The 115343-nt window shown below is 55.5% G+C and carries 121 protein-coding genes and 1 tRNA gene (1 of these 122 running past the window's edge); 34 read left to right on the plus strand and 88 right to left on the minus strand.

Features of this window, described 5'->3' with window-relative positions; translation table 11 throughout:
* The coding region (locus HEQ61_RS11070) for a hypothetical protein (protein WP_209315899.1) at window positions 1-244 on the plus strand (244 nt) is incomplete at its 5' end.
* A 376-nt stretch (window positions 245-620) separates the two neighbouring features.
* On the opposite strand, the gene tldD is transcribed toward HEQ61_RS11070, so the two are convergent.
* From tldD to HEQ61_RS04460, 5 genes are all read right to left on the minus strand, one after another.
* Window positions 621-2051: a metalloprotease TldD gene (gene tldD, locus HEQ61_RS04440; protein WP_168019839.1), complete on the minus strand. Its 1431-nt coding sequence runs from the start codon at window positions 2049-2051 to the stop codon at window positions 621-623.
* 101 nt (window positions 2052-2152) lie between these two features.
* Window positions 2153-4882 (minus strand): ATP-binding protein, encoded by a 2730-nt coding sequence (locus tag HEQ61_RS04445; protein ID WP_168019842.1) that lies wholly within the window; start codon window positions 4880-4882, stop codon window positions 2153-2155.
* A 2-nt stretch (window positions 4883-4884) separates the two neighbouring features.
* The gene (locus HEQ61_RS04450) at window positions 4885-5934 is read right to left on the minus strand and encodes a COX15/CtaA family protein (RefSeq protein ID WP_168019844.1); all 1050 of its coding nucleotides are present in this window, start codon (window positions 5932-5934) and stop codon (window positions 4885-4887) included.
* A 33-nt stretch (window positions 5935-5967) separates the two neighbouring features.
* Window positions 5968-6663 (minus strand): cytidylate kinase-like family protein, encoded by a 696-nt coding sequence (locus HEQ61_RS04455; protein ID WP_322099190.1) that lies wholly within the window; start codon window positions 6661-6663, stop codon window positions 5968-5970.
* A 179-nt stretch (window positions 6664-6842) separates the two neighbouring features.
* Window positions 6843-7640, minus strand: coding sequence for a protein phosphatase CheZ (locus HEQ61_RS04460; RefSeq protein ID WP_168019848.1), 798 nt, complete (start codon window positions 7638-7640; stop codon window positions 6843-6845).
* Between the two features lie 374 nt (window positions 7641-8014).
* Between HEQ61_RS04460 and HEQ61_RS04465 the strand changes: the two genes are divergently transcribed.
* A complete protein-coding gene (locus HEQ61_RS04465; RefSeq protein ID WP_168019850.1) occupies window positions 8015-8452 on the plus strand; it encodes a CidA/LrgA family protein in 438 nt (145 codons plus the stop codon).
* Complete coding sequence (locus HEQ61_RS04470) at window positions 8449-9174, plus strand: LrgB family protein (protein WP_322099191.1); 726 nt, start codon at window positions 8449-8451, stop codon at window positions 9172-9174. Before HEQ61_RS04465 ends, HEQ61_RS04470 begins: the two co-directional genes overlap by 4 nt.
* A gap of 8 nt (window positions 9175-9182) precedes the next feature.
* Here HEQ61_RS04470 and HEQ61_RS04475 read toward each other — a convergent pair whose 3' ends face one another.
* The 11 genes from HEQ61_RS04475 to HEQ61_RS04525 form a co-directional block, all read right to left on the minus strand.
* The gene (locus tag HEQ61_RS04475) at window positions 9183-9776 is read right to left on the minus strand and encodes a lipocalin family protein (protein ID WP_209315638.1); all 594 of its coding nucleotides are present in this window, start codon (window positions 9774-9776) and stop codon (window positions 9183-9185) included.
* A 93-nt stretch (window positions 9777-9869) separates the two neighbouring features.
* Window positions 9870-11975, minus strand: coding sequence for a phosphate acetyltransferase (gene pta / locus HEQ61_RS04480; RefSeq protein ID WP_168019852.1), 2106 nt, complete (start codon window positions 11973-11975; stop codon window positions 9870-9872).
* A gap of 12 nt (window positions 11976-11987) precedes the next feature.
* A complete protein-coding gene (locus tag HEQ61_RS04485; RefSeq protein WP_168019854.1) occupies window positions 11988-13202 on the minus strand; it encodes an acetate/propionate family kinase in 1215 nt (404 codons plus the stop codon).
* 63 nt (window positions 13203-13265) lie between these two features.
* Window positions 13266-14048 carry a pyruvate formate-lyase-activating protein gene (pflA, locus tag HEQ61_RS04490; protein ID WP_066131936.1) on the minus strand — a complete coding sequence of 261 codons (783 nt, stop codon included), beginning with the start codon at window positions 14046-14048 and terminating at the stop codon, window positions 13266-13268.
* 25 nt (window positions 14049-14073) lie between these two features.
* Window positions 14074-16332: a formate C-acetyltransferase gene (gene pflB, locus HEQ61_RS04495; protein WP_168019859.1), complete on the minus strand. Its 2259-nt coding sequence runs from the start codon at window positions 16330-16332 to the stop codon at window positions 14074-14076.
* 57 nt (window positions 16333-16389) lie between these two features.
* Window positions 16390-18192, minus strand: coding sequence for a carbon starvation protein A (locus HEQ61_RS04500; protein ID WP_168019861.1), 1803 nt, complete (start codon window positions 18190-18192; stop codon window positions 16390-16392).
* A 182-nt stretch (window positions 18193-18374) separates the two neighbouring features.
* Complete coding sequence (gene btsR / locus HEQ61_RS04505) at window positions 18375-19082, minus strand: two-component system response regulator BtsR (protein WP_168019863.1); 708 nt, start codon at window positions 19080-19082, stop codon at window positions 18375-18377.
* Window positions 19079-20761, minus strand: coding sequence for a sensor histidine kinase (locus tag HEQ61_RS11495; protein WP_168019865.1), 1683 nt, complete (start codon window positions 20759-20761; stop codon window positions 19079-19081). Before HEQ61_RS11495 ends, btsR begins: the two co-directional genes overlap by 4 nt.
* Before the next feature lie 263 nt (window positions 20762-21024).
* Complete coding sequence (locus HEQ61_RS04515) at window positions 21025-21993, minus strand: ABC transporter substrate-binding protein (protein WP_168019867.1); 969 nt, start codon at window positions 21991-21993, stop codon at window positions 21025-21027.
* Window positions 21990-22970, minus strand: a complete 981-nt coding sequence (locus tag HEQ61_RS04520) for an ABC transporter substrate-binding protein (RefSeq protein WP_168019869.1) — start codon at window positions 22968-22970, stop codon at window positions 21990-21992. Before HEQ61_RS04520 ends, HEQ61_RS04515 begins: the two co-directional genes overlap by 4 nt.
* Window positions 22971-23132: 162 nt before the next feature.
* Window positions 23133-24557 carry an FAD-binding oxidoreductase gene (locus HEQ61_RS04525; protein WP_168019871.1) on the minus strand — a complete coding sequence of 475 codons (1425 nt, stop codon included), beginning with the start codon at window positions 24555-24557 and terminating at the stop codon, window positions 23133-23135.
* Between the two features lie 194 nt (window positions 24558-24751).
* Here HEQ61_RS04525 and HEQ61_RS04530 point away from each other — a divergent pair, with 194 nt between their 5' ends.
* Complete coding sequence (locus HEQ61_RS04530) at window positions 24752-24997, plus strand: DUF2061 domain-containing protein (RefSeq protein WP_066131963.1); 246 nt, start codon at window positions 24752-24754, stop codon at window positions 24995-24997.
* A 46-nt stretch (window positions 24998-25043) separates the two neighbouring features.
* Here HEQ61_RS04530 and HEQ61_RS04535 read toward each other — a convergent pair whose 3' ends face one another.
* The 4 genes from HEQ61_RS04535 to HEQ61_RS04550 all read right to left on the minus strand — a co-directional run bounded on the left by HEQ61_RS04535 (window position 25044) and on the right by HEQ61_RS04550 (window position 28262).
* Window positions 25044-26018: an L-threonylcarbamoyladenylate synthase gene (locus HEQ61_RS04535; RefSeq protein WP_168020034.1), complete on the minus strand. Its 975-nt coding sequence runs from the start codon at window positions 26016-26018 to the stop codon at window positions 25044-25046.
* Between the two features lie 16 nt (window positions 26019-26034).
* Window positions 26035-26802 carry a 3'(2'),5'-bisphosphate nucleotidase CysQ gene (cysQ, locus tag HEQ61_RS04540; RefSeq protein ID WP_168020035.1) on the minus strand — a complete coding sequence of 256 codons (768 nt, stop codon included), beginning with the start codon at window positions 26800-26802 and terminating at the stop codon, window positions 26035-26037.
* Window positions 26803-26877: 75 nt separating this feature from the next.
* The gene (locus HEQ61_RS04545; protein ID WP_168019873.1) at window positions 26878-27810 is read right to left on the minus strand and encodes an AEC family transporter; all 933 of its coding nucleotides are present in this window, start codon (window positions 27808-27810) and stop codon (window positions 26878-26880) included.
* A 56-nt stretch (window positions 27811-27866) separates the two neighbouring features.
* Window positions 27867-28262, minus strand: a complete 396-nt coding sequence (locus HEQ61_RS04550) for a hypothetical protein (RefSeq protein WP_168019875.1) — start codon at window positions 28260-28262, stop codon at window positions 27867-27869.
* Window positions 28263-28503: 241 nt separating this feature from the next.
* Between HEQ61_RS04550 and HEQ61_RS04555 the strand changes: the two genes are divergently transcribed.
* Window positions 28504-30012: a leucyl aminopeptidase gene (locus HEQ61_RS04555; RefSeq protein WP_168019877.1), complete on the plus strand. Its 1509-nt coding sequence runs from the start codon at window positions 28504-28506 to the stop codon at window positions 30010-30012.
* A gap of 147 nt (window positions 30013-30159) precedes the next feature.
* Window positions 30160-31905 (plus strand): acyl-CoA dehydrogenase, encoded by a 1746-nt coding sequence (locus HEQ61_RS04560; RefSeq protein WP_168019880.1) that lies wholly within the window; start codon window positions 30160-30162, stop codon window positions 31903-31905.
* Window positions 31906-31931: 26 nt separating this feature from the next.
* Here the strand turns inward: HEQ61_RS04560 and HEQ61_RS04565 are convergent, their stop codons facing one another.
* A complete protein-coding gene (locus HEQ61_RS04565; protein WP_168019883.1) occupies window positions 31932-32582 on the minus strand; it encodes a hypothetical protein in 651 nt (216 codons plus the stop codon).
* 117 nt (window positions 32583-32699) lie between these two features.
* On the opposite strand from HEQ61_RS04565, the gene HEQ61_RS04570 reads away from it, so the two are divergent.
* From HEQ61_RS04570 to rsmA, 5 genes are read left to right on the plus strand one after another with little or no spacing between them, the layout of a single operon-like run.
* Window positions 32700-33836 (plus strand): LptF/LptG family permease, encoded by a 1137-nt coding sequence (locus tag HEQ61_RS04570; RefSeq protein ID WP_272487526.1) that lies wholly within the window; start codon window positions 32700-32702, stop codon window positions 33834-33836.
* Window positions 33833-36046 carry an LPS-assembly protein LptD gene (locus HEQ61_RS04575; protein WP_168019887.1) on the plus strand — a complete coding sequence of 738 codons (2214 nt, stop codon included), beginning with the start codon at window positions 33833-33835 and terminating at the stop codon, window positions 36044-36046. Before HEQ61_RS04570 ends, HEQ61_RS04575 begins: the two co-directional genes overlap by 4 nt.
* 35 nt (window positions 36047-36081) lie before the next feature.
* A complete protein-coding gene (locus tag HEQ61_RS04580; RefSeq protein WP_168019888.1) occupies window positions 36082-37392 on the plus strand; it encodes a peptidylprolyl isomerase in 1311 nt (436 codons plus the stop codon).
* A 42-nt stretch (window positions 37393-37434) separates the two neighbouring features.
* Complete coding sequence (gene pdxA, locus HEQ61_RS04585) at window positions 37435-38457, plus strand: 4-hydroxythreonine-4-phosphate dehydrogenase PdxA (RefSeq protein ID WP_168019889.1); 1023 nt, start codon at window positions 37435-37437, stop codon at window positions 38455-38457.
* A gap of 15 nt (window positions 38458-38472) precedes the next feature.
* A complete protein-coding gene (gene rsmA / locus HEQ61_RS04590; RefSeq protein ID WP_168019890.1) occupies window positions 38473-39360 on the plus strand; it encodes a 16S rRNA (adenine(1518)-N(6)/adenine(1519)-N(6))-dimethyltransferase RsmA in 888 nt (295 codons plus the stop codon).
* 10 nt (window positions 39361-39370) lie between these two features.
* Here the strand turns inward: rsmA and gmk are convergent, their stop codons facing one another.
* Both gmk and HEQ61_RS04600 read right to left on the minus strand, forming a co-directional pair.
* Window positions 39371-40018 carry a guanylate kinase gene (gene gmk, locus HEQ61_RS04595; RefSeq protein ID WP_168019891.1) on the minus strand — a complete coding sequence of 216 codons (648 nt, stop codon included), beginning with the start codon at window positions 40016-40018 and terminating at the stop codon, window positions 39371-39373.
* 42 nt (window positions 40019-40060) lie between these two features.
* On the minus strand, window positions 40061-40960 hold the full coding sequence (locus HEQ61_RS04600) for a YicC/YloC family endoribonuclease (protein WP_168019892.1): 900 nt from the start codon (window positions 40958-40960) through the stop codon (window positions 40061-40063).
* 154 nt (window positions 40961-41114) lie between these two features.
* Here HEQ61_RS04600 and HEQ61_RS04605 point away from each other — a divergent pair, with 154 nt between their 5' ends.
* Entirely contained in the window at window positions 41115-41897 is a 783-nt protein-coding gene (locus tag HEQ61_RS04605) for a 4'-phosphopantetheinyl transferase family protein (protein WP_168019894.1), read from the plus strand.
* Window positions 41890-42645 carry an SDR family NAD(P)-dependent oxidoreductase gene (locus HEQ61_RS04610; RefSeq protein ID WP_168019895.1) on the plus strand — a complete coding sequence of 252 codons (756 nt, stop codon included), beginning with the start codon at window positions 41890-41892 and terminating at the stop codon, window positions 42643-42645. The genes HEQ61_RS04605 and HEQ61_RS04610 overlap by 8 nt, the downstream gene beginning before the upstream one ends.
* Window positions 42646-42664: 19 nt before the next feature.
* Here HEQ61_RS04610 and HEQ61_RS04615 read toward each other — a convergent pair whose 3' ends face one another.
* From HEQ61_RS04615 to HEQ61_RS04630, 4 genes are all read right to left on the minus strand, one after another.
* Window positions 42665-45109, minus strand: a complete 2445-nt coding sequence (locus tag HEQ61_RS04615) for a bifunctional diguanylate cyclase/phosphodiesterase (RefSeq protein ID WP_168019896.1) — start codon at window positions 45107-45109, stop codon at window positions 42665-42667.
* Between the two features lie 140 nt (window positions 45110-45249).
* Complete coding sequence (locus HEQ61_RS04620; RefSeq protein WP_168019897.1) at window positions 45250-45450, minus strand: hypothetical protein; 201 nt, start codon at window positions 45448-45450, stop codon at window positions 45250-45252.
* A gap of 122 nt (window positions 45451-45572) precedes the next feature.
* Window positions 45573-45905 carry a DUF2794 domain-containing protein gene (locus HEQ61_RS04625; RefSeq protein WP_168019898.1) on the minus strand — a complete coding sequence of 111 codons (333 nt, stop codon included), beginning with the start codon at window positions 45903-45905 and terminating at the stop codon, window positions 45573-45575.
* Between the two features lie 104 nt (window positions 45906-46009).
* Window positions 46010-46351, minus strand: coding sequence for a hypothetical protein (locus tag HEQ61_RS04630; protein WP_168019899.1), 342 nt, complete (start codon window positions 46349-46351; stop codon window positions 46010-46012).
* A 221-nt stretch (window positions 46352-46572) separates the two neighbouring features.
* Between HEQ61_RS04630 and HEQ61_RS04635 the strand changes: the two genes are divergently transcribed.
* The 5 genes from HEQ61_RS04635 to HEQ61_RS04650 all read left to right on the plus strand — a co-directional run bounded on the left by HEQ61_RS04635 (window position 46573) and on the right by HEQ61_RS04650 (window position 51910).
* Window positions 46573-47259 carry a tetratricopeptide repeat protein gene (locus HEQ61_RS04635; protein WP_168019900.1) on the plus strand — a complete coding sequence of 229 codons (687 nt, stop codon included), beginning with the start codon at window positions 46573-46575 and terminating at the stop codon, window positions 47257-47259.
* 67 nt (window positions 47260-47326) lie between these two features.
* A complete protein-coding gene (locus HEQ61_RS04640; protein ID WP_245183131.1) occupies window positions 47327-48676 on the plus strand; it encodes a PQQ-binding-like beta-propeller repeat protein in 1350 nt (449 codons plus the stop codon).
* 26 nt (window positions 48677-48702) lie between these two features.
* Window positions 48703-50208 (plus strand): ribosome biogenesis GTPase Der, encoded by a 1506-nt coding sequence (gene der, locus HEQ61_RS04645; protein WP_168019902.1) that lies wholly within the window; start codon window positions 48703-48705, stop codon window positions 50206-50208.
* Between the two features lie 260 nt (window positions 50209-50468).
* Window positions 50469-50939, plus strand: coding sequence for an MFS transporter (locus tag HEQ61_RS11075; protein WP_209315639.1), 471 nt, complete (start codon window positions 50469-50471; stop codon window positions 50937-50939).
* A complete protein-coding gene (locus HEQ61_RS04650) occupies window positions 50891-51910 on the plus strand; it encodes an MFS transporter (protein ID WP_209315640.1) in 1020 nt (339 codons plus the stop codon). The genes HEQ61_RS11075 and HEQ61_RS04650 overlap by 49 nt, the downstream gene beginning before the upstream one ends.
* On the opposite strand, the gene corA is transcribed toward HEQ61_RS04650, so the two are convergent.
* Both corA and HEQ61_RS04660 read right to left on the minus strand, forming a co-directional pair.
* The gene (gene corA, locus HEQ61_RS04655; RefSeq protein ID WP_168019903.1) at window positions 51845-52828 is read right to left on the minus strand and encodes a magnesium/cobalt transporter CorA; all 984 of its coding nucleotides are present in this window, start codon (window positions 52826-52828) and stop codon (window positions 51845-51847) included. The genes HEQ61_RS04650 and corA overlap by 66 nt on opposite strands.
* A 75-nt stretch (window positions 52829-52903) precedes the next feature.
* Entirely contained in the window at window positions 52904-53671 is a 768-nt protein-coding gene (locus HEQ61_RS04660; RefSeq protein WP_066132036.1) for an NAD kinase, read from the minus strand.
* 189 nt (window positions 53672-53860) lie between these two features.
* Here HEQ61_RS04660 and HEQ61_RS04665 point away from each other — a divergent pair, with 189 nt between their 5' ends.
* From HEQ61_RS04665 to HEQ61_RS04685, 5 genes are all read left to right on the plus strand, one after another.
* Window positions 53861-54262: a DUF952 domain-containing protein gene (locus tag HEQ61_RS04665; RefSeq protein WP_168019904.1), complete on the plus strand. Its 402-nt coding sequence runs from the start codon at window positions 53861-53863 to the stop codon at window positions 54260-54262.
* A 9-nt stretch (window positions 54263-54271) separates the two neighbouring features.
* A complete protein-coding gene (locus HEQ61_RS04670; RefSeq protein WP_168019905.1) occupies window positions 54272-55348 on the plus strand; it encodes a quinone-dependent dihydroorotate dehydrogenase in 1077 nt (358 codons plus the stop codon).
* Window positions 55329-56240 carry a TIGR01459 family HAD-type hydrolase gene (locus tag HEQ61_RS04675; protein WP_322099193.1) on the plus strand — a complete coding sequence of 304 codons (912 nt, stop codon included), beginning with the start codon at window positions 55329-55331 and terminating at the stop codon, window positions 56238-56240. Before HEQ61_RS04670 ends, HEQ61_RS04675 begins: the two co-directional genes overlap by 20 nt.
* Window positions 56241-56266: 26 nt before the next feature.
* Window positions 56267-57316, plus strand: a complete 1050-nt coding sequence (locus HEQ61_RS04680) for an MBL fold metallo-hydrolase (RefSeq protein WP_168019907.1) — start codon at window positions 56267-56269, stop codon at window positions 57314-57316.
* Between the two features lie 157 nt (window positions 57317-57473).
* Window positions 57474-58403, plus strand: coding sequence for a histone deacetylase family protein (locus HEQ61_RS04685; RefSeq protein ID WP_168019908.1), 930 nt, complete (start codon window positions 57474-57476; stop codon window positions 58401-58403).
* Between the two features lie 32 nt (window positions 58404-58435).
* Here HEQ61_RS04685 and grxC read toward each other — a convergent pair whose 3' ends face one another.
* On the minus strand, window positions 58436-58699 hold the full coding sequence (grxC, locus tag HEQ61_RS04690) for a glutaredoxin 3 (protein WP_168019909.1): 264 nt from the start codon (window positions 58697-58699) through the stop codon (window positions 58436-58438).
* 106 nt (window positions 58700-58805) lie between these two features.
* Window positions 58806-59558 carry a ComF family protein gene (locus tag HEQ61_RS04695; protein ID WP_168019910.1) on the minus strand — a complete coding sequence of 251 codons (753 nt, stop codon included), beginning with the start codon at window positions 59556-59558 and terminating at the stop codon, window positions 58806-58808.
* 166 nt (window positions 59559-59724) lie between these two features.
* On the opposite strand from HEQ61_RS04695, the gene HEQ61_RS04700 reads away from it, so the two are divergent.
* The 5 genes from HEQ61_RS04700 (at window position 59725) to HEQ61_RS04720 (ending at window position 64062) form a co-directional block, all read left to right on the plus strand.
* Entirely contained in the window at window positions 59725-60645 is a 921-nt protein-coding gene (locus HEQ61_RS04700) for a methyltransferase domain-containing protein (protein WP_168019911.1), read from the plus strand.
* A 9-nt stretch (window positions 60646-60654) separates the two neighbouring features.
* Complete coding sequence (gene sfsA / locus HEQ61_RS04705; RefSeq protein WP_168019912.1) at window positions 60655-61374, plus strand: DNA/RNA nuclease SfsA; 720 nt, start codon at window positions 60655-60657, stop codon at window positions 61372-61374.
* Window positions 61375-61398: 24 nt separating this feature from the next.
* Window positions 61399-62205 (plus strand): type I methionyl aminopeptidase, encoded by an 807-nt coding sequence (gene map / locus HEQ61_RS04710; RefSeq protein WP_168019913.1) that lies wholly within the window; start codon window positions 61399-61401, stop codon window positions 62203-62205.
* 4 nt (window positions 62206-62209) lie between these two features.
* The gene (gene radC / locus HEQ61_RS04715; RefSeq protein ID WP_168019914.1) at window positions 62210-62911 is read left to right on the plus strand and encodes a RadC family protein; all 702 of its coding nucleotides are present in this window, start codon (window positions 62210-62212) and stop codon (window positions 62909-62911) included.
* Window positions 62912-63168: 257 nt separating this feature from the next.
* Entirely contained in the window at window positions 63169-64062 is an 894-nt protein-coding gene (locus HEQ61_RS04720; protein ID WP_245183132.1) for a porin, read from the plus strand.
* A 332-nt stretch (window positions 64063-64394) separates the two neighbouring features.
* Here HEQ61_RS04720 and clpA read toward each other — a convergent pair whose 3' ends face one another.
* The 3 genes from clpA to HEQ61_RS11400 form a co-directional block, all read right to left on the minus strand.
* Complete coding sequence (gene clpA, locus HEQ61_RS04725) at window positions 64395-66701, minus strand: ATP-dependent Clp protease ATP-binding subunit ClpA (RefSeq protein ID WP_168019915.1); 2307 nt, start codon at window positions 66699-66701, stop codon at window positions 64395-64397.
* A 79-nt stretch (window positions 66702-66780) separates the two neighbouring features.
* Window positions 66781-67107 carry an ATP-dependent Clp protease adapter ClpS gene (gene clpS, locus HEQ61_RS04730; protein WP_168019916.1) on the minus strand — a complete coding sequence of 109 codons (327 nt, stop codon included), beginning with the start codon at window positions 67105-67107 and terminating at the stop codon, window positions 66781-66783.
* Between the two features lie 444 nt (window positions 67108-67551).
* The gene (locus HEQ61_RS11400) at window positions 67552-69249 is read right to left on the minus strand and encodes a phasin family protein (RefSeq protein ID WP_168019917.1); all 1698 of its coding nucleotides are present in this window, start codon (window positions 69247-69249) and stop codon (window positions 67552-67554) included.
* 388 nt (window positions 69250-69637) lie between these two features.
* Between HEQ61_RS11400 and HEQ61_RS04740 the strand changes: the two genes are divergently transcribed.
* On the plus strand, window positions 69638-70915 hold the full coding sequence (locus HEQ61_RS04740; protein WP_322099194.1) for a D-alanyl-D-alanine carboxypeptidase: 1278 nt from the start codon (window positions 69638-69640) through the stop codon (window positions 70913-70915).
* A 15-nt stretch (window positions 70916-70930) separates the two neighbouring features.
* On the opposite strand, the gene HEQ61_RS04745 is transcribed toward HEQ61_RS04740, so the two are convergent.
* The 5 genes from HEQ61_RS04745 to HEQ61_RS04765 all read right to left on the minus strand — a co-directional run bounded on the left by HEQ61_RS04745 (window position 70931) and on the right by HEQ61_RS04765 (window position 76366).
* Window positions 70931-72598, minus strand: a complete 1668-nt coding sequence (locus HEQ61_RS04745) for an alpha-D-glucose phosphate-specific phosphoglucomutase (RefSeq protein WP_322099195.1) — start codon at window positions 72596-72598, stop codon at window positions 70931-70933.
* Window positions 72598-73917 (minus strand): UDP-glucose dehydrogenase family protein, encoded by a 1320-nt coding sequence (locus HEQ61_RS04750; RefSeq protein ID WP_168019918.1) that lies wholly within the window; start codon window positions 73915-73917, stop codon window positions 72598-72600. The genes HEQ61_RS04745 and HEQ61_RS04750 overlap by 1 nt, the downstream gene beginning before the upstream one ends.
* 100 nt (window positions 73918-74017) lie before the next feature.
* Window positions 74018-74899, minus strand: coding sequence for a UTP--glucose-1-phosphate uridylyltransferase (locus HEQ61_RS04755; RefSeq protein WP_168019919.1), 882 nt, complete (start codon window positions 74897-74899; stop codon window positions 74018-74020).
* 396 nt (window positions 74900-75295) lie between these two features.
* Window positions 75296-75556 carry a hypothetical protein gene (locus HEQ61_RS04760; protein ID WP_168019921.1) on the minus strand — a complete coding sequence of 87 codons (261 nt, stop codon included), beginning with the start codon at window positions 75554-75556 and terminating at the stop codon, window positions 75296-75298.
* 3 nt (window positions 75557-75559) lie between these two features.
* Window positions 75560-76366: a division plane positioning ATPase MipZ gene (locus HEQ61_RS04765; RefSeq protein WP_066132100.1), complete on the minus strand. Its 807-nt coding sequence runs from the start codon at window positions 76364-76366 to the stop codon at window positions 75560-75562.
* Between the two features lie 250 nt (window positions 76367-76616).
* On the opposite strand from HEQ61_RS04765, the gene HEQ61_RS04770 reads away from it, so the two are divergent.
* Together HEQ61_RS04770 and HEQ61_RS04775 are read left to right on the plus strand one after the other, a co-directional pair.
* On the plus strand, window positions 76617-77165 hold the full coding sequence (locus tag HEQ61_RS04770; RefSeq protein ID WP_168019923.1) for a hypothetical protein: 549 nt from the start codon (window positions 76617-76619) through the stop codon (window positions 77163-77165).
* A gap of 152 nt (window positions 77166-77317) precedes the next feature.
* Window positions 77318-78427 carry a hypothetical protein gene (locus HEQ61_RS04775; RefSeq protein ID WP_168019924.1) on the plus strand — a complete coding sequence of 370 codons (1110 nt, stop codon included), beginning with the start codon at window positions 77318-77320 and terminating at the stop codon, window positions 78425-78427.
* Between the two features lie 18 nt (window positions 78428-78445).
* Here the strand turns inward: HEQ61_RS04775 and HEQ61_RS04780 are convergent, their stop codons facing one another.
* The 10 genes from HEQ61_RS04780 to HEQ61_RS04825 all read right to left on the minus strand — a co-directional run bounded on the left by HEQ61_RS04780 (window position 78446) and on the right by HEQ61_RS04825 (window position 86952).
* A complete protein-coding gene (locus tag HEQ61_RS04780) occupies window positions 78446-79408 on the minus strand; it encodes an NAD(P)H-dependent flavin oxidoreductase (RefSeq protein WP_168019925.1) in 963 nt (320 codons plus the stop codon).
* Window positions 79409-79633: 225 nt separating this feature from the next.
* Window positions 79634-80449: an APH(3')-I family aminoglycoside O-phosphotransferase gene (locus HEQ61_RS04785; protein ID WP_168019926.1), complete on the minus strand. Its 816-nt coding sequence runs from the start codon at window positions 80447-80449 to the stop codon at window positions 79634-79636.
* A 158-nt stretch (window positions 80450-80607) separates the two neighbouring features.
* A complete protein-coding gene (locus HEQ61_RS04790) occupies window positions 80608-81231 on the minus strand; it encodes a phosphorelay protein (protein WP_322099196.1) in 624 nt (207 codons plus the stop codon).
* Window positions 81232-81289: 58 nt separating this feature from the next.
* Window positions 81290-81859 carry a response regulator gene (locus HEQ61_RS04795; protein WP_066132118.1) on the minus strand — a complete coding sequence of 190 codons (570 nt, stop codon included), beginning with the start codon at window positions 81857-81859 and terminating at the stop codon, window positions 81290-81292.
* A 316-nt stretch (window positions 81860-82175) separates the two neighbouring features.
* On the minus strand, window positions 82176-82592 hold the full coding sequence (locus HEQ61_RS04800) for a hypothetical protein (RefSeq protein WP_168019927.1): 417 nt from the start codon (window positions 82590-82592) through the stop codon (window positions 82176-82178).
* Window positions 82593-82772: 180 nt separating this feature from the next.
* On the minus strand, window positions 82773-83174 hold the full coding sequence (locus HEQ61_RS04805) for a rhodanese-like domain-containing protein (protein ID WP_168019928.1): 402 nt from the start codon (window positions 83172-83174) through the stop codon (window positions 82773-82775).
* A complete protein-coding gene (locus HEQ61_RS04810; protein ID WP_168019929.1) occupies window positions 83175-83783 on the minus strand; it encodes a 2-hydroxychromene-2-carboxylate isomerase in 609 nt (202 codons plus the stop codon). It abuts the gene before it with no gap.
* The gene (locus HEQ61_RS04815; RefSeq protein ID WP_168019930.1) at window positions 83783-84928 is read right to left on the minus strand and encodes an acyl-CoA dehydrogenase family protein; all 1146 of its coding nucleotides are present in this window, start codon (window positions 84926-84928) and stop codon (window positions 83783-83785) included. The genes HEQ61_RS04810 and HEQ61_RS04815 overlap by 1 nt, the downstream gene beginning before the upstream one ends.
* 38 nt (window positions 84929-84966) lie before the next feature.
* Window positions 84967-85599: a carbonic anhydrase gene (locus HEQ61_RS04820; protein ID WP_168019931.1), complete on the minus strand. Its 633-nt coding sequence runs from the start codon at window positions 85597-85599 to the stop codon at window positions 84967-84969.
* A gap of 156 nt (window positions 85600-85755) precedes the next feature.
* The gene (locus HEQ61_RS04825; RefSeq protein ID WP_168019932.1) at window positions 85756-86952 is read right to left on the minus strand and encodes an acetyl-CoA C-acyltransferase; all 1197 of its coding nucleotides are present in this window, start codon (window positions 86950-86952) and stop codon (window positions 85756-85758) included.
* A gap of 311 nt (window positions 86953-87263) precedes the next feature.
* Here HEQ61_RS04825 and HEQ61_RS04830 point away from each other — a divergent pair, with 311 nt between their 5' ends.
* Complete coding sequence (locus HEQ61_RS04830) at window positions 87264-88640, plus strand: hypothetical protein (protein ID WP_168019934.1); 1377 nt, start codon at window positions 87264-87266, stop codon at window positions 88638-88640.
* Here the strand turns inward: HEQ61_RS04830 and HEQ61_RS04835 are convergent.
* Together HEQ61_RS04835 and HEQ61_RS04840 are read right to left on the minus strand one after the other, a co-directional pair.
* Window positions 88637-89023, minus strand: a complete 387-nt coding sequence (locus tag HEQ61_RS04835; protein WP_168019936.1) for a VOC family protein — start codon at window positions 89021-89023, stop codon at window positions 88637-88639. The two genes, HEQ61_RS04830 and HEQ61_RS04835, sit on opposite strands and share 4 nt — an antisense overlap.
* 100 nt (window positions 89024-89123) lie before the next feature.
* Window positions 89124-89210 (minus strand) — tRNA-Leu (locus tag HEQ61_RS04840).
* Window positions 89211-89350: 140 nt separating this feature from the next.
* Between HEQ61_RS04840 and lipB the strand changes: the two genes are divergently transcribed.
* On the plus strand, window positions 89351-90043 hold the full coding sequence (gene lipB / locus HEQ61_RS04845; RefSeq protein ID WP_168019937.1) for a lipoyl(octanoyl) transferase LipB: 693 nt from the start codon (window positions 89351-89353) through the stop codon (window positions 90041-90043).
* A 64-nt stretch (window positions 90044-90107) separates the two neighbouring features.
* On the opposite strand, the gene HEQ61_RS04850 is transcribed toward lipB, so the two are convergent.
* Both HEQ61_RS04850 and HEQ61_RS04855 read right to left on the minus strand, forming a co-directional pair.
* A complete protein-coding gene (locus tag HEQ61_RS04850; RefSeq protein ID WP_066132140.1) occupies window positions 90108-90377 on the minus strand; it encodes a hypothetical protein in 270 nt (89 codons plus the stop codon).
* Window positions 90378-90536: 159 nt separating this feature from the next.
* Window positions 90537-91589 (minus strand): aspartate-semialdehyde dehydrogenase, encoded by a 1053-nt coding sequence (locus HEQ61_RS04855; RefSeq protein WP_168019938.1) that lies wholly within the window; start codon window positions 91587-91589, stop codon window positions 90537-90539.
* A gap of 172 nt (window positions 91590-91761) precedes the next feature.
* Here HEQ61_RS04855 and HEQ61_RS04860 point away from each other — a divergent pair, with 172 nt between their 5' ends.
* Window positions 91762-92322 carry a septation protein A gene (locus HEQ61_RS04860; RefSeq protein ID WP_168019939.1) on the plus strand — a complete coding sequence of 187 codons (561 nt, stop codon included), beginning with the start codon at window positions 91762-91764 and terminating at the stop codon, window positions 92320-92322.
* 1 nt (window position 92323) lies between these two features.
* Here HEQ61_RS04860 and HEQ61_RS04865 read toward each other — a convergent pair whose 3' ends face one another.
* From HEQ61_RS04865 to tuf, 35 genes are all read right to left on the minus strand, one after another.
* A complete protein-coding gene (locus HEQ61_RS04865) occupies window positions 92324-93034 on the minus strand; it encodes an ATP12 family chaperone protein (protein ID WP_168019940.1) in 711 nt (236 codons plus the stop codon).
* A 46-nt stretch (window positions 93035-93080) separates the two neighbouring features.
* A complete protein-coding gene (locus HEQ61_RS04870; RefSeq protein ID WP_168019942.1) occupies window positions 93081-95231 on the minus strand; it encodes an AsmA family protein in 2151 nt (716 codons plus the stop codon).
* A complete protein-coding gene (locus HEQ61_RS04875; RefSeq protein ID WP_168019945.1) occupies window positions 95231-95914 on the minus strand; it encodes an HAD-IA family hydrolase in 684 nt (227 codons plus the stop codon). Before HEQ61_RS04875 ends, HEQ61_RS04870 begins: the two co-directional genes overlap by 1 nt.
* On the minus strand, window positions 95911-96930 hold the full coding sequence (locus HEQ61_RS04880) for an RluA family pseudouridine synthase (RefSeq protein WP_168019948.1): 1020 nt from the start codon (window positions 96928-96930) through the stop codon (window positions 95911-95913). Before HEQ61_RS04880 ends, HEQ61_RS04875 begins: the two co-directional genes overlap by 4 nt.
* The gene (gene crcB / locus HEQ61_RS04885) at window positions 96927-97310 is read right to left on the minus strand and encodes a fluoride efflux transporter CrcB (RefSeq protein WP_168019950.1); all 384 of its coding nucleotides are present in this window, start codon (window positions 97308-97310) and stop codon (window positions 96927-96929) included. The genes HEQ61_RS04880 and crcB overlap by 4 nt, the downstream gene beginning before the upstream one ends.
* Complete coding sequence (locus tag HEQ61_RS04890) at window positions 97307-98611, minus strand: replication-associated recombination protein A (RefSeq protein WP_168019952.1); 1305 nt, start codon at window positions 98609-98611, stop codon at window positions 97307-97309. Before HEQ61_RS04890 ends, crcB begins: the two co-directional genes overlap by 4 nt.
* A gap of 1 nt (window position 98612) precedes the next feature.
* Complete coding sequence (locus HEQ61_RS04895) at window positions 98613-100022, minus strand: Do family serine endopeptidase (RefSeq protein WP_322099197.1); 1410 nt, start codon at window positions 100020-100022, stop codon at window positions 98613-98615.
* A gap of 149 nt (window positions 100023-100171) precedes the next feature.
* Window positions 100172-100597 (minus strand): 50S ribosomal protein L17, encoded by a 426-nt coding sequence (gene rplQ, locus HEQ61_RS04900; RefSeq protein WP_066132168.1) that lies wholly within the window; start codon window positions 100595-100597, stop codon window positions 100172-100174.
* A gap of 182 nt (window positions 100598-100779) precedes the next feature.
* Complete coding sequence (locus HEQ61_RS04905) at window positions 100780-101796, minus strand: DNA-directed RNA polymerase subunit alpha (RefSeq protein ID WP_066132171.1); 1017 nt, start codon at window positions 101794-101796, stop codon at window positions 100780-100782.
* 180 nt (window positions 101797-101976) lie between these two features.
* Window positions 101977-102369 carry a 30S ribosomal protein S11 gene (rpsK, locus tag HEQ61_RS04910; RefSeq protein ID WP_168019955.1) on the minus strand — a complete coding sequence of 131 codons (393 nt, stop codon included), beginning with the start codon at window positions 102367-102369 and terminating at the stop codon, window positions 101977-101979.
* A gap of 24 nt (window positions 102370-102393) precedes the next feature.
* Window positions 102394-102762, minus strand: a complete 369-nt coding sequence (gene rpsM / locus HEQ61_RS04915) for a 30S ribosomal protein S13 (RefSeq protein ID WP_168019956.1) — start codon at window positions 102760-102762, stop codon at window positions 102394-102396.
* Window positions 102763-102916: 154 nt separating this feature from the next.
* Entirely contained in the window at window positions 102917-103573 is a 657-nt protein-coding gene (locus HEQ61_RS04920; RefSeq protein ID WP_168019957.1) for an adenylate kinase, read from the minus strand.
* Window positions 103573-104916 (minus strand): preprotein translocase subunit SecY, encoded by a 1344-nt coding sequence (secY, locus tag HEQ61_RS04925; RefSeq protein WP_168019958.1) that lies wholly within the window; start codon window positions 104914-104916, stop codon window positions 103573-103575. The genes HEQ61_RS04920 and secY overlap by 1 nt, the downstream gene beginning before the upstream one ends.
* Window positions 104917-105053: 137 nt before the next feature.
* On the minus strand, window positions 105054-105539 hold the full coding sequence (rplO, locus tag HEQ61_RS04930; RefSeq protein ID WP_168019959.1) for a 50S ribosomal protein L15: 486 nt from the start codon (window positions 105537-105539) through the stop codon (window positions 105054-105056).
* A gap of 72 nt (window positions 105540-105611) precedes the next feature.
* Window positions 105612-105803: a 50S ribosomal protein L30 gene (rpmD, locus tag HEQ61_RS04935; RefSeq protein WP_415877249.1), complete on the minus strand. Its 192-nt coding sequence runs from the start codon at window positions 105801-105803 to the stop codon at window positions 105612-105614.
* 9 nt (window positions 105804-105812) lie between these two features.
* Window positions 105813-106427 carry a 30S ribosomal protein S5 gene (gene rpsE / locus HEQ61_RS04940; RefSeq protein ID WP_066132189.1) on the minus strand — a complete coding sequence of 205 codons (615 nt, stop codon included), beginning with the start codon at window positions 106425-106427 and terminating at the stop codon, window positions 105813-105815.
* Between the two features lie 12 nt (window positions 106428-106439).
* Window positions 106440-106802 carry a 50S ribosomal protein L18 gene (gene rplR, locus HEQ61_RS04945; protein ID WP_168019960.1) on the minus strand — a complete coding sequence of 121 codons (363 nt, stop codon included), beginning with the start codon at window positions 106800-106802 and terminating at the stop codon, window positions 106440-106442.
* Between the two features lie 12 nt (window positions 106803-106814).
* Entirely contained in the window at window positions 106815-107351 is a 537-nt protein-coding gene (rplF, locus tag HEQ61_RS04950) for a 50S ribosomal protein L6 (RefSeq protein ID WP_168019961.1), read from the minus strand.
* A 13-nt stretch (window positions 107352-107364) separates the two neighbouring features.
* The gene (gene rpsH, locus HEQ61_RS04955) at window positions 107365-107763 is read right to left on the minus strand and encodes a 30S ribosomal protein S8 (protein WP_168019963.1); all 399 of its coding nucleotides are present in this window, start codon (window positions 107761-107763) and stop codon (window positions 107365-107367) included.
* A 12-nt stretch (window positions 107764-107775) separates the two neighbouring features.
* Window positions 107776-108081 (minus strand): 30S ribosomal protein S14, encoded by a 306-nt coding sequence (gene rpsN, locus HEQ61_RS04960; RefSeq protein WP_168019965.1) that lies wholly within the window; start codon window positions 108079-108081, stop codon window positions 107776-107778.
* 18 nt (window positions 108082-108099) lie between these two features.
* Window positions 108100-108645, minus strand: coding sequence for a 50S ribosomal protein L5 (gene rplE, locus HEQ61_RS04965; protein ID WP_168019967.1), 546 nt, complete (start codon window positions 108643-108645; stop codon window positions 108100-108102).
* Window positions 108646-108656: 11 nt separating this feature from the next.
* Window positions 108657-108971 carry a 50S ribosomal protein L24 gene (gene rplX / locus HEQ61_RS04970; RefSeq protein WP_168019969.1) on the minus strand — a complete coding sequence of 105 codons (315 nt, stop codon included), beginning with the start codon at window positions 108969-108971 and terminating at the stop codon, window positions 108657-108659.
* A 2-nt stretch (window positions 108972-108973) separates the two neighbouring features.
* Window positions 108974-109342: a 50S ribosomal protein L14 gene (rplN, locus tag HEQ61_RS04975; RefSeq protein WP_168019971.1), complete on the minus strand. Its 369-nt coding sequence runs from the start codon at window positions 109340-109342 to the stop codon at window positions 108974-108976.
* Window positions 109343-109385: 43 nt separating this feature from the next.
* The gene (gene rpsQ, locus HEQ61_RS04980) at window positions 109386-109625 is read right to left on the minus strand and encodes a 30S ribosomal protein S17 (RefSeq protein ID WP_168019973.1); all 240 of its coding nucleotides are present in this window, start codon (window positions 109623-109625) and stop codon (window positions 109386-109388) included.
* 40 nt (window positions 109626-109665) lie between these two features.
* The gene (gene rpmC / locus HEQ61_RS04985; RefSeq protein ID WP_168019975.1) at window positions 109666-109863 is read right to left on the minus strand and encodes a 50S ribosomal protein L29; all 198 of its coding nucleotides are present in this window, start codon (window positions 109861-109863) and stop codon (window positions 109666-109668) included.
* 2 nt (window positions 109864-109865) lie between these two features.
* Window positions 109866-110285 (minus strand): 50S ribosomal protein L16, encoded by a 420-nt coding sequence (rplP, locus tag HEQ61_RS04990; protein WP_168019977.1) that lies wholly within the window; start codon window positions 110283-110285, stop codon window positions 109866-109868.
* Between the two features lie 36 nt (window positions 110286-110321).
* Window positions 110322-110999: a 30S ribosomal protein S3 gene (gene rpsC / locus HEQ61_RS04995; protein WP_168019979.1), complete on the minus strand. Its 678-nt coding sequence runs from the start codon at window positions 110997-110999 to the stop codon at window positions 110322-110324.
* Window positions 110999-111379, minus strand: coding sequence for a 50S ribosomal protein L22 (gene rplV, locus HEQ61_RS05000; RefSeq protein WP_168019982.1), 381 nt, complete (start codon window positions 111377-111379; stop codon window positions 110999-111001). Before rplV ends, rpsC begins: the two co-directional genes overlap by 1 nt.
* A 1-nt stretch (window position 111380) precedes the next feature.
* Entirely contained in the window at window positions 111381-111659 is a 279-nt protein-coding gene (gene rpsS, locus HEQ61_RS05005; protein ID WP_066132228.1) for a 30S ribosomal protein S19, read from the minus strand.
* A gap of 12 nt (window positions 111660-111671) precedes the next feature.
* Window positions 111672-112511, minus strand: coding sequence for a 50S ribosomal protein L2 (rplB, locus tag HEQ61_RS05010; protein WP_168019984.1), 840 nt, complete (start codon window positions 112509-112511; stop codon window positions 111672-111674).
* 5 nt (window positions 112512-112516) lie between these two features.
* On the minus strand, window positions 112517-112831 hold the full coding sequence (locus HEQ61_RS05015) for a 50S ribosomal protein L23 (RefSeq protein WP_168019986.1): 315 nt from the start codon (window positions 112829-112831) through the stop codon (window positions 112517-112519).
* Window positions 112828-113445: a 50S ribosomal protein L4 gene (gene rplD / locus HEQ61_RS05020; RefSeq protein ID WP_168019988.1), complete on the minus strand. Its 618-nt coding sequence runs from the start codon at window positions 113443-113445 to the stop codon at window positions 112828-112830. The genes HEQ61_RS05015 and rplD overlap by 4 nt, the downstream gene beginning before the upstream one ends.
* 6 nt (window positions 113446-113451) lie before the next feature.
* The gene (gene rplC / locus HEQ61_RS05025) at window positions 113452-114177 is read right to left on the minus strand and encodes a 50S ribosomal protein L3 (protein WP_168019990.1); all 726 of its coding nucleotides are present in this window, start codon (window positions 114175-114177) and stop codon (window positions 113452-113454) included.
* Window positions 114178-114206: 29 nt separating this feature from the next.
* Window positions 114207-114515, minus strand: a complete 309-nt coding sequence (gene rpsJ / locus HEQ61_RS05030) for a 30S ribosomal protein S10 (RefSeq protein ID WP_066132242.1) — start codon at window positions 114513-114515, stop codon at window positions 114207-114209.
* Between the two features lie 141 nt (window positions 114516-114656).
* On the minus strand, window positions 114657-115343 hold the 3' portion of the coding sequence (tuf, locus tag HEQ61_RS05035; RefSeq protein ID WP_168019992.1) for an elongation factor Tu. 504 nt of this gene lie beyond the right edge of the window; 687 of the gene's 1191 nt are visible here — the last part of the coding sequence; its start codon lies off the right edge, out of view — the gene reads right to left on this strand; the stop codon is at window positions 114657-114659.

Raw genomic sequence — 115343 nt, forward strand, 5'->3', positions numbered from 1 at the left:
CGACGAGGGCATGACGCTGCGCAGCAAGGTCTTGCTTGTCAGTAGAGCAGCGCGCGTAACCAATCGTAATATTCTTCATGTCATAAGATGTACGTTAGACGTACCGTTACTGCAATTTTTATCGTACCATTCAATTGATAAAGAAAACCTCCCGTTATTTACCGATATGTGTACTGAGTGGGTTTATGATGATGAACCGTCCGCACAACGATCCTCTTACGGACAATCTCACAGACTTCTCTGAAGAACAGCGCAGCCAGGCAATGCGCCGGTTTGCGCTTCTCCGGCCGCATCAATGAACTCGCCATGATCACTGAAGATGTCGTCGATGCCGCAGGACAGGCCCTCGTCATCGGGAACGCCAAATAGCAATCAAAATTCAAAGCCATTTAGCGATCAAGGTCACACACATGGTACGTAAGAACCAAATGCCAGTACCTATGCGACGAGAAAGTTCACAACGCACATAAGACGAGTGCCATCAGAAAGGGGCTTGATACAAACAATACATCTATGGAGTGCGAATCCATACTCAAGACAATGAAGACTTGGGATCAACACCCGGGTTACAATAGGCACTACCATTGCAGTGCAGAACACATACTACCAAAAGCACCGAATTACCCACCTGTGCCACCAACAGTCAGGCGCTCTACTTTCAAGGTTGGTTGCCCAACGCCACAGGGAACCCCCTGGCCATCCTTGCCACATGTGCCAATTCCCGCATCAAGCTCCACATCATTGCCGATCATGGAGACACGCGTAAGAACATCGGGCCCATTGCCAATCAAGGTTGCTCCCTTGACCGGAGCCGTCAGCTTGCCGTCTTCAATTTTCCAGGCCTCTGTACAGGCAAAGACAAACTTTCCAGACGTAATATCGACTTGGCCACCGCCAAAATTAACGGCAAAGAGGCCCTTTTTCACACTTCGGATAATTTCCTCCGGCTCGTACGAGCCACCCAGCATGAAGGTGTTGGTCATACGCGGCAGGGGCTTGTGGGCATACGACTGCCGACGCCCGTTTCCGGATGAACGAACCCCCATCAGGCGGGCGTTCATCCGGTCAAACAAATAACCTTTCAGAATGCCATCTTCGATCAAAACATTACGGGCTGAAGGCGTACCTTCGTCATCAATCGTGATCGACCCGCGCCGGTCCGGCAAAGTTCCATCATCAACCACAGTCACACCAGGAGCTGCCACACGCTGCCCCATCAGCCCGGAAAAGGCCGACGTCTTCTTGCGATTGAAGTCTCCTTCCAGGCCATGCCCGACAGCTTCATGCAAAAGAACACCCGGCCACCCACATCCCAGAACAACCGGCATTTCACCGGCAGGGGCATCAACGCTTTCAAGATTGACCAATGCCTGATTCAGGGCACGCTCTGCCGCAGTCTTCCAAGTTTCCTCTTCCAGCAGCCAGTCGTACTTGATACGCCCACCCTGCCCCCATGAGCCCGTTTCACAACGGCCATCTTTCTCGACCATAACGGTGATGCTCAGGCGCACCATCGGACGAATATCAGCGGCCTCACCGTCTGGACGCATGATATGAACAGCCTGCCAGGACGCACCCAAGGAAGCCATAACCTGGCGAACACGCGGATCACGCCCCCTGAGATAGGCATCAATCTCTCCCAGCACCCCAACCTTGACTGAAAAAGGAACCGGCGAAAGGGGGTTCTGATCTGTATAAAGAGATTGGTTTGTCCCCACAGGTGGCGCAGCAAAGGTCCCGGAATAACCACCACGTACAGCCGAAACAGTGGCCGCTGCGCGACGCAAGGAGGCTTCATCCAAGGTCGATGCATGAGCGTACCCTGCTGTCTCCCCCACGATGGCCCGCAGACCAAACCCCTGTGCTGTATCAAAGGAAGCGGAACGAATACGCCCATCATCCAGCGAAACGGATTCAGACTGCCTGTATTCCAGATAAAGCTCTCCGTCATCAGCCCCGGACAATGCCTCAGAAACGATACTGCGCGTTGCATCTTGGTCGAGCCCGGCACGAGAGAAGAACAGATCTTCGGTAAGGGCACGATCAACCATGGCGAAAACTCCGGTCCAAACGTCAAGAACGCCCACACTATGTGCGTTTCCCAGCAAAATCACCAGCCCGGAAAATAACAAAAAAGCGCTTCTGGATAAACTCAGGCTCCCTGAACAAGCCTATCAGGGGGAAGCCATACGCGAACCTCGGTCCCTTTACCCGGCGCACTGACCAAGGATAATGTCCCCCCATGCGCCTCCACCAAGGAACGGGACAAGGGCAGCCCCAAACCCGTTCCCTGATGTCGGCGCGACAAACTGCTGTCAATCTGACCAAACGGGGCCATGGCAACGGCAATATCCTCGATCCGCATACCAATGCCGTTATCAGAAACCGTTATCGTCATACCATCCGCAGAAGGGTACAAGGCAGTAACGGTCACAACACCGCCTGAAGGAGTAAACTTGATCGCGTTGGACAACAGGTTCAGCAGGACCTGACGCAGGCGTCGCGCATCTCCCCTGATGGACAGGAGATCTGAGGGGATATCTGTGCGCATTGTCAGCCCTGCGGCAGACAGCTGGCCCTGAAGAAGACGGATTGTTCCATCAATCAGGTCAACCGGTTTTATCACATCGTCATCAAGCGTCAGATGCCCGGCCTCAACCTTGGCTGTATCAAGTATATCATTGATAATAGAGAGAAGATGCTGCCCTGACTCCTTGATACTGGCCGAATAGTCCTTGTACTGGGGTGCGGTATGGGTACCAAGAATCTCACTGGCCATAACATCGGAGAAGCCGATAATCGCATTCAGCGGCGTCCTCAACTCGTGACTCATATTTGCCAGGAAAAGAGACTTTGACCGGCTGGCAGCATCCGCCTGCTCCAAGGCTGCCCTGAGGTGCGTTTCTGTCTCAACGTGGGTAATCCGGGCCCCGATCCACAGGGCCAACAAGCGCGCAAACTCAAGGTCGGCGGGCTGCAGGCAATGTCCTGTCTTTCCCGGACCACGAAAGAACAAGATACCCCACGTGCGTCTGCAAGCCACAACACGCACAGCCAGACAGGCTTGACCTGTCTCCTCCTGTGTACAGCTTGGCACAAGAATTTCCTGCCCTTCCAGAACATCAGACAACGACATTCCGGCGCAGGATACAACCTGTCCCACCTTCAGATCATCATGCCTCCCAACCACGTAGTCCGAAATCAGGACATCGCCCTGACAACGCGCAAGACAGGCACCGGTCATGTCAAAGCGCTTGCACCCAAGCTGCAAGAGGGCTGGAACCTTCTCGGCCATTCCTTGGTCCGGATCACTGCTGATCTTGTGTAGCTCACGCAAATCAGCCTCTGACGACAACAAGGCCAACTCGGCCGCTTTTCGTTCCGAGATATCGGTAAACGTCATGACCGTCAGCCCCTCAGGCGTCCTGGTTTCTGTCATCAGGACCCACAAAGAATCCCGGAAGCAACGTTCACGTGGACGGGAGCGTTGGCCGGAAGCATCTCCGGGATCACGGTCGTGACCGTCTGATGCAGAAGCAACCGAGACAGGCTGCTCAAGAGCATCAAGCAAGGCTACGACTTCGGCATAATGAATGCCGGGTACAACACGTTTGGTCAGTGACGGGAAAAGCAACCGGAATGCTTGATTACAAATCAGAAGACAGTCTTGGCTGTCCCAAAGAAGGAAACCTTCGGATACCCGGTCCAAGGCTTCGGCCAAACGGCTTTCAACCGTCCTTTTATGCTCGAGGGTTCGGGCGGTAAATTCTTCTTCCATCCGATCGCGCGCATTGCGAAGATCACGTTCCAGGCGCTTCATGGCCGTAATGTCCGTAATGGAAATGAAGAAACCCCGCACGGCAGCCCGTTCAAAAACAGGCTGTAATTCGACCCTGACGCAGCGCACTCCGTCAGGGAATGACCAGACCCCCTCGGAAACCGCAGACAACCCATCCAGAGCGGCCACAACAAGATCAGAAACCTGGGCGTAGTTCTCACCCAGATGAAATTCAAAATTCTCCCCGGCCAGAAGGTTGGTACCAACCGGAACGGAGGATGTCCCAAAAGTGCCAAACCAGCGGCAATATTCGGCTGTTGCAAAAACATAATGCTGGCGATGGTCAACCCGGGCAATCATTGCCGGCAAAGGACCCGTAATATCCTGCAGGGAGCAAGACAACGCGCTTATACTTTCCTCCATATGGCGACGCAGCGCCCCTTCCCTCACCAGAAGCTGGCGATCGTGTCCCCGGGCCCGCCAGAACACGACACAGATTGCCAGAACAATCAGGAAGACAACACCAAACCCTGCCCCAACGCACCAACGATACACTCGCAAAAAGATCTGTTGTTCATTCAGGGCTGAGCTGGCATCCAGACGCAACAGAACCCCGCCAACAAGACTACCGTCACGACGCTCCAAAGGAAGTGCGGCAATAATTTCCACAGACGTACCATGATCCTGCAACCAAACGGACTTGTATCCACGCAAGGCCGAAGACAGCCACAAGGGATCAGAGGAAAGATCAGGCAAGGCAGGAGCTGCATCCGGGATAACCGCAGACCCATCTGGATAAACCACCACAACGGCTGTCACGGGAAGATGATGAATCTCCCTCATGACAAGACTGTACACAACCAAGGCAAGATCATGCGAAAGTTCTGCGGGAGCCTGTGTCTGTGAGGACCATCCCTCCAGAGCTGAACTCAGGGCCGGCAAAGACCCCCAGACTTCCTGTAGGGACAACTCCAACGCCAGTTCACGCACCCTGCGTTCTGAAAGCGAAAGAGATACGAGAGCAGCTAATACGACAAGACACAGGGAAAAAAGCGTTGCGAGCCGCAAACCCCATGCCTTGCCCTGCTGCCCGTCAACACTCATTATCACCCACGCACAAGCCGAAAAATAAGGGTTACACACAGGCCTACCAAGACAACAGCCATCGCCTGATGCACGATACCAAGGCTGACAGGAACAGCCAGAAGCAAGGTTGTAATACCAAAACCAAGCTGTACACAAACAGCAAGAGCCAAGGCGAGAGCAAGATAACGGACAGGCTTGGTCAATGATGTGGCCCAAAGTTTCCATGCAACGACGCAGGTCACCACAACCGTACAAAGCGCCAAAGCCCGATGTATAAACTGTACCGTTGCAACATTCGCCACCAGATTATACCACCAAGGATCCTGCACCCACGCCCCCGGTGGAACAATATGCCCATCCATCAGGGGAAAGGTGTTGTAGGTCAGCCCTGCATCAAGGCCCGCAACAAAAGCTCCCCATGTCATGGTCAGCATAATCATGCCAAGGCACAGCAAGGAACCGCGTACGGCACCCTCTGGTGCCGGAGAGAAGACGGTGGGAACGGTACGGTCCAAGGCCATCCACAACAGGGCTGCAAACAGGACAACAGCCAGCATCAAGTGCGCAGCAAGGCGATAGTGGCTGACATCCGGACGGTCAACGAGGCCCGAGGCAACCATGAACCAGCCCAGTGCTCCCTGCAGACCACCAAGAACAAAAAGCCCGAGGATACGGCGCAACACACGACGATCCACGAGACCACACGCTACAAACACAAGCAGCGGGACCATCACCACAACACCTACCAGCCGCCCCACAAGGCGGTGAACATATTCCAGCCAGAAAATACCCTTGAACCCGGCCAGATCCATACCCACATTACGCTGCGTGTACTCGGGAGATGCCTTGTACAGCAGGAACATCTCCTGCCATGCGACCTCATTCATAGGGGGCAGGACGTCAAGAGGCCTCCACTCCACCATAGAGAGTCCGGACTGCGTCAGCCGGGTTGCCCCCCCCAAAAGCACCATGCAAAAAACCAGGGCGCAGAGAGACCACAACCAAATCTGGACTGACCGATCCCCGATATTCCCAGCCACTTCCAGAGTGGCTGCATGATTCCTCGCCATCAATCCCCCCAAACCCCACATGTCAGACAATGATCAGCCCTGCATTTGATGGCAACGGGCAATCCCCTCATAGGCCGTTGCAAGTAGACGAACAATAGTGTCCACGTCATCCAGGCGTGCCGTGTTCAGAACCAGATCAAACGCCGCCGGATCATCTGAACGGGCTCCGAACATATCTTTCAGAAAACACAAACGCGCTGTATCCGCCTGCAGAACCTGTTGGTCGGCAATGGCCTCCGACACGGCATTACGCTCGGCGATCCTCTTGATCCGCACAGCCCGCGGAGCAACAAGCTTCAGACGAAGGGCACAGGAATCCTCCAGAACAAGGTGTGCACCACGTCCGAGAATAACGCCACCAACCCTGGATAACCCCAGAAAGATATTCACCAAGTGGGTCCGCCAAGCATCCTTGGAAAGATCTTTCCCCTTCAAAAGCCCCACCAGCCATAAATCGCTGGCACGCCCCACGCTTTCATCCAGCATTTTCGCCGTCTCCTGATCAACATCAAGGCGGCTGGCAATCTTGCCAATCAAGGCGCGATCATACAGGGGAACCTGCAAATGAGCAGACAGAGCCTCTGCGACCTGGCGCCCCAATGCCCCATGTTCCCTGGAAATCGTAACCACCGGGCGCACCGGACGCCCGGCAGCCGAGTCTGCCTTGATACGGCTCGCAGACATCAGGGCCTGCATGGCAGCATGCACATCGGTCATCACAAACCCCACACCCTGTCATCCCCGTCGGGAGCAAAGACGGAACGAAAACACCCCTGCTGAAACAAGGGCAACCCCAAGGCACGGAGTATACCTGACACACGGGGAATGCGCCAAGAAAAGCCAAGCAAAAAACCGGGGCCTCCACAGCCCCGGTTCAAGCAAACGTACGTAGCCGGATAACAGGATATTCAGCCAAACAGCTTGTCGATATCGCCCTGAGAAATCGCTCTCTCGGCCATCTGTGGTCCGTTAAGCAGGCGACGCTCGTCATCACCGGCCGGCGTATCGGGCATTTCAGCCAGAAGCTCTTCAAAGGTTTCCTGCCCCCAGATATTAATCATCTTGTCGATACGCTCTTCAACAAACTTCAGCGTGCTGACGACCTTGTTGATGCGCTGACCGGTGATATCCTGGAAGTTGGCATGCTCGAAAATTGACACAACATGTTCGCTGATATCTTCGGCGAGATGGGCGAAGTAAGCATCATCGGCCTTGGAACGCAGGTTCTGGGCGGCGTTGTCGATCTTTTCGGCCGCTTCCAGAATACCATCGGTCGCCCGCTCGGTTGCACCGACAACGGCATCCAGTTCACCGGCGACAATATCAAGCCGATCAGAATCCCCGTCACTGGTCCGCAACTGCGCAATTTCGCGTTTCGTCTCCTGAATGGAGTTGGCCAAAGCCCGCAACTCCATCTTCAGAATGCGCACCTCGGTGCGCTGACGCTCAAACTCCTGCACCAAGGGATCCTCGGGATCGGGCTCCCCGTCGGCGGCCTTTTGCTCGTCTTCCGGCGGAATAACATATGTTCTGAGGAGATGACTGAGGTGACTGACCTCATTCTTCAGGGCGGAAACCTCTTCACGCATTTCAGGGTCAGAGGCAGCAACAACAGCGCCACCGGCAGGGGAAGCGTCACCGCCATAGCGGTTACGCAGCTGAACCTCTGCGGTGAACATCTTGCGCGGGGAACGCCCTTTGTCCATTCCTGCCCTCATCCAGTACTGAATTCGGTCAAGTCACTCTGCCCATACCGATAAGGAAACCACCAAAAGGCCCCACTCGCCATGGACCAGAATAACCGGCACACCCCGACGACAGGACATACTTCCCGACCGCTTTGTGCATACCGAGGGATACCGCACTTTTCCAAACCCCGGCAAGGCTGCAGACCCGGATGTGTCCATCCGGACCACGTAACCTGCCTGCAAATAATTCTGCTGACAAAAAACACGTGGCAACACAAAGCCAAAGCTTGCTTTTTCTCATGTCATTTAGGGCTGGAAAACAGGGCAGCCAACATGCCAGCATGGTTACGGTTTCACCTGTACAGCAACAGAAGCAAGAGAATCCGACACCCATGACCCCAGGTTTTATTGCAATCCTCGTTGTTTGCCAGCTTGCGGGGGAAGCCTTGGCCCGCATAGCCCGCATTCCCGTGCCGGGCCCTGTTCTTGGTATGGTTCTGTTGTTTTCCGGGCTTCTGGTGCGTGGCTTTCTCCTGCGCAGGGGTGGACTGGCCGATCCTCCACCGGAGGGCTTACAGTCCACGGCCAATGCACTTTTGCGACATCTTGGCCTGTTATTTATCCCCGCAGGGGCAGGAGTCGTAACCTTGGCACCACTGCTGGCCCTGGAATGGAAGGGAATCACACTGGCGGTCGTGGGATCAACACTTCTGGGCCTGATTGTTACGGGCCATGTCATGCAGGCAATGACACCCCGTACACGCTTCTCTGCAGAACCCCATGGCGGGCCGGAGTCCGGTCATGACGTACAGGAACAGCCTCCCTCATGATGTCCACGCATATCACCAACGTCTGGAATGACCTCAGCACAAGCCCCCTGACAGGACTGGCCATCACGCTGTTAGCTTATGTTGCCGGCTTGTGGATCTTCGAGAAAAGTGGACGGCGGGCCATTCTGAATCCCGTTCTGACGGCCATGCTGCTGCTGGTCGGAGTCCTCAAGATCAGCAATATCAGCTACGCCGATTATTTCAGTGGGGCACAACTCATCCATTTCCTGCTGGGGCCAGCTACCGTGGCACTGGCTGTCCCGCTTTACAACCAGCTGGGACGCGTGCGCCGCTCCCTGCGGGCCCTTGTCGTAGCCATAGGCACAGGCTCAGTCTGTGCGGCCGGCAGCGCCATTGCTCTGGCATGGGCAGCCGGTGTCAGCCCCGTCTCCCTCGCATCCATAGCACCAAAGTCCGTCACCAGCCCCATAGCCATGGGAATCGCCGAGCAGATCGGTGGTTTGCCTTCCCTGGCGGCGGTTATTGTTATCCTGACCGGCATCCTGGGGGCCGTAGTTGGCCCCGGGATCCTGCGCCTGACCGGGGTTCGTGACCGTCGGGCCTGCGGTGTAGCCATGGGCACGGTGTGCCACGGCGTCGGAACAGCACGTGCCCTTCAGCACAGCGAAGTCAGCGGCGCCTTCTCCAGCCTGTCCATGGGCCTCAACGGCTTGGCCACAGCCATTATCCTGCCGATTTTATGGGTTCTTTTTACCGGGTAACAGAACCATCAGGGAATGGGAGGCTGTTGGGTAAGCACCAGCTTCGAGACCGGGTATCCCAGACGTTCTGCCTTGGCCTTGAGGGTCTCGTACTGGGATTTACTCATCGTCGGGGTGCGCGACAGTATCCAGAGATAGCGCCGGTCAGGAGAACCAACGACGGACCACCGATAGCCTGCGTCAAGGGCAAGGACCCAGTACGCTCCTTCGGTAAACGGAAAAAAGCTGACAAACAGACGGGATCCATCGGGCTGTAAGGGATCGAGACGCGCGGTCCCCTTTGCTTCCCGCTCCCGTCCACGGAAAGACTCGTGCAGGCAGCGGTTTGTCACCTCTATGGTTCCGTCAAAAGTCTTCTCGTACTTGGCTGTGGTTGCCACACACCCCTCCTGGAACGGAGCAGGCAACGAGGCAATTTCGTACCAGGTTCCCATATAGCGATCCATGTCAACCGGGCCAGCCGTTGGCGGAGCGTTCACGGGAGGAACTTTCGGGCCACACCCGGCAAGCAGGCCAGAAACCACGACAGCTACAAATCCGTACCGCTTCATCGCAACACCCTCCACCCGGTTCAGCAGGATCACGGTAGAGAAGACGCTCACCGGAAATCAATGGCTTTATCAGGAAGAAACCAAAAAAGAGCCGGGTTCAAACCAAACCCGGCCCTGATTTATCTCAATCCGTATTCCCTGGCGTCAGGCACCGGATTCAACCGGTCGCGCCGCAGCCTGAATAGCCGTCAGGGCAATTGTATAAACAATATCGTCCACCAGAGCACCACGGGACAAATCATTGACCGGCTTGCGCAGGCCCTGAAGCATCGGACCGACACTGACCACACCGGCAGAACGCTGGACAGCCTTGTATGTTGTGTTGCCGGTATTCAGATCCGGAAAGACAAAAACCGTCGCGCGCCCGGCCACCGGACTGTCTGGGGCCTTGCTCCGGGCCACACTCTCAACACTGGCCGCGTCGTACTGCATCGGACCATCTATGGTCAGGTCCGGACGACGGGAGCGGGCCAGCTCGGTCGCTTGCCGCACCTTCTCGACATCATCGCCACTACCCGATGTTCCCGTTGAATAGGAAATCATCGCCACACGGGGATCGATGCCAAAAGCCCGCGCGGAATCCGCCGACTGAATGGCAATATCGGCCAGCTGCCCGGCATCGGGGTCTGGATTGATGGCACAGTCGCCATAAACCAGAACCTGGTCCGGCATCAGCATGAAAAAGATGCTGGAGACAATACTGGCACCCGGTGCTGTCCGAATTAACTGAAGTGCCGGGCGCACCGTGTTGGCTGTTGTATGAACGGCACCGGATACAAGGCCATCAACCTCGTCCAGGGCAAGCATAACAGTTCCCAACACAACAGTATCTTCCAACTGTTGCGCTGCCTGGGGTGCGGTCAATCCCTTGCCCTTGCGCAGCTCGACCAGCGGGTCCACATAACGGTCACAGACAGATTCCGGATCAACAATTTCCAGTCCCTCGGGCAGTTCCAGACCACGCGCAGCCGCCACTTCGCGGATACGACCCGGATTACCCAACAGAACACAGCGGGCAATTCCCTTGCGATGGCAGATCACCGCGGCCTCCAGGGTCCGGGGTTCATCACCCTCGGGCAGAACAATCCGCTTGTCGGCCTTCCGGGCTTCCCGGATCAGACGGTAACGGAAGGCGGGAGGCGACAACCGAAGCTCGGAAGGCTCACCGATGATACGCCGCAAAGGCCCCGTATCCAGACGGCTTGCCACGAAATCAATCACCTGCTCCATCTGCTCGAAGTCATCGGCAGCAACCCCGCTGGCCAGACGGGACAGGGCAGAAGCTACAGCAAAGGTATCTTCCTTCGCCATAACAACCGGCAGGGTACCGGAGCTGGGGGGCATCACCAGATCAGCAACCCGTGGCGACAACGTCCCGCCACCGGTCAACAGAAGTCCGGACAAGGGCACGCCCCTCTGGTTGGCAAGAGCTGTAGCCAAGGCAATATCGCCACGGTCACAGTGGCTGACGACCAGAGCACCAGGCCCAAGGCGGGAAATACAGGTCTCGGATTCACCGGCGGCCACAACGATATTGCGGACCCGTGATGTTTCCAGAGACCCATGATGCAGCACCTTCAGATCCAGGGCACGCACCACATCAGACAAACGGGGAGCCAGTAACCGTGGCTCCCAAGGGACAATACCGATCAGCGGGATTGAAACATCGGCCTTCTCCATGGCAACCCGCAAGGCCGAAGCATCAACATCTGCCGCATGCTTGTTGACCAGAACCCCGACCGGGGAACGGTCTGCAGCGGGAAGGCGAACAGCCTTGGCCACAGAAGCAGCCAAGGCATCCAGACCTTGGTTCTGTCCGGGGACAACAACAATCCGACCGGCATCCAGGCTGCGACACATGGCCGCGTTGAGAGCCGTTGCCATACCGCTGCCATTCAGGGGCAGCAGCCCTTCCAGGACAACAACGTCAACACCGGCAGCCACCGCCTCAACAATAGAAACCACATCTTCCATCAGACCGTCGATGTCGCCGGCCGTAAAGCGGGTTTCCGCAACATCGAAAGGTATAGAAGACGCCACTTCGGCAAGACAAAGCTGACGGGCAAACTGGGCAGATGGATCAGCCAGGTCCCCCTCGGAAACAGGTCCAGAAGAGTCCGGCTGAGCCACCGGCTTGGCGAAGGCAACCTTCAGACCACTGCGCTGAAACGCGCGGGCCAGCCCCAAAGCAGCAGAGGTCAGCCCTGCATCGCGGGTTGTTGCCGAAAGAAAGAACGTTTTGGAGGACATCGGTACTCCCCCTTATGCCAAGCCGGAAGAAGACGAAACCAGCGCCAAGGCATCGCTGGCGATCATCCATTCCTCGTTGGTTGCCACAACAGCCGCCACCGGCTTGCTACCGGCAGAAATCACACCGGCCTTGCCCCGTACCGCGGCCTCATTTGCTGCGGTATCCAGTGTCAGGCCGAAAACCCCCAAGCGGGCGATGGTATCACGGCGGATCAGCGACGAATTCTCACCGATCCCACCCGTAAAGACCAAAGCATCCAGCCGCGGCAAGGATGTTGCCAAAGCTCCGACCGTGCGTGCCAGACGATGCACAAAAACAGCCAATGCCAACCTGGCTCCTTCATGACCTTCGGCTACCGCCTGCTCTAGGGTCCGGCAGTCATTCGACAGGCCCGACAACCCCAGCAACCCACTTTCACGGTTCAGGACACGATCGATCCCGTCCAGATCCAAGCCCTCACAACGGGCCATATGCAGAACCGCACCAACATCGATATCACCGCAGCGGGTTCCCATCACCAACCCCTCCAGGGGTGTCATCCCCATGGAAGTGTCGACGCTCTGCCCATTCAGGACAGCCGCTGCCGATGCCCCGTTACCAAGGTGCGCAATCACAATGCCGTGATCATCGGGATCCAACCCCAGCATGGCAACTGTCTGTGCAGCCACAAACCGGTGGCTGGTTCCGTGGAAACCGTACCGCCGTACACCATGCTGGCTATAGAATCGCTGCGGCACAGCATAGGCAAAGGCTGTTTCCGGCATGGTCTGATGGAAAGCCGTATCAAAAACAGCAACATGTGCAACACCCGGCAAGGCTGCCATCGCCGTGCGAACACCCAGAAGATTGGCTGGATTATGCAGGGGGGCCAGCGGGGTACAGGCCTCGATATCGGCCAGAACTTCGGGCGTAATCACAACCGAAGTACAGAACCGTTCACCCCCATGCACAATACGATGCCCAACCGCTGTGACACGCCCCAGAAGCCCCTGCTCTCCCAAAACCCCCAAAATAAACGCCAGCGCCGCATCATGACCCGGCCCGGACAAGGCTACCGTCTGGCTTTCTCCATCGTGGATCCGGTATTTCAGACGGGCCTCCGGGCTTCCCAAGCACTCTGCAAGACCTGACAGCTCAGACTCCTGGCTGCTTCCGGCAAAAACCGCGAACTTCAGCGATGAACTACCGCAGTTGATGACCAGAACCAGATTTTGGGTATCGCTCATAACAAAAACTCGCCTCGTCGCAGGGCCGGCGCAGAATGATGATCCGGCCGGAACAGAAAAAAATCAGTAAACGGTCAAACCATACGCCGCAAAACGCTTGCGTGCAGCATCAGTTTGCTCCGCTGTCGGAACCGGAGTATCAGCCAGGGGATAGTCCATATCAAGCGACTCCCATTTGGAAGCACCCAGCTGATGAAACGGAAGAACTTCAACGCGTTCAACCGCTGAACCAAGTGAGACCAGAAACTCTCCCAGACGGTCGATATCCGCAGCCCCGTCGGTCACACCGGGAACCAGCACATACCGAATCCACATCGACTTGCCAAGTCGAACCAGGCGACGGGCAAAATCAAGGGTCGGTTGCAACGGCTGTCCGACAAGACGTTGGTAGGCATCCGGATCGCTGTGTTTGATGTCCAACAAGACAAGATCAACCGGATCAAACCAGTCATCATCCACATCGGCATGCAGGAACCCCTGCGTATCCAGGGCACAGTGCAGGCCAAACTCATCTTTCAGGCGCCGCAGCAGGGCACCGGCAAAAGCCGCCTGCATCAGCGGCTCTCCGCCAGACAAGGTCACCCCGCCGCTGCGCTTGAGAAAACGGGCATAGGGGCTGACCTCGGCAACCGCCTCATCCAGTGTGACAAGGCGGCCGTTATGCAGTTTCCAGGTATCCGGATTATGGCAATACGAACACCGGAACAAACATCCTGACAAAAACAGAACGACGCGCATCCCCGGTCCGTCAACCGCCGCCCCGGTTTCCACCGAATGCAGATAGCCACAGGGATGATCCCCACCGGGAGCAACCGGAACATGGGGGCGGGTCAGGGACATAGGCATACGCATCATTCTCCGGGTAACAAGTTTACATGGCGCCGTGGAAAGTGCGGTTGATCACATCAAGCTGCTGTTCACGGGTCAGCTTGACGAAGTTCACCGCATAGCCCGACACACGAACGGTCAGCTGTGGGTACAGCTCGGGATGTTCCATGGCCTCGATCAGCGTATCGCGATTGAAGACGTTGACGTTGACATGGAAACCACCTGCTTCCGCAAAACCATCCAGGCAGCCGGCCAAGTTGGCGGCCCGCTCGTCCGGAGTACGGCCAAGGGCATCAGGCGTTGCCGAAGCCGTCCAGCTGATGCCGTCCAGAGCAGCGTCATATGGCAGCTTGGCAACCGAAGCACCCGCAGCCACAAAGCCCTTGGTATCACGCCCGTTCATCGGGTTGGCACCCGGGGCGAACGGCTCGCCGGAACGACGCCCGCACGGGGTATTCCCGGTTTTCTTGCCGTATACCACGTTGGACGTGATGGTCAGCACAGACTGTGTCGGCATGGCATTGCGGTAGAAGACTGGCTGGGCTGCCACCTTCTTCATGAAGGTTTCCGTCAGCCAGATCGCAATGCTGTCAACCCGGTCGTCGTTGTTGCCATACGCCGGGTAGTCACCCTCGATCCGATAATCAACGGCCAAGCCGCGCTCATCACGAACAACATGAACCTTGGCATGACGAATGGCAGACAGGGAGTCCGCCGCAACAGACAGGCCGGCAATACCGCAGGCCATGGTCCGCAGGATATCACGGTCATGCAGGGCCATTTCGATCCGCTCGTAGGAATAGCGGTCGTGCATGTAGTGAATGCAGTTCAGAGCCTTGACATACGTCACAGCCAGCCAGTCCATGGTCTTGTCGAAACGTTCCATGACTTCGTCATAGTCAAGGACATCGGCCGTGATCGGCTCCATGCCCGGGGCTACAGTCTGGCCGGTCTTTTCGTCAACACCACCGTTGATCGCGTACAGCAGGGCCTTGGCAAGGTTGGCGCGCGCACCAAAGAACTGCATCTGCTTTCCAATGCGCATGGCAGAGACACAGCAGGCAATGCCATAGTCATCGCCCCACTTCGGACGCATCAGGTCATCGTTCTCGTACTGGATAGCGCTGGTATCTGCTGAAACCTTGGCGCAGAACAACTTGAACCCTTCGGGCAGGCTGGTGGACCACAGGACCGTCAGGTTAGGCTCCGGAGCCGGACCCAGGTTGTACAGGGTATTCAGGAAACGGAAGCTGTTGCGGGTAACCAAGGGACGCCCGTCTTCAGCCATGCCACCAACGCATTCTGTCACCCATGTCGGGTCACCGGAGAACAGCTGGTCGTATTCCGGTGTACGCAGGAAGCGGACAATACGCAGCTTGATCACCAGATCGTCGATCATCTCCTGGGCCTGCTCTTCGGTCAGGGCACCGGCTTCGATATCGCGCTGAATGAAAATATCGAGGAACGAGGACACACGGCCGAAGGACATGGCCGCACCGTTCTGTTCCTTCACAGCCGCCAGATAGGCCATGTAGGTCCACTGGATGGCTTCACGGGCATTGGCTGCCGGACGGCTGACATCAAAGCCATAGCGGGCTGCCATCTCCTGGAGCTCGCCAAGGGCACGCCTCTGTTCGCTCAACTCTTCGCGCAGGCGCAGCACGTCCTCGGTAAAGCTGTGGTTATCCAGCTCATGGAACTCACGCTGCTTGTCCTGGCGCAGGAAATCGACGCCGTAAAGGGCAACACGACGATAGTCACCGATAATGCGGCCACGACCATAGGCATCGGGAAGGCCGGTGATCACACCGCTCTTGCGGGCAGCCAGAATATCGGGGGTGTAGGTATCGAACACGCCCTGGTTATGGGACTTGCGGTACTTGGTCCAGACGTCCTGGACAGCCGGATCAATTTTGAAACCATAAGCCTCAAGACCGCTCTCGACCATACGCAGACCCCCATTGGGCATGATAGCCCGCTTCAGGGGGGCATCGGTCTGCAACCCGACAATGATCTCATTGTCCTTGTCGATGTAGCCAGGGTCATGGGCCAGGATGGAAGACGGACGATCCGCAGAAACATCCAGCACACCCTTTTCGCGCTCAAGCTTCAGCAGTTCGCCAAGCTTGTCCCACAATGCCTTGGTCCGTTCTGTCGCACCGGCCAGAAAGCTGTCATCGCCTTCATAAGGGGTGACGTTACGCAGGATAAAGTCGCGCACATCGACCTTTTTTTGCCACTCACCATCCCGGAAACCGGACCAGCACAGGGCAAAGGCATCGTTTTTGGATTGAACACTCATTACTATCTCCTTTGGAGCAGCCCGGGCAGCCAACACAAGACTGCCCGGGTAACCGGTCTATTCGGCCGCAGCGGGTCCGAATGCCGGGGCTTTTGCAGCCCGCAGCATTTCGGCCCACTTGCCAATGGCCGAAATCAGGATCACGACCCCAAGTCCCATCATGATAAGCGAGAGACCTGCATTAAACGGGCTGTAACCCCTTGCCATTTCATTCAGATAAACGTTCTCTATCATCCAGAAAGCAGCATAGTTGACGGTGACAAACAGGTACGCCAAGGGCACCAGGCAGGTCAGCACATAGATGCGCTTCTGCGAGAGCCTCAGGATAATAGTTGCACCGATAATCAGACCCACGGTGGCCATCAGCTGGTTGGACACCCCGAACAGGGCCCAAACCGAGTTGATATCACCGGAGTTAAGAAGGTATCCCCAGGCCAGGCAGGCCAACGCACTGGCACCAATGGCGCCCGGAGCCCAGTCAATCCGCTTCAGGGGTGCCCACAAGCTGCCGCCGAAATCCTGGATCAGGTAACGGGCAACACGGGTCCCGGAATCAACCGCCGTAAGGATAAAGACGGCCTCAAACATGATCACGAACTGGAAGAAATACGACGACAGGGTCGAGAACCAGGGGATTTTCGTGAAGATGTACGTCATGCCAACGGCCAAGGTCACCGCACCACCGGTACGCCCGGCCAAGTCAATGCCAACAGCCTCGGACAAGCGCGGCAGTTCGACCACATCCATGCCCAGCGCCGCGAACACTTCCGGCTTTGCATTAATGGCGAAATAATCCGCCACAGGCAGGGAAGTTGCAGCAACCAGAGCCATAACCGCGACCAGGCACTCTACCAACATGGCACCAAAAGCAACCGGACGAATATCAGACCACTTGTCCACCAGCTTCGGCGTTGTTCCTGAGCCAATGAAGGCATGGAAACCAGAGATCGCACCACAGGCAATAGTAATCGAAATAAAGGGCCATACCGGACCGGACAGAACCGGACCGCCACCATGAATAAACTGGGTAAAGGCAGGGAATTGAATCGTCGGGTTGATGAACACAACACCAACAACCAAGGCACCAAACACCCCGATTTTCATGAAACTGGACAAATAACCACGTGGGGTCAGCAGCAGCCAGACAGGCAGTGCACTGGCAAAGAATGCATAGATCGGCAGCGACAGGGCGACCGTGTCAACATGCAGGCTGAGCCATTCACCAACCAGCGTGCCCTGAATATAAGGACCAGCCACCACAGAGGCCAAGATTCCGATCAACCCTGCCCATGTCGCTGCACGGGCATGTCCCGTAATCCGCTCGAACAGGCCAACAAAGATGGCAATCGGTACCGTCATGGCCACGGCAAACGTCCCCCAAGGGTTCCGTTCCAGGGCATGAACCACGACCATCGACAAACCGGACATGGTAATGGTGATAATAAACAGCATGGCCAGACCGGTACACACACCGGCAACGGGACCAAGCTCGGCCTTGGCAATTTCAGACAGGGAAGTTCCGTTATGCTTCATCGAAGCAAAAAGAACGACCGTGTCATGTACAGCGCCACCAACGACAACGCCGACCAGCAGCCATACAAAACCAGGGAAATAACCAAACTGGGCCGCCAGAACCGGACCAACCAGGGGACCAGCAGCGGCAATGGCAGCAAAGTGCTGCCCGGCATTCACCCATTTACGAGTCGGCACATAGTTCCTGCCATCGGCAAGCTTGTGAGCCGGCGTGATCTGTGAATCATCTGCGCCCAGAACGTTCTTGACGATAAAAACACCGTAAAAACGATAACATATGGCAAGAACACAGATGGCCAAGATCACGAAGGTCAGGGCATTTTCCATAGACTTTCTCCGTGACCATGGTTGTTGATGAAACCTTATCTTTTTTATGGATTTTTGGGGGCATACAAACAGCAAGCGGCTTGATAAAACTGCCAGCGGCAGAAAAACAGCTGCGAGCGGTTCTGAAAAAAGCCCCCGCACCCGACGGAACACACACAGGCCCACGCCGTGAAAAAACCGGGTCATGCTATACCAAGATGCTCTTTGAGCAACCCAAGGGAACGCCTGCTAACCGGCACCGTGTGATTACTGCATGTTTCAATCAGGGCACCCCCTCCGTCGCACAGCGCAATATCGCGAATATGGTCGGGATTGATCATATACTGACGATGGCAACGAATAAGTGGTGTACGGTCTTCCATGGTCCGAAGGGTCAGCTCGGTAAAATGCTCCACGCCGTCTGTGGTCATCACATAAATCCCACCGGGCCTGGAGACAGCGGCCTCAATCTCCTCAACCTTGAACAAACTGATCCGATGCAACCCGGAGCAGGGAATCCGCAGCAACGGACGCGTAACAGAAGGTATGGAGCGGTTCTTGTCACGCAAGGCATCCAGGGTTTTTTGCAACCGTAATTTCTCAATCGGCTTGAGAACATAATCAAAGGCCCGCCCTTCAAAGGCCTGCAGGGCATAATCCTCATGGGCTGTCAGGAAGATGATCCGGGGCATACGTTGTGGATCAAGCATGGACAAAAGCTCGATACCACTGATCCGGGGCATCAAAATATCCAGGAAAACGGCATCCGGCGAGGTCCGGTTGATCGCAGCCAAGGCATCCACTGCATTGCCACACTCACCGACAACCTCAACATCACATTCATCCAGAAGGAGAGCCTTCAACGCATCGCGGGCCAAAGGTTCATCATCAACAACCAGAACACGGATCATGCGGCAACACTCCGCTTGCACCCCAAGTCCTGCATACTGGACATAGATACCGGAATAGAGAGGGTAGCTCGGGTTAATGTTCCCGGCAGGCATGTCATATCAAGCGTACCGCCGCTCCTACAAATTTTCTGCCGTATAAGGCCAAGGCCCATACCCTTCACCACAGCAGAGCCGTCCTCACTGTAAAGCCCGGCGCTGTCTTCCACCGCTATAACCAGGCGGTCTTCTTCACGGTGTGCCCGAATACGGACAGTACAAGAACCCAGACTCTGGGAAACACCATGCTTGATGGCATTCTCCACCAGCGGCTGCAGCACAAAGGAAGGTACACTTTCCTGGTACAGGTCATCCGGGATGTGTATCTCCAGATTCAGACGATCTCCAAAACGTGCCTGCCCGATAGCCAGATAGCTGGTCACGTGCTCCAGTTCATCTTCCAAAGATGCCTCTCGCCACGGATGCTCCAGATTACGGCGCAACCATGCCGCAAATTTCTGGATCAAAAGGCGCGCATGATCAGGGTCATGACGAACAGCGGCAGCCATTGTATTCAGTGCATTAAACAGAAAATGAGGGTTAAGCCGGGCCCGTACCAACTCTTCCCTGGCTTCCTCAAGCATACGAACCTGCTGTACACCACGCTCCGCAGCCCATGCCGACAAGAGCAATGCCCCAACCATTTCCGTCAAGGCCACGACGCATGAAGAAAGCGGATGATAATCAAAAACAAAGAACACCAGATGCCCACTATATTCTCCTTCCCCATTGCCAAAAGGTATGACCAAAACTGAATCAGATCCCGGACAACGGGTAGGAAAAACCGTCTGAGAGAGCTGCGCTGGATTCTTGCAGGACGCTATGTCATCAGGACGAAATGCATCGGGCACGTCACCCACACGGGCCAAGATCTGCAAGCCATCTGTTACGCAAACACCATTGACACCAAGGCCGTGCCATAGAAGCTCTGCAACAGAAGCTGCTCGCTCGGGATCCAGGATCGGAAACAACCCTTGAAGCTTGCCTGCAAGATCCTGCGCCTTGTTCCACGCGGCAGTCATATCAAAACGGGTAGCACGTATACACACTTTAAAGACAGACACAAAGCCTGCACTAGAAACAGCCTGTACCAGAAGGGTAAATGCAGCGGCAAACAGTAAAGACGATTGATCAGGCCCGATCAGATCTGTTCCCAAGAGGATGACCATATAATGCAGGGACACAGACAGCAGCGTCGCCAGAGGAATAACGAACAGATTGGGCAAAAGGGGAAAAGAAGCTCGATAACGTATGCACAGGTGACACACCACCCCAACCAGAAGTACACATGCCACCATTGAAAATGCGGTAATGGTATCATAAAGCCCCAGACCATAAAGGCAGAGGGAACTGGTAACCGCTACGGCCCCCGCCACAACAAGACCTTGCAGGAGACAGGCTATCACCACACCGGCTATGGGGAAAACAACCCAGTGGGGGCCAAAACAAGCTGCCTCAAGCCACCCGCACAAAACAGACAAGAGCACAGCCCCAATCATAAGCACGGCCTTGCGTGACCATGACGGGTATGACGTACAGACTGAAGATAAAAGAAATGTGGTCCCCAAAACCCAAGCCAACAAGACGTAACCCGAGACCTGTTCCACAAACAAGACAACTAAAGAAGAAAAATCGGGGAGCACAGGTGCGCCTCCATAACTTACGCCAAGACCACAAGCCCCAGTATCCCTGCACCCCTAGGCCTGCGCATCCTGCCCCAATACCCACAAAATAAAACAGGACTTATTTGCAGGACTGCCATCTCGATATAAGATAGCAGTTCTTATATCGTCATAATTTCAATATTTTAGCTTAAAAAGCGGGATAAGATGCGCCACAAGAAAAATATTCAGGATTGATTTATTGCGTCAGATAAAAATAATAAAGGTAGAGATAAGACTAACTGTCAGGGCAAAACAACAGCTCCATCAGGAATCGTGGCCTTGTGCAGATCCGCTGCTGCTTTTGAAACAATCAGATGAGGCTTGGGCAGAACAATAGGTAGCATGGATGCATCCTGTCCTTTGAAAACAGCCAACGCCATTTCAGCGGCAGCACGCCCAATATCCTCAGCCAACGGAGCCCAGGTTGCCAGCCACCCCTTCCGTACAGGATCCTCGCCAGAAGCAAAAAGCGGTATACGGGAACCAATAGCCTGATGAATATCAGCAGCCTGTGAAATCAGGTAGCTGTCGGTTCCGATAAACAGGGCATCTGCACTCAATTCACCGGACGAGATACTGACCAAGGCACGTTCAAGCGCATCCGTCCCCGGGGCAACCCGGCGTTCCAACACCTCTACCCCGGCTGGTCCTGCCCAACCGCGAACTTGATCAGCAAACAAGTTCGCATTGCTTTCCCGCGCATTGTACAGGAGAGACAGACGCTTGATAGGTACCAGACGCGACAAGGCATCAAGCTGCGCGTTAACAGGGACCCCAATTGTAACGCCCGTTACATTGCCACCAGGAATTTTCATGGAGTGGACAAGGCCGGCACCGACAGGATCAAAGACATTGACGAAAAGAACCGGCACAGCACCACGAACAACCTGCACTGTCATCTGACACGCTGTTGTCCCGAAGCAATAGACAATATCAAACTTTTTGCCCGCAATATCTTCCTGCAAGGCCCGTATCTTCTCGCCAAGAACGGCCCGGTCCTGCTTGGACAAAATCTCGGTATACATTACCGAGTACCCATTCTCTTCGATCTTGGAGCGGAATGACTGTTCAACCGCCGTAACACCACGCCACAGAACCATCAGAACGGTCCTCTGCTCTGCAGCTGCAGCCGAAAAAGACAAGACCGCACTGGCCAGCCCAAAACAAACAGCAGCCGAGAACCGTAACAGGGTTGAACGGAGAATTATCATGGAACAGCCTTTTCTGTCACGCCCCCCGGACCAGGAACACCGACGGGAAACACAATATTATGCCGCTTGGCAGCCGCTGCATCAAAAAACAACTGCGGCTTGGGCATCCGAACCTCCTCAAGCCCCGGGTCTGTGCCCTTACCCAACACATCCAAAGTCAGATCTGCGGCCATACGGCCGATTTCAGCTTCGTCCGGAGCCCAGGCAGCAACCCAGCCAGCCCGCACCAACTCATGACGACCTGCCAAAAGGATAATACGTTCCCCCACGGTTTCCGCAATTTCTTGTCCGCGTGACGTCACATAACTGTCATCAGAGACAAACAGTACATCGGCAGCAAGTTTCCCGACGAAGAGGTCAGAAATGACTTCATCAAGGCTTATACTGCCGGGAACAACACGCCTTTCCTCGACACGAATCCCCTCTTTCTCGGCCCAGTCCATTACAGCATTGCGGGAGAGGATGGAGTTGTATTCACGTGGATTATAGAGGAACAAAAGGCTGTTGAAACGAACAAGGCCACGCAGAACAGAAAGCTGTTCCCCAACAGCCACTCCTCCTTTCACGCCACCCGTTCCAAGCCCCGGAACGACCAAGGAATTGGCAACGCCAGTCCCTACCGGGTCCAGAACATTGGCAAACACAATGGGAACATCGCCACGCACGACCTGCTTCGCCACCATACAAGCCATCGACTCTGAACAATAAATCAAGCTAATCTGCCCGCCATCAAATTGGCTGCGCAGTTTACGCAAACCATCAACCAAACGCCCCCGGTCTTGCTCTGCAGACAGAACTGTAACCTGATGCGGTACTCCGGAATGGTTCATACGGTCTCGCCATGCGCTCTCGACAGCGGTTTCACCACGCCACAACAGCATCAGAATATGGTGTTCAGACGCAAAAGCTCCCCCGAATGCCGGGGCCAGAAGCCAAGCCGACAGAGCCGCCGCAAGTGTCCTGTGCCACCTGGCCATTACGTCCCGACCGACCCTTTCTCACGGATTCCCACCACTCTCCAACAATAACTGCCATAGGACAAACCGCCCCGAACTTTTGAGACGGCCTGTCTGAATGGTGACAGCAAGATACAGAGCCAAGGATAGATCAGCTGAGAGGGACTTGTTTACTGGAAGGCACTATCCCCGATCGCTGCAAAGGATAACGCCGGGATTAAGAATATATTGGGGATCAAGGGCCTTTTTGACCCTACGCATCATATCAATCTCTTCATCTGCCTTATAACGAAGCATCTCATCAACCTTGAGACGCCCGATACCGTGCTCGGCGGAAAAAGACCCGCCCATGTCAGCAACAATGTCATGGACAATCCGGTTCAAATCTTCCCACTTGGCAAGAAAATCAGCTGAAGACATTGCCTCGGGCTGGGTCAGGTTAAAGTGGATATTACCATCTCCGACATGCCCGAATGGACACGGCCTGATCCCAGGAACGGCCTGAGATACAGCCTGCATAGCCCGCTCCAGAAACTCCGGCACACTGGCAATGGGAACGGATATGTCGTGCTTGACCGAAGCGCCCTCGTGCTTCTGGGCCTCGGGCAGCCCTTCGCGCATTCTCCAGAATGCAGCGTCCTGCCGCCCGCTCTCGGCAATAACCGCATCGCCGATCAATGCCTGCTCAAACGCTTCTTCCAGAAAGCGTTCAAACACCGTGCGCAAATCTGTTCCGGCCCGGGTGGTTGAAAACTCAACCAGGACATACCATGGCCAAGGAGACTCAAAAGGATCTGTAACACCATCAAGATGACGACATGCCAGCTCAAGAGAGAAACGGGCCATAAGCTCAAAAGCACTGACCTGGTCACCCGAGAGGAAGCGTGCCAAAGCCAGAAGATGAGGAACAGAGCGGACATCGGAAACAGCACACAGTGCTGTCTGCTTTTCCAGCGGGCGGGGGAAAAGCTTCAGAACAGCAGCGGTGATAATGCCGAGCGTCCCCTCCCCCCCGATAAACAAGTGTTTCAGCGCATAACCCGTATTATCCTTGCCAAGGTGCTTCAGGCCGTTCCATATCCGACCGTCTGCCAGCACAACTTCCAGCCCCAGGCACAGATCGCGGGCATTACCATAGCGCAAGACATTCAAACCTCCCGCATTGGTTGCCAGATTACCACCAATCTGGCATGAGCCCTGCGCACCAAGCGACAAAGGGAAAAAGCGATTTGCGTCCAATGCGGCCTTCTGGATCGTTTCCAGAACCACACCGGCTTCCACAGTCATGGTAAAATTGACGGGGTCTATGGAGCGAATCCGGTTCATGCGCCCCAATGACAGAATAACCTGACCGGCATCGGAAACGGCGCCGGCACATAGCCCTGTATTACCGCCCTGGGGGACAAGGCTTAATGCGTGGCGGGCACACAGCTGTACAACAGCGGAGACCTGATCAACCGAAGATGGTCGCACAACAAGCGATGATGCGCCACGATACCGCCCACGTTCCTCACGCAGAAACGGATCAAGGGCCTCAGGATCAACAAGAACACCCTCTGCTCCGATGACAGAATACAGTTCGGACAAGATATGATCAGCTATAGACACAGAAGGTACCCCGAAACCTGTTTTATAAAATCAGGGATTATATGTTGGTTCTCATATACCGCAATCCCCACAACAGAAAGAATGGTATATCTTGGCATGTCTCAATCATACAAAGAGAAAATGCTCTCTGGAATCATACAAAGAAATGCGGCATGCTAATGGAAATACTGTTCTTGTGAGTGGAGCACCGCAGCATGCGTGATATCCTGAAGACGGGTAGTTTTGCGGTCCTGCATTTCTGTGTTGGCTTTGCCATCACCTATCTTCTGACCGGTTCCATCGCCATCGCGACGGGGGTTGCCCTACTGGAACCAACCGCAAACACCATCGTATTCTACTTCCACGAGAAGGTGTGGAACAAGTTCTCACCACAATCCAAGGTTATTGGCGCGTGCGGTGGGCACAAGCGACTGGCCGAAGAACCATTCGGAACACGCTGACCGGAACCTGCACCAGCCAAAACCAAGACTCGTGCAGGCCCCCATATCAGACAAAGAAACCCTGACGGGGATCACGCGGGGCAGCTGCACGTCGCAAACGATCGTTGATCGCCAATCCCAAACCATGATCGGGAATAGGCATCACGGCAATGCCAGCCCAACCGGCAGCATCCAGCTCGAACAACATGGCAAAAAGATTGGCAGCAGCTTCAACCAAATCCCCGGAAGGAGACAGGTTAAGCGTGGCTCCCGCTGTCATACCGGCAGCACCGAAACCGAGCAATGCCTCCCCTGGCCCTGCCGACACAGCATCAAGGCGAACGGGACAAGAAGGAGCATAATGCGACAAAAGCTGACCGGGGCTATGCGGTGCCACATCATTGTCGACATCCCACAACAGCGGCCCAAGAACAGATTCCAGACGTTCCCGCGAAATCCCCCCGGGACGCAGCAAGGCAGCCTGACGCCCCGTCAAATCCACAACCGTACTTTCTACCCCGACACCACACGCCCCCCCATCCAGAACCATATCAACACGGTCACCCAAGCTGGCAACAACATGAGCAGCAAGCGTCGGGCTGATAGATCCTGACCGGTTGGCCGAAGGCGCGGCAACCGGGCGCCCGCATTCGCGCAGAAGGGCAAGAGCCAAGGGGTGATCCGGTACACGAACGGCAACACTGGGCAGACCCGCTGAAACCAGGGAAGAAAGAGAGCACCCCTCACGCCGTGGCAAAACAAGGGTTAGTGGCCCGGGCCAGAAGGCAGCCATAGCCAGTCGGGCCCGTTCATCACAGTGAACCAAGGGCACCAAGGATTCCGGATCCGGTACATGACAGATCAAGGGGTTGAACGATGGCCGTCCCTTAGCCTCGTAAATGCGGGCAACGGCACGATCTTGGGTTGCGTCAGCACCAAGGCCATAGACTGTCTCAGTCGGAAACGCGACCAAGCTACCTGAACGAAGGAGACCTGCTGCAGCCGTCAGCGCTGTCGGATCAGAAAATGGGATAACAGGCATCAGGACAGAACCCGCATCACAAGCCGGAGGCGATAAAGCCCGGATTGCCAAAACCCGGCTTGCCATAGACAAAAGGTGCACCGTCAAGACAAGTCATGCGCCCGCCGGCAGCCAAAAGAACAGCATGGCCCGCACAGGTATCCCACTCACTGGTAGGACCAAAGCGGGGATAGACATCAGCCGTCCCTTCTGCCAAACGACAAAACTTCAGCGAACTTCCGGCGTGCACGATACCGGCAACAACCTTGTCTGCAAGCCAGGCCGAAAGAGCGTCTCCCTTGGCATGAGAACGACTGGAAAGCACGGTCAGTCCTTCTGCCCCGGGGGCACGGCACTGCAAACGTTCCGGCAGGCCATCACCCGTATACCGAAATGCACCACCGGAACCACAGCCGAGATACAGCACATCCAGGACCGGAAGGTATACAATTCCGAAGACAGGGTATTGCCCTGAAACCAATCCGACATTAACAGTGAACTCGCCGTTCCTTCGCACAAACTCCTTTGTGCCATCCAAAGGATCAACCAGCCAGAACGGCCCACTCCCCACAGAAGGGCAATCCCCCGCAGCTACAGCTTCTTCGGCCACAACGGGAAAATCCGGCGTCAAATCACGCAGGGCTGGAACCAGAATGTCCTCGGCAACACGATCCGCTGCCGTCACAGGTGAATCGTCGTCCTTTTGCAGGACAGCAAAATCACTTTCGTAAATCCCCATGATCGCAGATCCAGCCTTGCGAACAACCGGTATCAAACTGTCAGCAAGAAAGCGAAAATCGGGCATATCAGTCACAGAAGTCTTCCATTATCTGGTGTTCACAAGCCCCTTCCTCACTGCATGGCACTGAAAAGAGGGATTCTATAACATATCGGCCACAAGAACCGTGGCCGGCAGGGTAAAAAAGGCCAAGATCATTTGTAAAGATATTATGCGGGCCATAAGCGGGGCATCCCCTCCCATCTGCCGGGCCAGCACATAGGCTGAAGGCGGGGCTGGCAACGCGAGCATGAGAATGACCACCGCACGCACCATACCTTCCAGCCCCAACAGGTGCGCCGCCAACACCCCACCGGCAGGCATAATCAAGAGCTTGAGCAGAGAAGATAGCGCCTCCATCAACCAACTTGCACCCAGCGGACCAAACCGCAGCCCGGAGCCAGCCACCAACAAAGCCATAGGCACAGCCGCTGCTCCGGCAAGCCCCAGACCATCCATAAGACCGGTAGTAACAGAAATAACCCCTGTTCCAACAGCCCAGCCAATAACACAGGCCCAGATCAGTGGGTTACGTGCCAAGGCCAAGGTTATGTTGAGGACAAGATGCCACGTTCCCTGCGCCTGCACCAAAGAAACCGATAAAGTACCAACGCACAGCACATTGAATAAAATAACTGTTACGCCAGCCGCCGCTGCAACCAAAGCCAGACCGGGCGGCCCCCACAACCCCTCGGCAACACCCAGAGCAATAAAGGTATTTCCACGAATAACCCCTTGGAAAACAGATGTAAAAGCCGCACGATCACAGGCTGGGAACAGGACAGGAACAGCCCACAAGGCCAGCGTCATACATAATGATACCCCAAGAATACCACTTGCCATCCCCCCAATTACAGCAGGCTCAGGCGGGCGGTGACCCAAGGCATGGATCAGGAAGGAAGGGATAAGAATATAGTAGGTCAGCCACTCCAGGGCAGACCAGATCCTCGGGGAAACAAAGCCTGCCGCACGTGCGCCGTATCCAAGCCCCAGAAGCATCACCACAGGCAACAGCGCACCAAACACAACAAGCACTGCACGTTCCTTACCTTATTAGCCAATAAACAAATCTATACATGCTCAATCAAGGCTTACCGGCACTTGGAAAAACGTGTCAACTGGCCGGAAGCATACGTGTATTTACGCATCTCTGCCCCCACGACTGTAAACAGGAAATCAGGACTGTCGCTAGGCTCAAACCGCTGCAGTTTGAAGGAAACACTGCCACTTCCCGGCTGCCAGGAATACTTGCCACGGGCATAGCCCCAGTCGGTGGCGGCCTTGCGCCAGCGATAGCCACCGGAGGAAAAGATCATCAGCAGGCTGCCACTGTCCTCACACCTTTGCCCGGCCTTTACCCAAGACCCCTCAAGATCAGGCGAGACGTCATTGCGCCAGCTGTAAGACTGCGCAAATACGTCATCTGCAGACATGATGACAGTCCAGAATGCAACCAGGAACAACAACACAGCATATCGGATGCGCATATCAAGAACCTCCCCCAAAAGCCGGGCAAAAGCTTAGGGCACATGGCTGCAAAATTCCACCATCCGTCGTGCCTTTATTTTCACACAACATTCAAGAATTTCGCGCCCATACCGGCAGTTATACCTTTTCAGGAATCCGGAAAGGGGTAAATATCCACAAGAACTTCGATTTGCACGGCCATCATCGCTTCTGGTTTCACAGGCCCCCTTATGGCCCCGGACAAGCACAGAGAGACAGACAATGAAAATAAGCTTCGCCAAACCTGCCCTACCTGCCTCGGGTACAATTGTTGTCGGCATTCTTGCCGGGCGCAAATTAACCGCAACGGCCCGTTCCCTGGACAAATCTGGCGGAGGACACCTGAGCCGGGCCATGGAAGCTGCTGCCTTTGAAGGGCGGGCCGAGCAAACACTGACCATTCTCGCACCAGCTGGCAGCGGCTTGTCCCGTCTTGTTCTTCTGGGCATGGGTGAAGCCGCGAAGCTGGATACGGCCGCGTTCGAACGGCTTGGCGGAGCCACATGGTCAGCCATAGCCAACGCAAAGGACAAAGACGTCACGCTTGTTGTCGATACTCTCCCCGGATGCAATGTGCCCATCGCACAGGCAGCAGCGCACATGGCCATCGGGGCTCTCCTGCGCTCTTACCGCTTTGATCGCTACCGGACCGAAGCAACAGAAAAGAAAGATGACAAGCCGCAGGTTGGGAAGTTGATTGTTTCAACCGCAGACCATGATCTGGCCAAAAAAGCCTTTGCCCCGATGGAAGCCGTGGCCGAGGGCGTGTTCCTGACCCGAGACCTGCAAAGTGAACCAGCCAATATCCTGGGTCCGGTTGAGTTCAGCGAAGAATGCCAGAAGCTGGAGAAGCTTGGCATCAAGGTCAGTGTCCTGACTGAAAAAGAGATGAAGAAACTGGGCATGAATGCCTTGCTGGGCGTCGGGCAAGGCTCTGTCCGCGGCAGCCGCACCGTGATACTGGAATGGAACGGCAGCAAGGCCAAAACGCCACCTCTGGCCGTTATTGGCAAGGGTGTCTGCTTTGACAGCGGCGGAATCTCCATCAAGCCAGCCGGTGGCATGGAAGACATGAAGTGGGATATGGGCGGAGCCGGCGTGGTGACCGGGCTGATGGCAGCCTTGGCCCGGCGCAAGGCCAAGGCCAATGTGGTTGGCTTCCTCGGCTTGGTCGAGAATATGCCATCTGGCACAGCCCAGCGCCCGGGGGATGTTGTCCGGTCCATGAGTGGCCAGACCATCGAAGTCATCAACACCGACGCGGAAGGGCGGCTGGTGCTGGCCGATGTCCTGACCTATGCCCAACGCAAGTACAAACCGGCCACTATTATTGATCTTGCGACCCTGACAGGGGCCATCGTCATTGCCTTGGGGATGGAGCACGCCGGACTGTTTTCCAACGACGACACACTGGCCGGACAGCTGACCAAGGCCGGACAGGAGACGGGGGAAAAATTGTGGCGCCTGCCGATGGGAGACAGCTACGACAAGCTGATAAAATCAGACATAGCCGACATGAAAAACGTCGGCGACGGTCGTGGTGCCGGCTCCATTACGGCAGCCCAATTCCTGGCCCGTTTTATAGAAAACGGAACACCATGGGCACATCTGGACATCGCCGGAACAACCTGGACCAACAAGGATCTGCCCCTGGTATCCAAGGGCGCCACAGCCTTCGGTGTGCGCCTGCTGGACCGCTACATCGCTGAACACATTGAAAACAAGCGCTGACAGCATGAAGCACCCCCGCACATCGTGTGGCGGGGGTGCTCATCATGTGGGAGAGCAGGAAAAATATACCCTTTTACTTGCATGGATTAACCTGATCCTGCACCCTTCCCGGGAAGACCTGATGACAGGGATGTGCCAGGAGGAAACATGGCTGACTATACTGCCCCTCTGAAAGAGATCATGCATTCCATGAAAGTGGTCGGGCTGTCGGATATCACGGCACTGCCTGCCTACAGCGACGCAACGGATGATCTGGTACAGGCCGTGCTGGAAGAAGCAGGGCGGCTGGGCAGTCAGGAACTGGCACCACTGAACAGCATTGGTGACCGCATGGGGTGCCGTCTTGAGAATGGCACGGTTCGTACCTTCCCGGAACTACAGTCCTTTTATGCCCGCTACCGTGACGGGGGCTGGAATGCCATTCCTTTTGATCCCGAATACGGGGGACAAGGTCTTCCTTGGCTGGTTGCAGCTGGCGTACAGGAAATCTGGCAATCTGCAAACATGGCTTTTGGCCTGTGCCCCATGTTGAACCAGGGCGCCGTGGATCTGCTGGACGCCCACGGATCCGAAGAACAAAAGGCCCTGTATCTGCCGAAAATGATCTCGGGCGAATGGACCGGCACCATGAACCTGACGGAATCACAGGCCGGGTCCGATCTATCACAGATCAAGGCACGGGCCGTTCGGGAGGGGAACGCATACCGGATTACAGGCACCAAGATTTTCATCACATATGGCGACCATGACCTGTCGGACAATGTCATTCATATGGTTCTGGCCCGCCTGAATGATGCACCGGAAGGCGTCAAGGGAATCTCCCTGTTCCTGGTTCCGAAATATCTGGTCAATCCCGACGGCAGCCTTGGTGACCGCAATGACGTTATCTGCACGGGGCTGGAACACAAGCTGGGGATTCATGCCAGCCCGACAGCCGTCATGTCATTTGGGGAGCACGAGGGAGCTGTTGGCTGGCTTGTCGGTGAAGAAAACAAGGGGCTGGCCTGCATGTTCACCATGATGAACAATGCACGCCTGAATGTCGGGCTACAGGGCTATGCCATTGCTGAACGGGCCTATCAGCATGCCGCTTGGTATGCGCGGGAACGTGTCCAATCAAAACCCGTGGTGGGGGAGCACAAGGGGCCAGCCACCATTATCCATCACCCTGATGTCCGGCGTATGTTAATGAACATGAAAGCCCGCACACAGGCCGGACGCCTGCTGACATTTTCGGCCATCGCTGCCAATGACAGGGCCATCAAGACAGCAGATACCCGAAAAGCAGCTGCATGGGCGGCCCGGGTCGCGCTACTGACCCCGCTGGTCAAGCTGTGGGGCACAGAGATCGGCGTGGATGTTGCCAACGAAGCTATTCAGGTCTTTGGCGGCATGGGCTTTGTAGAGGAAACAGGCGCGGCGCAGTTCTACCGTGATGCACGGATTGCCCCCATTTACGAGGGAACAAACGGCATTCAGGCCGCCGATTTCGTCGGCCGCAAGATCCAGAAAGACCAAGGGCATGAAATGCTTGCACTGATTGACGAGCTGCGTACAGCCCTTCCACGCCATGATACCAGCCTGACACCACCTCTCGAGGAAGCCTTGAAGGGACTTGAACGAACAACACGCTGGGCCTGCACCGCCTCAACCGCAGACGCCTATGCGGCGGCCCTCCCCTTTACCCGGCAGGCTGCCCTGACACTTGGTGGATGCTGGCTTGCCTTGTCAGCGACGCAGGCTCAAAACAGCGAAGATCAAGCTTTTGCGCAGGAGAAGACAACAACAGCCCTGTACTTCATCCGCCATATTCTTCCGCAGGTAGCAGCTTTGGAGGCCGATGCGACAGCAGGCGCCAACGCCCTGATGGCGATACCGGAAGAAGCCTTCTAGCCTGAAGGATCGGGGGACCTCCCCTCTCAGAGGAGGGTGCAGTAGTAGAGTGCCTTGCCAAGAGCACTGGCACCATCGTTGCCGGCCACCTGCTCCAGTCGAGCCCGTGTGATCTGCCCGGTCCACTGGTGCCGCTGGGACAGGATTTCCAGAATTGACACACTGTTGGACGGCGTAAAAGCAACACCCGCCTGTTTCCAGAGACACCGGCAATCCAGCTTAGGCACAAGCTGTTCGCACTGTGCTACAACCTTCCCTGCCATATCATCCGTATATTCATTGGACGGCCTGGAGTTATAGGCTTTCAGCCACAATCCACCTCCAACCCCAAGTGTCAGGGCAATGCCCAAAGCAACAATGCGGATAAAGAAACCAAACTGCGAGGGACGACGGAGAGGCCGACCATGATGGTCGTGGTGACCAGGGTGATGGTCCGCCGTATGATGATGGTCAGCAGCGGAAGGCCCATGGCTGTGATGACCATGGGCATGGTGCGGCTGTGGATGTGTAGCACTGCCATGAGACCCCGGGCCATGAGGGCCGGAAGTCGGGTGACCGTGGTGCCTGAGGCCACGATTGCCATGCTTGTCCGGTTTATGATGGTCCGGACCATGCTCCCCTGCGCTATGGCCGGGGTGATGAGCCCCACCGGAAGAATGGCTGTGATCCTTGGCCATACGCGCCCCCCTTGTATCATAAACCCTCCAAGTACAGCGTATTGTAGCACATCCTGTCCGAAACATGGAAATCGTGCTGGTTTCTGGATACAAAGCCGCTCTATACTCCGCCCCACGATGCGTACCATAACGTCCTATGTCCTGTTTCAGCTTGCTACCGGAACCATCTTGGTCACTGCCGGTCTGCTTTCTGTTGCCTGGCTCACACAGTCGCTGCGTTACATTGAACTGATTGTTACGCAGGGTGTGTCTGTCCACTCTTTCCTGACCTTGACCGGATTGCTGCTTCCAGGCTTCCTGTCCCTGATCATGCCCGTCGCCTTGTTTATGGTTGTTTTGTTTACATACAACCGCCTGAATACAGACCGGGAGCTTGTTGTTATACGTGCGGCCGGGGTGGGCCCATTCGGCTTGGCGTGTCCAGCCCTGATCCTGGCTTTTGTCATGATGGCAGCTGGCTACAGCCTGACGCTCTGGCTGGGGCCGGAAAGTGCACGTTCCTTCAAGGAACTGCAATGGAACCTACGCAATGATGCATCAAAGTTGATGATCCAGGACGGCACCTTCAACGATGTTGCTACCGGCCTTACGGTCTATACCCGCACCAGAACCAGCAATGGAGAGCTTCTTGACGTCATGATCCATGACACCAGGACACCGGGCAAGACAAACACGATTATAGCAGAGCGGGGAGCTGTTGCTTCGTCGCCGGCAGGCCCCGTTCTGATTCTGGGCAAGGCGAGCAGCCATCAGGTCACTCTTGGGACTGGAACCATGGCACTGCTGGATTTCGAACGCCTGTCCGTCAACCTGTGGGATCAGCCCGGGAAAGAACACGGGCAGCGCTATCGTGAAGCACAGGAGCGACCAACGCACGAGTTGCTGACAGTCACAGAGAAAACAGATCTGACCATCCGCCCGGCTGATGTACCCCGTTTCCGGGCAGAGGCCATACAACGACTGTTCAATCCCATATCCTATGTCTGCTTCGTCCTGATTGCCCTTGCTGGTCTTTTATCAGGTTCCTTCAGCCGACGTGGCCATACGCAGCGTATTGTTCTGACAGCCGCAACCATGGTCTTGGTACAGTCCGGGATCATAGGTGCCGGTAATCTGGCATCACACGCTACAGATCTTTTACCCCTAATTCCTGCAGCTGTTCTTTTGCCAACAGCGGTAGCCTTGTTTATCCTTGCTCGCTCAACCCGATCTATCACCGTGTCCCCTTTCCCCAACCGGACCAGAATGTCATGACAAGACGTGGCATGTTACCACCGCTTTCTCCGCTGACGCGCCCGATACCATTTCTCCTGTCAGGCATGATGGTGTGTGCCACGGCAATTGCGCTATGTATCCCGCAACAGGCGTGGAGTCAGATGCAGCCCCCCCCGCCAACAGAAAACCGTGCGGAGGAACAGAAACCGCGTGCGCATGTAACTGCCGATGAATTGATCCACGACAAGAACCTGGATACGGTTACAGCGCGTGGAAATGTAGAGTTCCAGTACGGTGCGGTCATTCTGATCGCTGATACCATCAGCTATCAGCCCGGAAAAGATTTGGCTACGGCCAGCGGAAACGTGGTGCTGACAGACGAGGATGGTACCACCACATTCACGGACTATGCAGAGTTAACCGGAGACCTGAAAAACGGCTTTACTCACGCCATCAAGGTTGTACTTGCGGATGGATCACGCAGCCATGCTGAACAGGCGGTACGCCGTGAAGGAACCTCGACAACCCTTGAAAATGCAGCCTACACACCGTGCGATGACTGCGGCGATGATCCTGTCATATGGCAGATCAAGGCCGTACGGGTTGTGCACGACCAAAATGCCCGGGAAGTTCGGTATAACCACGCATGGCTTGAATTGTTTGATGTGCCCGTGCTGTATACCCCGTATCTGTCTCACCCGGACCCCTCTGTCAAACGCAAAAGTGGCTTTCTGGTCCCATCGTGGAAGAACAACAAAGATCTTGGTTCTGCCTTTAGCATACCATGGTTCCAGGTCATCAATGATCAGCAGGATATAACCCTGACGCCCACGATAACATCAAAGGAAGGGATTGTTCTTGGCAGTCAATATCGTATTGTCGGACACAAAGTGGCCCTTTCTGCCACAGGGTCCATAACCCGGGACAATCGGGAGCGTGTCCGCAATCACGTGTCTGCAAAAGGACTATACGCCATAAACGATACGTGGCGCGCCGGTGCCGATATTGATCTGGCATCTGATCCAACCTACCTGCGGCGTTATGGCTTCGGAGCACCGGCTTTCCTGGAAAATCGGGGCTATGTCGAAGGGTTCAGCCGTCGCAGCTATGCCGCACTGGAAAGCTTCTATTTCCAGAACACAGGCGCCCCGCTGAGAAAGGGCTATGAGATCCCGTTTGTTACTCCGCTGGGCAGCATCAATTACAGTACAGAACCCGATAACAGGGGAGCATGGACAACGCTGGACATATCCACTGCCAGCATAAACCGAACATCAGGGCCAAAAAGCCAACGGGCAACAACAACACTGGGATGGCATTTACCCTATGTCGGATCTGCTGGAGACGTATGGAGACTGGATACAAGTCTGCGTGGAGATGTGTGGCATGTTGCTGATGTACCAATCAAGGACAGCACCGATCATCGCTATACAGGGACCATAGGGCGAGCCGTGCCTGAGGCCGCACTGACGTGGAGTCTCCCGCTTGAGCGTACGCATGAAGACTGGAGCGAGGTGCTGGAACCAACGATACAGGGTATTATAAGCCCGCGTGGGGGCAATAACCGTAAAGTCCCCAACGAGGACAGCCTCGATTTCGAGCTTGACGATGTCAACCTGTTCTCGACCAACCGCTTCACGGGCTATGACCGCATTGAAGGCGGAACACGGGTGAACTATGGGATACGCTATACGGCATACGGCACAAGGGTGGGGACCATAGACACCTTGGCAGGGCAGACGTGGCGGCAGCATCCTGATGGATTGTTCCAGAAAACATCCGGGCTTCATGACACTTTCTCCGACTACGTCGGCAGACTGTCTGTTTACCCGAACAGCAATTTCTCGACATCCTGGCGTGTACGGCTGGATCGCGACAATGGTGAAATACGCCGCAATGACTTCAACACAACAATCGGACCGGATGTCATGCGTACAACGGTTGGATATGTAAGCACGCAGCGTCCCGCGATTGAGGACAATACCACCGGCGAACGCAAGGAGCTCTACAGTGGCGTATCGTCACGTATCTCGCGGTACTGGAGCAGCGGTGTATCCGGACGTTGGGATGTCGCCCGTAACGGGGGGCCAATCGCAACCCAAGGACAGCTTGTTTATGAGGACGAATGTATTGGTGTTACCTTACAGGCTGGCCGTAAATATACGTATGACAGGGATTATAATGGTGGAACATTTATCGGCTTGGTCCTGTCACTAAAGACACTGGGCGACTATAACACACAGCTCTGAGACAATCGGGAATGGCAAGAGTAGCAAGGCATCCTATGATACACACCACACAGACAACCAATGTCGCATTACGATCCAGGCTTCCGGTGTCAGCCATTGCCTTCTGCGTCGGACTTTTATCGGTATGCGGATCCTTGCCTGCTTTTGCTGTACAAAGTGGCCAAACACAGCGCATCGCAGCCGTTGTGAACGATGAAGCGATAACATGGAAGGATGTTGACGAGCGGACATCTCTTCTTCTGCTGACCTCACGCCTTCCGGACAATCACGAAACCCGGCAGAGAATTGTCCCACGCGTTATTCAGGTTCTGGTCAACGAGCGCCTGAAAGTGCAGCAAATCAAGAAGGCAGGAATAGACGTAGAGCCAGCTGACATTGCAAATGCAAAACGTCAGATCGAACGAAATAACGGATTCCCGACCGGCGCACTGGATGATTTGCTAAAGCATCAGGGTCTTGCTCCTCATATCCTGGAAACACAGCTCCGCGCTGATATAGGCTGGGTACGCTACGCACAGAGTACACTGCGGCGTCAGGTTTCTGTTGAGCCTGCCGAGGTTGATGCTGTCATCAGTACCATGAAGGATAACCTCGGGCGCCCACAGCGGCTACTGGCTGAAATTGTCCTGCCTGTAACTGATCCGGCTGAAGAGCGGCAAATGCGCGCCTTGGCTGATCGCTTGGTAGACCAGATCAGGCAAGGCGCTCCCTTTGCTTCGCTGGCGCGCCAGTTCTCGGCTTCAGTAACAGCTGCTGTAGGCGGTGATCTCGGCTGGATCACTACCGGAGCCTTGGAGCCCGAGATTGAGCGGGTTCTGGACACCATGTCGCCGGGCATGCTGTCACAGCCTGTCCGTACGACAGGAGGCTATGCCATCATGCTGCTGCGTGACGCCAGGGAACCCAGAAAGCAGAATCCGGATGATATCCGGGTCCAATTGAGCCAGATTTTCATGCCGTTATCCGGCCCGGCAGCCCTATCCGAAGCCAAGAGAGCAGAGATTGCACGCTCTGTCCGCGACACTGCCAAGTCATGCGCCGATATTGATGCAACGGCAGGTCAACTGAACCTGCCGGGATCCGGTGCCATCGGGAACATGCGACTTGCCGACCTGCCCCCGCCGGTACGGGCTGTGGTCAGGGATTTACCACTGAACACCCTCGGCGGCCCGGTTGAGGTTGCTGGCGGGGAGGCTATCGTTATGGTCTGCGATCGTCAGGACACAGCCGGCCTCCCACCACGGGAAGAGATCGAACAACGCCTGACGCTGGAGAAGCTGGAGCGGGTCTCCAACCGTGCACTCCGTGATCTGCGTCGATCCGCACTAATTGATATCAGACGCTGAGATCAATCGTACCAATCACGACAGAACGACACACTTTCTGCCATGCACACAACACGCCCCCTCGCCCTGACAATGGGAGACCCTGCAGGAATCGGGGGGGATATTACCTTGAAAGCGTGGCTTGGGCGGAAACAGAATCCGGTACCTGCCTTTGTAGCCCTTGATGATCCCGGGCGCCTGCAAGAACTAGCCTACAGGCTGGGACTGTATGTACCACTCGTAACGGTCAGCACAGCGCAAGAGGCACAAGCCGTATTTGACCAGGCCCTCCCCGTGATCCCTGTGCCCCTTGCCAAAAAAGCGGTTCCGGGATACCCGGATCCAGACCATGCCGGTGCGGTACTGGACTCCATACGTATAGCCGTTCAGATGACCATGGCTGGTAAAACCTGTGCCATGGTTACAAACCCCATCAGCAAGAAAGTGTTACGTGAACAGGGGTTTGGCTTCCCCGGTCATACCGAGTACCTGGCCAGCCTGGCTGGTCCTGATACACAGGCCGTGATGATGCTGGCCAACGAGAGCCTGCGGGTTATTCCAGTTACCATTCATATTCCCCTGCGGGATGTTGCAAGCACCTTGACCACAGAACACATTGTCACATGTGGACATACCGCCGCACAGTCCCTGCGACAGTACTTTGCCATCCCTTCACCCCGGCTTGCCATTGCGGGGTTGAACCCTCATGCCGGAGAGGGCGGAATTATGGGAACCGAAGAGCAGGATATTATCGAGCCTGCTGTTCAGCTCCTGCGCCAAGACGGCATTGAAGCATCTGGCCCCCTGCCAGCTGACACCCTGTTTCACGCTGAAGCCAAGCAGCACTATGACGTTGTGCTGTGTATGTACCATGACCAAGCCCTGATCCCACTCAAGGCCCTGGATTTTCATGGCGGGGTCAACGTGACCCTTGGCCTTCCCTTCATTCGTACATCACCAGATCACGGAACAGCATTTGCGCTGGCCGGGACCGGGAAGGCGCGCGAAACCAGCTTGGTTGCAGCCCTACGCATGGCCTCCGCCATGGCCGGGCGTTCTCCTGCCTCAGCTGCATATTTATCCTGAAAGTAACCTTGTGCCATGACGCCGTCGCATCCAGATTTCCCGGAACATCCCCTGTTCCCGCTTCTACCTCTACGCGAAACAATTGCCGCACACGGCTTGATGGCACGCAAGAGCTTGGGGCAGAACTTTCTCTTTGATCTCAATCTGACAGGACGCATCGCCCGTAGTGGCGGTACCTTGGCCGCAGGTACGACCATAGAAATTGGTCCCGGCCCCGGGGGGTTGACCCGCGCCCTGCTGGATAACGGCGCCCGCCACGTCATTGCCATAGAACGTGACCCACGCATGCTGCCGATCCAGCAAGAGATTGCATCCGCCTACCCGGAACGTCTTGAGGTCATGCAGGCTGATGCCCTTGCCATCCCCGTGCATACCCTTGGCACATCACCGCGGCGCATTGTGGCCAACCTTCCCTATAACGTTGCAACGCCGCTGATTCTTGAATGGCTGAAGCATATTCAGGCCTTTGAATGTCTGGTGGTCATGCTTCAGAAAGAGGTTGTCAACCGCCTGGCGGCACGCCCCCGTACATCAGATTACGGACGCCTGACAATTATCACCCAGTGGCTGTGCACCGTTGAACCCTTGTTTGACGTCAATCCCCGGGCTTTTATTCCCCCACCCAAGGTCACGTCCACGGTTGTGCGCCTGGTTCCGCGTCCGGCCCCCCTCGCCCCTTGCCGTTTTGACATGTTGGAGGCAGTCACCGCTGCTGCCTTCAATCAAAGACGGAAAATGCTGCGGTCCAGCCTAAAAGGCCTGGCAGCATACATGCCAAGCGGCATGACACCAGAAGACCTGTGCGCCGCCGCCAACATTGTACCTACAGCACGCGCCGAGGAGCTGGACATTCCCCAATTTTGCGCCTTGGCGAACAGCTTGGACCCCAGCCATACGCTATAAACGCCACAGGTTATAAACCGCGCAGAGCAGCCACAAAGGCTTCCATGCCTTTCTGACGGGACCGTTTCAGGCGCTCGGCCTCAAGGATGGAATGCACAGCGCGGATGCTTGCATCAAGATCGGTGTTGACCAGAACATAGTCATATTCTGCCCAGTGCTCCATCTCGCTGCTGGCTTTGGCCATTCTTTTGCGAACCACCTCGTCGGGATCCTGCCCTCGACCACGCAGGCGGCGCTCCAGCTCGGACAGGGATGGCGGCAGAATGAAGATACGCACAACATCATCGGCTGCTTTTTCCGTCAGTTGGCGCGCACCCTGCCAATCAATATCAAACAGCACATCCTTCCCGGCAGCCAACGCTTTCTCGACAGGCTCCCGCGGTGTCCCATAGTGATTGTCAAAGACCTGCGCATGCTCCAGGAAACCACCGGCAGCAACCATGGCCTCAACATCGGCATGCGTCCGGAAGTGATAGTGCACTCCGTCAATCTCACCCGGGCGCGGAGAACGGGTTGTCACGGACACAGAAAGCTCAAGGCAGTTGTCCTGCCTCAGAATCGCCTGCGCAATTGTGGATTTCCCTGCACCAGAGGGGGACGACAGGATCAACATCAAACCACGCCGGGACACGTGGGGCATATCAGGGGCAAACGTCATGAGAGTTCCGCTGTATTGAAGAAAGGACACACTATGCAAAGCTTATTCAATATTCTGGACCTGCTCGCGCAGCTGGTCGATCACTGTTTTGAGATCAAGGCCCAGCCGGGTCAGGTCCGCATCCTGGGATTTTGAGCATAGCGTGTTGGCTTCGCGATTGAATTCCTGACATAGAAAATCCAGACGGCGCCCACAAACACCCCCTGTCTCCAGAAGTTTCCGGGCCTGGGCAACATGGGCCGACAGACGATCCAACTCCTCACGAATATCCAGACGCGTTGCAATCAAGGCCAGTTCTTGGGCCAATCGTTCTTCAGGAACAGGAACCTTGCTGTCAAGCAACACAGCAAGCTGTTGTTCCAGACGACGACGGACAGACCCGGGACGGGCAGAAGCTGTCTCCCCGGCCTGCTGGATCAAGGACTCCAGACTGGCAAGATGCCCCTGGAGAACGGCATGCAGACGCCCACCCTCCTCGCAGCGCACAGCGACCAAGCCCTCAAGCGCCTTGGACAGGGTCTCAAGGACCACTGCAACAAGGTCAGAAGCCAATGGATACGCCTCTGCTTCAGAAGATGCGGCACTCTCTTCGATAACACCACGAACCCGCAGCAGGCCATCAAGGCGCGGTTGCCCCACAGACGGCGGCAGATCTTCAGCCAAGGCGATCAATGTTGCAAGCCACTCACGATTGATGGTCAGTCCTGAAGCAGAACGGGAGCTGTCATTCAACGACAATGACAAGGCAATGCTTCCACGCGACAGGCATTTCTGGGCCAGATCACGGGCTGGCGCTTCTATACTGTCCCAACCTTGTGGCCACCGTATCCGGATATCCAGCCCCTTTCCATTTACACTGCGTGCTTCCCAGACCCAGGACAAGGCACAACCATGATCCTGCCCCTGTGCGCTGGAAAATCCGGTCATACTGGCGATACCCACTAATGTTTCCTCTTCCGGGCTATAGAATGAAACGGGTTATTCCACGACACAGCTTCATACACAACGGTTGACAATACTTTCACCGCTTTCACTGCTGAATAAAACAAGGCATGCTTCGCAGCATATACTGGACACGCTTCCCCAAGATGGTTCCATGCCCCACAATAATACCCTGACCGATATACCGATACCAACACTGTCACCTGCCATACCGGGTCTCGCCTGCTTTGCCTCTGTTTCATCAGTACAGGCATACTGTTTCCGTGGCCATGAAGGGCTGTCTACGACAGAACATGAATGTATCAGCCGTATGATCCGAGCAGAGGACAGGGCGCAACGCACCGCTGCCCATGTCCTAAAACGCAGAGTACTGGGGAACATCCTTGGCGTATCCCCCGAACGTCTTGAGTTTCATCAAGACAGGAACGGCAGGCCTTTCCTGCGTCACCCTGAAAGCACACTGGATTTCAACATCAGCCACGCCGGAAACTGGGTTGCCTTGTCCGTTGTTTCCTGCCACGACCAAGCATGCCGCACAGGCGTGGATGTAGAGGCCCAGCGGCCTCAGCTGGACTGGGCGTCATTATCGGAGAATTTCTTGTCCCCTGCAGAAATCCGGATCATGGACGCACTTGATCATGATCAGAGCCGCCTTTTTGCCCTGTCCCGCTGGAGCATGAAAGAAGCCATTGTAAAAGCAACCGGTGAAGGGCTTGGGGCCACCCTGAGTACGATAACGCCAACCGTCCATGCTGACGGCACATTCCACTGCAGAAACCTGAATGGATATACCATTGCCTGCGATGGTCATCATGTTATGGGAGCTGCTGTATTTCCAGACACAGTGACAGCACAGATCATAAAGCTGGACAGCACGGGATGGGTACAGGCAACTCCCGTGACCCAACCGCGCAATAGCTTTATAAACCATGACTAAGATAGCAAACAACCAGCATACGCTGATTACAGGAGCCTCTTCCGGTATCGGCAAAGCCTTGGCCCTGGCCTATGCCAAGCAGGGACATGACCTGACCCTGACCGGTCGCAATCCGGAGCGCCTAGAAGAAACGGCTATAATCTGCCGGTCCACGGGTGTATCCGTACATACCAGTCTGACGGATGTAACAGATTGCGACGGCATGAAAGCGCTGATACAGGAGGCCGATGGCAAAGTTCCCTTGCGTCTTGTCATTGCCAATGCCGGCATTGGGGAAACATCATCACCACAAGCCGTGTTTGCCACCAACATCACCGGGGTTATGAACACGATCATACCTGCCCTAGATGTAATGAAACCACGCAGGAACGGACAAATCGCGCTTATGGCCTCTGCAGCGGGTTTCCGTGGCCTGCCGTCCGCACCGGCCTATTGCGCCAGCAAGGCCTGTATAAAAGTTTGGGGCGAAGGCCTGCGCGGGGCACTGGCAACAGACAATATAAGGGTTTCCGTTGTCCTGCCCGGATTTGTCGAAAGCCGTATCACCGCGGTTAATCCGTTTCCCATGCCCTTCCTGATGCCTGCCGAGAAGGCAGCCCACCATATTGTGCGCGGGCTGGCCAAAAACAAGGGGCGGATCAGCTTCCCCTGGCCTGTCATCCTGACCTCATGGCTTCTGGCAACCCTTCCCGATCCGTGGGCGGACCAACTCACCCGCCGCTTTCCACAGAAACCGCGCATGGATTGAAAGAGAGAAAGCAGCCTTCTCAAGCGGGCCAGGACATCACCCCATCCGGTACCAGACCGGCCTTGCGGGCGGCAACAAAATCAGCAAAATCCCTTGGCGGAAGGGGGCGGGCAATCCAGTACCCCTGGAAAGCATCACAGCCCATTTCACGCAGAAGGTCGACGTGCTTCATATGCTCCACACCTTCGGCAACAACACCAAAACCAAGGTTGCGGGCCAAGGTAATAATGGTGGTGACAATGGCGGCATCACGCCCACTGCCGGACAAGTCACGAACAAATGTCTGGTCAATCTTGAGGGTATCAATCGGGAAAGTCTTCAACCAGGTCAGCGATGAATAACCCGTCCCGAAATCATCCATCGACAAGGTCACACCAAGATCCTTCAACTCCCGCAGAATGGTGACAGCACGGGATACATCCCCTGTCATGACGCTCTCGGTAATTTCCAGGTCAAGGCGTACCGGATCAAGCCCGGTTTCATCCAGAATCTGGCGTACACTGGCAACAAACCCCGGATCCTGAAACTGACGCAGGGATACGTTGACCGAGACACTGGGTACACCAATATCGCTGCGAAGCCAGTTGACCAACTGCACACAAGCACGGCGCAAAACCCAGCGCCCAATCGGCACGATCAAACCAGTTTCTTCAGCAATGGGCACAAACTCTGCCGGGCTTACCATACCATAAACCGGATGATGCCAACGGATCAGGGCTTCGGCACCCCTGATCTTCAAGGTAACAGCATCCACCTTGGGCTGGTAATACAACTCCAGCTCACCACGCACAGAGGCCAGCCTGAGGTCATTCTCAAGGCCAGGATGGACGCCTGCAGCCGCAGACATGGATGAGTCATAGACCGTATAGCGGCGCACAGCGTGCTTCTTTGAAACCTGCATCGCAACATCTGTGTTACGCAGGACATCGCCTGCTGTCAGGCCATCATCAGGAAAAAGAGCAATCCCTATCGATAATTGGCAGAACTGCTCTGTCCCGGCTAACGAAAAAGGTTCCTGCAAAGCATGCAGAATGCGTTCAGCCATCGCAACACCAGCTTGGACCGTTTCAACCTCGGGCATCAGAACCAGAAATTCGTCACCACCCAGACGCCCGACACTATCTTCTGATCCAACACACTGGTTCAGGCGGCGGGACAAAAGCCGCAGCAACTCATCGCCCGCCGTGTGGCCCCATGCATCGTTGATGGCTTTGAAACGATCAAGGTCAACCAGAAGGACGCAGCCCCGCTTGCCCTCCCTGCATGCTGTCTCCAAGGCAGATTCAAGGCGTTCCATCAAAAGACGCCGGTTGGGCAGGCCAGTCAGCAGATCATAGTTAGCATGAAAACGAACCCAAGCCTCATCATTCTTCCGCGCCGTTACATCTGAAAGACGCACAACAAAGTGGGTAGTCTGCCCATGATCATCATGAACAGCCGAGACAACAGCCTCTGCAGGAAAGGGTTCATCATCGCTGTCGCGGATAAACAATTCACCCGCCCAGTGACCGGAGACACGAACCGTTTCAAGGATGCGATCCAGATAATCAGGATCGTGCAGCCCCTCGGCGAGCAAACGCAGGGGCTTTGTTTCCGCCACATCCCCGGAAAGCCCGGTCATGCATACAAAAGCCGGGTTGGCAGCATGCAGGCCCCCGCTCTCATCAAGCAGCACGATGCCTTCACGCGTGCTTTCAAAAACGCGGACCAAAAGGCGCAAACGTTCGTCTGCTTCCTTACAGGCTGTGATATCACGGACTATCGCCTCGTAAAACAATGGCTCCCCACGATCATCAACCACGCAACTGATCTCCTGCGACACCCAAAGGATTACATGATCCGGGCGTGATACCATCATCTCAAAATCGCGGACATAACCCCGCTCTTGCGCCAAGGCAAATAACTCTATACCGCACGCGGGATCAACATAGGAAGGAAATGCACCAACAGGTAACGACACGGCCAGATCACCACAGTCAGGATGTCCCAGAAGCGCAGCAAGATCCGGACTGACATAAATACAGCGCCCATCGGGTGTAAGGCGATACACGCACCGCGTCGCAGCTCCTGCCCCGGAACAGTGAGCAAAAGGAAAGAATGCGTTTGAGCAAACAAGGCAATCATGTAACGGCCTGACTCGCCACACATCTGCAGAAACACCTTCACCCAAGTCAGGCGCATTACGGATAAGAGAAACCTTTACCTCGGTATGACGTCCATTCTTCGCGGGCAGAACAACATGGAATCCGGCCTTGTCTCCACGCTCCTTTTCCCTGTCGGACAGCTGGATCAGCGAAGACCATGCCTGACCGCACAAGGCGCGCGCAGACAGACCGGACAGAGCCTCCATCGTCGCATTGACCCGCACAACAAGGCCGTTTCGGACAACGACCAAGGCATCTGGAAAAGACAGTACGAAAGAGTCCGGAAGAACGGATTGCGACAACAGAATGCAGGCAGTCAAGCAAGACCCCCCCTGACTGAACGCTTGCATGTGGTCGGTTTATCTGGCGACAAGGTAAATACGCAACAAAAAAGGGGGAAACAGGGGAGAACAATGCCGTACATCAAGCCCCGCACAGAACAAAAGGGGCCCGGGCCGGATCAGTCTCCCTGCCCAACTGCCAACAGAACCGTCCCAATCATCAGAAGAGCGGCAAGACCAAGGCCAATATGCTGGGCCACACGCGATACATCCTGAAAACCCACAGCGGAGACAGCCAGAACACCAATAAAGGCAAGAAGGCCAACCAAGCCCACCAAGACCACGCCAAGCGTTTTCCCGGCAACAGAACCTTGGGTCATAACACTCTCCCTTACATCCATGACATCGTCAGGATAATACACCCTTGATTTTATCAAAAAACAGAAAAGACAAGAGGATATGGAAAAATTAGCCCCGCAGAAGCATGCAATCCCGGCACCGGTTACACAGCAGCCGAAATGCGCCTGAAGCATCCAAGGATTTCCGAAAGATTGCGACTCTGCCGAACACGCCGGCTTTCGTCAAAAAGTGTATAAACAACATGGCCAGACACGGCGCGCTTTGTCAGCACACAAGCAGGGCGTTCACCAGCATAACGGTACACGGCAAACCAAGCCTGCCTACCATCACTCCCGATGGCATAATCACGCCAGCCTCCCCGTGAAACACTATCTGCATAAACCCCAAGAAGGGCGCTCATCTCATCCCGGCTGAAGAACACAGCCACACCATGGCGGCAGGCGCGATAACCGGCCAAGGGAACGACTTGGTTCATAGCGCCTCCTGTACAGGCAGACACCGCGCGCCGCCCCGAGCAGGGCTGCAACCGATCGGTCTATTGTCAGGAATCCAGTCCACCGGGTCAACTCTACACAGGAACTACCATGTTCTCTGCAAACCACCGGGAACATTTCCAACCAGATGGTCATGAGGGTTGGGACTCTGTGTATGGTAACAATCCACCGCACCAATAGAGCGATAGCAATACAAATCCGGAGTCTCCGGCCTGTTCTCATAGACAGGCTGGCACCAGTGCCCCCCACGCGCTGCACGGGCCGAGGAACAATCCTGACCGGATACCCAACCGCTGAGGCGATCCAAAGGGGTACGATCTGTCCCGATGTACCCGAGTCCCACATAGCCGGGCTTCGGCAAAACCTCACATCCCGAGGACATGAGGACAGCCATAACAGCCAGACAGCGTGGAATCAGGGCATTCATCCAGGCTACACCTTCCCAAGAGGCCAATTCCGGGACACCAGGAACTCGTTAAAGCGGGCACCATCACGGATTGTCACTACGTGTCCCATGGTCAGGTCACGGTGGTTAAAAAACGCTGAAAAACGCATGAAATGTGCCGAAAGAGGCGATCCGCTCGTTGCTTACAGAGCCACCTCGCACTATGTTCGGGGCTCCAAGGTTTCTTGCAAGGACTGATATCCGTGGCTGATACACCACTTGACCCACAACAGGCCGCCCTGTTCCGCGAGGTGGATGACGACCTTCGTCACGAGCAACTGAACCGACTGTGGAAGGCCTATGGCCCCACGGTTGTTGCCGCAGCTGTGGCACTGGTGCTTGCTGTTGCCGGCTGGCAGGGATGGATGGCTTGGCAGGCGTCTTCTCGTGTAAAGGAAGCAACAGCGTTTGAAGCTGCCCTGTCACGGGGCGCTGATACAAATCATGAAGCAACGGCACAGGCGTTGAAGGATTTTGCTTCCGGCGCATCAAGGGGAAATCGTGATCTTGCGGTCATGAAAGCCGCCGCTCTGCTCGCGCAGGCAGGCAAAGTAACCGAGGCCACAGCCCTGTGGAAGCAATTGCGCGACACAGGCAATGCCGACCCGATCTTCCGTGATCTTGCCCGCCTTCTTGTTGTACAGCACGGGCTGGATCAGCCCGGGGCCGACCTGTCTGCCCTGGACGCAGAGCTTGCACCACTTCTTGGTCCGTCAACCCGCTTTCGTTACCTGGCCGGCGAGCTGCGCGGACTGATTGCCTTGCAGCAAAACCGCCGCGATGATGCGGTCACACTCTTTACAGATCTGGCTGCTGATCGCAGTACCCCTTATGGGATTCGGGCCCGCCTGCGCGAGGTTCTGATGTCTTTGGGGGGCCACCGTCCCTGACGCCCCCTGATACATGCATCCCCTTTGCTGTCCTGAGCTATTGAGCCCCCCGGGAGACCTTATCTTCATGGCCCGAAACCGCAACGCCTGTACCGTTCTTGTTCGTACACTCTTCATCATGACCCTCTCTGCCGGCTTGTCTGCCTGCTCGGGTGACAGTTGGTTCGGGGATGATGTGAAACCACCTGTGCCCGGAACCCGCATTTCTGTCCTGGAGCACGAGCGTTCCCTGAAACATGACCCGGACCTGGCTGCATCCATTCGCCTGCCCGCCCCGGAAGACAATGCACAATGGCCACAGCAGGGCGGGTACAGCCACCATGCCATGCAGCACATGAAAGTGTCGGCATCGCCAAAAGTTGCCTGGATTCGCTCCATAGGCAGTGGCTCAGGCCGACGGGACCGCCTGATGGGGGAACCCGTCGTTGCGAACGGTACTGTTTATACCATTGATACCTCGGGTGTAGTGACAGCGCTCAACGCCCAAAGCGGTGCAACCTTGTGGCACAAGGCGTTGGCCCCTGATCACGAGGATGACGGTTACCTGATGGGTGGCGGCGTCGCCTTCAACAATGGACGGCTGTTTGTCACAACCGGATTTGCCGACGTTATTGCATTGAAGGCAGACAAGGGTGAGGAAATCTGGCGGCGGTCCGTCCCGGCCCCGATGCGGGCCGGTCCAACGGTCAGCGACGGTCGTGTCTTTGTGACAACGCTGGACAACAAGGCCCTCGCCCTTTCTGAAGAGAACGGATCAATCGTATGGACATACTCGGGGGTTGAGGAGAATACATCGGTTCTGGGAGCTGCTGCTCCCGCCGTCATGGGTGGCGTCGGGATTTTCCCCTTCACCAGCGGCGAGGTTGTGGCCTTGCGTACGGATACAGGGGCAGCCCTGTGGGCAGACAGCGTGGTGGCAACACGACGCACCGATGCAACCGGCACGCTGGCGGCCATTGCTGCCCGTCCGGTGATTGATAGGACCCGCATTTTTGTTCTGGGGCATTCCGGGCTTCTGACCGGAATAGACATGCGCACAGGGGAACGGGCATGGGAACTGTCGATGGCTGGCCTGCATCAGCCCTGGATTGCAGGGGACTGGCTGTTTGCCGTCACCCTGGATGCTGAAGTGGTCGCCATTGATGCAAGAAACGGGAAGATCGCCTGGATCACCTCCCTTGACCTGTGGGAAGACCCTGAAGACAGAAAGGGACGGATCACATGGGCTGGTCCCGTGCTGGCCTCTGACCGTCTTGTCCTTGCAGGATCACAGGGCAAGGCGGTCAGCATAAACCCCTATGACGGGGCCGTCATCGGCCACCTGGATATGCCTGCCGGTATATCCCTGTCTCCTGCTGTCGCACATGAAGCCCTGTACTTCCTGACCGACGCCGGGGATGTCGTCTGCGTTCGCTGAATTTTCTGGAAAGTACGAATTTTATCATGACTTTTACGGTTGCCATTGTTGGCCGCCCCAATGTCGGCAAGTCTACGCTGTTCAACCGTCTGGTCGGCAGACGGTTGGCTATTGTTCATGACATGCCGGGCGTAACCCGTGACCGTAAGGCCCATAAAGCCAGCCTTGCTGGTATGGACTTTATGGTTATCGATACAGCAGGCTTGGAAGACAGTACGGACGAGAGCCTGGAAGGGCGGATGCGGGCGCAAACAGAAGCCGCTCTTGATGAGGCTGATGTCGCGCTGTTCCTGATTGACAGCCGGGCCGGGGTAACCCCCCTGGATGCTCACTTTGCTGCCCTTTTACGCAAGCATCCGACCCCTGTTATCCTGTGCGCAAACAAGTGCGAGGGCAAGGCCGGTGCACCGGGGCTTTACGAGTCCTGGAGTCTGGGCCTTGGCGAACCTGTTGCTGTTTCGGCTGAACATGGCGAAGGTATGCTGGAGCTGTTCCAGGCTCTTCTACCGTTTGCTCGTGAAGCCGGAGCAGAACCACCCGAGGACGGTGAAGGCCCGTTGGCATCCATCGTCAGGGAAACGGATGACATAACAGACGGTGACAGCACGGCTGATGAGGCCAGCGATGACGACGATGACTCACTCACCCCTGCCGCTTCGGATGCTGACACCGACGAAGAAGAAGAGCTGGAACCCTATGAGGAACCTGGCCGACCGGATCGCCCCCTGCAAATGGCCATTGTCGGGCGCCCGAATGCCGGCAAGTCAACCTTGATCAACCAGCTGCTGGGGCAGGAACGCATGCTGACTGGTCCCGAGGCTGGCATCACACGTGATTCGGTAGAGATAGACTGGGAATGGCAAGGGCGGCGCATCCGCCTTGTCGATACAGCAGGCATACGCCGGCGCGCCCGCATCGATGACAGCCTGGAAAAGTTGTCTGTTGCCGAAACTCTCAACGCCATTCGCATGGCGGAGGTTGTGGTGTTGATGCTCGATGCCAACGCCATATTGGAAAAACAGGATCTGACGATTGCCAGGATGGTAATTGATGAGGGGCGAGCTCTTGTTATCGCAGTCAACAAATGGGATGCCGTAGACAACCGCCAAGAAGCCCTGCAACAGCTTGATGATCGCCTGCAAAAGTCATTGCCGCAGGTTCGGGGTATACCGACCCTGACAATTTCCGCCTTAAGGGGTCGCGGAATGGATCAGCTGATGAAAACAGCCTTTGCTGTTCATAGGGTCTGGAACACACGTGTCACCACATCAAAGCTGAATCGCTGGCTGGCAGAGATGACCGAACGCCACCCGACCCCCCTGTCCAAACAGGGGCGACGGATTCGCCTGCGCTTTATGACCCAAGCCAAAACACGCCCCCCAACCTACGCCATTTTTGCATCCAAGCCTGATGAACTGCCGGATAGCTATATGCGCTATCTGGTTAACGGTCTGCGGGACACATTCGGGATAGAGGGTGTGCCGATCAGAATTTTTCTGCGCAAACGGGATAACCCGTTTGACAAGAAGTAAGGCGTGAACAGTGCCGGGAACCAGAACGGTCGGGTCATTCAATTGATCTGGCCGTTTTTTTGTGTCCCCATAGCACCCTAATTCAGATGCCTACATATACAATCATAAATTTTAATCACGAATCATAGTCTATTTACCGGATCATTGTTCCGTGCAATAAAGATGCATTTGCAGGCATAAAACTACAAAAAATTGTGTATTTTTCTGCAATTTCATCGCCTTAAACAAGGCAGATAACCACGGAATGAGGATTGGCACCCATGTCGCTGAATGCGCTGGCCCCGGCACCGCACGCCGCCCCCTTACCTGACCGTGACGTTGCTTCCCTCTACACGCGGCTGCGATGGCAGATTTTCTCTGGCATCTTCATCGGCTACGCCGGGTATTATCTGGTACGCAAGAACTTCTGCCTGGCCATGCCGTATCTGATAGAAGAAGGCTATTCCCACGGTGAATTGGGAATAGCTGCTTCAGGCCTATCTGTTGCCTATGGACTATCCAAATTCTTGATGGGTGCTGTTTCCGACCACTCCAATCCCCGGCTCTTCATGCCGCTCGGGCTTTTTCTTTCCGCCACCATCGTCTTCATACTGGGATATGCGTCTTGGGCAACGTCAAGCATTGCCATGATGGGTATTCTTTTGTTTGCAAATGGCTGGGCGCAAGGCATGGGATGGGCACCGTGTGGTCGCACCATTGTAACTGGTGGCCACAGTCAGAGCGCGGGCTGATCGTTTCTGTCTGGAATGCAGCACACAATATCGGCGGTGGTCTTCTGGGGCTTCTGTTCCTGACCGGTATGGGCTGGTTTAACGACTGGCATGCCGGTTTCTATGTACCGGCAGGGTTTGCTTTCGTTATTGCTGTCTTCACAGCCCTGACTCTGCGCGATACACCACAGTCCTGTGGATTGCCATCTGTAGAAGATTACAGCTCTGGTCGTCAAACGCCTCACCGACCAGAACAGAAAATGCCTTTTCGTATGGTTATTGGACAGCATGTCATCCCCAATACCATGCTGTGGTGGCTTGCAGGCGCAAGCGTTTTTGTACACCTGATCCGGTTCGGGGTTCTGGATTGGGCACCGACATATCTGAAAGAAACAAGAGACTTTGATGTTGGAGTCTCTTCATGGGTTTACTTCCTGTACGAATGGGCTGGTATTCCGGGCACTCTGCTCTGTGGCTGGCTATCAGATCGGCTGTTTTCGGCGCGACGGGCACCCGCTGGCATCCTGTTCATGGCTCTGATTCTCTGCGCCCTTCTTGTGCAGTGGCTCGGGACAGCCCAGAATCCCTACATTGAAATGACAGCATTTCTGGCTATCGGCTTCCTTATTTACGGCCCTGTCATGTTGATAGGATTGCACGCTATGGAACTGGTACCCAAGAATGCTGTCGGAGCGGCAGCAGGATTTACCGGCCTATTTGGCTATTTGTGCGGATCCGTCGCAGCCAATGCCATGATGGGGTACACGATCGACCTATTCGGCTGGAACGGAGGCTTCGCACTTTTGACCGGGGCCTGCGTCATGGCAACAATCTGCTTGCTCAGAACACAGATGTCTCACCGATCTTACGCCAGTCCCCCGACTTCACATCAGGACGCGCCGGGCAACACCTATGTCTGCCCACTACTACAGCCAGCCTTTGCGCTTGAAGTACAGGAAGGGTACAACCGCCGACATGAGCATCAGGAATAGCGCCCATGGGTACCCCAGTGCCCACTTCAGCTCGGGCATCAGCTCGAAATTCATGCCATAGATACTGGCAATCATGGTCGGAGGCAGGAAAACAACGGAAACAACCGAGAAGATTTTGATAATCGAGTTCTGCTCGATATTGACCATGCCAAGGGTTGCATCCAGCAGGAAGCTGATCTTGCCAGCCAGAAAGGTGGCATGATCCAGAAGGCTTTGCACATCGCGCCACATAATCTTGACCTGAGCCCTGGCTTCCTGACCCTGACTGGGTAACCCCTGGTCTAGGAATGCCAGAAGCCGCCCAATCGACATCAAGCTTTCGCGCGCACGGGATGCAACGTCGCCAGTTTGGCCGATATCGCGTAAAATCTCCTGAAAGTCACGACTTTCAGCTTGGTTCACTCGCCTCTGACCGGTTGGTGTGTGATTGAAAACTTCGGAGGATATGGTATCGACGCGAGCCATCTCACGTTCCAGAATATCGGCAGCACGCTCGATAACTGTTTCCAACAAGTTTACCAATATTACATCGCCGGTCTTCAATCCCTGCTGCCGGCTGGCACGTGTAGCAAAGGCCCGAAACGGCTTGGGTTCAGCGTGGCGCACTGTCACCAGTCGCTCGCCGGACAGAATAAAGGTCACAGCTGTTGTTTCCGGATGCTCCGTATCGGACTGGGCCAGCACGACGGCTGTCATGAAAACAGCGCCATCTTCCTGATACAACCGGCTTGAAGCCTCAATCTCCTGCATTTCCTCCCGGGTTGGCAGGGCAATATCAAGAGCCTGCTCGACTCGATGAACCTCGGCCGTTACCGGTTGGTACAGATCAATCCACACCACTTCCGGCGGAACCGGAAGCCCCGGAGCCGGAGGAAAGGAATACAGACCGGCCGGTCCTGGCACATAGACGGTCAGCATGGCAACTCCCTGTCAGCGATCCCTCTCTATACGCCGCCCCGCCCCCCGGGGGAACCATCTATATGCACGGTGATATCACCCAGTGAACTGTTCGGACAAAATTCTTTCCTCAAGGTTATGCTCGGGATCGAACAGAACAGGTAACACGATCGAGCGATCCTCGCGCACGGAGACCCGTATGACATCACGCACTTCGGTATAATCGGCCACAGCCGAGACCGGGCGCTTTTCGCCCTCTATAATGTCAAAATCAAGGGATACCTGATGAGAAAGAACAGCACCACGCCAGCGCCGGGGACGAAATGCCGAAATCGGTGTCAAAGCCATGACGTTTGATCCCATGGGAAGAATGGGACCATGTGCAGAGAGATTATAGGCAGTTGAACCTGCCGATGTGCACACAAGCGCCCCGTCACAGATCAATTCCGGCAAACGGACCTTTCCGTCTACGCTGATACGGATCTTGGCTGCCTGACGCGTCTGACGCAGCATTGAAACTTCGTTGATTGCAAGGGCATGCAGGGTATCCCCTTGGCTGGTCAGCGCCGTCATCGCCAAAGGGAACAGCTGAACGCAGGTCGCCTTTGCCAGGCGCTCCTCCAGCCCATGCTCGGCATACGCATTCAACAGAAAGCCGACCGTTCCCCGGTTCATGCCATAGATCGGTTTTTTCAATGCCATATGGCGGTGCATGGTTTCCAGCATGAAACCATCCCCCCCCAAGGCCACAATAACATCAGCCCGATCCGCAGGAACCTGACCATAGCGCTGACAAAGGCGCTCCAGTGCTTCTTCGGCAGCAGAGGTAGCAGCAGCGGTGAAGCAGATCGAACCAAACGCCATAAAGCCTCGCTGATGGCAACAAACAACACAGGGGAACACGGGAATGTCAGTATAATCGAGCCGCATTCCCTTGCCTACCCGCCGCCCGCTCTCCATCACAAGCGTAATATCCTGTCTACCTGCCACCCTACAGGACAGGACTAAAAGTTTCTTTCGATATCCGGGGCTCTTGAGGTACAGTTCTCGATCATGAGCTATACACATATCCGGCGTGATCTGCGCCCTGAACACGACACACGATCCCCGCAACGGCTGTATCGTCTTATTTTGCCCGAACAGTGGCGCCAGGCCGTCCGCGAAGGCTTTTTCGAAGGGTCTCCCACCGACCGGGCCGACGGGTTTATCCATCTGTCAACCGCAGCTCAGGTTATGGGAACGGTGGAACGCTGGTTCTCTGAAACACCTGAACTGATGCTGCTGCGCCTTGACCGCGACCGCTTGGCCGGGGCTGTGCGTATGGAGGGACCTGAACTCTACCCACACCTCTACGGTCTTCTTCCGATCGAGGCGGTGCAGGAAACATGGGATCTTCCATTGAACGAAAACCTGCGCTTTATATTCCCGACCGAAATTATCTTGGCCTCATCCTGATTTGCATTGATGCCGCTTGATCTCTACCGCCGTGTTGCAGCGCCACTTCTGGGACGAATGGACCCGGAGCAGGCGCATCGCGTGGCGATACTGGCTGCACAGTCGCTCCTATTCCCGCTCTTCACACCTCCGCCTCAACCAGAATTGGCTATTTCTCTTTGGAACCGGACTTTTCCCAATCCGGTTGGTCTGGCCGCAGGATTCGATAAAAACGGTAAAGTCGCTGATGCCATGCTGCGCATGGGATTTGGTTTTGTAGAGATTGGTGGCGTTACACCCCGCCCGCAGGATGGCAACCCAAAACCACGCCTGTTCAGGCTCCCGGAAGATGGGGCCATCATCAACCGGATGGGGTTCAACAATGATGGCATGCACGTTGTCAGCCAAAGGTTGGCACGCTTGCGCAACAGCAAGCGAACACTTCATGGATTGATCGGTGTCAACCTGGGCAAGAACAAGGACACGATCGATCCGGCTGACGATTACGTGAAAGGCGCCACAACCTTTGCCGGTTTGGCGGACTTCCTGGTTATCAATGTATCAAGCCCGAATACACCGGGATTGCGGGCACTGCAGGAACGCAAGCATCTGGAGCACATTGTCAGCAGCGTGCGACGCACCTTGGAGCAGGATACGAACTCGACCCCGTTGCTGCTCAAGATTGCTCCTGACCTTGGAGAGCAAGATGAAGTGGAGCTTGCAGCCTTGGCCTGCGACAGTGGTATTGATGGACTGGTTGTCGCCAACACTACGCTGGCACGTCCGGATACGCTGATGGGACAGGCCCGTCATGAAGCGGGTGGGTTGTCCGGTCGCCCTCTCCGCACGGCATCAACAGCCTTGCTGCGACGCATGTACCACCTGACCAAGGGAAGCATTCCCCTGATAGGGGTTGGCGGCATTGGCAGTGGCGCTGATGCCTGGGAAAAAATAAAGGCCGGGGCTTCCCTCATACAACTGTACACCGCCTTGGTCTACCAAGGGCCATCCCTGGTTCAGCAGATCAGGGATGATCTTGTTCTTCTGGCAAAGCGCGAAGGTTTCCATTCTGTTGCGGAGGCTATTGGTGCCGACCACAATTCCTGACACACCTGAACCATCATCCGGTCTGTATATTCCCTTGCAACTTCCCGGCCTGCGCGCCGCCGCCGGGCTGTGGAACGTGTTTATTCTGGATCTGTGGGGCGTGATTCACGACGGTGTCGCGGCGTATCCCCATTCAGCCGAGACCTTGCGTCAACTGCGGGCCACGGGGGCACGTGTGATGTTGCTGTCCAATGCACCACGACGTGCCTCTGCCCTGATAACGCAGATGGAGACCATGGGAATCCCCCGTGATCTGTATGACGGTATCCTGTCATCAGGGGATGCTGTGCATCATGCTCTTCTGACCCGCAAGGACCCCGCTTTTGCCGCACTGGGAAATACATGCTTTCATCTGGGGCCAGAACGGGATCTGACAATTTATGAAGAGACCGGCGTTGTACTGACAGACCTGGATCACGCCACATTCATCATGAATACTGGTCCGGTCAGCTTGGACGACAGTGCCGATGACTACCGGACCATGCTGGCCAAAGGCGTGCAAGCCGGACTGCCGATGGTATGCGCCAACCCGGACAGGATTGTCATCCGACAGGGAAAGACCATCGTGTGTGCGGGTGCCTTGGCGGATATCTATCTGGAATACGGGGGGACGGTTATCTGGAGAGGAAAGCCTGATCCTGCGGTATATCGGTTGTGTCTGGAGAAAATGGGGTTTCCCTCAACCGGCGTCTGCACAATCGGAGATTCCCTTGAAACAGACATGGCTGGTGCGGCGGCGGCGGGTATCGACGGGCTATGGGTAACGGGTGGCATTCATGCTGATGAAGTCGGCGGTGCCTACGGGAAGCCTGCCGATCCCCTGCGCATGGCACGCCTTGCCGCCCGCCATGGCGTTCGTCCAGCAGCTGCCTTGGCTGGTTTTATCTGGTAGCCACAGGCAAAAAGGGACAATTTGTCATGCATGCGTTATCCCCTCTGGAGTATCCTTGGGCAGAGCCACCAGCGCCGTCAAACGTACAAAAAGTAGGAGATGGTCTGCTCTGGGTCCGGATGCCCCTGCCCTTCGCCCTTGATCACATCAACCTGTGGATACTGGAAGATCTGGATGCAGGCCTGACCATCGTGGACACGGGCCTTGCTACAGACGAAACCCAAGCCATCTGGGACGAACTGCTGAACGGACCTCTGGCAGGTAAAGCCATATGGCAACTGCTGTGTACACATTTCCATCCCGACCATATGGGATTGGCCGGCTGGCTGTGCCAACGCTTCAATGCTCCTCTGACAACAACACTGTCCGAATGGGCAATGGGGGTTATCTTGTCCTGTGACAGGTCTGAGGCTTTTTCAGAGAACCAAGCCGATTTTTATTACCGGGCAGGATTGAACCCGGAAAAAATTCACCGTGTCGAAAAACGGGGTAATACCCTCTCCCGGCGGGTTTCACCTGTTCCCAAACGCTTTAACCGCATCAGGCATGGCGATACGATCATGATCGGATCGTACGCGTGGGATGTTATCATCGGACAGGGTCATTCTCCGGAGATGGCCTGCCTTTACTGCCCAACACAAAATATCCTGATTGCCGGAGACCAAGTCTTACCCCGCATCAGTCCAAATATCAGTGTCTGGCCCAATGAGCCAGACGCCAATCCCTTGGCTTTATATCGGCATAGCCTGGAAATCCTGAAGGATCTGGTTCCGGACACAGCCTTGGTTCTTCCCAGCCATGGACTCCCGTTCCGTGGTCTACATCGAAGAATCGACGCCATTCTGCAACACCACAAAAACCGTCTTGAAGACTGCCTTTCTGCCTGTCAGGACACACCACGCAGTGCTGCGGATCTTCTTAACGTTCTCTTCCGGTATCCCTTGGATGAACACGGCTTGCTCTTTGCTGTGGGAGAGGCCATTGCCCACATTCACCTCCTGGAACAAGAGAACGCCCTGGAGCGAGTACACGGGGCGGACCACATTGATCGCTTCATGGCGCGTCGCACAAAATGATACCCGAATCCAGCACTGCATTCGATAACCCGACACTGGTACAAAATCGGCATGGCAGGCTTCGCACCGCTCTCTTATACTGATAACAAGAAGCATAGCCTGCGATAGATAATCCGGTGGCTTGCTTGTCAAAACCTGCTACAGGATGGAGTGGTTGATGCCAACTCTCTTGGTATCGCATCATGATTGTCTCGAGCACGAAACCGGCGGTTACCACCCCGAAAACCCTGATCGCTTGCGCACTGTTCTCCAGATCCTCGAAAGTGAGGATTTTTTTATGCTGCACCGCGAAGAGGCCCCGCGCGCTACCTTGGAGCAGTTAACCCGCGTACACCCCCAGTCTTATATCGACGACATTATGAGCCATATCCCCAAGCAGGGATATTATGCCATCGACAGCGATACACCGCTGTCACCGAAAAGTGGTGAAGCTGCACTGCGTGCTGCAGGGGGTGTCTGTGCAGCCGTTGATGCCGTAGTTGCACGGCAGGCCCGCAATGCTTTTGTTGCCGTCCGTCCGCCCGGCCACCACGCAACCCGCACCCAGCCCATGGGATTTTGCATTTTCAACAATGTCGCCGTCGGGGCCATGCAAGCGCGGAGCATACACGGCCTTGGGAAAGTGGCTGTCATCGACTGGGATGTTCATCACGGGAACGGAACCCAGGACATTTTCTGGAATGATCCTGATGCGTTTTATGCATCCACACACCAGTTTCCCCTGTATCCCGGCACCGGAAGCACAGAGGAAACGGGGGCATACAACAATATCGTCAACTGTCCTCTGCCGTCTGGATCAGACGGAACCGTGTTTATGGAAGCACTGGATAACCGCATCATACCGGCCCTGAAAAACTTCAGACCGCATATCCTGTTCATTTCGGCAGGGTTTGATGCACACGGACGCGACCCGCTGGCCAATATGAAGCTGACCGTCAAGGACTATGCCGAAGCAACCCGCAAACTGATGGGTGTTGCAGACAGCCTGTGCGGCGGACGCATCGTTTCTGTTCTGGAGGGAGGGTACGACCTGATCGCAACGGCCTCGTCAGCAGCAGCACATATCAGGGTCCTGATGGAAAACTAGGGCGGTCGTCCCGGCTATACCGCCCCACACATCTAGCTGGCTTGGGCCAGCATCGGGTCAAGACCACCTTTTTCATCTAAAGCATGCAGGTCATCACACCCACCGACGTGCGTACCACCAATAAAAATTTGTGGAACGGTACGACGCCCCGAGCGCTGCTCCATCTCTGTGCGCTTGGCCGTGTTGTCCAGAACGTCAATCTCGGTATAGGCAACACCCTTCGCATCGAGAAGAGCCTTTGCCCTGTGACAATAGGGGCAGTGGGGCCACGTATAGATCTCGATATGCACGCTCATGAGCCGAAACTCCGCCTGAAACACCACCGGACACACACGCAGCCGGCTCTCTGATAGCAGTATGCATTCAAGCGGCCCGGCACGCAACAGCGCTCGCACTGCAACATTATAATCCCGGGCCCATAGCCCGGGCCAGAACAACGGCATCAACCTGACCAGCCCCGGCATCCCGCAAGGCACAGGCACAGGCACGCAATGTCGCACCCGTTGTCATGACATCATCGACCAGCAAAACCCTGCGGCCAGCAAGCCCAGCCCTATACTGCAAAGCAACATGAAACGCCCCTGCAACGTTGTCATGGCGCTGAATACGATCAAAATGCCCCTGCGTCTGCGTTGCCCGCACACGCTGCAACGAAACCGGACAATAGAGGGCACGAGTTTGAAAAGAGACAAGGGCATGGGCCAGAAGAGCCGACTGATTATACCGCCGCCAAAGAAGGCGCCAGCGATGTAATGGCACCGGCATGACCACATCAGCTTCATGCAGCATATCAGCAGATACACGTGCCAGCCACGCCGCCAATCCACGTGCCATATCCGTGCGGTCAGCATGCTTGAAAGCCAGAATCAAGGAGCGGGTTCCATCATCATAAAGTGTTGCTGCCCGCACCCTGTCCAGAATACGGTCATGGTCTGGTTCACAGGCATGCTCCCCACCTTGTCCGGGACTTTCGAGAGGCATGGCGCAGCGCGAACACTGGGTTGCAGCCTCAAGGAAACGGATTGTTCCGAAACAGGAGGCACACACTCCATGAGCCGTGCCTGTCACGACACCACAGCGCAAACAGCGTGGAGGAAGGACTGTATCCAAGGCAAGACGCACAGGATAAAAAAAACGATCGATCTTTATGGCCATTCTTCACAGAAACATAATCAATCCAAGGTGGACTATACGATCGTGCGATACGGTCCCTGTAGCACTTTTTCAGGTCACCCCGTTGACGGGAAAAAACAGGACCATTATCCCCGCTCGCAGAAAGAACCGTTACTCTCGTTCCGACACAAGGAAAGGTCTTGCCGGTATGCATACCTCCACCCCTGTCATTTTTGACCGGCAAGCCCTGCGCCAGCACCAAAATCGGGCAGCACGTTCCCTGAATGATTTTTCCTTCCTCTTCGAAGAGGTCGGGAACCGGCTGATCGAACGGCTGGATGACGTTAATCGCTCCTTCCCGACCGTCGTTGATCTGGGAAGCCATGGCGGCATGTTGTCACAACCATTGTCCCGGCGTGCAGGAACACAGCAGGTCTTCTCGACAGATGCAGCCAAAGGCATGCTGGAACGGGGACGCCATCAACAAGCCCATATTCTGGGATGCGACGAGGAAGCCCTGCCCTTTGCCGACAGCAGCCTGGACCTGGTCGTGTCATCCTTGTCCCTGCACTGGGTCAATGACCTGCCCGGTACCCTAGTTCAGATACGCCGGGCCCTGAAGCCCGACGGACTGTTTCTGGCGGCCCTGTTCGGGGGGCATACCTTGCATGAGCTACGTCAGTGCCTTCTGGAAGCCGAGAGCGAGGTGGAAGGCGGTGCCTCCCCACGCATCTCCCCGTTTGTGGATATCCGCGACATGGGCATGCTGATGCAACGTGCCGGCTTTGCCCTGCCCGTGATTGACTGCGACACAATCCCGGTTACGTATGATTCAGCGCTGAAGTTGATGAAAGACCTGCAGGGTATGGGAGAAAGCAACATCCTGACCGAACGCCGCCAAACCTTCTCCCGCCGGGAAACCTTGCTGCGTGCGGCGGAACGGTATGAAAGAATGTTTGCAAACGATACCGGGCGCCTGACCGCAACATTCCAGATTGTCTGGGTTTCCGGATGGGCACCGGCTGCCACCCAGCCCAAGGCGCTGCGCCCCGGCACAGCAACTCACAGCCTGGCCGAAGCCTTGGGGGCCACCGTCTGCGGACTCGACGACACCACGGGGAAAGGATAGTGTGCGCCGATGCATTTTGGACACACTCTCATTCGCGGCACATTGATCAAGCGTTACAAGCGGTTCATGGCCGATATCACACTGGCAGATGGCTCTGTTGTCACGGCGCATACAGCCAATTCAGGATCCATGTCAGGATGCTGCACCCCGGGGTCTGAGGTATGGCTGTCCCCTGCCGACAATCCGGCACGCAAGCTCAAATACACATGGGAAATGATCCGGGTGGATGGCTCCCTAGTCGGTGTCAACACCAGTCATCCCAACGCCTTGGCCGCAGAAGCCATACAGGCCGGACAGATCCCTCAGCTGGCCGGGTACGAAACCCTGCGCCGCGAAGTAAAGTACGGGCGCAGCAGCCGTATTGATATTTTGCTTGAAAGTACGGCCAAGCCACCATGCTACGTTGAAGTCAAGAACGTCACCCTGTTCCGCGACACAGGGACAGGCGGGAAAACAGCCCTGTTCCCCGATGCCGTCACGGCACGCGGGGCCAAGCATCTGGATGAACTGAGCGCGATGGTCGCGGCCGGAAATCGTGCGGTTATGCTCTATGTGGTACAAAGGGAACACGATGGCCTGGTCCGCTTTTCCATTGCCGATGACATCGACCCGCACTACGCTGCCGCCCTGCAACAGGCCACGGCAGCCGGCGTTGAGGTCTTGTGCCACACCTGCACCATGACGCCGTCGGCCATCCATCTGGCGACCCCCTTGCCCGTTGCGCTGTAACCTATCACTGCCAGGAACACCTGCATGTCACCGTCCCGCCGCTCTGAAAACACCGTTATCCTGCATGATGCCAATGGCTTTGCCGCCATGCGCAAGGCCGGCCAAACAGCGGCCGCTCTTCTGGATTACCTGACCCCCTTCATACAGCCCGGCATTTCAACAGCTGACATTGATGACCTGGTGGTTGCCTGGACACAGGAACGGGGACTGAAAAACGGGCCTTTTGGATACCGGGGATTTCCACGCTCGGTCTGCACATCGGTCAATCATGTTGTCTGCCACGGTATCCCGGACGAAAAGAAGAAACTGGCCAACGGCGACATCATCAATATTGATGTCACGCCGATTGTGGACGGCTGGTACGGTGACAGCAGCCGCATGTATTACGTGGGCAAACCATCGGTCAAAGCAAGGAAACTGGTCGAGACGACCTATGAATGCCTGATGCGTGGCATCGATGTTGTCCGTCCCGGTGCCACACTGGGTGATATCGGGCACGCAATTGAAACATGGGCGCACGAGAATGGATTCTCGGTCGTCACCGATTTCTGTGGGCACGGTGTCGGCACACAGTTCCACACAGCCCCCAGCGTGTTGCATTACGGCCAACCCGGAACCGGTATGGTGCTGGAAGCCGGCATGATCTTCACCATAGAACCCATGATCAACGCGGGCAAAGCCCCAACCAAAGTCTTGCCCGACGGATGGACGGCGGTAACCCGGGATCGTTCGCTGTCCGCGCAGTTTGAGCACACCATCGGCATTACGGTCGATGGTTGCGAAATTTTCACCGTGTCCCCACAGGGATGGCATTGTCCGCCCTATTCCTGAGATCATGTCCGACACACTCCCTCCCCTGACCAACGAGTACAGTGGCCACCGGCAGCGGCTGAAAGAACGCTTTCTGGCCAGCGCACGTGCTGAAAGCCCGGACTCATTAAAGGACTACGAGTATCTGGAACTGCTTCTGTTTCTGGGAATTCCGCGCCGGGATGTCAAACCTCTGGCCAAGGGGCTTCTGGCGCGCTTTGGCAGTGTTGGCGGCGTTCTGTCCGCAGAGCCGGACCAACTGGTTGCCTTGGTCGGTGAGTCCGGTGCAGTGGCCTTGAAAACAGCAGCAGCAGCAGCAACCTGGATGCTGAGAGAAGAAGTTCTCGACAAGCCGGTTCTGGCATCATGGGACCGTGTACTGGACTATTGCCACGCGACCATGGCCCATCGTGAAACGGAGTGCTTCCGCGTTTTGTTCCTGGACCGCAAGAATCGCCTGATCGTGGAAGAGGTCATGCAAAAGGGAACCATTGACCATACCCCCGTTTATCCAAGAGAGGTCATACGCCGCGCCTTGGAACTGGGCGCCAGCGCCTTGATCATGGTGCACAACCACCCCAGCGGTGATCCCCAGCCATCAAAGGCTGATATCGACATCACCCGCCAAATCAGGGACGCTGCACGTCCACTGGGTGTTATTCTACACGATCACGTCATCATCGCCCGAACCGGATACAGCTCTTTTAAATCCGACGGTCTTATTTAAATCTACACTGCGTGGAAATAGCATCGAGATATTGATGTTTCCCGTTTAAGGCTAACAACGTCGTGTCTTTTTTATCACATGCATGCATAAAAAAGACACATTGCCCTTGATTTGCCTTTTGGGCTGCGTATCAGCAGTTGACCTTCTAGATCCTCATATTCCTTAATATTGTCGCGTTGCATGCTCGCAAAGAAACAGGGCATCCGCAACAAAGCAGGTTTGAGTCACACTTTTGCAAATAGGGACATCAGAAGAGCATGAAAAAGCTCCTTATCGGAACCAGCGCCCTTGTTGCCGCCATGACCTTGACTGGCGCTGCATCAGCTGCTGAACCCCTGAAGCTGTCTGTCGGCGGTTTCGGGTCTGTTTTTGCCGGGTACGCATCCCAGCAAAGTGAATACAAAAAGGCCCTGCGTGATGCCGGAAAAGGCGGGGAAGTATCTGCGGTTGACGTCAAGGGCGACAACGAACTCCACTTCAAGGCTGCAACCACACTGGATAATGGCCTGACTGTATCGGTGAAGTACGAGCTGGAAGCCGGTGGTACCGATGAAGGCCAGAAGTCGGTTGACAACTACAGCATCTCGCTCGGCGGTTCGTTCGGTACCGTTGTAGCTGGAACCGGCGACTTGGCCTTGGCCATGATTGCCAATCGTTCTCCGCACATGGGAGGCCGCCTGTTTGGTGCAGGCTTGGCCGATGGTGACTTGGCTACCGGCGTATGGGTTCTGAAGCCCGAATCCGTAAGCGGGGGCAAGGCTACCCTTGTCAACAGCCATAGCGACAACGAATCTATCAGCTACGTCTCTCCCTCTGTTGTCGGCTTTACATTCGGTGCATCATACGTTCCGGATGGAACAGAAAAGGATGCCGCAGGGAAGAAGCTGAAGCACAACCCGACCCAGCCGAACGGCACCAACACCATGGAAATGTATGGCGCCGGCATTGGGTATGAAGACAACTTCGGCGGGCTTGATGTAAAAGCTGATATTGGCTGGGCTACCGCTGATAACGATGCCGTTGACAGCCATAACGAATACCAGGCCGGTCTGCAGATGTCATATTCCGGCGTTATCGTCGGTGGTGGATACCGTCTGATTGAAGGCAAAAAAGCCGACAAGACAAAAGACAACGTGCACGCAACATCCTAGGAAGCCGGCGTTGGCTATAACAACGGCCCGTACGGCGTCGCTGTTGCATATGCCGATACACGGAACGATAGCGGTGAGGGTTCCAATGATGTCAGCAACACACGCACTGTTCAACTGACCTCGGAATACAAGATGGGCCCGGGCGTGATGCTGGTTGGCGGTGTCGGCCACGTCAAGTTTGAGAAAAAAGGCTCTACCGCCGCGATCGACAAGAACAGCGGCTGGGTCGCCGCAACCGGGCTCTCCCTGGCGTTCTGATCGGGCGTTTTACGTTTGGAACGGAAAGGGCGGCCTATGCCGCCCTTTTCTTGATCTATAGGAAATAAGTATTATCAGGCCAAGGCAGGTTCCCGCGTTGTATCCGAAGCCGGGCCCCCCTTGCGCGTAGACGAAGAGATATCGAAGGCCGGTATATCGTCACGTATGCTAACAACCACTGACCCACCATGGGCGAGACGACCAAACAGAAGCTCTTCGGCAAGAGGACGCTTGATGAATTCCTGGATCACCCGCCCCAGTGGACGTGCACCCATCCGGCGGTCATAACCTCGGCTGGCCAACCACTGCCTGGCTTCTGTGGTCAACTCAATCGTCACATCACGCTCGCCAAGCTGACTTTCCAGTTCCATGACAAACTTGTCGACCACTTTTTCCACTACCTCCATCGGCAGGGAACCAAACGAGATGGTTGCGTCCAGACGATTGCGGAACTCGGGCGTAAACAGACGCTCAATCGCTTCCTTGTCATCCCCTTCCCGACTGTCGCGCATAAAACCAATGGCGTTCTTTGCCAAGTCTTGGGCCCCGGCGTTGGTTGTCATGATCAGGATCACATTACGGAAATCCACTGTCTTCCCGTTATGATCTGTCAACTTTCCATGGTCCATAACCTGTAAAAGAATGTTGAACAGGTCCGGATGCGCTTTTTCAATTTCATCAAGCAGCAGTACACAGTGCGGATGCTGGTCGACACCATCCGTCAGCAGGCCACCCTGGTCAAAACCAACATACCCCGGAGGTGCACCGATAAGGCGGGACACAGAGTGACGCTCCATGTACTCCGACATATCGAACCGTAAAAGCTCGATCCCCAGAGAGCGGGACAGCTGCTTGGCAACCTCTGTTTTACCAACACCCGTTGGTCCGGCAAAAAGGTAGTTCCCAATCGGCTTTTCCGCATCGCGCAGGCCAGCCCGCGCCAGCTTGATGGCACTGGACAGGGCCTCGATGGCATTATCCTGACCAAACACCATGGTCTTCAGGTCACGTTCCAGATTGCGCAAGGCCTCACGGTCATCGGTGGAAACCGACTTGGGTGGGATCCGGGCAATCTTGGCGACAATCTCTTCGACATCACGCAGGGTCACGGTCTTGCGCCGCCGGCTTTCCGGAAGCAGCATCCGGGCCGCCCCAACCTCGTCGATCACATCGATGGCCTTGTCGGGCAACTTGCGATCACCAATAAACTTGGACGACAGCTCAACCGCCGCCCGAATGGCCTCGGCCGTATAGCGCACATTGTGATGCTTTTCGTAATACGGCTTCAAACCATGCAAAATCTTGATGGCATCTTCGACACTGGGCTCTGCCACATCGATCTTCTGGAACCGGCGCACCAAGGCACGGTCTTTCTCAAAGTGGCTGCGAAATTCCTTGTAGGTGGTCGACCCAATACAACGGATCGCGCCGGAGGCCAAAGCCGGCTTGAGCAGGTTGGAAGCATCCAGAGACCCGCCCGAAGTTGCGCCCGCTCCAATCACGGTATGGATCTCGTCAATAAACAAAACCGCATCCGGAAGGCTTTCCAGTTCCTTCATGACCTGCTTCAAGCGTTCCTCAAAGTCACCCCGGTAACGGGTTCCAGCCAGCAGCGCCCCCATGTCCAGGGCAAATATCACAGAAGGACGCAAAACTTCAGGCACATCACCGGTCACGATCCGCCGGGCCAACCCTTCGGCAATGGCGGTTTTCCCGACACCGGGATCCCCGACGTACAGGGGGTTGTTCTTGGAGCGTCGGCACAGGACCTGTATGGTTCTTTCCACTTCGGCCTCGCGACCGATCAGGGGATCGATTTTCCCCTCTGCAGCACGACGGTTGAGATTGACGCAGTATGCCTCGAGCGCTTCGTGACCCTTTTTCACCACGTCCTCCTCGGCCGCACTGTCGTCGGCGCCATGCACGGTACGGGTTTCAGACAGACCGGGCTGTTTGGCTATGCCATGCGAAATGTAATTCACAGCATCAAGCCGGGTCATATCATGCTGCCTAAGGAAATAGACCGCATGACTCTCCCGCTCGGAGAAAAGGGCCACCAGAATGTTGGCCCCTGTTACTTCCTCGCGACCGGATGACTGAACGTGGATGGCGGCGCGCTGCACAACGCGCTGGAACCCTGTGGTCGGTGTTGGCTCGCCGGGATGGGAGGCGACAAGCCCGCCCAGTTCCCCGTCGACAAAGGCACGCACGTCACCGGCCAGGCGATCCAGATCCACGCCACAGGCCCGCATAACGGCCATGGCATCGGTATCTTCGCACAGAGCCAGCAGCAGGTGCTCCAGCGTGACATACTCGTGGTGGCGCTCACCTGCGAAAGCAAGTGCCTTGTGAAGAGTCTTCTCAAGATTGCGGGACAGCATCGACCGTACCCCTTATCCTGTATGCCACACGCCCGGACAGCACATCTGTCTGGATAGGAAGAAAAAGACCCCGGACCACTCAGTCTTTCTCCAGAGTGCACTGCAACGGGTGCTGGTGCTGCCTGGCAAGATCCATGACCAAGGCAACCTTGGTCTCGGCAATCTCGTGGGTATACACGCCACAAACCCCTACACCCCGGTGATGCACACTCAACATGATCTCTGTCGCCTCATCCCGGCCCTTGTTGAAGAACCGTTCCAGAACGTGAATGACAAACTCCATCGGGGTATAGTCGTCATTCAGCATCAACACCCTGTACATCGGCGGCTTGCGAACCCGCGGCTTGACCTTGATAGCCAGCCCCGTGCCGCTGTCGCGATCTTCATCGTGACCATACTCACTCATGGCAGTCCCATTGACCTATTTCCGTTACGACCCTCAAAGCTCGTGCCACGATTCTAGGCCAGACGGCACCAATCGCAAACGCCCCGCGTACTGTGGACGCCTTTGACACCTCCACTATAGGCCCCTGGGCAAGCGTTGGGGAGGGGGAGGGCCATCAGCACCAGGAGGAAGCGAAACAGCGCGTATTCCTTGATCCTGGTCGCTTTTCCAACCGCTTTCATAGAGGGATACCCCATGTCACAACCCCGTGAGGATAAAACAACGATCCTGTTGATGGCAAACGAAATTGCTTGCAAATGACAAGGAGCCCCGGCGATTCCGCCGGGGCTCCCTGAAATGGAACGACACTACAGATACAACCACCATACAACCGGGAAATGGCAACCAGATCTTGTACCGATAGACCAAATCCCGCTTACAGGGAACCAAGATGCATCAGAAGAACTATGACCGCCCCGGAATGACCGCACGCCCCACCAGCGGACGCACAGCCTCTCCCAGAAGTTTCACAGACATACTGGACACCCGCCCCCCTTCAGACAAGGCATGATCAAGACCATGACGGAGCCAGCTGCTCTGGATTGTCATAGCCTCCTGAAGGCTTTTCGCACCAACCATGCGACGGGAGTGACTAAGGCCCCTTTCAAAGGATGTCCTGGTCGCTCCCAACACATTGTTGGTCATCTCGCGCCACCCACTCACCAAGGCTGTGCCAGCCTCAAGAACAGCATCCAGATGCCCTGCTCCATCCTTGGACAGTCCGGCAAGACGCTGCCGGACTCCCCCCCTGCCATCCTTGGTGGCGGCAGGGGAGAAAGAACGTAACAGGGCCGAGGACACCGCACGCAGCGGAGCCGATGCCGACTGAGCTGTCAGCCCCGGGAAGAAAGACGCTGCAAGTGCTCCGGACGCCCCCGGGCCTTTCGCAGACGCTTTCTTCCCGGACTTGGCTGAAGAGCCAGCCCGCTTGGCCGAGGTACGTCCCGAACGGGCAGCCCTCTTCGCCGGGGTTTTCGCCTTAGCGGCCATTGACGGACGCTTCTTGGCTGATGTCTTGCGCACCGAGCGAGCCGACAGCAGCGAACGCTTCGCCGTCGCCTTCTTCGCCGTGGCCTTCTTGGCTACAGCCTTGCGGGCTGTCGTCGCCTTCTTCGCCGTGGCCTTCTTGGCTACAGCCTTGCGGGCCGTCGTCGCCTTCTTCGCCGTGGCCTTCTTGGCTACAGCCTTGCGGGCCGTCGTCGCCTTCTTCGCCGTGGCCTTCTTGGCTACAGCCTTGCGGGCTGTCGTCGCCTTCTTCGCCGTGGCCTTCTTGGCTACAGTCTTGCGGGCTGTCGTCGCCTTCTTCGCCGTGGCCTTCTTGGCTACAGCCTTGCGGGCCGTCGTCGCCTTCTTCGCCGTGGCCTTCTTGGCTACAGCCTTGCGGGCCGTCGTTGCCTTCTTCGCCGTGGCCTTCTTGGCTACAGCCTTGCGGGCCGTCGTTGCCTTCTTCGCCGTGGCCTTCTTGGCTACAGCCTTGCGGGCTGTCGTCGCCTTCTTCGCCGTGGCCTTCTTGGCTACAGCCTTGCGGGCTGTCGTCGCCTTCTTCGCCGTGGCCTTCTTGGCTACAGCCTTGCGGGCTGTCGTCGCCTTCTTCGCCGTGGCCTTCTTGGCAGCGGTTTTCTTGGTTGCAGCTTTTTTAGCCGTTGTTGAAGCGGCTGCTTTCTTGGCCGTAGTCGCCTTCTTGGTCGCAGACTTCGTCACAGACTTGGCAGAGGACGTCGCCTTCTTGGCTGCGGCCTTCTTGGCTGTCGTCTTTTTCTTGGGAGCGGCCTTTTTCTTCACAGGCTTGGCCGCAGTCGACGTAGAAGAAGACGAAGCGCTACCTGAAGCCGAAGACTTGGCCGGCGTCCCGACAGGACGGGACAGCGGCGTGGTCGGGCGTGTCAAAGATGAAGACAAGGAGCCCACAGGACGCACCAAAGGCGAAAACGGCCGACCAAGGGGCGGCGTTGGCTTCAGGCCGGAGGCTGCTCCAACGGAAGGAGCAAAAGCAAGGGGAGCCTTGGGAATGGGCATAGAGGACGGGCGAGGAGAAGCCTTGCGCGCCCCCTTGCGCGATGACGCCTTTCGAGAGGCGGGGGAAGACGGTTTGCTGGTGGTCATGATACTTTTGCTCCTCACGGGAATAGCCGATGACAAAAACTGAGAACGGCCATGTCACTTGTCCCAAGCAGGGCTGACATGGAACACCCCCGGAACGTCATCTGCTTTTCCGACTGCACGCCCCTGGCAGACCTTCCACCAGAGATCAGCAACACAGACAAAGACTCCCGGGCCACTACGGTGCCAAAACGCAGCAGGCGCCCTCGTTATCAGGTTATTTTCACAACCGGGTCAACAACCCCTCCCCCATGCTTGTCCACACAGAATATCGGCAGCAGACAAATCTTCCCCCCACCTGTGTGGACACTGCCTCTGCTTTTTCTTATTGTACGGGTGGAACTGTCTTGTCATTCCGGCCCGAACATCCTGAACAACATGGGGATATCCAGTGTACGCAGCCCGCACCTTCCTGGACATGAAACGGCTTGTACGGGTAATGGCGCCTGCCTTGGTCCTTTTGGTCATGGTATCGGGGCATTCCGGAAATGCGTCTGCACGGACGTATGCATCAATCGTTGTTGATGCCGATACGGGCAGAGTCATCCATGAAACCAACGCGGATGCCCGTATTTACCCCGCATCTCTCACCAAGATGATGTCCTTGTATCTTCTTTTTGAATCCATTGAGAAAAAGAAGATCAGACTCAGCGACAGCATGAAAGCATCCCAGCGGGCAGTGCGCCAACCTCCCAGCAAGCTGGGCCTGAGAGTCGGGCAAAGCATTGCCGTGGAATCCGCCATAAAAGCGCTTGTGGTCAAGTCAGCCAACGATGTTGCTGTTGTGGTCGCGGAACACCTGGGCCGCACAGAAAGCGGATTCGCCGCCATGATGACCAAAAAAGCAAAAGCACTGGGCATGACCGGAACTGTGTTCCGCAATGCTTCTGGCCTGCCTCATAGAGGACAGTTTTCTACGGCACGGGATCTGATGAAGCTCTCTGTCGCGCTAAAGCGTGACTTTCCGTCCTACTATAAATATTTCTCGGTGCAGAGCTTTGACTATGCTGGAGCCACGCTGGAAACCCACAACCGGGTCCTGAAGAATTATGATGGCGCCGATGGTCTGAAAACAGGCTATATCAATGCATCGGGTTTTAATGTTGCAACCTCTGCACGTCGTGGGCACATATCTTTGGTCGGCGTTGTAATTGGCGGCCGAACCGCTATGGCGCGGGATCGCCATATGATGGACCTGCTGGACAAAAGCTTTCTTTCAGCCGGAGTCATGGCGCCGCACGCGTACCAAAGAGCTCAGGCTGATGGCAAGCATGCCGACGAATACAGGGTATCTGCACAGAGCCAAACTGTCCCGGCATCCTATAAAAAAGGGCAAGCTGGCGAGAATCGCCAGAACAAGCGGAAAGACATAGCAAGCCAACGTGCAGCGGGGGAAACTTGGGGCATACAGGTCGGTGCTTTCAAGGGTATGGAAAGCGCTGACAAGGAAGCCAAGAGAGCGGCCTCTGCCCTGAAAAGGGGGAGCGGTGGCATTCCCTTGGTTGTTCCAGCCTCGTCTGCAGGATCAAAGAATCCGCTATACCGAGCCAGGCTTATCGGCTTTGATACGGAACGCCACGCCCGCAATGCCTGCAATGCCCTGAAAAAGAAGGCGTTCAGCTGTGCTGTTGTCAGCCCGGGGCCTGTTGAAGTCGCCATGACCCCCTGAATCCGACTCCAAAACTCAGGTCACGAGGGACGGTTTGCCACGCCCTGTACGCGCGTGGATCCCAGTCAAAATCTCCACGGCATGCATCAGAGGCATCAACGTGATGCCCGTTTCTTGACTGTGATATACAGGGTCAGGTTCAAAACGCTCCAGATAAACACGCAGCGTGGAGCCTCCAGTCCCGGTCCCGGATAAACGAAGGGCAGCGCGAGCCCCCCCGGAAAAAATGATTCGAATCCCCTGTCTGGAAAAAACCGTTCCATCCACAGGGTCTGTATAGGAAAAATCATCGGCCGCCTGCACCGTCATATCTCCCACGGTACGACCGGGTAAATCGGGCAGAGTCGTGCGCACATCATGCAAAAGAGAATCGGCGCATGCAGAATCGATGTCCTCGTAATCATGGCGTGCATAGAATGTGCGCCCGAATCGTTTCCAGTGCTCCTGCACCAAGGATCTAACCCCCTGACCATGACGAGCCAAGATATTCAGCCACATCAGGACAGCCCATAAACCATCCTTTTCCCGCACATGCCAAGACCCCGTACCAAAGCTTTCCTCCCCGCACAGGCTGACCTTTCCGGCATCAAGAAGAGAGCCAAAAAATTTCCAGCCCGTTGGAGTCTCGAAGCAGGGAATTCCCAACACCTGCGCTACCCGGTCAACTGCGGTTGACGTTGGCATAGAGCGTGCCACCCCGACGATTCCACCCGCATATCCCGGACACACGGTCGCATGCTCAAGCAACACAGCCAGACTGTCGGAAGGAGTGACGAAGAACCTAGGCCCCATAATCATGTTGCGGTCGCCATCGCCATCAGACGCTGCCCCGAAATCAGGTGCATCTGGCGCAGACATGCGCTCTACAAGGTCACGGGCATATACAAGATTGGGATCAGGATGCCCCCCGCCAAAATCTTCACGGGGGATTCCATTCATTACACTACCCTTTGCCGCCCCCAGACGATTCTCGAATATTTCAACGGCATAAGGACCTGTCACGGCGTGCATGGCATCAAAACACATACGAAACCCGGCTGCGAACAGAGAGCGAATCGCATCAAAGTCAAACAGGGTTTCCATCAAGCGGGCATAATCCGATACGGGATCAATAACCCGGATTGTCGTACCACCGATTCGAACCGTATTACATTTTTCAAGATCAAGGTCCGGTATATCAGCAATACGATACTGACGAATCGTTTTTGTTGCCTGAAAAACAGCATCGGTCAAAATCTCCGGCGCCGGGGCACCCGAGGCGATGTTGTACTTGATCCCAAAATCACCATCGGGCCCGCCGGGGTTATGGCTGGCCGAAAGAATTAGCCCACCCAAGGCACCGGAAGAACGGATGACACAGGACACGGCCGGAGTCGACAGCAACCCACCCTGACCAACCAGGACACAGCCAAACCCGGCTGCAACTGCCATCTTCAGAATCGTCTGAACGGCATGGCGGTTGTGCCAACGACCATCACCCCCAACAACCAGCGTCCCTCCGGCCGGCCCCTCCAGACAGTCAAAAACGCACTGCACAAAGTTTTCCAGATAATGCAGCTGCCGGAAAACCCGCACAGGCTCCCGAAGCCCGGACGTACCAGGCTTCTGATCAGGGAAAGGCGTTGTACATACTGTCCGGATGACCGGAGCCATGATCCCCCCAACAGCCGCAACGGGTACCACTACGGCCTATCCACCTGTGGACGGCCAACACTCTGGTAACGGAAACCAGCCGCACGCATGTCATGCGGATTATAAACGTTACGCAGATCAATCATGGCAGGTTCCTTCAGCAACTCACGCATTTTCGGGATACTGAGATTCCTGAACTGGTTCCATTCCGTCAGAATAACGACGGCATCCGCCCCCTGCATAGCAGCGTAGGCATCGTCACAACACACCATACCAGGAATAAGCTGGCCGGCCTCGCGCATGCCTTCCGGGTCATAAGCACGAATTGCAGCACCAGCTTCCATCAGGGCCGGAACAATATCAAGGGCAGGAGCATCGCGCATGTCATCGGTATTGGGCTTGAAGGTCAAACCAAGAACGGCAAGCGTCTTGCCCTGAACAGACCCACCAACAAACGCAATGATGCGGTCGGCCATCTGCCTTTTGCGCCGGGCATTCACATCAACGACGGTCTCGATAATACGCAGTGGCGCACCAGTGTCCCGGGCTGTCTGAACCAAGGCCATGGTATCCTTGGGGAAGCACGATCCCCCATACCCGGGACCAGGATGCAGGAACTTCTTGCCAATACGCCCATCAAGCCCGATGCCGCGGGCCACATCATGGACATTGGCACCAACCTTTTCACAGAGATCCGCGATTTCGTTGATAAAGGTAATCTTCATCGCCAGAAACGTATTGGCTGCATACTTGGTCAGCTCACTGGATTCAAGCCCCGTAAACAGGATGGGTGTCTCGATCAGATGCAAGGGGCGATATAACTGACGCATGACATCACGGGCGCGGTCACTTTCAACACCAATGACTACCCGGTCAGGACGCATGAAGTCCTCAATCGCCGATCCTTCACGCAGGAATTCGGGATTGGAAACAACATCAAAGTCTGCATCAGGGCATGCTTCGCGAATGATACGCGCCACTTCCCGCCCGGTACCCACCGGAACCGTCGACTTCGTCACAACCACGGTATAGCCGCTGATAGCCACCGCAATTTCACGCGCAGCGGCATATACATAAGACAGGTCCGCATGGCCACCGCCACGACGGGTCGGCGTTCCAACCGCAATAAAGACCGCATCCACACCCTTGACCGACTCAGCCAGATCCGTGGAGAAAGACAGACGACCGGCGCGGACATTGCGCCCCACCATCTCGTCCAACCCGGGCTCGTAGATAGGAATTTCCCCACGACGAAGACGCTCTATCTTGGACTGGTCCTTGTCAACACAGATAACCTCTGTTCCAAACTCGGAAAAACAGGCGCCCGATACCAACCCCACATAACCGGTGCCAATCATGGCAATACGCATGGCAAACGTCCTTGGCAACATATGTGATGGTAAAACAAAAGAAACGTTCCAGAACCGGCACCATCACCCAACCGGACAGAAAACACTGCATAAACATTGGTCAAAGGACGTGGGCATAAGCCTTGATCACATTCCCCAAACGCTCTTTCATCCCTTCGCGGGCCAAGCCAAAGGCAATATTGGCTTCTATAAACCCAACCTTGTCACCGCAATCAAACCGGGTTCCCTCGAACCGGTAGCCGTGCAAGGGAACCTGACCCACCGTAGCCGCAATGGCATCTGTCAACTGGATCTCCCCCCCGCTGCCCCGGGGTGTTTGCTCCAGAGTCCGCATGACGACGGGATCGAGGATATACCGGCCAATAACAGCCAGCGTCGACGGTGCCTGCTCCGGCACAGGCTTCTCCACCATGCCACGCGCACGGGCCAACCGGCCGCTCTCGCTTTCAATATCCAGAATACCGTACCGGTCTGTCCGATCGCGCGGAACATCTTCCACAGCCAGAACATTACCCCCACCCACACTGTTCCAAGCTTCGATCAACTGGCCGATACAGGGGCGATCGCTCATGACCAGATCATCGGGCAAAATAACGGCAAAGGGCTCATCACCGACAAACGAACGGGCACACCATACGGCATGGCCCAGTCCCTGTGGCTCCTGCTGCCGTGTGGAAACAATGGTACCCGGCTGGGGCATACCCCCCATCAGCTCATCCAGATGCTCATTCTTGCCTCTCTCGCGCAGCAGAGCTTCCAGCTCGGGAGCGTGATCGAAGTGATCAACCAGAACAGCCTTTCCACGACCTGTCACGAACAGGCAGTACTCAATACCGGCTTTCCAAGCCTCTTCTACAGCATACTGTATCAGGGGCTTGTCAACGACGGGCAGCATTTCCTTGGCCACCAGCTTGGTCGCAGGCAGGAAGCGGGTCCCCAAGCCAGCAACGGGAAAAACAGCTTTACGTACACGACGGGTCATCAGAACCTCATCTGGACTATTATACTCCCATGCCCTGCGCAGGAAATCCGGGGTACAACACACAAATACGCCAATGGCTCACAGAAAGCCCCGACACGGGACCATCTTCTGCCATGACGGCAGAAACATGGCAACTGATCTTGGGGTATAATTCATCCCCGGCATCTGGAATACCTGCCATTTTCCCCCTTCAGCAGAACCTGACGGGCCTCATTCAGGCGTGCGGCCAAATAGGTACTCCCGCCCTGATCTGGATGGAGCTTTCGAATCAACCTTAGATAAGAAGACTGAACAGATTCCCTACTAGGATTGGCAGGTAAATCCAGAACCCGCAAAGCCTCTGCACGGTCCATGGGGCTTGAGCCTGACGAAGAGCTTTCCTGCTTTGGAACGCAATCAGGATCCAGCTCCACCAACAAAGATCGCAAAAACGAGAAAATCCAAGGGGCCACAAGCAGCAAACCAGCCAGAGCTACTACAAGCCGTCCACTGGCTGCCAGCAAAACACATATCAAGAGAGAGGATACGAGACATGCAATCCTGACGGATCTGGAACCACAGGGCCGAGCCGGACTCCTGATCATCCACCCACACGCTATCAGCAGAAACAGGCACGACAGGATCACTGGAACAAAAAGCACCATGAACTGCCCCCATCCATCACCCGGCAACAGCCATATGAGCCCTGCCAATCGCATCAAGAAGCGCTCGCAGTTCCTGCTTTGCCGCAACATGCGACATACTCATTTCCAGCGCAACGCCATCCTTGTTCAGATCCAGCAGCGTCAAACCGGACAGGAACAGCTCGCGGTATATCACCCGCTCCCCCAAGCCACGAATACTGACAAAGCGCAAACGCTGCGACAATTCTTCGACCAAGCGCTCCATCTCGACCTTGTTACGTGCAGCAAGATGGGACAAGCGGTTACGCAGGACCACCCAGGCAATCTGCCCGCCATCACGGGCAGCGCGGCGCTTCTTGATCTCGAACACCATGGAAGAATAGTGGCTGAAGCCCTTGATAGTCAGTGTCTCGGGATCAACCCGGGCCAAAACATCAAGATCGATGAAACTGTCATTGAGCGGGGTAATCAATGTATCGGCATAGGAATGGCCAGCCCGGGACAAATAGGTATCAGCGCCGGGCGTATCAATGATCACTGTGTCACAACGCGTCCGCAGATCATCAACAATCGCCTTCAGCTTAGCCTCATCCAAAGCCTGGTTTCCGCTCAACAGCAAAGGGTAATGCTCCGGCATCGGCAGAGAAACGGCGTGGCGGCATGCATAGGCACGACGATTTTCTATGTAGCGAGTTAGCGTCGCCTGGCGGGCATCAAGATCAATGGTCCCGACCCTTAGCCCACCGCGGAGCAAACTGACGATCAGGTGCATGGAGACTGTTGATTTACCCGACCCCCCCTTCTCGTTACCAACGACGATAATATGAGCCGAGGACTGGACCATGCGCTATCCCGATTGATTTCAGGACCACCCATCACTGTGGTACCCGATACGATTTTCCCGACGGCACACGACTTGCTTCCTGAATTCAATCAAGGGACAAACCAGAAGGCCGCACTGTGGCAGGACTTTACAGCCGTCTTCCGGATGGCGCAATGCTCCTGCCAAGCTTGCCCAAATGAACATCGTCTTGATATAACGCGCACACATAATAAACCTTTTGTAAGAAAAACGCGCTGGAGATGCAGATTTCATGGCCATTACCCTGGAGGCACGCCACTCCTCGGTCACCCGCGAACCATTGGAAATAGGCCGTTTTCTCGACCAGCTTGAAAGGCGCATCCATTTTCTGTCTGACATAGCCGAGAATGTTTGCCGACGCGCCCAGTCTCCGGGAACCGAGGTCCTGCGCTTTACAGAGTACACGCGCTGCCGGGATCGGGCGTCGGAATGCTGGGCTTTTGCCATCATCATCGATCGCAGGCTGCAGGATTATGACGGCCTGGACAGAGGCAAACTTCTTGAGCGATTCAACCGCTTGTCTGTTGATATATGGGCTATTCTTCTTCGGGCATCCCTGACCTTTCTGACCGCTCTTTCCAATGAGCCTCATCTTCCCCTGGGATCACGGGACATTTTCCTGCGGGAAATTCGCACCCTTCACGACACCCACCGCCTGCTCTCAAAACCCCGTTATGCCAAACTACTTGACGAGGCAGCTCACAAGAGCCGCAGAAAAGCCTCACAAATCCTGAACGAAATCATCGCACGCGCCCCTTCCCTGCTCGACTTTGGGGTCTGAAGTCCGGCGCAAAAGACAAGAGACGAACAGACAAACATTCCTTCAGGACAATATGCAACGTAGACGGACTCTTCATGCGGTGTAACATAGCACCAGAGAAGAAAACCGTGGCTCTGACCCGGGCATACAGCATCCCCGTAAAGGAAAGCCTTATGCATAATAGCCTGTACCGGTCTCTGGCAATTCTGGCAGCCCTTCTGGCAGGAACTGGCATCAACACGCCGGCATCCCTTGCCCAGACAACACCCGTTCCCCCGGGCAGTATACGGGTTGATGGCCGTATCTTGGGCGAAAGCGCCCCCCCCGCACCCAACGAACCACCCCTGGTCATTCCTGATTTTCGGAATGCCATGCGTGACATGATCGTTTCACTGGGGGAATATGCCCATACACGCGACAGCCACTTTATCGTCTTGGTCCGCCAAGGCTTGGGCTTGTTGATGAAGAGCGAACGCGAAGCCAAGATCGAGCGCATGACCCTGGAACAGGATACCGGCCCGGTTCCACCGACGCCCGAGCCGGCCGGAACTTTCAACCGTCGCCTTGTCCAAAGTCTTGATGGCGTGGTTGTTGATGGTCAGTTCTGTACTGAAGAGCCAACAGCATCCCCGGGATTTATTGCAGCCCTGCATGATATTGGTCTGAACATCCTGACCATTGACCATTGCGGAACATCCGACGCAGCCGAGAAGGCCCTGCGGACCGCACAAACACAGCGTATTGTGGCCCATACAGATTCGGGAACAGGCCCCTTGGCCGGACCAGGGCCGATGGTGCTTGCCGGTAACAATCCACAGGGCGTCAACTCCTTGGCCCAAGCCACCAACGCACTGTTTGTTGAAGGCAATAGCAGTGAAGGCAGCAAAGAGCTGTGGCTGATTCGCCTACGGGACACAAACCATGATGTTCTGGTGATCGACCCGTTCTGGAGGGACCGCATCCCCCTGTCTGCAGCAGACGTTGCAAGCCTGCGACTGAAACAGACCGGGTTCAGGCGCCTTGTTCTGGCCCGCCTGCACCTCAGCCAGGCTGCCGATACCCGTTACTACTGGAACAATGACTGGAAGATCAACGATCCCAAATGGCTGACCGGACCCGTCCCGGGGAAACCCGGGACTTATGTAGTCGCCTATTGGGAAAAAGAATGGCGCGAGCTTGTCGGAAAAATGTTTAACGGGATGATGGACCTGGGGTTTGACGGCATTGTGCTGGAAGGTGCCGATGCCTATGCCCCCATGGAAAGTAAAATATTCATCAAGTGAACAGGAAGGTTTCTGGCCTCAGGAGTTGGGAAGACAGCACGCTTTCATACGCAGATCCCCTGCTTGGCCCAGCGCTTGGTCATACTCCTTGGACAAGCGCGCAACCAGCTCGGAAACAGTCGGAATATCCTGAATACAGGATACACCCTGCCCAGCAGACCACACAGTTTTCCATGCCTTTGCTTCACTGCCAATATCCTTGAGGCCCGCACCATGGTCTACTGGCAGACGATCCGGATCAAGACCGGCTGCGACCAAAGATGGACGCATAAAATTAGCAGGAATACCGGAAATGGCTGGCGTATAGACAATATCTTCCGCAGCAGAATCAACGACCATATCCTTGTAGGATGGTTCAACAGCACATTCGTGGGTGGCAATAAAGCGGGTTCCCATATAAGCAAGATCAGCCCCCAGAAGACGCGCTGCGGCAATCTGCTCGCCGGTCGAAAGTGCACCGGCAAGAAGAAGGGTCCCGGTAAAAAACTGGCGTACTTCCCACAGCAAGGCAAAAGGATTGATAGTTCCGGCATGCCCCCCCGCACCCGCTGCTACCAGAATCAATCCATCAACACCCGATTCAGCCGCCTTTCTGGCGTGGCGCACCGTTGTGACATCGTGAAAAACAACGCCACCATAAGCGTGCACTTTATCAATCACATCCCTTACAGCCCCCAAGGATGTAATCACAACCGGCACCCGATGGCGGATAACCATTTCAAGATCAGCCTGCAGACGGGGGTTGGTGCGGTGGACTATCAGGTTAACGCCAAAGGGAGCTTCTGCAGCCCCCAGCGAAGAGTTCAGCGTCTCGAGCCAGCTGGCAAAACCCTCTGTCGTACGCTGGTTCAGGGCTGGAAAAGTCCCCACAATACCGGCACGGCAACAGGCAAGAACCAGATCCGGGCCTGATGCCAGAAACATGGGAGCAGCCACAACAGGCAACTGCAAACGTCCTTGCAAAAGATCTGGCAGCGGCATGATCCCTTCCCCCTGATAGTCCTGCATCACCGGATAGCAAGGCTACACGTCTCCCCAAATACAAGCCAGCCCTGTTATGCAGGACAAGATCAATGTCAGTAAAAACAGAAGGTAAGACTTGCCTTTCCAGAACCCGGTCCACAGGGTGTTGAAATTCAGTTAGGGGCAAGGCTGTTGCACACCACTGCCTAGTTTTTCAATACCCTGTTCGTTACATCACTGCTTTCAGAAAAATTCGTCCAGCATCAGATGAAATTGCAGTTTCCGCCAGTCTGGGTTGGGAATGCCATACTGCTGAAAAAGTCTCTCCTGCAATGAAGGCGAAAACTTCCCAAGACCCCTCCAGAGTATAGAAAGGTCTTGGTAGCGATCAGCAATACCAACCTGCCCAACATCAATACAGCCGATCACTCTACCCTCACAAACAAGAAGATTATCAAGTGAAAAATCGCCATGTGTAACAACGAGTTCAGGTGAGAACGGCAAAAGGGTATGCATTTCTTCCCAGACCTGCTCGACTGCCCAGCCTTGTCGCTCCTCATCAAAGTCATCGGCATCGACCAAACCAGCGTTGATTCGTTGCTGTGCCAGAGCAAGCCGAAAGATGTGACCACTGTTAAAGGGGCAACTACTCACAGGAACAGCATGAAGCCTGCGCAGAAATTCTGCCAGTGCATCAACAAGATCGATACGTGCATCAGGATATGCCTCCAACATCTGGTAAACAGTTCTTCCGGGCATTGCTGTCGTCAGCAGCCACGCCTCATCAGCGGTACGGGTAAAATGTGCAATCGCTGGAAGAGGCATGCAAGCAGCCAACCAGCTCAGTCTAACCATTTCGCTTGCAATATCGTCCGCAACCGTACTTTTACCATATTTCAGGTATAGTTCAGGGGCATGTGTTTTACCGTACAGGTGATAGATGGCCGCGCCAGACTGACCAACGTTATCCCGCGCCCAATTGTATCCTTCTAATTCCTCACGCAGGACTGAAGGCAACCGAGCAGCTGAACAAACCTCTTCCCGTTGAGTATACCCCACAAAATGCTCCTGAAAGATCTCGCACAGTTAATGTGCAATTAAATATAAAATGATAATGTCATGTCAGGCTAAATAACAAAAAAACCTCGATCTGCCGCATAATAAGAGCCCCGACACAAGGCCGGGGCTGGATTACAACAACAGTGAGGAATGACCGGTTACCCACCCTTCAGGGTTTTGGTCAAGGTTGCTTCCAGACCGCTGATCATATTCTCACCTGCACGACCGCCATCACCTTGCATGCGCCCTGAAATCACCAGACGCAAGGCATCGACGTGAACCTTGATCACAGCGAGATAACTGGAACGCCAGTCATTCTCCAGCTTCTCTATCAAACGACACAGCATGTTTCCAATGACGGTTACCAAACCATACCCGAAACTTCCCCCCTGCCCTTTCATGTCATGAGCCAGCGAGAAAAGCTCGCGCAGGACGGGCTTGGCTTCGGCCGGTGGCGTTTTTTCCAGACGCTCATAGAGATCCTGCAAACGCTGCAGATCTTCCCCCGCCCAAGTAAGATAATCACCGGCCATAGACGTCATGACCTTCTCCGCACGATCCAGCATTTCCGGACTGACGCCCGAAGCAGAAACAGAAACCTTGTCCTTGATTTTGTGAGGTGGCTGAACAACCTCAACGCCCGTACGGGATAAAGCTGCGGCTTTGGCATCTGCCAGCTGGCGAAGCATCTCCTCCAGCTCTTCCGGGCTGACGGGAGGACGTTCCACCTCCTCCTCGCCAACGGATGATGCCTGGTTATTCTGCTTCTTTTCAGTCGTCACGCTCGGGCCTCCTGTTCCGAAAATTCGGTTACATGGGGCGATAATGGCAGAAAGTTTCTTATCCGCCCAGAAGAGCTTCAACCTCAGACTGGCTCAGGCCTCCATCCTCAACCTGATCCACAGCCTGCTTGATCGCTTCCTGGTTGACCTTGCGCCGCTCCGGTCCCTTCCAGTCAATCTGGCGGCGGCGCCGATCCGGGCCAAAGTAGAGACCCGCACGTACAAAGGGGCGCGGACGCTCGATAATCGACCGTATACGCGAATAAAGCCCCTTGGCCGAAATTGGCTTGGCCAAAAATTCGTGGATACCGGAATCACGGGCTTCAATCACCCGGTGCATTTCCGTATGCCCTGTCAGCATAATAATCGGGACAAACGGGTTTGGGCTGTCCTTGCCGGTCCGCACCAGACGCACAAAGTCCAGTCCGTCCAACGGGGACATATTCCAGTCGCAGATAATAACGTCGGCCGGAAAATGGCGCAATTCCTTGAAGGCATCGGCACCATCTGCGGCTTCGTGAACGTTCTTGGATCCAAGGGCATGCAGCAAGGTCTTGACCAACGCACGCATGTGCTTGTTGTCATCCACGACAAGGAAGTTGAGGCGATCCAGGTTATAACCGCTCATCCGCTACCCTTTCTGCCGCCTCGCCCCGCGTGGGGGATTCGGGGCTGCCATACTCCGGCGCCACCAGAAGATCCGGGCAGAATCAACCCTGGACCCACATAGTCTGGCCGATTATCAAAGAGACTGTATGTAAAGTCTATGTCATACCAACGGACCATGGCTGGCCAGACTACGCTTCACGGGCCAAATCCAGCCCAAAAAGCCCCCTGCACATCCGGCTCTCAGACACATAATCCGGCAACACGAGGAAACACAGGCCCATACCCCCCTTCAGGCCATAACACCCTGCTGTAGCAGGGATGCACTTGCACCCGACTCAAACATTATCCACAGAGCCCAAGGCCGCAAACAATCGCGACACAATAGCCCGGCACTGGTCAAGAAGAACACGCGCAGAGGCTAATGCCGAACGAGCGGCGTCATCATCAGACTGAAAATCAAGAAAAAAACGGTGAGCCAACAGAGTATAGACCGGCTTCATGTCACGCAAAACAGCGCGATCATCATCCGTCAAGGCATCCCGGATGGCTTGGGCTGCCGCTCCAGAAGCCAGAATGCCGGTCAATGCATCCAAATCACTGTGAAAGCTGGGCGAATCAAAATCATCATGCACGCCCACGCTGGTTACCAGCACCGATAAATCACGTCCCAGACACTGGGAATCCCGCGCGAGACCGGCAAAGACGCATAACGTGCTATTTTCCCACACATTGCCCTTCGACTCGGCTGCCATGCTACACCCCTTCTTGCCCGTAACGGAGGAAACGCACTCCATCAGATACCCAGACGTAACCCCACAGCAACAGACGCCACCGTACCATCTGTATCGGCCCTGTTTCCAGTCTATTGCCTCAACCGGCCGCACCACTTTAACCGGCCTCGTAGAAACAGGCGAGACAGAAGCACCAGCGCCTTAGCCATCGGATATGGAAACAACCGCCCCCCCCCCCGCGTCACGCCAAGCCCGCAACCCCCCGCCCAGATGACAGACGGAAGATACCCCCATCTCCACCAAAGTCTGGCACGCAAGAGCGGAACGCCATGCCGAGGCACAGTAAAGAACCAGCCTACGCCCCTCTCCAAAGACACTACGAAAGTACGGGCTGTCAGGATCAACCCAGAACTCCAACAATCCACGGGGCGCATGAAACGACCCCGGTATCACACCATCACGGGCCAGCTCACGGATATCACGGACATCAACAAACAAAACGCCCGGATCAGCGTGCAGAGCCAGTGCATCTGGCACGGAAACTGTCTCGATACGGGCATATGCCTCATCAAGAAGCTGACGAAATCCACGAGCCAGAACCATTTACCATCCCCCGCTTTGCAGCCACTCCTCCACCATCCACAAACGATCGGCCCCCCAAAACATTTCTCCGTCCACAACGGTCACAGGGGCACCAAAAATCTTGCGCCGGACAGCTTCGTCATTAATGTTCTTAAGTCGTTCCTTGATCATTGGCTCTTCCAGGGCTTCATCCAGAACAGCACGATCCAGCCCGATCTTTGATGCAGCATCCAGCGCCACATCCTTCTCGGCAATATTGTGACCACGGGAAAAGAAGGCATCAAAGACAGAACCAACAAAATCAGCTGTTTTTTCTGGTTTGTAGCGTTCAACCCAGTAAAAGATCCGGGCCGGGATCAATGTGGAAACCGGGAACGGATCCGGCCAGACAAAGTCCATTTCATAAAGACGAGCAAAGCGCGGAACATCGCGCCCCATGTATTCTTTCTTGAACGGATTATCCACGTTTGGCTTGGCCCCGGTTTCTTTGAACACTGCACCCAGAAGGAATGGCCGCCAAACAACAGAACGACCGTGTTCATCCGCAATTTCCTCGATCTGGGCTGATGCCAGATAGGCATAGGGACTGGAAAAATCAAACCAGAATTCAACAGGCTTTTTACTGGACATCACGCACTACACTCCTGAGCGATGGCCCGGGCGATGACCATACGCTGGACATCGCTGGTTCCTTCATAGATCTGGCAAACCCTGACATCCCTGTATATGCGCTCCACTTCGCAGTCCCGCATATACCCATACCCGCCAAACATTTGCAGCGCTGCTGAACATACACGCTCTGCCATCTCCGATGCAAAAAGCTTGGCCATGCTGGCTTCGGTCAAAGCAGAACGACCACTGTCACGACACGCGGCAGCCTCAGATACCATAAGACGGGCGGCAGCGATCTGCGTTTTCATGTCCGCCAAACGAAAAGCCAGCGCCTGATGCTCTATCAGGGGGCGACCAAAGGTTTCTCTTTGGCAAGCATAATCACGGGCTAATTCAAACGCCGCCCGAGCCATACCCACTGCCTGGGCTGCTATGCCGATACGGCCACCTTCCAGATTGGACAAGGCAATGCGATATCCATCCCCAAGCTGTCCCAACATCAAGGTACCGGGAAGACGTATGTTATCAAGAGCAATCTGGCAAGTATCAGAGGCATGCAGCCCCAGCTTTTCCTCGACCCTGAGCACCTGCCAGCCCGGCAGGGATGTGGGCACAATAAAAGCAGAGATTCCCTTCTTTCCCGCGTCGGGATCTGTCACGGCAAAAACAATGGCAACATCGGCATTGCGCCCTGACGTTACGAACATCTTGGAGCCATTCAGGACCCAGGCATCACCATCCGCAACCGCACGGGTCCTCAAGGCAGAGGCATCCGATCCAGCTTGAGGTTCGGTCAGACAAAAGGCGCCAAGCATCTGTCCCTGTGCCAAAGGACGAAGGAACGTGCTCTGCTGAGACTCAGTTCCGTAAAGAAGAAGTGGCATGCAAGCCACCGAGTTGTGCACACTCATAATCGTTGAGACAGCACCACAGCCGGCAGCAATTTCCTCAACCGCCAAGGCATACGACTGATAATCCATGCCGGCACCGCCCCATTCCGGAGGGACGAGCATCCCCATAAAACCAAGCTCGCCCATCCTGGCCAGAACAGAGCGGGGAACCGCATGCTCCCGGTCCCAACGGGCTGCATGCGGGCGAAGCTCCGCACAGGCAAAGGCGCGGGCCATGTCACGCACCATGGCCTGCTGATCATCAAAAGGCATCCCTGTTCCCCCCTGTTTATCCACCCCTGGCCACAGGCCTAGACCATCTGCACGAACGTGTCACTCTCTTGATCAAGTTGCCACAGGATGCCTTCACGCATGTCAAACCACCAGCCGTGCAGAGCAATCTTGCCTGCATTCTCGGCATCGCGGACAAACGGGAATGTCCTCAGGTTGGACAACGACCTGCGCAAGGAACTCTGGCTGACCGGATCAGGGTCATCATCCTCATGCCCGGCACAATCACCCATCAGCGAGATCCAGGGATTGATAAACGGGCGATCCATCTTCTGCCCCTGACGGGCGGCAACCAAGGCCCGCATACCACCACAGCCGGAGTGGGCCAGCACAATCACATCGGCAACCTTCAGGTCACGCACAGCATATTCTATTGCCGCCGAGGTGCCATGGTAGGCCCCATCCTGCTCACACGGGGGGACCAGGGCGGCCACGTTACGCACGACGAACAGCTCACCCGGCTCGGCATTGGTCAGGATAGCCGGATCAACACGGCTGTCGGAACAGGCAATCAGGAGCACCTCCGGCTGCTGGGCACCCTCGACAAGAGATACTGCCCTCTCCGGCCTTTGCTCGTAATAGGTCGAGCGAAAAGCCCGAAAGCCCGCTACCATCCTGTCAATCGTCCTGATTTTTTCCATTGTTCCTGTCATTTCATAAGCTCCTGTGTGTCACCCAGTTGCAACAGCACCCGGCCAAGCCTCTGCCCGGAAGCAACGGACGCCACATTGGTGCACATACGTAATGCAATCAAGACTGTTTTTGTACTCTTTCATAACAAAGCCCGGCGGGCGCCGAGTGTCACGGATTCACACAGCCAATTCAAGCGCCAAGGCCGTTGCCTCTCCACCACCGATACAAAGGCTTGCAACACCACGCTTCAAGGCGTTCCGACGCAAGGCCTGCAGCAAGGTCACTACAATGCGCGCCCCGGATGCCCCGATCGGGTGCCCCAGGGCACAGGCTCCCCCATGAATGTTCACAGCATCATGTGGCAGCCCAAGGTCGTGGATTGCTACCATGGTTACCACGGCAAATGCCTCATTGATTTCCCACAGATCAACGTCCCGCTTCGACCATCCCGCTTTGCCAAGAACTCTCTGGATAGCGCCAACCGGAGCCGTGGTAAACTGTGGCGGCTCCCGCGCTTCTGTGGCCTGCGCTACCAGCGTGGCCACAGGAGAAAGCCCACGCCGTTCCGCTTCTGACAAGCGCATCATCACCAAAGCAGCAGCGCCATCGGAAATGGAAGATGCATTGGCTGCCGTTATCGTACCATCAGGGCGAAATGCCGGCTTCAGAGTGGGTATTTTCTCCGGCCGCGCCAAGGTAGGCGGCTCATCAACAGTAACCTGGGCCTCACCATTCCCGGCAGGCACGGCTACAGGAGCAATTTCGGTAGCGGTTGCGCCACTGCGGGCTGCGGCAAGGGCACGCTCCAGACTGCCCAAGGCAAAAGCATCCTGCTGTTGGCGGGAGAAACCATAGGCGGCTACTGTATCTTCAGCAAAAGCACCCATCAGTCGCCCACGATCGTAGGCATCCTCCAGCCCATCCAGGAACATGTGGTCCAGCACCCTCCCATGCCCCATTCTCAGTCCTGATCGGGCATTCTCAAGCAAATAGGGGGCATTGCTCATGCTTTCCATGCCACCGGCCACAACGACCGAAGCCGAACCAGCCACCAGCATGTCATGGGCCATCATCGCGGCACGCATTCCGGAACCGCACATTTTGTTAACAGTCGTCGCCGCGACGCGATCCGGAAAACCGGCCCCCCGTAAAGCCTGACGAGCCGGAGCCTGCCCAAGCCCGGCAGACAGGACACACCCCATCACCACTTCATCGACGTCAGCGACATCAACCCCCGAACGTTCGACAGCCGCACGGACAGCAACACTGCCCAGCGCCGGACAGGACAGGGAAGACAAACATCCCCGAAACCCCCCTGTCGGGGTACGCGCAGCCCCCACGATGACAACCGGGTCATCCCCCCTTCTGATCATATATCCCCCGTTACACCATGGTCGCAACACCCGACTCGCCCGGACCAGAATCGCTATTTACAAACATAACGCCCCTTGTATGAACACCCCGGGTCAAAACGCCCGATACGCTAAGTTTCCATACGGCCAACGTCAACTAAAGAATGTAAAACTTGGAATAAATCAATCTCTGCAATAATGAAATAGTTAAGAAATTGCTGGCGTTTTTCGTCTTTCAGACACACACATACCACCATAACACACCATCTATTGACCGTGGTTCCCCTTCGGAGCCAGCATGATGGTCAACAACGGGCGGCGCAGGATCTGGAATGTCGGATGTCAGAGCTCAACTGGAAACCCCCCTTCTGATCATCGGCGACGGCGAAGGTGATGGCCCTGTCCTGTCCTTGGTCCCTCCCCCGTTCAAAGGAATCCTTCGCAATACGTTCAATAAAATGGAGGGACAGCGTCAGGACCGCCTGATGCGGGTTGTCGGCGAGATCTACCCCATCCTGCAACGTATAGAGGCCAAGGCATTACCAGAGGGTGAGCGACGCTTGGCCGGGGTATCGCTCACTGCGGCCATGCGCAAGGACGAATGCATTGAAAGAGCACTGCGTATCTTTGTTTCGGCTTGGAATTCCAATGTGTTCCGGCTGATTGACACAACAGGAAAGCAGGTAACTCCGGACAAGGGACGCTCGTTCATGGGTGCCTGTGGGCTGACCATTGAACAAGCCCAGATGTATTTCATCGACCGGGCTGTAAAATCGATCTTCCGCAAAAACCCCAAGGCATTGAAACGACTGGTTGGTGTCATTCGCTCACCGGAAGCCCTGCCCCGTCTGCGTGTTCTGTCCCAATTCCAGCAACTGGCCATGACCGAGCTTATCCAAGGATTCGGAACATCAATTGGGCAAGCCCTGGTCGAAATAGACCCTGATGTGCTCTATGCCATGGCAACCCTGAAGGCTTATCACCTGCGGGCCTTGCGACAGGTCCTGCGCTCGGGCTTCAAAAACATCGCAGCTTGGCAGCCCGACACAATCCGCGCCATCGGCGTACACTTCACATGCGTTGAGCAGATCCGCGATATTGGTGAGGCTTTTGGATCCATCACAGACCCCAAGGCAATTACCGTCTTGGGAAAGTGGGAAATACGGGACATCACCGACAAGGTTAACGAAGAGCGCGCCAGCCGCGGAGAACCCAAGGTATCCGGGCACAAGTTCGAGACAGACTTGGGCCTTGCAGATAAAATCTTCGGATCATGGTTTACGGCCATGCTGGGCATGCCGCCAGATATCCTGGAAGGGCTTGGAAACGTGGTCAAGGACATCCGGACCACGGACAAGGTAGACCGCAAGGATAAAATCGACCGCATTCAGCTGTTCTGTGACCGCTACTTGGAAATGCTGCCTCTGGATATCTTGCGGGCACTGGGGATTGTGGGCAAGACACCATCCACCTTCGGGGAAGCCCTGTATATTTGTGAGGGCCTGTTTACCAAGCCCGGCTTGGGCCGTAAGTTCTTTGAAGGCCCCCTGCAAACGCCGGAAGGCATCAAGGCCCTGACAGCCCTCAAGGAACAGGTGGGCGATATGCGCAAAAACGGCTCGATCAAGAGTGAGGCCGAGATCCAGCAGCTGATCCAGAATTCAGACATGTTGGACGGCCCCGTCGCCCAGTACATCACATTCCGCTAAGTTGATGCGCCAGAAGAAGGCGCAATAACACCAAGCAACGCACCAGCCGCATCCTTCAGGATGGCCAGACACCCGACACCCGGCATATCGAACGGACCAACCGCTATGGAACCGCCGGACTGACGCGCCATCGCCATACAAAGATCCACATCAGGAACAGCAATATAGCTAAGCCAGAGATCACCAGCGCCAGCCGGGCGCCCTGCGGTACCGGCCTGACAGAACCCGCAAACCGGTGTGTCATCCGCGTCAAAGGCCAACCAGTAATGCCCGTCCGGTGTTGGTATTTCCGAGAAGGACCAATTAAAAACAGACCCATAGAAATCACGCGCAGCTTCCACATCTGCAGTAATCAGTTCGGTCCAGTACACATGTCCATGCATGATCAATCTCCGGCCTCCCTGGACCTGGGCCCTAGGCTCACAGGGACAATACCAAAATAAAAACCCGTCACCACAGGCGACGGGTTTCTCATTTTTACAATGGTGCGGTCGAGAAGACTCGAACTTCCACGACCTTTCGGCCACAGCGACCTCAACGCTGCGCGTCTACCAATTCCGCCACGACCGCACTGTTGTAAAAACGATCTTCACAAAACTGTCCAACCCTTTGCGGCACAGCACTGTTTCTACACAGCCCCTTGCCATCAGGGAGCCAGTGGAATAGCACTTCACCTTCCTGCAATCAAGCACGATTTTACGAGGATCCCTATGTTTTCACCCGCCCCTGAATGGTGGCTGTCCGACACCCCCGTTCCCTACCCCGATGCTGTTGCCACCATGGAAAAGCGGGGCAACGCCATATCAACCGGCCATGCCGAAGAGTTGGTATGGCTCTTGGAACACCCCCCGCTCTATACAGCAGGTACCAGCGCGCGGGCGGAGGAGCTTCTACGTCCCGACGCATTCCCTGTTTATGAGACCGGGCGCGGCGGGCACTATACCTATCACGGGCCTGGACAGCGGGTTGGATACGTCATGCTGGATCTGAAGCAACGCACACAGGACATCCGCTGCTACGTACATGCCTTGGAGGAATGGCTGATCCAGGCCTTGCGCACCCTGGACATCAACGGGGAGCGGCGGACGGACCGGGTTGGAATATGGATTAACCGGGGGAATGGCCGCGAAGACAAGATCGCGGCCATTGGTGTACGGGTCAAACGCTGGGTCACCCTACACGGCTTTGCCCTGAACATTGCCCCTGATCTTACGCACTTCCAGGGCATTATTCCCTGCGGCATCAGCAGCCATGGCGTTACAAGCCTACAGGATCTGGGCGTGTCCATCTCGATCAAAGACATGGATACGCTGTTACAAAAAACCTTTGAGACGGTTTTCGGCGCACAGGCCACTGGCCCGATGCAAAAACGTCCGTCTGTATCCCCGAAAACACAGGCATGATCATACAAAAACCGGGGCCTGCAACAGCAGAACCCCGGCTTGCACTCTGTTCAAGACTGAATATTCACTCGTACTCTATGATGGCAATCTCGCCAGACAGGGCCGCATCATAAGGCGCACGCAGGTCATTGTCGGGAGCTTCATCAATTTCCCCGACCTGCTCGATCTCCACATCTTCGAAACCATCTTCTTCCAGAGCATCAACGGCATGCTCAACAGCTTGGTCCGGATCGTCAGCCGTCAACATTACGCTGATGGCAACAGGATCACTGCCTTCATCTGCTGTATCAGGACGGGCTTGCCCGACAACAACATAAACCACATTCTGAGCCATGCTCTCGTTCTCCAGTTCTTTTCAAGGCCAGTTCTCGCGGGGAATGCCAGACAGATCCCGGATATCCGCGGGGCAATGGCCAGCCCGTCGTTACCCGACACCGATACCGCCTTTTTCCGAAAGACACCAGCCCAAACCGCCTTCAGGCTGCTCCTGCTTTCATGCCCAAGCCTTTGGCTGCAAGGCATCGCCGCGCTGACGAACCAGCTCTTCTGCAATTTGCACGGCGTTCAGGGCGGCTCCCTTCAGCAGCTGATCCCCGCACAAAAAGAACTCCAGCCCATGAGAACCAAAAGCCAGGCTCTGCCGGATACGCCCAACCTCCACATCATAACGGCCCGATGCAGTCAGGGGCATGGGATACCGGCGTTCCCGGGGATCATCAACCACAACAACACCGGGAGCTGCCGCCATGACATCGCGGGCAACAACCGGATCAACGGGCTTCTCGGTCTCAACGACAACAGTCTCGGCATGGGCACGCATGGTTGGAATACGCACGGACGTACAGGAAACCGGCAAATCAGCCAGCCCGAGAATCTTGCGGGTTTCCCAGGTGACCTTCATCTCTTCGCGGGTATAACCGTTATCCTGGAAGGCATCGATATGCGGGATAAGGTTAAAAGGCAGGGGGTGAGCAAAAACAGAATGCCCGGCCTTGCCCGTATCCAGCCACGCGCGGGCCTGCTCTTCCAGCTCCGCCATACCTTCAGCGCCGGCACCAGATGCCGCCTGATACGTGGACACCATAACCCTTTTCAGGCCAAACACCTGATGCAAAGGCCACAGGGCAACCGACAGGATCGCCGTCGTACAGTTGGGATTGGCAATAATCTGCGAATCTATAACAGCCGATGGATTGATCTCCGGCACAACAAGCGGGGTCCCCTCGTCATACCGGAAGGCAGAGGAGTTATCGATCACCACAACCCCGCGAGCAGCCAGCCGTGGAGCATGTTGCTGCGCAAAATCGCCTGATACAGCCAGCAGGGCTATATCACACTCTGCAGCGGCATCGACTGAAAATGCCTCCACCGTCTTGGTGCCATAGGCCGTCTGGCACGTCTTGCCAGCAGAGCGGGCAGAGGCGAAAAGGCGCAGATCAGAGAGGGGAAAAGCACGGTCGGCCAGAACGCGCACCATCTCCTTCCCGACAGCCCCGGTTACACCGACAACAGCAACACGGGGACCAGCGGCAACATGGTGAGACATGAAAAAGAAGTCCTGTATATGAACCTTGGAACACGGTGGGATTTATATCAGGCGATACAGAAAAGGAGAACAGGAAACCCCTCACACAGGGAGTATTTGCCCAAAATGCCGCAATCTGGCATGGTACCGCCCTTAACCGGAAAACAGATACTGTACGGATACCATAGATGTCATGAATAAATGGCTTAAATTTACCCTGGAGATGGGCCCTTTACTGATCTTCTTTTTTGCCAACAGTCGGTTTGGACTGGTAACCGCCACAGCGGCCTTCATGGTGGCACTGATCGTGTCACTGGGAATCTTCTACCTCCATAGCAAGACCATCCCCCCCATGCTGCTGATCGGCGGAGGTTTTGTTGGTGTGCTGGGCGGGCTGACAATTGCCCTCGACAACGACATGTTTATCAAGTTGAAGCCAACCTTGTTCAGCCTTGGCATGGCAGCCGTTCTGGGCGGCGGGCTTCTTGGCGGGAAAATCTTCCTGCGCACCCTGCTCGACGGCAGCATCAAACTGACGGAACAGGGATGGAAACTGCTGAGCCTGCTGTGGATCAGCTACTTCGTCATGCTGGCAGGTCTGAATGAAGTTGTATGGCGGACCATGGATACCGATACTTGGGTCAGCTTCAAGGTCTTCGGGATCCTGCCCCTGACCCTTCTATTTGCCATTGCCCAAACGCCGGTACTCCTGCGCCATCAATGCACTGACCAGGAAGAGGCCGAGACATCATGAACTATTGCGTACCCAGCAAAGAAGCATAGACCTCCATCTGCACCAGATCCTGGCGCAAGGCCGCCCGGCGTTGTACAGCCTCGTCATCCTCCCCCCACAGGGATGACTGGTACAGCTCGTCAAGAAGGGAGGCATCAAACGCTGTCGCCGCATCAATGTGCCTACGCACAAGAGCCAAGGCAAGAATCAACGAGTTGCAACCCGATGCAACTCCATGGAAAACGGTCAGCATCTCGTTGGTCAGGCCCGTTATGGCCTGCCTCACCGCCGCGATATAGGCACTGTCCTGCTGCACCGGCATAAGCCCACGGGTCGTCAGGGGCTTTACCCCCAAGACATCCCCAGCCCAAGCCAGCAGCGGACCCCACGTCACGGCCTGTAGCTCAACCAAGTCAGCCGGATCTGCGGCATGATAAAAAAGGACATCACCGTGTACATGGTCCATCAGCCCTTCAATCAGGGCTGAACGTTGATCTTCCGTACGATCCACAGCCGCGCTGGCCAACCGGGTTATTGGCATGGCAGCAAAAGACAGACTGTCCCCCTGATCGTTCCATTCACGGGCAATGGCTTCGGCCAAGGCACGCGCCTGCACCTGCAACGGCCTGCCGGAGGCGACGTTGATAGACTTGCCGTCCAGCTCAACGCCGTATCCCGCATCACCATCACAACAAACGGTAGCATGCTTCCAGAAGCGCCGGGGCCGCTGCATCTGTTCCAAAATCAATGACCTACTTTCCACAATGTACGCACCACTTCTAGCGCAGAAGCCCTTTCAGCCCCTTCTTGATCGAGTCAACCGGGTTATCGGGTGCTGCCGGGGCCTGTTTGGACGGTTGTGCCCCATCAGAGGAAGAGGATTTACCTCCCTGCCCCAGGGCCGTCGCACACGGCGATGAATCAGCAGACGACGAACCCGCAGCATTCCCTCCCTGCAGAGCCCCCAACAGGCTCTTGCCTCCGCCACCGCCAGCCAGCGCACCGGCTATGGACAGGGCTGTCTTGGCCACACCAGCAGCATCAATACCAATGGATGGACTGGCCAATGTACCCTGCAAGCGCAGGAAATCTGCCAACGCCCCGGCGCCAACCCCGACACCTCCCTTGGCAGACGGACGAACCCCGACATCCAGAGCTTCCCGACCAAGGTCCACCTTGCCTGATGACACCACATTCATCTTGGCTGTTTCAAAGGCAATCTGCTTGTCCCAACCCAGTACACCATGGTTGGCCTGCACATTAATCACGCCGCACATCAGGTGAGTATTTGGCTCACGCTTGCCGACAGGATTCAGCTGCTCGGCCAACTGGTTGATGATGTCGGCACCAGCCCAGTCAATCAGGGCATTATTGATGCGCCCCTCCCCCATGCGGACCAGGATACGACCGTCCAGGGAAGCCATGAGGGCAGCAACCGAAGACCCATTGGCTTTTAGTGAAACCGTGGCATCGGAAGGCACGCCCGACAACAGGTCGGTTTTGCCGATCTGGCTGAATACACGCCCCAGAACCACCTTGTCTGCCTTGGCATCAAGCTTGAAATCTGCAGGCCCGGACGGAGCGGCAAGATGGATGTTGGCGGTAATAGCTCCATCACCCAAGCGCATGCTGGCCGGCGTCATGCCAAGTCGACCGTTGACCAACTCCCCCTTTGCCGCCACGGCTTCAAGCTCAACCGCATCAGGCATCACCAGGCGGGATACCTGAACATCAAAACGGGCATCAACAGCCTTCAGGCCGGAAAGATCAAGACGCTCTGCTGAAAAGACCTTGCCAGAATGTGAACCCGCCGTCCCCCCGGCGGAAACAGACCCCGTACCTGAGGTTGGCGCAGCCTTGCCTGTTGACTGTGATGAAGGCAGCAATGCCTTCAGGTCAAGAAGAGGGGACTGCAGGGCAACATCCACGCGAGGGCGAGCTCCTCCGGTCTCTATCCCCACGGTCCCCGTCACTTTTGATGAACCGGATGAGAGGACAAGGTCCGATACCTTCCAGGCTGTTCCACCACCGGAAACAGACGCGGCAAGATCCACAGCCGGAATTTTTGGAACATCCCCGACCAAAGGCTTCAGCTTTTCCAAGGATGATGCGCGGATATGCAGCTTCAACGCCAACCCGGCCCCGGACAACGGATCCTTGATGGCCCCATCGGCTGTAAAATCAATGCCCCCCAAATCACCTTTTACAGACAAGGGCCAAGGCTTCCCGTCACTATCCTTGCTCAACAAGGCTGCAACGGGACCAAGCCCACCAGCTACATCAAATCCAACAGCATTAAACGAACCACGAATATCAAGCGAAACCGGATCATGAGGGGACGAAGCCCCCAGACTGACACCTGCAAGCTCAAGAACCTTGGTCGCACCGGTCTTGCCATCCCGCCAAGTCAGGCGGCCATCCTTGATCAGAACCGACGCCAGGAAGGGTATGGGAGCCCCTGCCGAAGGGGCTGCATCAGGTGCGGGGGATCCAGACGGTGCCGATGCGGCGGGCTTCTTCTGCCCCTCGGGCTTGCCAACCGGGAATTCCCAGTTTCCAACCCCCTTGGCATTGGTTTCCAGAAGGATATCCGGCCGGATCAGCACCAGGCGCCCAACGCGGATATCACCGAACAGGGCCGGAATCAGTGCCAGTTCAGCCTCAACCCGTTCAACAGACACCATGTGAGGGCGCGATCCCCAAGACGCATTCGCAAAGCTGGCCTGGTTGACAACAATCGCCGGACTGAACCCCAAGGCAAGGTCAAGATTTCCGTCAAGAGTCAGACGACGGCCTGTCATGGCCTCAACCTGGGCGGCAACCACATCCTTGTACTTGTTAACGTCCAGCGTTGATAACACAACGGCCACACTAATAACCGCCACCACAACAAGAGCCACAAGGCTCTTCAACACCGTTGAAATACGCATTATTCTTGTCCCCTGCCCAACACACGCCCGATCAATGCCGGCAAGACAGCCGGCTCTTCTGCCACGGCCTCAGCACCAGCCTGCCACAACCCGGATATATCATGATTGCCCCATGCCACGCCAATGGCTGATACCCCGGCAGCGCGGGCCATCATCATATCAAAAGATGTATCACCAATCACAACCGTATTTTTCCGCTCTGCACCCGTCTGGCAAACAGCCCGTTCAACAAGAAAGGGACTGGGCTTTCCAGGCCCGTCATCCGCAGTACCAACCGTCACAAAATAATCCGCCAGACCGTAACGCTCCACAAACGCAAGAACACTGCGGCGTCCCATGCCCGTCACAAGCCCCATCAGGATCTCTTGCTTCCGCAAATCATCCAGCACGGACCGGATATGCGGGAACAGACGGTCATGGCCATCACCTTTCTCCCGCAACGCAGGAAAGATCCGACGGTACGCCACAGCCACACGCTGATGAACAGCAGCATCATAATCTGGCAAAACAAAGGCCACCATGTCCGCAAGAGGCAACCCCGTTCCACGGGCAACAAGGCTTGCAGACGGGCAGGCAATCCTCTCTTGCCGGCATGCCTCATGCATGGTTTCCAGAATCAGGAAACGGGAGTTCAGAAGTGTCCCGTCCACATCCCACAACACAAGACGTAGAGGCGTGGTCATTTTTTCTTGCGTGTCGTTTCCGGAAGCACCGCAAAAGGATCGGCAACGTCCTTCTCATCAAACCCGAAGGCCTCAAAGCTACTGGCCATATGCCTGGGCAGTGGGGCTTGTATCGTCAACTCCCCCCGTCCGGACGGATGCGGGATACGCAGTGCCCGCGCGTGCAGATGCAGCTTCCGCGATATACCTTCGCCCTGGATATGGGCCTCGGCCCCACCGTATTTCCCATCCCCCAGAATGGGTGTTCCCAGATAGGCACAGTGAACACGCAGCTGATGGGTCCGGCCGGTCAATGGCTCCAGATGCAGCCAAGTTACACAGCGCCCGGCCTTGTCCAGAACCGCAAACTCGGTACGAGCGGCCTGCCCCTCTTCCACATTGACTTCCATCTTCTCGACGCCGGCGACCGGAACCTTGGCAACCGGTGCCCGGATACTCCCCCGGGACGGATTGGGATACCCGACAACCAGCGCCCAGTAGATCTTGCGGGCAGCGCGGGAACGGAACGACGACGCCAAGGCAGACGCAGAGCGAGCGGAGCGGGCCAGCACCAGAATGCCAGAGGTATCCTTGTCCAGACGATGCACCAGACGAGGACGTTCCCGACTGTCAAAGCGCAGGACATCCAGCAGGGCATCAACATGCACCTTGGTATTTGTCCCCCCCTGCACCGCCAGACCGGGTGGCTTGTTGAGCACAAGGACATCATCATCACGATACAGGATGGATTCCAGGATCATCACCTCGTCATCAGGGCGAATGGCAGGTGCAGCACTGCGCGGCGGTATTGCATCGGCGTGGTCTGCCGGATCTGCCGGCAGGGGGGGAATTCTGACCACCTGCCCTGCTTCAAGCCGTTGCCCCGCCTTGGCACGGCGCCCGTCAACACGTACCTGACCCGTGCGCAACAACTTTTCCAGACGTCCCTGGGATACGGCCGGCCAACGGCGGCGGAACCAGCGATCCAGACGCACATCAGCTTCGTCTGCCGCAACAGGGATCAATTGAACACTCATGACATACTCCAGCGTACCAAGGCCATCCCCACAAACAGGGCTGCCGTTCCCACCACAACGGATCCAACCGCATAAACAGCAGCCAGACCGGCATGACGATCCATCAGCATCGCCAGATCCAGGGAAAACGTAGAGAAGGTTGTAAACCCGCCAAGAACGCCGACAAACAAAAAAACCTGCCAGAAAGCCGGTAATGACCATTTTCTGGCAACAATCTCGACCAGAATCCCCATAATCAGGGACCCGGCGACATTGACCACCAGAGTACCCCACGGAAAGCCCGATCCGGCCCACCGCCCAACACCCGCCATCACAGCATACCGCAGCACAGACCCCAAGGCTCCGCCAACCGCCACCGCCACAACAGCCCACACGCTCATGGCTTGCCTTTCATCGCGACACGACGGGCCCGCAATCGGCCCCAGTAATCCAGACGGCGGCGTATTTCTCTCTCGAATCCACGCTCGGGAGGGTTATAGAACGGCACCCGCTCCATACCGTCGGGAAAATAGTCCTGCCCGGAGAATCCATCCGGTTGATCATGATCATAGGCATACCCCGCCCCATACCCCAACGTCTTCATCAAGGCAGTTGGGGCATTGAGAATATGGGGCGGAGGCATCAGCGACCCTGTCTGCCGGGCCGCCTTGCGGGCCGCCTTCCAAGCCACATAAGCCGCATTGGATTTCGGGGCTGTCCCCAGATACAGGACAAGCTGCGCCAAGGCTAGCTCCCCTTCCGGAGATCCCAGCCGATCAAACGCATCCCACGCCGCAATCGCCTGGTCCAGGGCTGCTGGGTCGGCCAAGCCGATATCTTCCACAGCAAACCGGACAAGCCGGCGCAGAATATAAGCGGGGTCCTCTCCCCCCTCGATCATACGGGCACACCAGTAAAGGGCCGCATCCGGGTCCGATCCCCGAAGAGACTTATGCAAGGCGGAAATCAGGTTATAGTGCCCCTCTCGATCCTTGTCATAAACGGGGGCACGCTTCTGAAGCAGGCGAACCAGATCCTCTGTCCCCAGGAAGACACCGGTTGCGCTTCCAAAAACCTCTTCGGCCATCACCAACATATAGCGCCCGTCACCATCGGCCATCGCCCGCATTTGCTCACGCGCATCAGGTTCCAGGGGCAAGGGCCGGGCCATGATCTCTTCTGCGCGGGCCAGAAGCTGCTCCAGCGCATCATCGTCCAGACGCCTGAGAACAAGGACCCGCGCCCGCGACAGCAAAGCAGCATTCAGCTCGAAGCTGGGGTTCTCGGTAGTTGCCCCGACCAAGGTAATGGTTCCGTCCTCCACGTAGGGCAAAAAAGCATCCTGCTGTGCACGGTTGAAACGGTGGATCTCGTCCACGAACAACAAGGTGCCCCGGCCGACAGAACGCCGCTGCTTGGCAGCATCAAAAACCTTGCGCAAGTCAGCCACACCGGAAAAAACAGCTGACAGGGGCTCAAAATGAAGCTCCGTCTGTTCGGCCAGAAGCCGGGCAATCGTGGTTTTCCCACACCCCGGAGGCCCCCAGAGGATAACCGAGGACAGGCGCTGTGTCCGCAGCATGCGCCCCAAGGGCCCATCCTCTGCCAGAAGATGAGCCTGCCCTACCACATCCGAAAGCTGCTGGGGCCTGAGACGATCTGCGAGCGGACGTGGCGCAGCCTGTTCAAACAAACCGACCATGTCACCGTATCCGGAAGTTCATGACATTGCCGTCACGTAGAACGGTGATAAGCCACCCTCCCGGAGCGGGCTGCTCCAACAGGGAAACCGCGTCAGGCACCGCAGCCACTTTCTTGCTGTTGATGGACTGCAAAACATCACCCGGCTGTATGCCCAGACGGGCTGCATAGCCATTACGACGCACCGCTGTCACAACAACCTGCCCCGTAAAAACATCCCACCCGGTTTCCTCAGCCAAGGCCGGATTGGCATTTGCCAGACGGATACCATCCAAGGGATTGCGAGGACCCTTGATTTCCGTTTCCTGGCGCGGCGGGTTTTCCGGCGGTGGCTCCAAGGCAAAAGCAAGCTGAACCGGCTTACCCTTGCGAATGACGGACAGCTCCGCACGGCTCCCCAGCTCCAGACTGGCAATCTGATAACGCAGGGCCTGCCAATCCATCACATCATGACCGTTAACAGCGATAATCACATCGCCGCGCTTCAATCCAGCCCGCTCTGCCGGACTGTCAAGATCAACACGTGCCACCAGCACACCACCGGGACGATCCAAGCCCAAGGATTCAACAAGCTTCGAGTCAGCAACCTGTCCACCAGCACCAAGCCAAGGGCGAACAGCCTTTCCTGTCGCAAGAATACTTTTGACCGTCGTGTTCACCATATTGGAAGGAATAGCAAAACCCAGCCCCAGACTACCGCCATCACGGCTGTAGATAGCCGTGTTGACACCAGCCAGACGGCCATCTGTCGTAACCAGTGCTCCACCGGAATTACCGGGATTAATGGCAGCATCAGTCTGAATAAATGAACGGTAATCAGAAACACCGATATTGGTCCGCGCCAACGCGGAAATGATGCCACTGGTGACCGTTTGACCAACACCAAAAGGATTCCCGATCGCAATCACCAGATCGCCAACCTCCAGTGCGCCGGAATCAGCCAGCTCAAGAAAAGGAAGGGACTTCGGCCCATCCTTCAGTCTTAGAACCGCCAAATCCGTACGGGGATCCGCCCCGACCAGCTCTGCCTCGAACTCCCTGCGATCCGACAGGACAACCGTAATCTCGGCCGCGCCATCGATAACGTGGTTATTCGTAACGACAACCCCATCCGGACGCAGGATCACCCCCGACCCCAAAGAATTCTGAATCCTTTCACGGGGAATACCGAAGCCCGGAGCATCACCCAAAAAACGACGGAAGAAAGGATCCGCCATCAAAGGCAACGTCTCGCGGGTAACGATAACCTTTTTGGTATAAATGTTCACAACAGCCGGAGCGGTGCGCTTCACAACCGGAGCAAACGAAAGAGTCACCGTTTGACGAGAGGATGGAACCTCAGAATCTGCACCCGTAGCCGGCCAGACAGGGCCTATCAGCAAGCACAGCAATACCAGATTCAGAAAACGCACAACAACATCCTCACCAACACAACACAGCCTGCTTGTAACGTGGGACATCAAAACACGAAATACCAGCCCGGATTAACACCCAAGGCCAGAAAGCAGAAAGGGCAGCCTGATCAGACTGCCCTCCACAACAACACACGCGGCAGATTTGGTTATTCCTGCTCGGCAGCTGCCAGTTCTGCTGCAACACGGGCCTTGTCTTCAGCACCCTTGGCGGCAGGATCACGATCAACCAGCTCGATAATCGCCATAGGGGCACAGTCACCATAGCGGAAACCAGCCTTCAGGACGCGCGTATAGCCACCGGGCCGACCCTGATAACGCTCTGCCAGAACAGAAAACAACTTGCTGACCACTGTCTCGTCACCAATCTGAGCAATCGCCTGACGTCGGGCATGCAGGTCACCACGCTTGGCGAGCGTAATAAGCTTCTCGGCAATCGGGCGCAGATCCTTTGCCTTGGGCAAAGTAGTACGAATTTGCTCGTGCCGGATCAGAGCGGCAGCCATGTTGGCAAACATAGCCTTGCGGTGGGACGAGGTACGATTGAGTTTGCGGCCGGACATTCCGTGACGCATGGCTGTCTCCTTTCCAGTTTCTTGGCCCCGCTCACGGAGCCGATGAGAATTCTTGTTCCCGCCGCCAGTTTTAAATTTATGGAAGCGATGCAGAACAAGTACGGGGCATTATGCCCCCAAACCAAAAACAGCACCGGCCTGCTCAAGAGCACAGTTCTCTGTAAGCAGGCCGGATCCGGTGGTCAATAAGGGTCTTCAAGCTTCTTGGCAAGCTCTTCGATGTTCTCAGGCGGCCAGTTCGGCACTTCCATACCAAGATGCAGGGACATGTGCGCCAGCAGGTGCTTGATCTCATTCAAGGACTTGCGACCAAAGTTCGGAGTACGAAGCATCTCTGCTTCGGTCTTCTGAACCAGATCACCAATGTAGCAAATATTGTCGTTCTTCAGACAATTGAACGAACGAACACTCAATTCCAGCTCATCAACCTTCCTCAACAGATTACGGTTGAATGGCAGATCATCTTCCTTGTACGCCTCGGAAGCAGCCTGCGGCTCGTCGAAATTGATAAACAGAGCAAGTTGATCCTGGAGAATACGAGCCGCCAAAGCAACCGCATCTTCCGGCGTAACAGCACCATTGGTCTCCACGTTCATGACCAGCTTGTCGTAGTCCGTCACCTGACCAACACGCGCATTCTCAACGCGATAGGACACGCGACGAACCGGAGCAAAAATCGAATCAACGGGGATCAGACCTATAGGCGAGTCCTCGGAACGATTATTCGCGGCCGGCACGTAACCCTTGCCGGTATCAACGGTCAACTCCATGTTAAAGGAGGCATTGGTATCAAGATGACAAATCACCAAGTCGGGATTCAGCACCTCTACACCATGACCAGTTTCAATATTTCCGGCTGTCACAACACACGGACCCGTTGCCTTGAGGGTCATGCGCTTCGAACCTTCACCCTGCATTCTCAAGGCAAGAGCCTTGATATTCAGGATGATATCTGTGACATCTTCCCTGACACCGGGGACAGAGGAAAACTCGTGGAGAACGCCTTCAATCTGGATAGCGGTAACAGCCGCACCCTGGAGGGAAGACATCAAAACACGACGCAGGGCGTTACCCAAGGTCATGCCAAAGCCGCGCTCAAGCGGTTCTGCAACAACGGTTGCCGTGCACGCGGGATCGTCACCGGGCTCGACGTTGAGTTTTTGCGGTTTGATTAGTTCCTGCCAGTTTTTCTGGATCACGGATGCACCCTCTTGCTAACGGGGCCAGGCCAAACCGTGCTGACAATGACCGACCTTGAAATCAGCAGAGATACTGAAACAAGGGGCACCTCATCGCAACACGGCATTCGGTTCATCACACCAAAGCCGCCATGCCCCGGAACGATCCGGGGCGGCGGTCACACAAAACGAATCTGATAATCAGACCCTACGCCGCTTACGCGAGCGACAGCCATTGTGCGGTATAGGGGTAACATCACGAATGGAGGTAACAATAAACCCGGCTGAAACCAAGGCTCTCAGGGCGGACTCACGACCAGAGCCCGGTCCAGCAACCTCAACCTCCAGCGTCTTCATACCATGGTCCAGAGCCTTGCGACACGCATCTTCAGCGGCCACTTGTGCGGCATACGGCGTGGATTTGCGGGAGCCCTTGAAGCCCTGCATACCAGCAGAGGACCAAGAGATTGAATTCCCCTGCACGTCCGTTATGGTAATGATTGTATTGTTGAAGGTCGCATTCACGTGGGCAATTCCGGACGTGATGTTTTTGCGTTCGCGACGACGGGGACGCGCAGCAGCTGCCTTGGCCATTGCCGTATCTTGCCTTCTCTCTAATTACTTCTTCTTGCCGGCGATCGGCTTTGCCGGTCCCTTGCGGGTACGGGCATTGGTGTGGGTACGCTGACCACGAACAGGAAGCCCTTTACGATGGCGCAGACCGCGATAGCAGCCAAGATCCATCAGACGCTTGATGTTCATCGCAACTTCGCGACGCAGGTCACCTTCCACTTTATAGGCGCTGTCAATCAACTCGCGCAAACGAAGAACATCTTCATCTGACATTTGATTGACCCTGAGAGACGGTGCAAAGGACATCTTTTCGCAGATGTCTTTCGCATGCTTTGGACCAATGCCGTAAATATATGTCAGCGCGACTTCCACGCGCTTGTTGGTCGGAATGTTAACGCCAGCGATACGCGCCAAGGCCCGTACTCCTTAAATTTTCCAAACGACAAAGAATGCCGCCAATGTTTCTGTCCGCAGTCAGACTCGGAAGGAGCGCGATTATATTCACTGCTACCGGCAAGTCAACCATGCCCATGACACACAAGGCCAGAAACCTGACGCACACTCCACCTTACGAACCAAGCAAAGCTTCCAGCTCGCTTGTAACAACATCAATATCTCTTGCGCCATCAACGACATACAAGAGATTCCGCGCCCTATAATAGGGGATAAGGGGCGCTGTCTGCGCATGATAAGCAACCAAGCGCTTGCGAACCGTGTCTTCATTATCATCATCACGACGGGAAAACTTGGTACCCCCACACGAATCGCAAACCCCTGCCGCTTTGGGATTTTTGAAGGTATCATGATAACCGGCCCCACACGCATCGCAGGTAAAGCGACCAACAATCCGCTCAACGAGAAGATCATCGGGCACCTGCAACTCAATAGCAGCATCCAGCACAACACCCTTCTTGGCTATCAGCACATCAAGCGCCTGTGCTTGAGCAATATTGCGCGGAAAACCGTCCAGAATAAAGCCCTGACGAGCATCATCACAATCAAGGCGGTCATCAATAAGATTAATGACAATCTCATCTGAAACCAGATGGCCGCTATCCATCACTGCCTTTGCCTGCAAGCCTGTTGCACTCTTTGCAGCCACAGCCGCGCGAAGCATTTCGCCTGTTGAAAGCTGGACAATGCCGTAGCGTTCACGAAGCCTCTGCGCCTGAGTTCCTTTGCCCCCACCGGGAGGCCCCATAAGAATCAGTCTTTTTCCCGCCATCAGCCTCGCCGCCCTTTCAACTTCGACTTTCTGATAAGCCCTTCATATTGATGTGCCAAAAGATGAGACTGGACTTGCGTAACTGTATCCATAGTCACACTAACAACAATCAAAAGGCTGGTCCCACCAAAGTAAAACGGAACAGCCAAACGTGTAATCAGAATCTCGGGCAGAATGGAAATAAAGACAAGATAAAGTGCGCCGACAACCATCAGACGGGTCAACACATAATCCATATACTCAGCTGTATTCTTTCCCGGACGAATGCCCGGAATAAATCCACCGTGCTTCTTCAGATTATCTGCCGTTTCATGGGGGTTAAAAACAACAGCTGTGTAGAAGAAAGCAAAGAACGCAATCAGCGCAGCATATAGCAACATATAAATTGGTTGCCCATGACCAAGCCAACCAACCAATCCCTGAAGCCAGTCAGGTCCGCTGCCCGCATAAAAACTGGCCACAGTTGTCGGCAGCAATAGTATTGAGCTGGCAAAGATGGGCGGTATCACACCCGCAGTGTTAATCTTCAAGGGCAGGTGCGTGCTTTCACCGCCATACAAACGGTTGCCTACCTGACGCTTTGGATATTGTATCAGGATACGGCGTTGCGCTCGTTCCATAAACACAATAAAGGCAATAACGCCAACAGCCATCAGAAGAAGAACAAGAATCAACAACGGATGCAATGCCCCGGTGCGGCCCAGCTCCAGAGTCGCAACAAGAGCCTGCGGCAGATTTGCTACAATACCAGCAAAGATAATAAGCGAGATACCATTACCGACACCTCTTGCCGTTATCTGCTCTCCCAGCCACATGAGAAACATCGTTCCACCGACAAGGGTCACGACGGTTGTAAAACGGAAGAAAAGACCAGGATCAACAACAACAGCACCACCGCTACCAGTCATGGACTCCAGCCCAGCAGCGATTGCCCAAGCCTGGAACGCTGCAATCACAACAGTAAGGTAACGCGTGTACTGATTAATTTTCTTACGACCAGCCTCACCCTCCTTCTTCAGAGCGATCATTGACGGCGTCATTGTCGTCAGAAGCTGAAGAATGATCGAGGCTGAAATGTAGGGCATAATATTAAGAGCAAACAGAGTCATACGGCTGAGGGCACCACCAGCCAGCATGTCAAACATCCCAAGGATGCCACCCTGATTACGGGAAAAAACGTCCGCCAATGCGTGTGGGTCAATACCAGGCAAAGGAATATACGTGCCGAGACGATACACAATCAGCGCACCCAAGGTGAACCAAATGCGCTTTTTCAGCTCCGTAGCCTGGGCGAAAACGCCCCAGTTCATATTGGCAGCAAGTTGCTCGGCAGCAGAAGCCATGCGACGCTCCAGGTATCAAAAATGTACAACGGGGAGCCGCCTGACATTGGTGCTACTAAAGGCACCATCTGCCGACGCTCCCCGCAAGAGCAGACGATAACCTATCACAAGGTCAACGTCCTATCTTGATCGTGCGATCAGGTTGTCTCGCCTTCGATAACAGGGGCAGCCAACATCACAACCTTGCCACCCAGTTTCTCTACTGCGTCAACAGCAGAACGGGAAGCACCTGTAACTTCGATGGTTACCTTCGCACTGAAATCACCATGTCCCAGAAGACGAATACCATCGCGAACACGACGCACAACACCCGCAGAGACCAAGTTCTCGGCTGTAATAACAGCAGATATATCCAGCTTGCCTGCGTCAATCGCTGTCTGGAGACGTCCAAGATTCACAGCAACATAGTCCTTACGGAAGATATTGGTGAAACCACGCTTGGGAAGACGACGATAGATAGGCATTTGCCCACCCTCGAAGCCATTGATTGAAACGCCTGTGCGGGATTTCTGCCCCTTGACGCCACGACCGCCGGTTTTCCCCTTACCAGAACCTATACCACGACCAACGCGCATCCGCTTCTTGGTTGCACCTTCGTTATCGCGTAATTGATTTAACTTCATATTGAAGGATCCTGTCTTACTAACCCCGGAAACAAGCGAAGACCAAACGACCTTCGCTTGTTCCAAGTCGGCTTACGCCTCTACGACCTTCACGAGATGAGCCACCTTGGCAATCATCCCACGTACCGACGGTGTATCTTCCAATACCCGCGTGCGATTGATCTTGTTCAGACCAAGCCCAACCAGAGTTGCTCTCTGGTCAGCCCTGCGGCCGATCGGGCTTCCTGTCTGCATAACTGTCAGCGTCTTTTTCTGGGCCATCATTCCGTCTCCTTACTCAGCAGAGGCGGCGTCTGCCTCAGCAGCACCCGTCATTTCACGACGACTGACAATTTCGCCAACTTTCTTATTGCGCTTCGCAGCAACCATCCGCGGGCTCTCAAGATTTGCCAACGCAGCAAACGTAGCCCTGATCATGTTGTAAGGGTTGGTAGAACCAACACACTTGGCAACAATATCCTGGACGCCCATGGTCTCGAACACTGCACGCATCGGACCGCCAGCAATAATGCCGGTACCCGCAGGAGCAGATCTCAAAACAACATGACCCGCACCAAAATGACCGGAAATATCATGGTGCAAAGTGCGCCCTTCACGCAAGGGAACGCGAACCAAGCCGCGCTTCGCCCTTTCACTGGCCTTGCGAATGGCCTCGGGAACTTCACGGGCCTTTCCCGTGCCAAACCCGACACGGCCTTTACTGTCACCAACAACAACGACAGCAGCGAATCCAAAGCGACGGCCACCTTTGACCACTTTGGCAACACGATTAATAGATACAAGTTTGTCGGTGAACTCATCTTCGCGCTCACGCTCCGGAGCACGATCGCGATCACGACGATCACGACGCTCCTGTGAGGAGCGTTCAGCAGTGGGGGTACGTGCCATCTCGACTATCCTTTAGAACGAAAGTCCGCCTTCACGCGCCGCATCCGCCAGAGCTTTCACCCGGCCGTGGAACACATAGCCCCCACGATCGAACACGACATCCTTAACGCCGGCTTCAAGAGCCCGCTCGGCCACCAGTTTGCCAACAGCAGCAGCGGCTGCTTTATCGGCACCAGTTTTCAAATGCTCACGCAATCCTCTGTCCAAGGTCGAGGCAGCAACAAGGGTACATCCCTTGGAATCATCAATAACCTGAGCATAGATATGCTTCGATGAGCGGAAAACCGAAAGGCGCAAACGCCCGGCGGCCTTCTTCCTGAGCTGATACCGCACGCGATCGCGGCGGCGCTCGAAAAGAGACAAATTTTTCGCCATTTCCGTTCGCCTTTACTTCTTCTTGCCTTCCTTACGCAGAATCTGCTCGTCAACATACTTGACGCCCTTACCCTTATAGGGCTCTGGCGGACGGTACGCGCGAATCTCAGCGGCAACTTGGCCAACAACTTGTTTGTCCATACCACTGATCTCGATCTGAGTTGGCTGCGGGGCCTTAATTACGACATTATCCGGAATCGGGAAGATCACATCATGCGAAAAACCAAGAGCAAGCTGAAGATTTTTACCCTGCACAGCAACCTTGTAACCAACACCGACCACTTCCAGATTTTTCCGGAAGCCCTCTGAAACACCCTTCACCAAGTTAGCAACACGGGCGCGGGTTGTTCCCCACATCATACGGGAATTCTTGGAATCACCGACAGGAGACACAACAATCTTACCGTCCTGCAGCTTTGCATCCACCAAGTCTGGCGAAATAGAGAAACTCAACTCACCAAGCTTTCCTTTGGCCGATACAACGCCATTGGCAATGGTCACAGAAACACCCTGAGGAACTTCGACCGGATACTTTCCTACGCGAGACATCCAAGTACCCTCCTCAGAATACGCGACACAGGACTTCACCGCCAACATTGGCAAGGCGAGCCTCATGGTCGCTCATCAACCCACGCGGGGTTGAGAGAATAGAGATACCGAGACCGTTATAGACCTTGGGAAGATCCTTGATCTTGGAGTAACGGCGCCGACCAGGCGTCGAAACACGGCTTATTTCCTGAATGACAGGCTTTCCCTCGTGATACTTGAGCTCAACACGTAGCTCCTCAACACCAGGACGAACAACGTAGCGTTCATAGCCGCGAATATAGCCCTCGCGCACAAGAACCTCCAGAACCCCGGCACGCAGACCGGAAGCCGGAGAAACAACGCTCGATTTTCCTGCACGTTGACCGTTACGGATACGGGTGATCATATCACCCACGGGATCAGTCATTGACATGGTCTGCCCTCCTTACCAGCTTGACTTGACCATGCCAGGGATTTGACCCTGGGACGCAAGATCGCGCAAAATAACACGACCCATTCGGAATTTACGGTAAACACCACGCGGGCGCCCCGTAACCTCACAACGATTACGGTAACGTGTCGAAGACGAGTTGCGGGGCAAAGAACTGAGCTTCAGAACAGCAGCCATACGCTCCTCAGGAGAGGTATCCTTGCCTGAGATCAGCACTTTCAACGCAGCACGACGATCAGCATACTGCTTTACCATACGCGCACGTCTTTTGTTTTTCTCAACAGAGCTAACTTTCGCCATAAAACCTACTCCCCGCCCTTACGCCTTGACGAACGGAACCTGGAACTGCTCAAGCAGAACCCGGGCCTCGTCATCAGTTTTGGCGGTCGTGCAGATGGTGATATCCATACCACGCACCTTGTCGACCTGATCATAGCTGATCTCAGGGAAAATAATCTGCTCTTTCAGACCCATATTATAATTCCCACGACCATCAAAGGCTTTCCCGTTCAAACCACGGAAGTCACGGACACGAGGAAGGGCAATCGTAATAAGGCGATCAAGAAACTCATACATTCGATCAGAACGCAAAGTAACTTTGCAGCCGATCACCATACCTTCGCGAAGCTTAAAGCCTGCAATCGACTTTTTCGAACGCGTAGGAACGGGCTTCTGACCCGAAATGGCGGTGAGATCGGAAATTGCACCTTCAATTTTTTTCCGGTCCTGCGAGGCTTCGCCAACCCCCATATTAACGACCACCTTGGTCAGCTTAGGAATCTCCATGGGGTTGGCATAACCAAACCTATCCTGAAGAGCCTTACGAATAACCGTGTCATACTGCTCACGAAGACGCGCAGCCATAGACATTCTCCTCAATTCGCTATGACTTCGCCGGATCGCTTTGAAAAGCGAACCTTCGAGCCATCATCGAGGACACGAAAACCAACTCGCGTCGCCTTTCCGTCCTTGGGATCAACATGAGCCACGTTGGAAACGTGAATAGAGGCTTCTTTCTCAAGAATACCCCCTTGACTCGTCTGCGTTGGACGCAAGTGGCGTTTCACTACGTTAACGCCCTTGACCACAACACGACCCTCGGAAGGAATAGCACAAACCACTTCGCCCTTCTTGCCCGCATCTTTGCCAGCAAGAACGATGACAGTGTCACCCTTGCGGATCTTCTGCATAATTACAGCACCTCCGGGGCAAGCGATATGATTTTCATGTACTTCTTGGCACGCAGCTCACGAACAACTGGACCAAAAATACGAGTTCCTACCGGCTCACCCTGCTTATTGATAAGCACAGCAGCATTGCGATCAAAGCGAATCATGGTTCCGTCCGCACGGCGAACGGGGGCCGCAACGCGCACCACAACGGCAAGCTCCACAGAGCCTTTCTTGACACGACCGCGGGGTATTGCTCCTGTTACGGAGACCCGGATCACATCGCCGACGCCGGCAGCCTTACGCTTGGAACCGCCCAAAACCTTGATGCACCGCACCCGACGTGCGCCGCTGTTATCAGCGACATCCAGGCTGGTCTGCATCTGAATCATGATTTAAATCCTTAAAAGTCAAATCAAACCGGAACCCATGACCTTAATCGGCAGAGTCCGCAACCAGCTCCCAGCATTTACGCTTGGAAACAGGACGACATTCGCGGATACGAACGACGTCACCAACCTTTGCGTGATTGGCTTCATCATGAGCGGCATATTTTTTGGACCGCTTGATGAACTTTTTATACAGCGTGTGCATGAAGCGACGCTCGACTTTAACCACAATGGTCTTATCCATAGCATCACTCACCACCACGCCCTGTAGGATACGCTTGGGCATAGTCTTACTTTTCGCTCCTTATAGCGACAAGCCGGCGATATTACACAGCAGCCTTACGTTGGTGAAGCACTGTTTTAACCCGGGCTATATCTTTTTTAACCTGCCGCTGACGGGAGGTATTCTGAAGCTGTCCAGTAGCCTTCTGGAAACGCAGATTAAACTGTTCTTTCTTCAAGCCAACCAGATGATCAACCAATTGCTTGGGCGACTGGTCACGCAATTCTTTTGCAATACTCATGATCACGCCTCTCCACCCAAACGGGTAACAAACTTCGTCTTGATCGGAAGCTTTGCATCAGCCAGTTCAAGAGCGAGCCGAGCCACATCTTCCGATACGCCATCAATCTCAAACATAACGCGCCCAGGATGAACGCGAGCCACCCAGTATTCAGGGGCACCTTTTCCTGATCCCATACGGACCTCGGCAGGCTTCCTAGAAACAGGGAGGTCAGGAAAAATTCTGATCCAGACACGACCTTGGCGCTTCATAGCACGGGTCACAGCACGACGTGCAGCCTCAATCTGGCGTGCCGTAATACGCTCCGGCTCGAGAGCCTTCAGACCAAACTGTCCGAAGTTCAGGCTAAACCCACCCTTGGCATTTCCATGGATTCTGCCTTTATGCGCCTTGCGGAACTTTGTACGTTTCGGCGAAAGCATCGTATATATCCTTTAGTTCACAGCAGAGACGACAGCTCAACGAGCTGTCGTCTGCTCCTGGGCACGCCGCTCTTGAGCCATAGGATCGTGCTCAAGAATCTCACCCTTATAAACCCAAACCTTTACACCACAAGCCCCGTAGGTAGTAAATGCTGTAGCTTGGCCGTAGTCCAGATCTGCTCTCAGGGTATGAAGAGGAACTCGTCCTTCCCTATACCATTCGGTACGAGCAATTTCAGCCCCACCCAAACGCCCAGAGCTGTTGATACGAATTCCCTCGACACCAAGACGCATCGCGGACTGGATCGCACGCTTCATCGCACGGCGAAACGCTACGCGCCGTTCCAGCTGACTGGTAATACTTTCCGCAATCAACTGCGCATCTGTCTCTGGCTTGCGAATCTCTACAATATTCAGATGAACTTCGCTTCCCGTCATCTTCGACAGATCGCTACGGAGCACCTCGATATCAGACCCCTTCTTCCCGATAACAACACCGGGACGAGCTGTGTGTATTGTAATACGCGCCTTTTTTGCAGGACGCTCAATAACAATACGGGAAATGCCTGCCTGATGCAGACGCTTCTTCAGGTACTTGCGAATGCGCAAATCAGCATGCAAAAGATCTGCATAGTCACCCTCCGCAAACCAGCGGCTATCCCAAGTCCTGTTAATACCAAGACGCAAGCCGATCGGATTTACTTTCTGACCCATTATTCAGACTCCTCGCGTTCACGCACCACGATTGTAAGGTTCGAGAACGGCTTCAGGATCTTTCCAGTACGTCCACGAGCACGGGCACGCCAACGCTTCATCACCATCGCCTTACCAACAAAAGCTTCAGCCACAACCAGACGGTCGACATCAAGCTGGTGGTTGTTCTCCGCATTGGCAATTGCAGACTGCAAAACCCTACGAACCTCGCCGGAAACACGGCGCGCATTAAACATCAGGGAAGTCAATGCCTTCTCAGCACTCAACCCACGAATAGACGATGCAACGACATTCAGCTTCTGCGGACTAGTCCGTATAGTGGCAGCAAAGGCACGGGCCTCATTATCTGCCAACGCACGCGGGGCATTAGGCTTACCCATGTTATTTCCTCTTCGCCTTCTTGTCCGCAGCATGCCCGTAATAAGTACGGGTTGGCGCAAATTCACCGAACTTGTGACCAACCATATTTTCAGTCACCAGAACAGGGACAAACTTGTGCCCATTGTGGACACCAAACGTAATACCGACAAACTGCGGCAGAATGGTCGAGCGCCGAGACCAAGTCTTCACCACCTCATTCCGGCCGGAGCTGCGCACAGCATCGGCTTTCTTCAGCATATAACCGTCGACGAACGGTCCCTTCAAAACAGAGCGAGCCACGTCCGTTCTCCGTTACTTCTTCTTGGCCTGATGACGTGACCGCATGATCAGTCTATCAGTAGCCTTGTTGCTGCGGGTTTTCTTACCCTTCGTAGGCTTGCCCCACGGGGTAACCGGATGGCGACCACCGGAAGTACGGCCTTCACCACCACCATGCGGGTGATCAACAGGGTTCATTGCAACGCCACGCACATGCGGACGCCGACCAAGCCAACGACTTCTGCCAGCTTTCCCCAAATTTATGTTCTGATGATCAGGGTTGGACACGGCACCAACGGTAGCCATGCACTCGCCACGCACCAAGCGCACTTCACCAGACGAGAGACGCAGCTGAGCATACCCAGCATCTTTGCCAACCAACTGGACATAGGACCCAGCGGAGCGCGCTATCTGCCCACCCTTGCCCTGCTTCATCTCCACGTTATGCACAATTGTGCCAACAGGCATATTCTTCAGAGGCATAGCATTACCGGGCTTGATGTCTGCTTTCTCAGCAGCGACAACAACATCACCCGCTTTCAAACGCTGTGGAGCAAGGATATATGCCTGCTTCCCGTCTTCATACGTAACGAGAGCAATAAAAGCCGTACGATTTGGATCATACTCCAAACGCTCAACAGTAGCGCTCATACCGAGCTTTTCATTACGCTTGAAATCGACAATCCGGTAACGACGCTTGTGACCGCCACCGCGCTGCCACGAAGTAATACGCCCTGTATTATTACGACCGCCGGACTTTGTCAGACCCTCTGTCAGGGACTTGACAGGCTTCCCCTTCCACAATCCGGAACGATCCACCAGAACAAGCTGGCGCGTACTTGGCGTAACTGGGTTGAATGTTTTCAGTGCCATAGACCTCAGACTCCCGTCATCACATCGATCGACTGACCTTCAACAAGCCTGACCATGGCCTTCTTCACATCGGAACGCCGCCCGATTGTACCACGGAAACGCTTGAGCTTGCCCTTCGTGATCGAGACATTAACCGCCCGAACCTTCACACCAAAAACACCCTCAACAGAAGCCTTGATTTCAGGCTTTGAGGCATCCAAAGGCACACGGAAGGTAACCTGACCGTACTCGAACGCCATAGTAGCCTTTTCGGTAATAACCGGACTTTTTATGATGTCGTACATGCGCTCTTTCGAAACTTTGACTGCACGGCACTTCATTTCAGGCGCTCCCCCAGCTTTTCAACAGCCGCGCGAGTCAGGACAAGTGTATCCCGACGCAAGATGTCGTAAACATTGGCACCCTGGGTTGGCAAAAATGACAGCCCTGGAATATTTGAAGCTGCGCGAGCAAACAGAGCATCGACCTCAGCACCATCAACAACCAGCACAGACGACCAGCCCAAAGCCTTGACCTGAAGAGCCAAGTCCTTGGTCTTTCCAGTTACACCCGCAAAGTCAGCAACAACCAGTTTACCCTCACGAGCTTTTGCGGACAAAGCAGTCTTCAAACCAAGCTTCCTGAACTTCTTGTTCAGGTCATGCGCATGAGATCGCACAACAGGACCGAAGGCAACACCACCACCCCTAAACTGGGTAGCACGCACCGACCCTTGACGGGCACGACCGGTCCCCTTCTGCTTGAAAGGCTTGCGAGTTGTCCCAGATACCATGGAAATAGTCTTGGCCTGATGCGTACCAGACTGACGCCGTGCAAGCTGCCAACGCACAACGCGCTGCAAAATATCGGAACGAACATCAAGGCCGAAAATATCATCCGGCAACTCTATAGTTCCCACTGCCTTATTCTCAAGGCTAATAACGTCCAGCTTCATGACAGCCTATTCCTTGCTCTCACTTCCGGCGGAATCCTCGGAAGAAGAGACACCAGAAGAAACCTTGATACCGGCCGGCAAGGGAGCCCCTTCAGGTATTCCTTTCTTGACCGCATCACGAACCAGGACCCAACTCCCATCGGAACCAGGAACAGCGCCCCTCACCAGAAGAAGGCCCCGCTCGGAATCCGTAGAGACAATTTTCAAGTTCTGCAATGTCACGCGCTCAGCGCCGAGATGGCCCGCCATCTTCTTGCCCTTGAACACACGACCAGGATCCTGACGATTACCGGTTGACCCGTGGGACCTATGGGACACAGAGACGCCATGCGTCGCCTCAAGACCACGGAAATTATGACGCTTCATTCCACCGGCAAAGCCCTTGCCGATAGAGGTGCCAACAACATCAACCAGCTGACCAACAACAAAATGATCAGCAGACAACTCAACCCCTGAATCAAGAAGACACTCGGGACTGACTCGAAACTCCGCAACCTTCTTACGCGGCTCCACTTTTGCAGCAGCAAAATGACCACGCATAGCCTTGGACACATTTTTAACCTTGGCAGTACCAACACCAAGCTGGACCGCTGTGTAACCATCCCGATCCTGCGTGCGAACAGCGACGACATGACAGCCATCAACCTTCAGCACCGTAACCGGAACATGCTCACCTTCCGCGGTAAACAGCCGGGTCATACCGACTTTCTGGGCGATAAGACCGGAGCGCATTATTTCGTTCCTTGCATTGTTTATCACGCTCACAACTTAATCTGGACATCCACACCGGCGGCTAGATCAAGCTTCATGAGCGCGTCGACGGTCTGCGGAGTTGGATTGAGAATATCCAACACACGCTTATAGGTACGGATCTCGAACTGCTCTCTCGACTTTTTGTCAATATGAGGAGAACGATTCACAGTAAATTTTTCAATCCGGGTCGGCAAGGGAATGGGCCCCCGCACCTGGGCGCCAGTACGCTTGGCGGTATTAACTATCTCATAAGCACTTTGATCCAGCACACGGTGATCAAACGCCTTGAGGCGGATACGGATATTCTGGCTTTCCATAGTGGCCTGACCCGAACTCTTTCTTCAGTGGTGTGACAACCCGGCGCCCGGGAAAGAACGGCTTATACCGCATCTTTATCCGGGCGCCCACCTTTTTTTTGTCAAACAGCGAAGTTGTGGAACGACTTCGATTTTGGATTGTTACTTGTTAATTTTGGAGACGACGCCGGCGCCGACGGTTCTGCCGCCTTCACGGATGGCGAAGCGGAGACCTTCATCCATGGCAATGGGGGCAATCAGGCGAACGCTGATACGGATATTGTCTCCGGGCATGACCATCTCGGTACCTTCCGGCAGCTCGATTGTTCCGGTCACGTCGGTAGTACGGAAGTAGAACTGCGGACGGTAATTGGAGAAGAACGGCGTATGACGGCCGCCTTCATCCTTGGACAGGATATAGCATTCCGATTCAAAATCGGTATGCGGCGTAATCGAACCTGGCTTGGCCAGAACCTGGCCACGCACCACGTCGTCACGCTTTACGCCACGCAGCAGCGCACCGATGTTGTCACCGGCCTCACCCTGATCCAGAAGCTTGCGGAACATTTCCACACCGGTACAGGTGGTCTTGGTGGTATCTTTCAGGCCAATGATCTCGACTTCGTCGTTGACCTTCAGGATACCGCGCTCCACACGACCGGTTGCAACAGTACCACGACCCGAAATCGTGAACACGTCTTCGATCGGCATCAGGAACGGCAGATCTTTCGGACGATCCGGCTGCGGGATGTATTCATCAACAGCACGCATCAGCTCCAGAATTGCTTCCTTGCCGATCTTCGGGTCACTGTCTTCCAGAACGGCCAACGCGGAACCCTTGATGATAGG

The organism is Haematospirillum sp. H4485, assembly GCF_012102745.1.
Classification (GTDB): Bacteria; Pseudomonadota; Alphaproteobacteria; order Rhodospirillales; family Rhodospirillaceae; genus Haematospirillum.

Coding starts and splice junctions, on each gene's coding strand:
- tldD (WP_168019839.1), bottom strand. CDS start 2,051: ATGGTTGATCGTGCCCTTACCGAAGATCTGTTCTTCTCTCGTGCCGGG.
- HEQ61_RS04445 (WP_168019842.1), bottom strand. CDS start 4,882: ATGAGTGTTGACGGGCAGCAGGGCAAGGCATGGGGTTTGCGGCTCGCA.
- HEQ61_RS04450 (WP_168019844.1), bottom strand. CDS start 5,934: ATGGCGAGGAATCATGCAGCCACTCTGGAAGTGGCTGGGAATATCGGG.
- HEQ61_RS04460 (WP_168019848.1), bottom strand. CDS start 7,640: ATGGACAAAGGGCGTTCCCCGCGCAAGATGTTCACCGCAGAGGTTCAG.
- HEQ61_RS04465 (WP_168019850.1), top strand. CDS start 8,015: ATGACCCCAGGTTTTATTGCAATCCTCGTTGTTTGCCAGCTTGCGGGG.
- HEQ61_RS04470 (WP_322099191.1), top strand. CDS start 8,449: ATGATGTCCACGCATATCACCAACGTCTGGAATGACCTCAGCACAAGC.
- pta (WP_168019852.1), bottom strand. CDS start 11,975: ATGTCCTCCAAAACGTTCTTTCTTTCGGCAACAACCCGCGATGCAGGG.
- HEQ61_RS04485 (WP_168019854.1), bottom strand. CDS start 13,202: ATGAGCGATACCCAAAATCTGGTTCTGGTCATCAACTGCGGTAGTTCA.
- pflA (WP_066131936.1), bottom strand. CDS start 14,048: ATGCCTATGTCCCTGACCCGCCCCCATGTTCCGGTTGCTCCCGGTGGG.
- pflB (WP_168019859.1), bottom strand. CDS start 16,332: ATGAGTGTTCAATCCAAAAACGATGCCTTTGCCCTGTGCTGGTCCGGT.
- HEQ61_RS04500 (WP_168019861.1), bottom strand. CDS start 18,192: ATGGAAAATGCCCTGACCTTCGTGATCTTGGCCATCTGTGTTCTTGCC.
- btsR (WP_168019863.1), bottom strand. CDS start 19,082: ATGATCCGTGTTCTGGTTGTTGATGATGAACCTTTGGCCCGCGATGCG.
- HEQ61_RS04515 (WP_168019867.1), bottom strand. CDS start 21,993: ATGATAATTCTCCGTTCAACCCTGTTACGGTTCTCGGCTGCTGTTTGT.
- HEQ61_RS04520 (WP_168019869.1), bottom strand. CDS start 22,970: ATGGCCAGGTGGCACAGGACACTTGCGGCGGCTCTGTCGGCTTGGCTT.
- HEQ61_RS04530 (WP_066131963.1), top strand. CDS start 24,752: ATGCGTGATATCCTGAAGACGGGTAGTTTTGCGGTCCTGCATTTCTGT.
- HEQ61_RS04535 (WP_168020034.1), bottom strand. CDS start 26,018: ATGCCTGTTATCCCATTTTCTGATCCGACAGCGCTGACGGCTGCAGCA.
- cysQ (WP_168020035.1), bottom strand. CDS start 26,802: ATGCCCGATTTTCGCTTTCTTGCTGACAGTTTGATACCGGTTGTTCGC.
- HEQ61_RS04550 (WP_168019875.1), bottom strand. CDS start 28,262: ATGCGCATCCGATATGCTGTGTTGTTGTTCCTGGTTGCATTCTGGACT.
- HEQ61_RS04555 (WP_168019877.1), top strand. CDS start 28,504: ATGAAAATAAGCTTCGCCAAACCTGCCCTACCTGCCTCGGGTACAATT.
- HEQ61_RS04560 (WP_168019880.1), top strand. CDS start 30,160: ATGGCTGACTATACTGCCCCTCTGAAAGAGATCATGCATTCCATGAAA.
- HEQ61_RS04565 (WP_168019883.1), bottom strand. CDS start 32,582: ATGGCCAAGGATCACAGCCATTCTTCCGGTGGGGCTCATCACCCCGGC.
- HEQ61_RS04570 (WP_272487526.1), top strand. CDS start 32,700: ATGCGTACCATAACGTCCTATGTCCTGTTTCAGCTTGCTACCGGAACC.
- HEQ61_RS04575 (WP_168019887.1), top strand. CDS start 33,833: ATGACAAGACGTGGCATGTTACCACCGCTTTCTCCGCTGACGCGCCCG.
- HEQ61_RS04580 (WP_168019888.1), top strand. CDS start 36,082: ATGATACACACCACACAGACAACCAATGTCGCATTACGATCCAGGCTT.
- pdxA (WP_168019889.1), top strand. CDS start 37,435: ATGCACACAACACGCCCCCTCGCCCTGACAATGGGAGACCCTGCAGGA.
- rsmA (WP_168019890.1), top strand. CDS start 38,473: ATGACGCCGTCGCATCCAGATTTCCCGGAACATCCCCTGTTCCCGCTT.
- gmk (WP_168019891.1), bottom strand. CDS start 40,018: ATGACGTTTGCCCCTGATATGCCCCACGTGTCCCGGCGTGGTTTGATG.
- HEQ61_RS04605 (WP_168019894.1), top strand. CDS start 41,115: ATGCCCCACAATAATACCCTGACCGATATACCGATACCAACACTGTCA.
- HEQ61_RS04610 (WP_168019895.1), top strand. CDS start 41,890: ATGACTAAGATAGCAAACAACCAGCATACGCTGATTACAGGAGCCTCT.
- HEQ61_RS04620 (WP_168019897.1), bottom strand. CDS start 45,450: ATGACCCAAGGTTCTGTTGCCGGGAAAACGCTTGGCGTGGTCTTGGTG.
- HEQ61_RS04625 (WP_168019898.1), bottom strand. CDS start 45,905: ATGAACCAAGTCGTTCCCTTGGCCGGTTATCGCGCCTGCCGCCATGGT.
- HEQ61_RS04630 (WP_168019899.1), bottom strand. CDS start 46,351: ATGAATGCCCTGATTCCACGCTGTCTGGCTGTTATGGCTGTCCTCATG.
- HEQ61_RS04640 (WP_245183131.1), top strand. CDS start 47,327: ATGGCCCGAAACCGCAACGCCTGTACCGTTCTTGTTCGTACACTCTTC.
- der (WP_168019902.1), top strand. CDS start 48,703: ATGACTTTTACGGTTGCCATTGTTGGCCGCCCCAATGTCGGCAAGTCT.
- HEQ61_RS11075 (WP_209315639.1), top strand. CDS start 50,469: ATGTCGCTGAATGCGCTGGCCCCGGCACCGCACGCCGCCCCCTTACCT.
- corA (WP_168019903.1), bottom strand. CDS start 52,828: ATGCTGACCGTCTATGTGCCAGGACCGGCCGGTCTGTATTCCTTTCCT.
- HEQ61_RS04660 (WP_066132036.1), bottom strand. CDS start 53,671: ATGGCGTTTGGTTCGATCTGCTTCACCGCTGCTGCTACCTCTGCTGCC.
- HEQ61_RS04665 (WP_168019904.1), top strand. CDS start 53,861: ATGAGCTATACACATATCCGGCGTGATCTGCGCCCTGAACACGACACA.
- HEQ61_RS04670 (WP_168019905.1), top strand. CDS start 54,272: ATGCCGCTTGATCTCTACCGCCGTGTTGCAGCGCCACTTCTGGGACGA.
- HEQ61_RS04680 (WP_168019907.1), top strand. CDS start 56,267: ATGCATGCGTTATCCCCTCTGGAGTATCCTTGGGCAGAGCCACCAGCG.
- HEQ61_RS04685 (WP_168019908.1), top strand. CDS start 57,474: ATGCCAACTCTCTTGGTATCGCATCATGATTGTCTCGAGCACGAAACC.
- grxC (WP_168019909.1), bottom strand. CDS start 58,699: ATGAGCGTGCATATCGAGATCTATACGTGGCCCCACTGCCCCTATTGT.
- HEQ61_RS04695 (WP_168019910.1), bottom strand. CDS start 59,558: ATGGCCATAAAGATCGATCGTTTTTTTTATCCTGTGCGTCTTGCCTTG.
- HEQ61_RS04700 (WP_168019911.1), top strand. CDS start 59,725: ATGCATACCTCCACCCCTGTCATTTTTGACCGGCAAGCCCTGCGCCAG.
- sfsA (WP_168019912.1), top strand. CDS start 60,655: ATGCATTTTGGACACACTCTCATTCGCGGCACATTGATCAAGCGTTAC.
- map (WP_168019913.1), top strand. CDS start 61,399: ATGTCACCGTCCCGCCGCTCTGAAAACACCGTTATCCTGCATGATGCC.
- radC (WP_168019914.1), top strand. CDS start 62,210: ATGTCCGACACACTCCCTCCCCTGACCAACGAGTACAGTGGCCACCGG.
- HEQ61_RS04720 (WP_245183132.1), top strand. CDS start 63,169: ATGAAAAAGCTCCTTATCGGAACCAGCGCCCTTGTTGCCGCCATGACC.
- clpA (WP_168019915.1), bottom strand. CDS start 66,701: ATGCTGTCCCGCAATCTTGAGAAGACTCTTCACAAGGCACTTGCTTTC.
- clpS (WP_168019916.1), bottom strand. CDS start 67,107: ATGAGTGAGTATGGTCACGATGAAGATCGCGACAGCGGCACGGGGCTG.
- HEQ61_RS11400 (WP_168019917.1), bottom strand. CDS start 69,249: ATGACCACCAGCAAACCGTCTTCCCCCGCCTCTCGAAAGGCGTCATCG.
- HEQ61_RS04750 (WP_168019918.1), bottom strand. CDS start 73,917: ATGCGTATTGCCATGATTGGCACCGGTTATGTGGGGTTGGTATCGGGC.
- HEQ61_RS04755 (WP_168019919.1), bottom strand. CDS start 74,899: ATGACCCGTCGTGTACGTAAAGCTGTTTTTCCCGTTGCTGGCTTGGGG.
- HEQ61_RS04760 (WP_168019921.1), bottom strand. CDS start 75,556: ATGGGGGCAGTTCATGGTGCTTTTTGTTCCAGTGATCCTGTCGTGCCT.
- HEQ61_RS04765 (WP_066132100.1), bottom strand. CDS start 76,366: ATGGTCCAGTCCTCGGCTCATATTATCGTCGTTGGTAACGAGAAGGGG.
- HEQ61_RS04770 (WP_168019923.1), top strand. CDS start 76,617: ATGGCCATTACCCTGGAGGCACGCCACTCCTCGGTCACCCGCGAACCA.
- HEQ61_RS04775 (WP_168019924.1), top strand. CDS start 77,318: ATGCATAATAGCCTGTACCGGTCTCTGGCAATTCTGGCAGCCCTTCTG.
- HEQ61_RS04780 (WP_168019925.1), bottom strand. CDS start 79,408: ATGCCGCTGCCAGATCTTTTGCAAGGACGTTTGCAGTTGCCTGTTGTG.
- HEQ61_RS04795 (WP_066132118.1), bottom strand. CDS start 81,859: ATGAGCGGTTATAACCTGGATCGCCTCAACTTCCTTGTCGTGGATGAC.
- HEQ61_RS04800 (WP_168019927.1), bottom strand. CDS start 82,592: ATGGCAGCCGAGTCGAAGGGCAATGTGTGGGAAAATAGCACGTTATGC.
- HEQ61_RS04805 (WP_168019928.1), bottom strand. CDS start 83,174: ATGGTTCTGGCTCGTGGATTTCGTCAGCTTCTTGATGAGGCATATGCC.
- HEQ61_RS04810 (WP_168019929.1), bottom strand. CDS start 83,783: ATGTCCAGTAAAAAGCCTGTTGAATTCTGGTTTGATTTTTCCAGTCCC.
- HEQ61_RS04815 (WP_168019930.1), bottom strand. CDS start 84,928: ATGCCTTTTGATGATCAGCAGGCCATGGTGCGTGACATGGCCCGCGCC.
- HEQ61_RS04820 (WP_168019931.1), bottom strand. CDS start 85,599: ATGACAGGAACAATGGAAAAAATCAGGACGATTGACAGGATGGTAGCG.
- HEQ61_RS04825 (WP_168019932.1), bottom strand. CDS start 86,952: ATGATCAGAAGGGGGGATGACCCGGTTGTCATCGTGGGGGCTGCGCGT.
- HEQ61_RS04830 (WP_168019934.1), top strand. CDS start 87,264: ATGTCGGATGTCAGAGCTCAACTGGAAACCCCCCTTCTGATCATCGGC.
- HEQ61_RS04835 (WP_168019936.1), bottom strand. CDS start 89,023: ATGCATGGACATGTGTACTGGACCGAACTGATTACTGCAGATGTGGAA.
- lipB (WP_168019937.1), top strand. CDS start 89,351: ATGTTTTCACCCGCCCCTGAATGGTGGCTGTCCGACACCCCCGTTCCC.
- HEQ61_RS04850 (WP_066132140.1), bottom strand. CDS start 90,377: ATGGCTCAGAATGTGGTTTATGTTGTTGTCGGGCAAGCCCGTCCTGAT.
- HEQ61_RS04855 (WP_168019938.1), bottom strand. CDS start 91,589: ATGTCTCACCATGTTGCCGCTGGTCCCCGTGTTGCTGTTGTCGGTGTA.
- HEQ61_RS04860 (WP_168019939.1), top strand. CDS start 91,762: ATGAATAAATGGCTTAAATTTACCCTGGAGATGGGCCCTTTACTGATC.
- HEQ61_RS04865 (WP_168019940.1), bottom strand. CDS start 93,034: ATGCAGCGGCCCCGGCGCTTCTGGAAGCATGCTACCGTTTGTTGTGAT.
- HEQ61_RS04870 (WP_168019942.1), bottom strand. CDS start 95,231: ATGCGTATTTCAACGGTGTTGAAGAGCCTTGTGGCTCTTGTTGTGGTG.
- HEQ61_RS04875 (WP_168019945.1), bottom strand. CDS start 95,914: ATGACCACGCCTCTACGTCTTGTGTTGTGGGATGTGGACGGGACACTT.
- HEQ61_RS04880 (WP_168019948.1), bottom strand. CDS start 96,930: ATGAGTGTTCAATTGATCCCTGTTGCGGCAGACGAAGCTGATGTGCGT.
- crcB (WP_168019950.1), bottom strand. CDS start 97,310: ATGAGCGTGTGGGCTGTTGTGGCGGTGGCGGTTGGCGGAGCCTTGGGG.
- HEQ61_RS04890 (WP_168019952.1), bottom strand. CDS start 98,611: ATGGTCGGTTTGTTTGAACAGGCTGCGCCACGTCCGCTCGCAGATCGT.
- rplQ (WP_066132168.1), bottom strand. CDS start 100,597: ATGCGTCACGGAATGTCCGGCCGCAAACTCAATCGTACCTCGTCCCAC.
- rpsK (WP_168019955.1), bottom strand. CDS start 102,369: ATGGCCAAGGCAGCTGCTGCGCGTCCCCGTCGTCGCGAACGCAAAAAC.
- HEQ61_RS04920 (WP_168019957.1), bottom strand. CDS start 103,573: ATGGCGGGAAAAAGACTGATTCTTATGGGGCCTCCCGGTGGGGGCAAA.
- secY (WP_168019958.1), bottom strand. CDS start 104,916: ATGGCTTCTGCTGCCGAGCAACTTGCTGCCAATATGAACTGGGGCGTT.
- rplO (WP_168019959.1), bottom strand. CDS start 105,539: ATGAAGTTAAATCAATTACGCGATAACGAAGGTGCAACCAAGAAGCGG.
- rpmD (WP_415877249.1), bottom strand. CDS start 105,803: ATGATGGCCCAGAAAAAGACGCTGACAGTTATGCAGACAGGAAGCCCG.
- rpsE (WP_066132189.1), bottom strand. CDS start 106,427: ATGGCACGTACCCCCACTGCTGAACGCTCCTCACAGGAGCGTCGTGAT.
- rplR (WP_168019960.1), bottom strand. CDS start 106,802: ATGGCGAAAAATTTGTCTCTTTTCGAGCGCCGCCGCGATCGCGTGCGG.
- rplF (WP_168019961.1), bottom strand. CDS start 107,351: ATGTCTCGCGTAGGAAAGTATCCGGTCGAAGTTCCTCAGGGTGTTTCT.
- rpsH (WP_168019963.1), bottom strand. CDS start 107,763: ATGTCAATGACTGATCCCGTGGGTGATATGATCACCCGTATCCGTAAC.
- rpsN (WP_168019965.1), bottom strand. CDS start 108,081: ATGGCGAAAGTTAGCTCTGTTGAGAAAAACAAAAGACGTGCGCGTATG.
- rplE (WP_168019967.1), bottom strand. CDS start 108,645: ATGGCTGCGCGTCTTCGTGAGCAGTATGACACGGTTATTCGTAAGGCT.
- rplX (WP_168019969.1), bottom strand. CDS start 108,971: ATGCAGAAGATCCGCAAGGGTGACACTGTCATCGTTCTTGCTGGCAAA.
- rplN (WP_168019971.1), bottom strand. CDS start 109,342: ATGATTCAGATGCAGACCAGCCTGGATGTCGCTGATAACAGCGGCGCA.
- rpsQ (WP_168019973.1), bottom strand. CDS start 109,625: ATGCCCAAGCGTATCCTACAGGGCGTGGTGGTGAGTGATGCTATGGAT.
- rpmC (WP_168019975.1), bottom strand. CDS start 109,863: ATGAGTATTGCAAAAGAATTGCGTGACCAGTCGCCCAAGCAATTGGTT.
- rplP (WP_168019977.1), bottom strand. CDS start 110,285: ATGCTTTCGCCGAAACGTACAAAGTTCCGCAAGGCGCATAAAGGCAGA.
- rpsC (WP_168019979.1), bottom strand. CDS start 110,999: ATGGGTCAGAAAGTAAATCCGATCGGCTTGCGTCTTGGTATTAACAGG.
- rplV (WP_168019982.1), bottom strand. CDS start 111,379: ATGGGTAAGCCTAATGCCCCGCGTGCGTTGGCAGATAATGAGGCCCGT.
- rplB (WP_168019984.1), bottom strand. CDS start 112,511: ATGGCACTGAAAACATTCAACCCAGTTACGCCAAGTACGCGCCAGCTT.
- HEQ61_RS05015 (WP_168019986.1), bottom strand. CDS start 112,831: ATGAAGTGCCGTGCAGTCAAAGTTTCGAAAGAGCGCATGTACGACATC.
- rplD (WP_168019988.1), bottom strand. CDS start 113,445: ATGAAGCTGGACGTTATTAGCCTTGAGAATAAGGCAGTGGGAACTATA.
- rplC (WP_168019990.1), bottom strand. CDS start 114,177: ATGCGCTCCGGTCTTATCGCCCAGAAAGTCGGTATGACCCGGCTGTTT.
- rpsJ (WP_066132242.1), bottom strand. CDS start 114,515: ATGGAAAGCCAGAATATCCGTATCCGCCTCAAGGCGTTTGATCACCGT.